This window comes from Pseudomonas putida (genome assembly GCF_009883635.2).
GTDB lineage: Bacteria > Pseudomonadota > Gammaproteobacteria > Pseudomonadales > Pseudomonadaceae > Aquipseudomonas > Aquipseudomonas putida_W.
The window spans coordinates 5,672,830-5,787,004 of record NZ_CP026115.2 but is presented as its reverse complement, the minus strand read 5'-3'; the positions used below and the strand labels follow the sequence as shown (position 1 = coordinate 5,787,004).

Annotated in this window: 107 protein-coding genes and 9 pseudogenes (2 of these 116 running past the window's edge); 53 read left to right on the top strand and 63 right to left on the bottom strand. The window is 55.8% G+C overall.

The features are described from left to right. Both C2H86_RS26340 and C2H86_RS26335 read right to left on the bottom strand, forming a co-directional pair. A protein-coding gene (locus C2H86_RS26340; protein ID WP_159410576.1) for a UvrD-helicase domain-containing protein crosses the window boundary here: on the bottom strand, nt 1-1,611 show its 5' portion. Its footprint begins 378 nt before the window's first position; 1,611 of the gene's 1,989 nt are visible here — the first part of the coding sequence; it begins with the start codon at nt 1,609-1,611; its stop codon lies off the left edge, out of view. After that, nucleotides 1,608-3,674, bottom strand: a complete 2,067-nt coding sequence (locus C2H86_RS26335) for an ATP-dependent nuclease (protein WP_159410575.1) — start codon at nt 3,672-3,674, stop codon at nt 1,608-1,610. The genes C2H86_RS26340 and C2H86_RS26335 overlap by 4 nt, the downstream gene beginning before the upstream one ends. Before the next feature lie 398 nt (nt 3,675-4,072). Here C2H86_RS26335 and C2H86_RS26330 point away from each other — a divergent pair, with 398 nt between their 5' ends. Genes C2H86_RS26330 through C2H86_RS26320 form a run of 3 tightly spaced genes read left to right on the top strand, consistent with a single transcriptional unit; the run spans nt 4,073 to nt 10,579 of the window. Continuing rightward, nucleotides 4,073-5,107 (top strand): hypothetical protein, encoded by a 1,035-nt coding sequence (locus C2H86_RS26330; RefSeq protein ID WP_159410574.1) that lies wholly within the window; start codon nt 4,073-4,075, stop codon nt 5,105-5,107. Then, on the top strand, nt 5,095-8,235 hold the full coding sequence (locus tag C2H86_RS26325) for a hypothetical protein (protein WP_159410573.1): 3,141 nt from the start codon (nt 5,095-5,097) through the stop codon (nt 8,233-8,235). The genes C2H86_RS26330 and C2H86_RS26325 overlap by 13 nt, the downstream gene beginning before the upstream one ends. Then, nucleotides 8,213-10,579 (top strand): RNaseH domain-containing protein, encoded by a 2,367-nt coding sequence (locus C2H86_RS26320; protein ID WP_159410572.1) that lies wholly within the window; start codon nt 8,213-8,215, stop codon nt 10,577-10,579. Before C2H86_RS26325 ends, C2H86_RS26320 begins: the two co-directional genes overlap by 23 nt. A 22-nt stretch (nt 10,580-10,601) precedes the next feature. Here C2H86_RS26320 and C2H86_RS26315 read toward each other — a convergent pair whose 3' ends face one another. The 3 genes from C2H86_RS26315 to C2H86_RS26305 all read right to left on the bottom strand — a co-directional run bounded on the left by C2H86_RS26315 (nt 10,602) and on the right by C2H86_RS26305 (nt 14,838). After that, entirely contained in the window at nt 10,602-11,705 is a 1,104-nt protein-coding gene (locus C2H86_RS26315) for a hypothetical protein (protein ID WP_240349650.1), read from the bottom strand. Between the two features lie 87 nt (nt 11,706-11,792). Beyond that, entirely contained in the window at nt 11,793-13,514 is a 1,722-nt protein-coding gene (locus C2H86_RS26310) for a hypothetical protein (protein ID WP_159410571.1), read from the bottom strand. Nucleotides 13,515-13,845: 331 nt separating this feature from the next. Next, the gene (locus C2H86_RS26305; protein WP_159410570.1) at nt 13,846-14,838 is read right to left on the bottom strand and encodes a DNA-binding protein; all 993 of its coding nucleotides are present in this window, start codon (nt 14,836-14,838) and stop codon (nt 13,846-13,848) included. A 214-nt stretch (nt 14,839-15,052) separates the two neighbouring features. On the opposite strand from C2H86_RS26305, the gene C2H86_RS26300 reads away from it, so the two are divergent. Further along, nucleotides 15,053-15,985 (top strand): tyrosine-type recombinase/integrase, encoded by a 933-nt coding sequence (locus C2H86_RS26300; protein WP_240349739.1) that lies wholly within the window; start codon nt 15,053-15,055, stop codon nt 15,983-15,985. 76 nt (nt 15,986-16,061) lie between these two features. On the opposite strand, the gene C2H86_RS26295 is transcribed toward C2H86_RS26300, so the two are convergent. Both C2H86_RS26295 and C2H86_RS26290 read right to left on the bottom strand, forming a co-directional pair. Next, on the bottom strand, nt 16,062-16,745 hold the full coding sequence (locus C2H86_RS26295; protein WP_159410568.1) for a metallophosphoesterase family protein: 684 nt from the start codon (nt 16,743-16,745) through the stop codon (nt 16,062-16,064). Between the two features lie 24 nt (nt 16,746-16,769). Further along, complete coding sequence (locus C2H86_RS26290; protein ID WP_240349649.1) at nt 16,770-17,003, bottom strand: hypothetical protein; 234 nt, start codon at nt 17,001-17,003, stop codon at nt 16,770-16,772. Nucleotides 17,004-17,315: 312 nt separating this feature from the next. Between C2H86_RS26290 and C2H86_RS26285 the strand changes: the two genes are divergently transcribed. Next, nucleotides 17,316-17,534, top strand: coding sequence for a hypothetical protein (locus C2H86_RS26285; protein ID WP_159410566.1), 219 nt, complete (start codon nt 17,316-17,318; stop codon nt 17,532-17,534). 206 nt (nt 17,535-17,740) lie between these two features. On the opposite strand, the gene C2H86_RS28485 is transcribed toward C2H86_RS26285, so the two are convergent. Together C2H86_RS28485 and C2H86_RS26280 are read right to left on the bottom strand one after the other, a co-directional pair. Beyond that, nucleotides 17,741-18,058 (bottom strand): hypothetical protein, encoded by a 318-nt coding sequence (locus C2H86_RS28485; RefSeq protein WP_240349648.1) that lies wholly within the window; start codon nt 18,056-18,058, stop codon nt 17,741-17,743. A gap of 194 nt (nt 18,059-18,252) precedes the next feature. Further along, nucleotides 18,253-18,504, bottom strand: coding sequence for a hypothetical protein (locus C2H86_RS26280; RefSeq protein ID WP_159410565.1), 252 nt, complete (start codon nt 18,502-18,504; stop codon nt 18,253-18,255). Nucleotides 18,505-18,660: 156 nt separating this feature from the next. Here C2H86_RS26280 and C2H86_RS26275 point away from each other — a divergent pair, with 156 nt between their 5' ends. Next, entirely contained in the window at nt 18,661-18,897 is a 237-nt protein-coding gene (locus tag C2H86_RS26275; protein ID WP_240349647.1) for a DUF7693 family protein, read from the top strand. 154 nt (nt 18,898-19,051) lie between these two features. Here C2H86_RS26275 and C2H86_RS26270 read toward each other — a convergent pair whose 3' ends face one another. The 4 genes from C2H86_RS26270 to C2H86_RS26260 all read right to left on the bottom strand — a co-directional run bounded on the left by C2H86_RS26270 (nt 19,052) and on the right by C2H86_RS26260 (nt 22,631). After that, nucleotides 19,052-20,671, bottom strand: coding sequence for a methyl-accepting chemotaxis protein (locus C2H86_RS26270; RefSeq protein WP_159410563.1), 1,620 nt, complete (start codon nt 20,669-20,671; stop codon nt 19,052-19,054). 93 nt (nt 20,672-20,764) lie between these two features. Next, complete coding sequence (locus C2H86_RS26265; RefSeq protein WP_159413005.1) at nt 20,765-21,205, bottom strand: CBS domain-containing protein; 441 nt, start codon at nt 21,203-21,205, stop codon at nt 20,765-20,767. An 824-nt stretch (nt 21,206-22,029) separates the two neighbouring features. Next, on the bottom strand, nt 22,030-22,239 hold the full coding sequence (locus tag C2H86_RS28480) for a hypothetical protein (RefSeq protein ID WP_240349646.1): 210 nt from the start codon (nt 22,237-22,239) through the stop codon (nt 22,030-22,032). 182 nt (nt 22,240-22,421) lie between these two features. Further along, entirely contained in the window at nt 22,422-22,631 is a 210-nt protein-coding gene (locus C2H86_RS26260) for a hypothetical protein (protein ID WP_159410562.1), read from the bottom strand. A gap of 206 nt (nt 22,632-22,837) precedes the next feature. Here C2H86_RS26260 and C2H86_RS26255 point away from each other — a divergent pair, with 206 nt between their 5' ends. Continuing rightward, nucleotides 22,838-23,383 carry a hypothetical protein gene (locus C2H86_RS26255; RefSeq protein WP_159410561.1) on the top strand — a complete coding sequence of 182 codons (546 nt, stop codon included), beginning with the start codon at nt 22,838-22,840 and terminating at the stop codon, nt 23,381-23,383. Between the two features lie 42 nt (nt 23,384-23,425). Here the strand turns inward: C2H86_RS26255 and C2H86_RS26250 are convergent, their stop codons facing one another. Then, nucleotides 23,426-24,061: a hypothetical protein gene (locus tag C2H86_RS26250; protein ID WP_159410560.1), complete on the bottom strand. Its 636-nt coding sequence runs from the start codon at nt 24,059-24,061 to the stop codon at nt 23,426-23,428. A 426-nt stretch (nt 24,062-24,487) separates the two neighbouring features. On the opposite strand from C2H86_RS26250, the gene C2H86_RS26245 reads away from it, so the two are divergent. The 3 genes and pseudogenes from C2H86_RS26245 (at nt 24,488) to C2H86_RS26240 (ending at nt 26,258) form a co-directional block, all read left to right on the top strand. Next, a complete protein-coding gene (locus tag C2H86_RS26245; protein ID WP_159410559.1) occupies nt 24,488-24,937 on the top strand; it encodes a hypothetical protein in 450 nt (149 codons plus the stop codon). A 323-nt stretch (nt 24,938-25,260) separates the two neighbouring features. After that, a pseudogene (locus tag C2H86_RS28840) lies at nt 25,261-25,326 on the top strand (DUF7693 family protein); the annotation flags it as partial. A 476-nt stretch (nt 25,327-25,802) separates the two neighbouring features. Continuing rightward, a complete protein-coding gene (locus C2H86_RS26240) occupies nt 25,803-26,258 on the top strand; it encodes a 3'-5' exoribonuclease (RefSeq protein ID WP_159410558.1) in 456 nt (151 codons plus the stop codon). A 27-nt stretch (nt 26,259-26,285) separates the two neighbouring features. Here the strand turns inward: C2H86_RS26240 and C2H86_RS26235 are convergent, their stop codons facing one another. Next, complete coding sequence (locus C2H86_RS26235) at nt 26,286-26,495, bottom strand: hypothetical protein (protein WP_159410557.1); 210 nt, start codon at nt 26,493-26,495, stop codon at nt 26,286-26,288. An 84-nt stretch (nt 26,496-26,579) separates the two neighbouring features. Between C2H86_RS26235 and C2H86_RS26230 the strand changes: the two genes are divergently transcribed. Then, nucleotides 26,580-26,795, top strand: a complete 216-nt coding sequence (locus tag C2H86_RS26230) for a histidine phosphatase family protein (RefSeq protein WP_430738566.1) — start codon at nt 26,580-26,582, stop codon at nt 26,793-26,795. Nucleotides 26,796-27,004: 209 nt separating this feature from the next. Here the strand turns inward: C2H86_RS26230 and C2H86_RS26225 are convergent, their stop codons facing one another. Then, nucleotides 27,005-27,679 carry a hypothetical protein gene (locus tag C2H86_RS26225; RefSeq protein WP_163985922.1) on the bottom strand — a complete coding sequence of 225 codons (675 nt, stop codon included), beginning with the start codon at nt 27,677-27,679 and terminating at the stop codon, nt 27,005-27,007. Between the two features lie 204 nt (nt 27,680-27,883). On the opposite strand from C2H86_RS26225, the gene C2H86_RS28835 reads away from it, so the two are divergent. Continuing rightward, nucleotides 27,884-28,063 carry an aldehyde dehydrogenase family protein gene (locus C2H86_RS28835; protein WP_430738565.1) on the top strand — a complete coding sequence of 60 codons (180 nt, stop codon included), beginning with the start codon at nt 27,884-27,886 and terminating at the stop codon, nt 28,061-28,063. Between the two features lie 45 nt (nt 28,064-28,108). Here C2H86_RS28835 and C2H86_RS28470 read toward each other — a convergent pair. From C2H86_RS28470 to C2H86_RS26205, 4 genes and pseudogenes are all read right to left on the bottom strand, one after another. After that, nucleotides 28,109-28,476: pseudogene (locus C2H86_RS28470) on the bottom strand (histone-like nucleoid-structuring protein, MvaT/MvaU family). Between the two features lie 14 nt (nt 28,477-28,490). Further along, complete coding sequence (locus C2H86_RS26215) at nt 28,491-29,060, bottom strand: hypothetical protein (protein WP_159410555.1); 570 nt, start codon at nt 29,058-29,060, stop codon at nt 28,491-28,493. A 359-nt stretch (nt 29,061-29,419) separates the two neighbouring features. Continuing rightward, complete coding sequence (locus tag C2H86_RS26210; protein WP_159410554.1) at nt 29,420-30,451, bottom strand: phospholipase D family protein; 1,032 nt, start codon at nt 30,449-30,451, stop codon at nt 29,420-29,422. 346 nt (nt 30,452-30,797) lie between these two features. Continuing rightward, a pseudogene (locus tag C2H86_RS26205) lies at nt 30,798-30,917 on the bottom strand (transcriptional regulator); the annotation flags it as partial. 1,658 nt (nt 30,918-32,575) lie between these two features. Here C2H86_RS26205 and C2H86_RS26200 point away from each other — a divergent pair. Then, nucleotides 32,576-34,345 (top strand): ATP-dependent nuclease, encoded by a 1,770-nt coding sequence (locus C2H86_RS26200; RefSeq protein WP_159410553.1) that lies wholly within the window; start codon nt 32,576-32,578, stop codon nt 34,343-34,345. A 77-nt stretch (nt 34,346-34,422) separates the two neighbouring features. On the opposite strand, the gene C2H86_RS26195 is transcribed toward C2H86_RS26200, so the two are convergent. Then, nucleotides 34,423-34,791, bottom strand: coding sequence for a histone-like nucleoid-structuring protein, MvaT/MvaU family (locus tag C2H86_RS26195; protein WP_159410552.1), 369 nt, complete (start codon nt 34,789-34,791; stop codon nt 34,423-34,425). A gap of 292 nt (nt 34,792-35,083) precedes the next feature. On the opposite strand from C2H86_RS26195, the pseudogene C2H86_RS26190 reads away from it, so the two are divergent. Beyond that, nucleotides 35,084-35,774, top strand: a pseudogene (locus tag C2H86_RS26190) (DUF421 domain-containing protein). Nucleotides 35,775-35,832: 58 nt separating this feature from the next. Here the strand turns inward: C2H86_RS26190 and C2H86_RS26185 are convergent. The 3 genes from C2H86_RS26185 to C2H86_RS26175 form a co-directional block, all read right to left on the bottom strand. Continuing rightward, entirely contained in the window at nt 35,833-36,063 is a 231-nt protein-coding gene (locus C2H86_RS26185; RefSeq protein WP_159410551.1) for a hypothetical protein, read from the bottom strand. Between the two features lie 690 nt (nt 36,064-36,753). Beyond that, complete coding sequence (locus C2H86_RS26180; RefSeq protein WP_159410550.1) at nt 36,754-37,929, bottom strand: MFS transporter; 1,176 nt, start codon at nt 37,927-37,929, stop codon at nt 36,754-36,756. 82 nt (nt 37,930-38,011) lie between these two features. Next, the gene (locus tag C2H86_RS26175) at nt 38,012-39,040 is read right to left on the bottom strand and encodes an alpha/beta hydrolase (protein WP_159410549.1); all 1,029 of its coding nucleotides are present in this window, start codon (nt 39,038-39,040) and stop codon (nt 38,012-38,014) included. 222 nt (nt 39,041-39,262) lie between these two features. Here C2H86_RS26175 and C2H86_RS26170 point away from each other — a divergent pair, with 222 nt between their 5' ends. Next, nucleotides 39,263-40,210 (top strand): AraC family transcriptional regulator N-terminal domain-containing protein, encoded by a 948-nt coding sequence (locus C2H86_RS26170; protein ID WP_430738606.1) that lies wholly within the window; start codon nt 39,263-39,265, stop codon nt 40,208-40,210. Between the two features lie 301 nt (nt 40,211-40,511). Here C2H86_RS26170 and C2H86_RS26165 read toward each other — a convergent pair. From C2H86_RS26165 to C2H86_RS26130, 8 genes and pseudogenes are all read right to left on the bottom strand, one after another. After that, nucleotides 40,512-40,730: pseudogene (locus tag C2H86_RS26165) on the bottom strand (PepSY domain-containing protein); the annotation flags it as partial. A 272-nt stretch (nt 40,731-41,002) separates the two neighbouring features. Continuing rightward, complete coding sequence (locus C2H86_RS26160) at nt 41,003-41,599, bottom strand: TetR/AcrR family transcriptional regulator (RefSeq protein ID WP_159410548.1); 597 nt, start codon at nt 41,597-41,599, stop codon at nt 41,003-41,005. A gap of 3 nt (nt 41,600-41,602) precedes the next feature. Then, nucleotides 41,603-42,505 (bottom strand): hydroxymethylglutaryl-CoA lyase, encoded by a 903-nt coding sequence (locus C2H86_RS26155; RefSeq protein WP_159410547.1) that lies wholly within the window; start codon nt 42,503-42,505, stop codon nt 41,603-41,605. After that, nucleotides 42,502-44,412, bottom strand: a complete 1,911-nt coding sequence (locus tag C2H86_RS26150; protein ID WP_159413003.1) for an acetyl-CoA carboxylase biotin carboxylase subunit — start codon at nt 44,410-44,412, stop codon at nt 42,502-42,504. Before C2H86_RS26150 ends, C2H86_RS26155 begins: the two co-directional genes overlap by 4 nt. Before the next feature lie 38 nt (nt 44,413-44,450). Beyond that, a complete protein-coding gene (locus tag C2H86_RS26145) occupies nt 44,451-45,239 on the bottom strand; it encodes an enoyl-CoA hydratase-related protein (RefSeq protein ID WP_159410546.1) in 789 nt (262 codons plus the stop codon). 88 nt (nt 45,240-45,327) lie between these two features. Then, entirely contained in the window at nt 45,328-46,935 is a 1,608-nt protein-coding gene (locus C2H86_RS26140; RefSeq protein ID WP_159410545.1) for a carboxyl transferase domain-containing protein, read from the bottom strand. A gap of 75 nt (nt 46,936-47,010) precedes the next feature. After that, nucleotides 47,011-48,192 (bottom strand): isovaleryl-CoA dehydrogenase, encoded by a 1,182-nt coding sequence (locus C2H86_RS26135; RefSeq protein ID WP_159413002.1) that lies wholly within the window; start codon nt 48,190-48,192, stop codon nt 47,011-47,013. A gap of 81 nt (nt 48,193-48,273) precedes the next feature. After that, complete coding sequence (locus tag C2H86_RS26130) at nt 48,274-51,816, bottom strand: indolepyruvate ferredoxin oxidoreductase family protein (RefSeq protein WP_159410544.1); 3,543 nt, start codon at nt 51,814-51,816, stop codon at nt 48,274-48,276. Nucleotides 51,817-52,096: 280 nt separating this feature from the next. Here C2H86_RS26130 and C2H86_RS26125 point away from each other — a divergent pair, with 280 nt between their 5' ends. Then, nucleotides 52,097-53,011, top strand: a complete 915-nt coding sequence (locus tag C2H86_RS26125) for a LysR substrate-binding domain-containing protein (RefSeq protein ID WP_159410543.1) — start codon at nt 52,097-52,099, stop codon at nt 53,009-53,011. 32 nt (nt 53,012-53,043) lie between these two features. On the opposite strand, the gene C2H86_RS26120 is transcribed toward C2H86_RS26125, so the two are convergent. Further along, nucleotides 53,044-53,949, bottom strand: coding sequence for a LysR substrate-binding domain-containing protein (locus C2H86_RS26120; protein WP_159410542.1), 906 nt, complete (start codon nt 53,947-53,949; stop codon nt 53,044-53,046). A gap of 94 nt (nt 53,950-54,043) precedes the next feature. On the opposite strand from C2H86_RS26120, the gene C2H86_RS26115 reads away from it, so the two are divergent. From C2H86_RS26115 to C2H86_RS26100, 4 genes are all read left to right on the top strand, one after another. After that, nucleotides 54,044-56,008 (top strand): aconitase family protein, encoded by a 1,965-nt coding sequence (locus C2H86_RS26115; RefSeq protein WP_159410541.1) that lies wholly within the window; start codon nt 54,044-54,046, stop codon nt 56,006-56,008. Continuing rightward, entirely contained in the window at nt 56,005-56,499 is a 495-nt protein-coding gene (locus C2H86_RS26110; RefSeq protein ID WP_159410540.1) for a ribonuclease, read from the top strand. The genes C2H86_RS26115 and C2H86_RS26110 overlap by 4 nt, the downstream gene beginning before the upstream one ends. A 109-nt stretch (nt 56,500-56,608) precedes the next feature. Continuing rightward, nucleotides 56,609-57,925: an MFS transporter gene (locus tag C2H86_RS26105; RefSeq protein ID WP_159410539.1), complete on the top strand. Its 1,317-nt coding sequence runs from the start codon at nt 56,609-56,611 to the stop codon at nt 57,923-57,925. Nucleotides 57,926-58,030: 105 nt separating this feature from the next. Continuing rightward, the gene (locus tag C2H86_RS26100; protein WP_159410538.1) at nt 58,031-59,311 is read left to right on the top strand and encodes an OprD family porin; all 1,281 of its coding nucleotides are present in this window, start codon (nt 58,031-58,033) and stop codon (nt 59,309-59,311) included. Between the two features lie 208 nt (nt 59,312-59,519). On the opposite strand, the pseudogene C2H86_RS26095 reads toward C2H86_RS26100, so the two are convergent. Both C2H86_RS26095 and C2H86_RS26090 read right to left on the bottom strand, forming a co-directional pair. Then, nucleotides 59,520-59,645 (bottom strand): annotated as a pseudogene (locus C2H86_RS26095) (IS3 family transposase); the annotation flags it as partial. Between the two features lie 54 nt (nt 59,646-59,699). Next, nucleotides 59,700-60,134: a hypothetical protein gene (locus C2H86_RS26090; protein ID WP_159410537.1), complete on the bottom strand. Its 435-nt coding sequence runs from the start codon at nt 60,132-60,134 to the stop codon at nt 59,700-59,702. A 229-nt stretch (nt 60,135-60,363) separates the two neighbouring features. Between C2H86_RS26090 and C2H86_RS26085 the strand changes: the two genes are divergently transcribed. Next, the gene (locus C2H86_RS26085) at nt 60,364-61,290 is read left to right on the top strand and encodes a bestrophin family protein (RefSeq protein WP_159410536.1); all 927 of its coding nucleotides are present in this window, start codon (nt 60,364-60,366) and stop codon (nt 61,288-61,290) included. 91 nt (nt 61,291-61,381) lie between these two features. Beyond that, complete coding sequence (locus tag C2H86_RS26080) at nt 61,382-61,609, top strand: hypothetical protein (RefSeq protein ID WP_159410535.1); 228 nt, start codon at nt 61,382-61,384, stop codon at nt 61,607-61,609. Between the two features lie 30 nt (nt 61,610-61,639). Here C2H86_RS26080 and C2H86_RS28465 read toward each other — a convergent pair whose 3' ends face one another. The 3 genes from C2H86_RS28465 to C2H86_RS26075 form a co-directional block, all read right to left on the bottom strand. Beyond that, nucleotides 61,640-61,930 carry a hypothetical protein gene (locus tag C2H86_RS28465; RefSeq protein ID WP_240349645.1) on the bottom strand — a complete coding sequence of 97 codons (291 nt, stop codon included), beginning with the start codon at nt 61,928-61,930 and terminating at the stop codon, nt 61,640-61,642. Nucleotides 61,931-62,516: 586 nt separating this feature from the next. Then, nucleotides 62,517-62,675, bottom strand: a complete 159-nt coding sequence (locus C2H86_RS28265; protein ID WP_205524573.1) for a hypothetical protein — start codon at nt 62,673-62,675, stop codon at nt 62,517-62,519. 37 nt (nt 62,676-62,712) lie between these two features. Then, on the bottom strand, nt 62,713-63,006 hold the full coding sequence (locus C2H86_RS26075) for a DUF6555 family protein (protein WP_159410534.1): 294 nt from the start codon (nt 63,004-63,006) through the stop codon (nt 62,713-62,715). Between the two features lie 221 nt (nt 63,007-63,227). On the opposite strand from C2H86_RS26075, the gene C2H86_RS26070 reads away from it, so the two are divergent. Then, nucleotides 63,228-63,614 carry an NUDIX domain-containing protein gene (locus C2H86_RS26070; RefSeq protein ID WP_159410533.1) on the top strand — a complete coding sequence of 129 codons (387 nt, stop codon included), beginning with the start codon at nt 63,228-63,230 and terminating at the stop codon, nt 63,612-63,614. 212 nt (nt 63,615-63,826) lie between these two features. Further along, nucleotides 63,827-64,519 (top strand): DUF421 domain-containing protein, encoded by a 693-nt coding sequence (locus C2H86_RS26065; RefSeq protein WP_159410532.1) that lies wholly within the window; start codon nt 63,827-63,829, stop codon nt 64,517-64,519. Nucleotides 64,520-64,946: 427 nt separating this feature from the next. Here C2H86_RS26065 and C2H86_RS26060 read toward each other — a convergent pair whose 3' ends face one another. Next, nucleotides 64,947-66,287, bottom strand: coding sequence for a cation:proton antiporter (locus C2H86_RS26060; RefSeq protein ID WP_159410531.1), 1,341 nt, complete (start codon nt 66,285-66,287; stop codon nt 64,947-64,949). A 191-nt stretch (nt 66,288-66,478) separates the two neighbouring features. Continuing rightward, complete coding sequence (locus C2H86_RS26055; protein WP_159410530.1) at nt 66,479-66,916, bottom strand: response regulator; 438 nt, start codon at nt 66,914-66,916, stop codon at nt 66,479-66,481. 226 nt (nt 66,917-67,142) lie between these two features. On the opposite strand from C2H86_RS26055, the pseudogene C2H86_RS28455 reads away from it, so the two are divergent. Both C2H86_RS28455 and C2H86_RS26045 read left to right on the top strand, forming a co-directional pair. Further along, nucleotides 67,143-67,466: pseudogene (locus C2H86_RS28455) on the top strand (SDR family oxidoreductase); the annotation flags it as partial. Between the two features lie 280 nt (nt 67,467-67,746). Then, nucleotides 67,747-68,286 (top strand): type 1 glutamine amidotransferase domain-containing protein, encoded by a 540-nt coding sequence (locus tag C2H86_RS26045; RefSeq protein ID WP_159413001.1) that lies wholly within the window; start codon nt 67,747-67,749, stop codon nt 68,284-68,286. A 126-nt stretch (nt 68,287-68,412) separates the two neighbouring features. On the opposite strand, the gene C2H86_RS26040 is transcribed toward C2H86_RS26045, so the two are convergent. Next, nucleotides 68,413-69,963: a sensor histidine kinase gene (locus C2H86_RS26040; RefSeq protein ID WP_159410528.1), complete on the bottom strand. Its 1,551-nt coding sequence runs from the start codon at nt 69,961-69,963 to the stop codon at nt 68,413-68,415. Between the two features lie 175 nt (nt 69,964-70,138). On the opposite strand from C2H86_RS26040, the gene C2H86_RS26035 reads away from it, so the two are divergent. Beyond that, complete coding sequence (locus C2H86_RS26035) at nt 70,139-70,501, top strand: response regulator (RefSeq protein WP_159410527.1); 363 nt, start codon at nt 70,139-70,141, stop codon at nt 70,499-70,501. A gap of 135 nt (nt 70,502-70,636) precedes the next feature. Beyond that, complete coding sequence (locus C2H86_RS26030; RefSeq protein WP_159410526.1) at nt 70,637-71,494, top strand: SDR family oxidoreductase; 858 nt, start codon at nt 70,637-70,639, stop codon at nt 71,492-71,494. A 51-nt stretch (nt 71,495-71,545) separates the two neighbouring features. On the opposite strand, the gene C2H86_RS28260 is transcribed toward C2H86_RS26030, so the two are convergent. Next, nucleotides 71,546-71,707: a hypothetical protein gene (locus tag C2H86_RS28260; RefSeq protein WP_205524572.1), complete on the bottom strand. Its 162-nt coding sequence runs from the start codon at nt 71,705-71,707 to the stop codon at nt 71,546-71,548. A 195-nt stretch (nt 71,708-71,902) separates the two neighbouring features. On the opposite strand from C2H86_RS28260, the gene C2H86_RS26025 reads away from it, so the two are divergent. The 3 genes from C2H86_RS26025 to C2H86_RS26015 all read left to right on the top strand — a co-directional run bounded on the left by C2H86_RS26025 (nt 71,903) and on the right by C2H86_RS26015 (nt 73,335). Further along, entirely contained in the window at nt 71,903-72,406 is a 504-nt protein-coding gene (locus C2H86_RS26025) for a CinA family protein (RefSeq protein WP_159410525.1), read from the top strand. A 138-nt stretch (nt 72,407-72,544) separates the two neighbouring features. Further along, nucleotides 72,545-73,009 (top strand): hemerythrin domain-containing protein, encoded by a 465-nt coding sequence (locus C2H86_RS26020; protein WP_159410524.1) that lies wholly within the window; start codon nt 72,545-72,547, stop codon nt 73,007-73,009. Between the two features lie 77 nt (nt 73,010-73,086). Continuing rightward, nucleotides 73,087-73,335: a hypothetical protein gene (locus C2H86_RS26015; protein ID WP_159410523.1), complete on the top strand. Its 249-nt coding sequence runs from the start codon at nt 73,087-73,089 to the stop codon at nt 73,333-73,335. A gap of 6 nt (nt 73,336-73,341) precedes the next feature. Here C2H86_RS26015 and C2H86_RS26010 read toward each other — a convergent pair whose 3' ends face one another. The 5 genes from C2H86_RS26010 to C2H86_RS25990 all read right to left on the bottom strand — a co-directional run bounded on the left by C2H86_RS26010 (nt 73,342) and on the right by C2H86_RS25990 (nt 78,034). Beyond that, the gene (locus C2H86_RS26010; protein ID WP_159410522.1) at nt 73,342-74,466 is read right to left on the bottom strand and encodes a sensor histidine kinase; all 1,125 of its coding nucleotides are present in this window, start codon (nt 74,464-74,466) and stop codon (nt 73,342-73,344) included. 269 nt (nt 74,467-74,735) lie between these two features. Further along, nucleotides 74,736-75,104, bottom strand: a complete 369-nt coding sequence (locus C2H86_RS26005; protein WP_159410521.1) for a histone-like nucleoid-structuring protein, MvaT/MvaU family — start codon at nt 75,102-75,104, stop codon at nt 74,736-74,738. A 408-nt stretch (nt 75,105-75,512) separates the two neighbouring features. After that, nucleotides 75,513-76,541 carry a YncE family protein gene (locus C2H86_RS26000; protein ID WP_159410520.1) on the bottom strand — a complete coding sequence of 343 codons (1,029 nt, stop codon included), beginning with the start codon at nt 76,539-76,541 and terminating at the stop codon, nt 75,513-75,515. A gap of 24 nt (nt 76,542-76,565) precedes the next feature. Next, complete coding sequence (locus tag C2H86_RS25995; RefSeq protein ID WP_159410519.1) at nt 76,566-77,537, bottom strand: alcohol dehydrogenase catalytic domain-containing protein; 972 nt, start codon at nt 77,535-77,537, stop codon at nt 76,566-76,568. Then, nucleotides 77,534-78,034, bottom strand: a complete 501-nt coding sequence (locus tag C2H86_RS25990; protein ID WP_159410518.1) for a lactoylglutathione lyase family protein — start codon at nt 78,032-78,034, stop codon at nt 77,534-77,536. Before C2H86_RS25990 ends, C2H86_RS25995 begins: the two co-directional genes overlap by 4 nt. Nucleotides 78,035-78,124: 90 nt before the next feature. On the opposite strand from C2H86_RS25990, the gene C2H86_RS25985 reads away from it, so the two are divergent. Continuing rightward, nucleotides 78,125-79,015, top strand: a complete 891-nt coding sequence (locus tag C2H86_RS25985) for a LysR family transcriptional regulator (RefSeq protein WP_205524571.1) — start codon at nt 78,125-78,127, stop codon at nt 79,013-79,015. A gap of 22 nt (nt 79,016-79,037) precedes the next feature. On the opposite strand, the gene C2H86_RS25980 is transcribed toward C2H86_RS25985, so the two are convergent. Then, on the bottom strand, nt 79,038-79,538 hold the full coding sequence (locus C2H86_RS25980) for an SRPBCC domain-containing protein (protein ID WP_159410517.1): 501 nt from the start codon (nt 79,536-79,538) through the stop codon (nt 79,038-79,040). Nucleotides 79,539-79,625: 87 nt separating this feature from the next. Here C2H86_RS25980 and C2H86_RS25975 point away from each other — a divergent pair, with 87 nt between their 5' ends. Next, nucleotides 79,626-80,528: a LysR family transcriptional regulator gene (locus C2H86_RS25975; protein ID WP_159410516.1), complete on the top strand. Its 903-nt coding sequence runs from the start codon at nt 79,626-79,628 to the stop codon at nt 80,526-80,528. 137 nt (nt 80,529-80,665) lie between these two features. Here C2H86_RS25975 and C2H86_RS25970 read toward each other — a convergent pair whose 3' ends face one another. Next, nucleotides 80,666-81,439 (bottom strand): IclR family transcriptional regulator, encoded by a 774-nt coding sequence (locus C2H86_RS25970; protein WP_159410515.1) that lies wholly within the window; start codon nt 81,437-81,439, stop codon nt 80,666-80,668. A gap of 98 nt (nt 81,440-81,537) precedes the next feature. Here C2H86_RS25970 and C2H86_RS28830 point away from each other — a divergent pair, with 98 nt between their 5' ends. Genes C2H86_RS28830 through C2H86_RS25955 form a run of 3 tightly spaced genes read left to right on the top strand, consistent with a single transcriptional unit; the run spans nt 81,538 to nt 84,394 of the window. Beyond that, nucleotides 81,538-81,747 carry a DUF1656 domain-containing protein gene (locus C2H86_RS28830; RefSeq protein ID WP_159410514.1) on the top strand — a complete coding sequence of 70 codons (210 nt, stop codon included), beginning with the start codon at nt 81,538-81,540 and terminating at the stop codon, nt 81,745-81,747. After that, nucleotides 81,744-82,625, top strand: coding sequence for an efflux RND transporter periplasmic adaptor subunit (locus tag C2H86_RS25960; protein WP_159410513.1), 882 nt, complete (start codon nt 81,744-81,746; stop codon nt 82,623-82,625). The genes C2H86_RS28830 and C2H86_RS25960 overlap by 4 nt, the downstream gene beginning before the upstream one ends. Further along, nucleotides 82,622-84,394, top strand: coding sequence for an FUSC family protein (locus tag C2H86_RS25955; protein WP_159410512.1), 1,773 nt, complete (start codon nt 82,622-82,624; stop codon nt 84,392-84,394). Before C2H86_RS25960 ends, C2H86_RS25955 begins: the two co-directional genes overlap by 4 nt. A gap of 276 nt (nt 84,395-84,670) precedes the next feature. On the opposite strand, the gene C2H86_RS25950 is transcribed toward C2H86_RS25955, so the two are convergent. From C2H86_RS25950 to C2H86_RS25915, 8 genes are all read right to left on the bottom strand, one after another. Then, complete coding sequence (locus tag C2H86_RS25950) at nt 84,671-84,964, bottom strand: DUF6555 family protein (protein WP_159410511.1); 294 nt, start codon at nt 84,962-84,964, stop codon at nt 84,671-84,673. A gap of 373 nt (nt 84,965-85,337) precedes the next feature. Then, nucleotides 85,338-85,640 carry a hypothetical protein gene (locus tag C2H86_RS25945; RefSeq protein WP_159410510.1) on the bottom strand — a complete coding sequence of 101 codons (303 nt, stop codon included), beginning with the start codon at nt 85,638-85,640 and terminating at the stop codon, nt 85,338-85,340. Between the two features lie 58 nt (nt 85,641-85,698). Beyond that, entirely contained in the window at nt 85,699-86,040 is a 342-nt protein-coding gene (locus C2H86_RS25940; RefSeq protein ID WP_240349644.1) for a hypothetical protein, read from the bottom strand. Nucleotides 86,041-86,501: 461 nt separating this feature from the next. After that, a complete protein-coding gene (locus C2H86_RS25935; RefSeq protein WP_159410509.1) occupies nt 86,502-86,873 on the bottom strand; it encodes a hypothetical protein in 372 nt (123 codons plus the stop codon). A 63-nt stretch (nt 86,874-86,936) separates the two neighbouring features. After that, nucleotides 86,937-87,665: a metallophosphoesterase family protein gene (locus C2H86_RS25930; RefSeq protein WP_159410508.1), complete on the bottom strand. Its 729-nt coding sequence runs from the start codon at nt 87,663-87,665 to the stop codon at nt 86,937-86,939. A 592-nt stretch (nt 87,666-88,257) separates the two neighbouring features. Further along, nucleotides 88,258-88,497, bottom strand: a complete 240-nt coding sequence (locus C2H86_RS25925; protein ID WP_159410507.1) for an antitoxin VbhA family protein — start codon at nt 88,495-88,497, stop codon at nt 88,258-88,260. Nucleotides 88,498-88,556: 59 nt separating this feature from the next. Further along, complete coding sequence (locus C2H86_RS25920; protein WP_240349643.1) at nt 88,557-89,087, bottom strand: hypothetical protein; 531 nt, start codon at nt 89,085-89,087, stop codon at nt 88,557-88,559. A gap of 182 nt (nt 89,088-89,269) precedes the next feature. After that, on the bottom strand, nt 89,270-89,650 hold the full coding sequence (locus C2H86_RS25915) for a hypothetical protein (protein WP_159410506.1): 381 nt from the start codon (nt 89,648-89,650) through the stop codon (nt 89,270-89,272). A gap of 315 nt (nt 89,651-89,965) precedes the next feature. Here C2H86_RS25915 and C2H86_RS25910 point away from each other — a divergent pair, with 315 nt between their 5' ends. Continuing rightward, entirely contained in the window at nt 89,966-90,436 is a 471-nt protein-coding gene (locus C2H86_RS25910) for an XRE family transcriptional regulator (protein ID WP_159410505.1), read from the top strand. Nucleotides 90,437-91,766: 1,330 nt separating this feature from the next. Continuing rightward, nucleotides 91,767-92,186, top strand: coding sequence for a hypothetical protein (locus tag C2H86_RS25905; RefSeq protein WP_159410504.1), 420 nt, complete (start codon nt 91,767-91,769; stop codon nt 92,184-92,186). A gap of 251 nt (nt 92,187-92,437) precedes the next feature. Here C2H86_RS25905 and C2H86_RS25900 read toward each other — a convergent pair whose 3' ends face one another. From C2H86_RS25900 to C2H86_RS25890, 3 genes are read right to left on the bottom strand one after another with little or no spacing between them, the layout of a single operon-like run. Further along, a complete protein-coding gene (locus C2H86_RS25900; RefSeq protein ID WP_159410503.1) occupies nt 92,438-93,415 on the bottom strand; it encodes an ATP-binding protein in 978 nt (325 codons plus the stop codon). 13 nt (nt 93,416-93,428) lie between these two features. After that, a complete protein-coding gene (locus C2H86_RS25895; protein ID WP_159410502.1) occupies nt 93,429-95,447 on the bottom strand; it encodes a hypothetical protein in 2,019 nt (672 codons plus the stop codon). Further along, a complete protein-coding gene (locus tag C2H86_RS25890) occupies nt 95,444-96,118 on the bottom strand; it encodes a hypothetical protein (protein ID WP_159410501.1) in 675 nt (224 codons plus the stop codon). Before C2H86_RS25890 ends, C2H86_RS25895 begins: the two co-directional genes overlap by 4 nt. Before the next feature lie 392 nt (nt 96,119-96,510). Between C2H86_RS25890 and C2H86_RS25885 the strand changes: the two genes are divergently transcribed. Beyond that, nucleotides 96,511-97,128 carry a class I SAM-dependent methyltransferase gene (locus tag C2H86_RS25885; protein WP_159410500.1) on the top strand — a complete coding sequence of 206 codons (618 nt, stop codon included), beginning with the start codon at nt 96,511-96,513 and terminating at the stop codon, nt 97,126-97,128. A gap of 200 nt (nt 97,129-97,328) precedes the next feature. On the opposite strand, the pseudogene C2H86_RS25880 reads toward C2H86_RS25885, so the two are convergent. Then, nucleotides 97,329-97,475 (bottom strand): annotated as a pseudogene (locus tag C2H86_RS25880) (IS5/IS1182 family transposase); the annotation flags it as partial. A 2,278-nt stretch (nt 97,476-99,753) separates the two neighbouring features. Here C2H86_RS25880 and C2H86_RS28825 point away from each other — a divergent pair. Beyond that, entirely contained in the window at nt 99,754-100,980 is a 1,227-nt protein-coding gene (locus C2H86_RS28825; protein ID WP_430738605.1) for an RHS repeat-associated core domain-containing protein, read from the top strand. A 57-nt stretch (nt 100,981-101,037) separates the two neighbouring features. Here C2H86_RS28825 and paaX read toward each other — a convergent pair whose 3' ends face one another. Together paaX and paaY are read right to left on the bottom strand one after the other, a co-directional pair. Continuing rightward, a complete protein-coding gene (paaX, locus tag C2H86_RS25870) occupies nt 101,038-101,961 on the bottom strand; it encodes a phenylacetic acid degradation operon negative regulatory protein PaaX (RefSeq protein ID WP_205524570.1) in 924 nt (307 codons plus the stop codon). A 77-nt stretch (nt 101,962-102,038) separates the two neighbouring features. Then, on the bottom strand, nt 102,039-102,638 hold the full coding sequence (paaY, locus tag C2H86_RS25865) for a phenylacetic acid degradation protein PaaY (RefSeq protein ID WP_159410497.1): 600 nt from the start codon (nt 102,636-102,638) through the stop codon (nt 102,039-102,041). A 279-nt stretch (nt 102,639-102,917) separates the two neighbouring features. On the opposite strand from paaY, the gene paaF reads away from it, so the two are divergent. The 13 genes and pseudogenes from paaF to C2H86_RS25800 form a co-directional block, all read left to right on the top strand. Next, a complete protein-coding gene (gene paaF, locus C2H86_RS25860) occupies nt 102,918-103,691 on the top strand; it encodes a 2,3-dehydroadipyl-CoA hydratase PaaF (protein ID WP_159410496.1) in 774 nt (257 codons plus the stop codon). A 38-nt stretch (nt 103,692-103,729) separates the two neighbouring features. Then, the gene (paaG, locus tag C2H86_RS25855) at nt 103,730-104,521 is read left to right on the top strand and encodes a 2-(1,2-epoxy-1,2-dihydrophenyl)acetyl-CoA isomerase PaaG (RefSeq protein WP_159410495.1); all 792 of its coding nucleotides are present in this window, start codon (nt 103,730-103,732) and stop codon (nt 104,519-104,521) included. Nucleotides 104,522-104,523: 2 nt separating this feature from the next. After that, nucleotides 104,524-106,041, top strand: coding sequence for a 3-hydroxyacyl-CoA dehydrogenase PaaH (gene paaH / locus C2H86_RS25850; protein ID WP_159410494.1), 1,518 nt, complete (start codon nt 104,524-104,526; stop codon nt 106,039-106,041). After that, the gene (paaI, locus tag C2H86_RS25845) at nt 106,034-106,489 is read left to right on the top strand and encodes a hydroxyphenylacetyl-CoA thioesterase PaaI (RefSeq protein WP_159410493.1); all 456 of its coding nucleotides are present in this window, start codon (nt 106,034-106,036) and stop codon (nt 106,487-106,489) included. Before paaH ends, paaI begins: the two co-directional genes overlap by 8 nt. Further along, complete coding sequence (gene pcaF, locus C2H86_RS25840) at nt 106,482-107,702, top strand: 3-oxoadipyl-CoA thiolase (RefSeq protein ID WP_159410492.1); 1,221 nt, start codon at nt 106,482-106,484, stop codon at nt 107,700-107,702. The genes paaI and pcaF overlap by 8 nt, the downstream gene beginning before the upstream one ends. 113 nt (nt 107,703-107,815) lie before the next feature. Next, nucleotides 107,816-109,135 carry a phenylacetate--CoA ligase PaaK gene (paaK, locus tag C2H86_RS25835; RefSeq protein WP_159410491.1) on the top strand — a complete coding sequence of 440 codons (1,320 nt, stop codon included), beginning with the start codon at nt 107,816-107,818 and terminating at the stop codon, nt 109,133-109,135. 423 nt (nt 109,136-109,558) lie between these two features. Continuing rightward, nucleotides 109,559-110,548 carry a 1,2-phenylacetyl-CoA epoxidase subunit PaaA gene (gene paaA, locus C2H86_RS25830; protein WP_159410490.1) on the top strand — a complete coding sequence of 330 codons (990 nt, stop codon included), beginning with the start codon at nt 109,559-109,561 and terminating at the stop codon, nt 110,546-110,548. Nucleotides 110,549-110,573: 25 nt separating this feature from the next. Then, on the top strand, nt 110,574-110,855 hold the full coding sequence (gene paaB / locus C2H86_RS25825) for a 1,2-phenylacetyl-CoA epoxidase subunit PaaB (protein ID WP_004374528.1): 282 nt from the start codon (nt 110,574-110,576) through the stop codon (nt 110,853-110,855). Between the two features lie 8 nt (nt 110,856-110,863). Continuing rightward, nucleotides 110,864-111,622: a 1,2-phenylacetyl-CoA epoxidase subunit PaaC gene (gene paaC / locus C2H86_RS25820; RefSeq protein WP_159410489.1), complete on the top strand. Its 759-nt coding sequence runs from the start codon at nt 110,864-110,866 to the stop codon at nt 111,620-111,622. Then, the gene (paaD, locus tag C2H86_RS25815; protein WP_159410488.1) at nt 111,609-112,142 is read left to right on the top strand and encodes a 1,2-phenylacetyl-CoA epoxidase subunit PaaD; all 534 of its coding nucleotides are present in this window, start codon (nt 111,609-111,611) and stop codon (nt 112,140-112,142) included. Before paaC ends, paaD begins: the two co-directional genes overlap by 14 nt. A 15-nt stretch (nt 112,143-112,157) precedes the next feature. Beyond that, nucleotides 112,158-113,234, top strand: coding sequence for a 1,2-phenylacetyl-CoA epoxidase subunit PaaE (gene paaE / locus C2H86_RS25810; protein ID WP_159410487.1), 1,077 nt, complete (start codon nt 112,158-112,160; stop codon nt 113,232-113,234). Nucleotides 113,235-113,381: 147 nt separating this feature from the next. Continuing rightward, on the top strand, nt 113,382-113,690 hold the full coding sequence (locus C2H86_RS25805; RefSeq protein ID WP_110637637.1) for a DUF485 domain-containing protein: 309 nt from the start codon (nt 113,382-113,384) through the stop codon (nt 113,688-113,690). Then, nucleotides 113,681-114,175: pseudogene (locus C2H86_RS25800) on the top strand (cation acetate symporter) (its annotated part continues 1,074 nt past the right edge of the window); the annotation flags it as partial. The gene C2H86_RS25805 and the pseudogene C2H86_RS25800, both read left to right, overlap by 10 nt.

The window sequence follows — 114,175 nt, the reverse complement described above, 5'->3', positions numbered from 1 at the left end:
ATTGGCAACTGGGGCTACCTGCCAAGCAAGATACTGGTAACCCTCCAGATTTACAGTCACGCCTTCGGCATCATGAAGCGCGGTTGCCACCACCAGCACTCTCGGAGCAATGGTCGTGAGCCACTCCTGTTCGGTCATTTCAGCCGCTCCGAATAGGATCAACTGAAGGCACTCTCGATACTGTGCGAATGCTTGCGGCTTCGCGGTAAGCTTTTCCTCCACTGCAGCGTGGTGTCGACCTCTCAGTTGCATCAAGCTGCCGGGGAACGCCAGTGTGCCGAGGTTTAACAAGCATGAAGCCAACAACTCAACTGCGGGAGCAGCTGTGGCTTCTTTCATCGCGGTACGTCTGGCAACGTGTGCGCCTTCCGCAAAGGTACGAGGCTTGAACGATGTCTTCGTTGTGTCAGACCGGTAGGATGGCCAGTAATGCTCCAGGGCTTTCGGGTACTGGTTTGCCTTGAAGTTCTCAAGCCGATGTACAGCACCGACGGCGAACACACCAGCCTCGCGGGACTCTGCCGGAAGGTGCTCCAGCACCAGCTTGCCGAATTCATCCAACACACCCGTTGCATCGTTATCAGGGAAGACGATGATCGTGTTGGGGACGCTGCCCGGGGCACGTGGAGCACGAAGTCCGATCAGTCCATTCGTGATTGGGACATACGCGAACGAATTGGCGATCGATGCGATGGCCTGATCAAACCGGAAGCTGCTTGCAATCTCCAACTGACGCCCTGGATCAGGGAAGGGATCCTGCAAGGGCGTCTTCTTCTCGAAGATCTCTTGGTTGGGATCTCCGACACGAATGACACGCACATCTGGGTCATCATGAGGAAAGACCCGTTGAAGAACACCCGCCTGGTCAGGTTGGGTGTCTTGCATTTCATCGATCAACACGCATGGGAAGCGCAGGCGCAATGCACCGCCCACGGCCGGCTCCTGGTCGAGTAAGGCGTGCCCTAACACGAATACCTCATCGAAGCAGAAGTAACCGGCCTTGGCCGCGCCGCTCAATGATTTCACCACACTCTTGTAGGTTGCCGTGTGTGGCGCAAAACCAATGTCTTCATCGCCGAGGGGATCATCGAAGTCGGCAGACCGCACTCGCAAGTTGTGAAGGCTGTTAAATTTTTTCTCGAAGGCGGCCTGTGCACCTAAGTGTTCACGATATGACAGCTCCCTTCGACGAGCTTTGTGAGTGGCCTCATCATCGATTGCCTGCAGTGCAATGCCCTGCGAGCGTAACCATGGTGACGCCAAAAATCGGCCAGTGAAGCCATGGATAGTGTCGATGTAGTGAGGAAAGCGCAGCAGTCGTTGGCCCACCTCGGTGCCACCAAGGCGTTTCTCGATCTCTTCTCTGGCCGCGTTGGTGTGCGAAAGCACGCAGATACCCTGCATACGACTCTTCCAATGACGAGCCAGGATGGCAAGCTTGGCGACGACCAGGGTTGTCTTCCCGCTCCCAGGACAGGCCGCCACGTCGACTGTGTCCATGGACTTCAAGAAATCACGGCGGGGCTCGTCCAGCGGATCTAGCCCCATAAGCTCGATGACCCAGTCCACATCTGCGTCAGTAATGGGGGCAACCAGTTGCCTGAGCGTCATTCGGAGGCCTCTTCCAGCGGATCAGTAGAACCTGCCGGTGCTGCCGTCGCCATGAGCGGGTGAGCCGGGCCGGGGGTGGTAGCCAGGGCTGCACCTCCGGTTGCGTACTCGATCGCATGGACAACGTAGGTTGGCAACAATCCCCGCAATTTCGTGGCATCTAGGGAACCGTTTTCGAAACCTTGTTCAATGAAGTCGATCAGGTGCTGGGCTGCGATCGCTTTTGACGCCCGATTGAACAGTTTGTAGATCGCTGAGCAACGGGCTTCCTCGGAGGCATGGGTCGTCTGGATATTTTCGAAGGCTTTCTGCGCCTTCTTCAGCAGGCTAGCCTTGGTTTCCGTGCCGTCGTCGATCTTTTCCTCATAAATGGCCAGGTATGCGGCGTGATGGACTTCCTTCGAGAGCCCTTTGAACGCCAAGTCGTATTCGAGCGTCCAGTGGTCGGCAACGAACGTCCGCACACATTGCCCGTCACTCTCTCCGCGCTTCTCGCGATGTACCTTCAGGCCTTTTTCAATGTCTCCCGGTGTGGAACCGAAATCTTTTTCGGCGCGCCAGCGCCGCTTGGCGATGTCTGGCCAAACCGCCCCCTTGACCCCCTTCAGGCCCCGAATCTCTGGCGCGCAATCGGGCATCACATCCATGTCGGTGATGCAGGCTGTGGGCACTGTGATCTCGCCTTTGGACGTGTCCTTGCGCTGCAGGATTTTCGAATAGCGCCGCAGGCCGACACCGCCCACGTTGATTATCGAAACCCCGTGCTTGGTCAGATCCTTACCCAACCGACGTGCCAGTGACGGTAGGAGGATCGCTTCTGCATCACCTTCAACCACGAGCAAGCCTTTAGCGAAGAACAGCCCCGCCTTGGTCACATCAAGGAACCGGCTGAGGAAGCGATAATCATCTGGTGCCAGGCAGGTTTCACTCTCGGCGAGCGAGAACGCCCGTTGCCGCTGCATCAGCACCAGGTTCTGCAACGGTATCTTCGAACTCAGGTTCGGGCTATGGGTGCTGAGGATGACCTGAACCGGTCTCAACCCCGTGGAGGGCTTAGCCGCGGCTTCGAGGAACTCCATCAATTGGAGCTGACGTTGCGGGTGCAGGTGGGCCTCCGGCTCTTCGATGAGGAGCAGCGGAAGCCCGTCAGGCTCTTTGCCTAGGAGCAAGAGTTCACAGGCCATGAACAACACGTTGTTGGAGCCCAGACCGTAGATGCCGCGCGCCTCCCCAGTGGCATGATCCAGCAGGCCGAGCTCTAGCCGCTCCAGGATCTGCTTGAGCTTAGCGGGATCCGTTCCAGCTTCCCCAAAGCCGATGCGACTGGTTAGGGGCTGGCCAGCCAGCGATAGAGGCCGAAGGTACGTATCGTTGATCTCGTTCTGCGCGGAGACGATAGCGCCGTGACGGTTCACCAAGTGACGAAGGAAATCCCCCATGCCGGCAATGCTGAGGGCTTCTGCATCGGTGAGGTCGGTCGGGAGTGCCGCGGGATCAAACGCGTTACCCGCATCAATATTAGGGAAACTGCTCAATACCTGGGACAGCCGGGAATTCCGGCCTGGTGACATTTCTCGCTCGGCATCGCGCAGCGGTTTCAGGTATGCAGTGGCGAGCAGCTGTCGTACACCCACGTCCAGCGAAGGCCCCTCTCCTTTTTCACCCGAGCGAACCGAGATGTCGACCCATTTGCGGGTAGAGGCTGAGGCGACAACGCGACGAGCTGACCAATGTACATAAAGACGCCCCACGCCACCGGTGTACGTCACATACTCAACGAAAGCACCCAGTTCCGCGAGGCTCAGCCCTTCCAGGGTGCACCTGAGCGTGATGGTCTCGGCCTGAGTACCATCGCTGGCAATGTGGAAGTCCTCGATCTGTAATCGAAGGTATTCGGCATCCCGGGTTTGCAGCACGTAGCGGATCGCGTCGATGACCGCCGTCTTGCCAGCGTCGTTTTCACCAACGAGGGCGGTCACGCCTTCGTTGAACTGGATGTCCAACGCGTGATCGCCATGGCCGAACTGGCGGAAATTTTCGATCTTCAAAGCCGAAAGGTACACAGCGCTGCTCCCATCCTTGTTCAGTGGCAGGGAGTGGGTTGGCCCAGCGCCAGCCTAGCGACAATCATTCCTCCCTGGATGTAATAGCTATATGCCACGAAATCCTGCCGGAGGCTACCCAATGCTGGTAGCTAGTAAAGCCCTACCCCCAGCCCCTCCCAAGGCTCATACGCCTGGCCATTGATCGGAACGTGGCGCCCCAAACAGGAAGGCCCAACGGAACAGTAGAATAGGCTGCATGGGGCTTTCAGCTGGACGCCGACGCCAGCGAGCACGGCGCGATCCGACCGGTTGTCTTGCGATAATCGATTTATTGAACCAGCCTGCTTGATCCGGTGGTAAGACGTGCAGAGCACGATGCTCCGCAGAGACACATGCTTCCAAGTAAAGGGGGGCTTATGGACTCAGTGGATAGCGACGCCCAGCGCTTGCTCGGCCTGATCGTAGAGGCAGCGCAGCTTGATGCCCGCCAATTTGCCGAGCGGCATGACCTCATGCGCCAGGCCAGCGCCCTGCTCTGGTGGCTGGAGCCCGGTTCCCCTCCCCGCACGATCGCAAATCTGCTCTCCTGCCTCAGCCTGCCGCTTGAGCAATGGCTGGACAGTCGTCTCAGGCAAGGATACGAGGGCGCTCTGCAGTTCGCCGATGAACCCACCATGCTGTGCAGCGCGATCGCGCTGGAGACCAACCCTCGCTTGGGCTGGGAGCGTATCCAGCAAATCGTGAAGAAGGTTCGCGACCTCTGCCGGACGCGACCCCATGGCGATGATGAATACCGGCTGTTCCGGATGTTTTTGATCGAGCATGGGGTCGTAGACGCTGACAGTAGCCTGGACTTCTTGATCCCGCTTCAAGTCAGCTTCAACTCGCTGTACGAACCGATACCTCAGCATCTGATCCGCTCGGGTTGTATCTACCTGTGTCCGGGATGTGGGTGGCCGATGGAGATTCAGCACCGGGCAGTGTCCTGCGGCGCGCAGTGGTGTGAACAAACCGTCGGAATTTTCCAGTGGATGGCTGACGACCTGGTGAGCGTCAGAACCTCGAAGGTCATTCACCCCGTCACTGCCAAGAACAAGTACCGGCTAGTCCCCGCATTGTGGACATTTACCTTGATTCCGGGGCTGCTGGAGATGCGCTTGCGCGATGGCATTGCTCGGCTAGGGATTTCTGCTGAGCTGTGGCCCGACGTCGACCAGGCTGACCTGCGCTTCACGGTCAATGATCGAACCTACTCGCTGGATGCCAAGGTTTGGAATTCGCCTCGAAATCTGGGCCTTCACCTGGTAGATACCCCATCCACTGGGGCTATCTACATCATTCCGGACTACCAACGGCAGCACTCCGATTCGTTAAATGAGCAGTGCAGCCCTAAGCAGATCAAGTCTGAATCCCAGTGCCTGCAGTGGGTGAAAGAGCTATGTCAACGTTAACTGAAAGTGCAACCGCCCTGGCGCTTGGGCTGGCCATCAAGCACATCAGCAAGGAGCCGACCCTCGCTGACGCTGAAGTCTTTCTGGTAGGACGTCCTCATCTGTGGATCGGTTGGGAAAGCGCTTCTGAGGTGGCACGCGAGCAGATCATCACGCTCATCAAGTACCGCCCTGTCGACTTGAACCAGACTGGGCGATTTCTGGACGAGGCGCGGCGGATTATCTTCGGTGCTGGTTCGCCGTTTCGGGCAGCGGGTGCTGATCTCCTAGCTAGCCAAGAAGTCCCGCCACCCCTGACCGAAACCGACGTTTACTGTTTCCAGGAAGGCTTCGACCTGGACGGCCTGATCGAAGAGAAACTCTGCGCTATCAAGGTGGAGTCAACTGCAGCTTCATGTACGAAATGGCCCGTGGACGGACAGATTATTCTTCGAGAAACACAGTCCGATGGGTATCGCACGTTCGTCATTCCCAAAGTCCAGCGCTCGCGACTGGTGCTAAATGACACCCCTCTTCCCCTGGTTGAAGCCTTGGACGTGCCGAAGTTTGCCTGGGAGAAGGCTTCGCTGCATGAGTTGGCCAGTGCGCTCGATCAAGCGGGACGCGACCCGATCAACCATCTGCACCAGAGCCATCGAAGCTCCTTGAACTCAATCGTGCGAAATGAAGAGCGCGTAGAGGCAAATGCGGGAAATTTCTACCGGGTCAATGCGCCGACAGGAACAGGGAAAACTGTCGTCATGGGGTTGATGGGCATCCATTCCGCCTTGCAAGGGCATCGGGTCGTTATTGCGGTTCCCAACCTGACTGACGTGCGCAACATGGTTGAGGCTCTGAAACGTTCGGTGCGTATCGTCGCCCCCCACCTGAAGATTGCCCCGCTGCACTCCCAGCGCCGGATTGCTAAAGCGGGAGATTTTTACCTGGCACGTGGCCGAGAGGATCACCCCTACGACTATCGGTGCCTCCTCGATGCCTGCGCAACAGACGAGAGCGTAAGTCCTCGGGATGAAGAGCCCTGCTTCAATCTGCAGATCCCGGGTGAGCGCCGAGGGCGTGAGACGTTTAAACGCATACGCAGCTGTCCGTTTTTAAACCAGTGCGGCAAGCGCACGATGCTCGAACAAGCTTTGGCAGCGGACATCGTCGTCGTCAATCACCATGCTCTGATTTCCGGTACCACCCGTATCGCTGTCGAAGGTGGGGGTGGTGAATCAAGAAGTCTACTGGAGCTGCTGCTCAAAACGGCCTCACTGTTCATGGTCGATGAGATCGATGGCCTTCTACTGAGTGCCATCGACACCAGCGTGTTTGAGCTGCCGTTGAGCAACCACATCGAGCACAGCAGCCTGGCTGAACTGCACATGGAGATTTTTGGGCGGGACAGCATTCCAGATGTCGATGCCCCGACCCTGTATCGTGCCCAGCGGGGCTGCAATGCGGTAATCCTGCATACGACACGGCTGCTCCAGTTGGCCTTGAAGCACCTGAAATGGCCAGACCGCGAAACCGTGTGGGAGCGTGCGGAAGATCAGATGATCGCTGATTACCTTGGCGTCGACCCATCGGTGCTCGATGGTGTCTGCGGCTACGGCGATCAGAGAATTCCTCCCCATCTGGCGCCGCTGCAGGAACTCTTGCAAGCCTTCTCACACAATGACGCGCTGCCAAGCCCAATGGAGGTGGTCGTCAACATTGGTGATCTGCTTCGCACCTTGGCGGCACGTAAACAGCTAGGGAGGAAGCTGAACGACGATAAACTCGAAAAGCTCAAGTCGTCATTGGTCATCAGGACGGGTTTGCACTTCATTGAGACCAGCCTTCGTACCCTCTATTCAGATGTCCCCATGCTTGCTCGTGCGAAGGTAGCCGCGGCGTTGAGGGTGCAGCAGGATCTTTCGGGCTCGGCGCCCTTCAGTCCGACGCCACTTGGGCCGCTGCAACGCGTTGTCTACGGTTTCAAACGTAAGTTGGAGGGGCGGGACACCTGGTCGCTTCAGGTCGTGGCTATGTCCGGGGATCCGCATCGGACACTTCAGTATCTGCCGAACCTGACGTCCAAGATCCATGCTGGTGTGAATCGCACGTTCATTGGCTTCAGCGCCACGGCGTTCTTCCCTGGCGCCAGCTGCTTCGATTTGAACGCCAAGACACTGATCGACGTTCCGGACGCCAAGGGGAATATTCGCTTTGAAAATGTGAATGTCTCCGTGCACGTTTCAGGCGCCCCTCTGGATTCTCGCCTGCTCAACGTAAGGGATCTGGCCTATGAGCTCTGGCCTTGGCTCACCAGCCGCTTGGCGGCCCTGGAACAGGACGCCAACACCTGCCATCGAGCACGGTTGCTACTTGTCACAGGAAGTGACGCTGAGGCAGAACAGCTCGCATCAACCCTCCATGAAATTTCTGCAGGGCAGCGCAAGGTCGCATGGATCAGGGGCGGCAAGAAAACCGATCGACAAGAGCGCTTACCGCTTGCGAACCGGCTCACCTACGACGATCTCGTCGAATTCGCCGACGGCCCCAACGCGAATGTGCAACTGATGGTCAGCTCGATCTATCCGATGGCGCGGGGTCACAACATCGTGACCGCCGACGGCAAGTCGGCATTGGGGGGTGTGGTGGTGTGTGTGCGACCATTGCCTTCTTCAGACCAGCCCGGCAACAACCTCGCGCACCTTTGCTACAGCGTTGGCGAGAGTGTGCTGGCGTCAGCGAGTCCAGGCCTTGCGCTGCTGGCAGAGCGCGCCATGGCAAACCGCATACTCAACGGTATCCGACTGGCACCGCCCTACTTTTACAGCCAACGCAAAGCCATCCGGTTCTTCACCATCATGAACGTCCTGGTCACGCTTACCCAGCTGGTTGGGCGTGCCCGGCGTGGAGGCACTCCCGTCACCTGCTACCTGGCCGACGCGGCGTTCTTCGACAGTCGCTACACTTGGGCGATGCTGTTGGAACGCACCATTTACAAGCTCAAGCAGGATGGCCACTGGAGCGAGTTTTCCACGCACCACGCGGGGCTGGTGGAAGCTATGACGCTGTACATCGAGACTTCGGGCCCGCAAACACCTGCAGGCTCACAAGAGACTGAGGGGCTACCTGATGACGATTTCCCTGAGGACTAACCTGTTCCGATTTGATCCGGACGAGCTCCCTCCCGTCACGCAGTACCATGCTTCAAGTGAATTCTTGAATGCATGGGCGCTACTCACCGACCACTTCGGCAAGCCATATCTGCCCACTGAGTCACTGGAAGAGATCCTCAGCTACTTGTCAGGCGGCCCTGTCTGGGTCAACGCGCAACTGCTCAAAAGCAAAGACGCGCCAGCCATAGTGTCCCTGAAGGCGCTCGACTCCAGCAAACTGAACCGGGCAATCAACGTATGGGCTCAGCATATCCTGCGCAACACACCGCCTGGCCAACAGGACTTCGTTCATGCGCTGATACCCGATCTCGCCATGCCGCTTCATGCGTCCGACGTCATGCGCGACCCACGACAGTCGACTTTGGCCTACAAAGTCGTCCCCTGGATGCTGGCCCATCAGTTATCGACCAAGCCGATGGACTCTTCTGTCCTGTTGAACCTCACGGTGTGCAGCGACGGTTCATTGGTCGCCTGGGACAGCCCGTTGCTCTACGCCCGAGGCGATCGCAAGGCCGTGGCCATGCACTCAATGTCGACGAACCTCTTGTTGCTGCACAAGGTGCCCAGTCAGTACGCATCCGTGACGGTGCATCTGAGCCACATTCTGCCCGAGTGGCGCCATACCACACACTCGACCTGGCTCAAGACTGACTACGGAATTTCCAAGTTTCAGATCCACACGATACGTATTGGCGAGGGCCAATATCAGACGGTCTACTCCAGCCCCGCCGCGGAGCTCATCCAGCACATGGGAGAAGGCAGCCTGCCGGCATTGGGTGGCAATGAAGTGTCTCTGTCGGGGCCCCTCAGGCCTATTCACACCCACACGCCAATTGGCTCACCCATTGGCAGTGGCGTCGGAACGGTCATCCTCGACCAAGCAAGCTTCCACGTCCAGAAAACCGTAGCCTCCGCCAAGCCCATGCTGACCCGGTATGTCGGTCGGCTGATCGCCCTGCGAGACAACGTCTCTTATGCGCCAGCGCGGCCTATCCGCCTCGCGGTGGTAACCGCGCATACAGACATCATGATGCGCATTAACACGGCGTACACCCATCTGGAATCAGTCTCCCACGTGTTTAGGGACAAGCCTAAGCCTCAAGTCCTGCTCCAACAGATCCAGTGCAAGGATGCGCAGCGCATACTGACCACCAAAACGAGTTCGGCCGACATCCAAAATTGGTTTATCGATGAACTGCTGCCGCGGCTGACCGCCTGGATGCCGGACGCTGCGATCATCGAGACTACGCCCGAGGTGGCCACGAAAGACGACAACGATCCGAAACATGTCTTGCGAGCGCTCTGCGCTAAGCATAGGGTCACCACGCAGTTCATCTTCCACCTTCCGCCGCAGGCTGAAGGGGCTGCCTCCTCCAAGGGTATTGCCGCAGGGCTTAAAAGCCGACTGCGTAAGGCCAAGGCGAACGCTGAGGAATCCGACAAGGCAGAGGATTACCCAGGCATCAACAGCCTGATCGATGCCATCCGCGGTACCGGCTATGTACCGATCCCTCTAGAGCGCACAGCAGGCATCCCGGCTGATACGACCGTGGTTTCGATCTACGTCGATTACCTCAGCAAACTGAGTGTGTACCTGCCCGTCATCACGCGCGCTGTGGTCAACACAAGCGAGATGCAGGTCTACGTGGATGGAGCCGGAGGTCAACCGGGCCAGTGGAGAAGTTACAGTGAAGGCCTCTGCGCCATTCATGCGAACCCAAAACTTCTGGATGGGGAGGCTACGAAGCTGCTGATCAGGCAGGCGCTCCTGGCCCCGACCCCAGTGGCTGACAGCCCGCTGATTGTTTATATCAACGCCGGCGCTAAGCGCCTGTACCCAGGCATGAATGACGGCGCCGGCCATGGCTTACCACCGGTACCGAAAAACGCCTGGTTGATCCGCACGCGGTCTGATCATCAAACGGCTCAAATGACAGGCGTCCACTCCCTTTCGCCGCTGGCGCCCATGTTCATAGGCAATCGTATTGGCGTGCACCAGGCTGAACACCAAGAGCTGGTGTACTACTTCACGTCGTATTCCAAGACCTTCCACAAGGTGCGCTCTCACCGAAAGCACACCCGCTATGACGTCACACAGTCACAGCTCAAGGATTCGTGGCTGCAGCTCGGGGTGACCGAGTTTGTGATGATTCAGGAAGGGGATTTTGCAAACAAAGATCAGTTGGCGCTGCAGGCGGGATACTGGTGCAAGAATGCGCCGCTGTGGGATGGTTTCCTGCGGCTTCCCTCCCCGCTTCATGCGGCCCGGCAGATTGCAGAGGATCATCCGGTGGCTGAGAAACTGAGGAAAGGCCGGTATTGATATTGCCGATCGAGATGCCACGCTAGCCAGCCTCGTTTCCGGCTTTGCGTGGTCTGCCTGACTTGGGTTGAAAGGTGAAGTGCCCGCTTGGCCATAGCACCTGACCGACATAATGTGTGATGGCTAATCGCTCTGAGAGATGATCAGGTGCATCACCCTCCATCTTATGCTCAATGACTTCGTTGTTGTAGAAACGCAGCGTCCTGGAAAATGCATAAAGCATCGATCTGGACTTCTTGGATCTGGGATTTTCATAGAGAAGGCAAAAGGCGTTGGAAAACTCCCAGTGTCCCGTCAGCTTGTCCTTCTGCTCGACCGATTTATGACGATGGTAGAGGTTGGTCAGGACAACTAGATCGACGTTGTCATAACGTGATGCATCCGCGAAGGGGGTTTCGGTGAACAGACCTTGTGTGCCCGTGAGGTAGCCTTCCCACTGCCGCATGTCCCAAGGGTCATCGCATCCAACGACGAGTACGTTGTACTGGGTGTCGTCTGCCCTGTCCGGGAATTTCCCATTGGCATCATACAAGTAGTCTTTCAGCTTATTGTCCATATGAAGCCCCTTCGCCAGTATTTTTCCTCCGCTCGCAAAGGTCTCTTGAAGCTGTGCGGTTGCATCGTCGTAGTCCGGCAACCGACCTATCGACCGAATAATGAACTGGTTTGCCGAGTCGATCTCATGCTTGGTCGTATAGTCAGCGCATTTCACCTCCACGTTGAACTTAAAGCCTTCACTACGGAAGGAGCAGTCAACATCACGAGGTCGAACCACCTTGTCTTCGTAGGTGAAATCACTTGGAAAAAAATGGGCGAAATGAGCACACACGGTCAGCTCGACTGCAGCCTGGAGGTATTGATACTCCGCGGGTGCTGGGTCTTCCAGCCGCAGCTTTTTGTACACAAGAGCCTCAAATTCGCGCTGGCTTAGATGCGCTCCGATCCCTTCCACGGCAAGCGCCATTCCCTGGCGATACTCTGTAGGGGGAATGAAGGGATTGCAGACTGTCACTTGCAGCTCTTTTCGGCCACTGGGCAGGTTACCCATCGTGTTCTCCATGGCTGTTCTGAAAATGGTTGCAACTGCTAGCTCAATGCTCGGATGGTCGTACTGCTTCAGCGCCATGGCTACTAGCAGGACTTTACCAATGACCCTTTACGATCCCCTGTGGGGGTTGCAGGAGAGCAAATCAACAGCTGCAGTAATGGCCCGTCACAAACCATTGCATTCGAGGGTTGCCCGCGGCCCTGTGGTGCGTGGGTAGATGATCGAAAGCCACGCGATGGGAGTGTCAGGGTCATACCCAGCCGACAATGTACGCAGGTGTTTGAGATGCGGGCAGTTCTCGGCCGCGGACGCCAACGCTGAGATAGCCGAAGTCGAGTCACCTGCCAGCCTGTAGCGTTCAGCCATTGCCAGTTCCATGCACGTCTCCACGTTTGCAGGTACCTTGATGCCAGTGGGCTTGTAGCGCTGCGCGTAATAGCGATCTAGCTGAGTCTGATGGTCTGCCGGTGTCCATTCCGTATCGCAACCGAGGACTGCTTGCGCAATCAGGGATTCGACGCTGGGCTTGTTCAGCAGCTCCAGCTCTTTGTCCGTATGGAACCTCTGACCTGGTTCGTGCCCTAGATAGACGTTGGAGAGATACCAGAACGCTAAGAACGAAACCCTCTGAGGTTCGCTCATTTGCGACAGGATACTGAAGCCGGCGCCGATCACTTGGGCAGGTCGGTGGAGCTTGCGGTCGGGGTACTCAAGCAGGCACTGATCCAACAGCTCGACCACCCCTTGGAAGAAGCGCCTGGGCGTCTGGCTATTCAAGCCTGCAGGGTTGTACATCCACATCGACGGGTCGAGTCTGATCCTCAGAAGGTGAGGATTATCCCACTCGTAGTTACATGGCTCGTGCTCGATCTTATCTGCCTTTCGAACGAACTCGATGATTACCGCCCTGACGAGTCGAAACAGCCCCTGGAAGGTGAAGGTGAGCTTGCCATCATCCTCGCAGGTTTCATGGTGGCTGGCGAAGTGCAGAAATTCCTTGGTCAACGGTTTGAGCGTGTGAACATAGCTTGAGCGCACCCCATAGAGATTCTGGAGCGCTGCCTCTAGGTCACGGCGCCCGATCGGATGTGCCTGAGCATCGGCTTGAGCGGTAAAATAATCCGCCGGCAAGTAGGCGAGTATGAATTGGACAAATCGATAGCTAAGGCGTGGGTGGATCACTTCCAGCACCGCGGCCCTGACTGCATTCGCGCACGCTTCATCCGCACCATCCAGAGCCGCATCGATCCCCGTCCTCTTCGGTTCAGGAATATCCGCCCAGGCTGGTTCGTGGCCATCAAACTTCTGAGCCAGAGATTCAATGCACATCACCAGCAACGTGTAGGCTAGGTTGAGGTCATCGCTCATCCTGTGAACAGCGGCCACGTACGTTCTGATGGCCTGGATGGCCGCAAGGTATGTGCTGCGCTGCAACCCGATCAGTTGCTCGGCTAACTTTTCGAAAGCCTGGATCTCGGACTGAGTGACCATCACGGATGCGTCATAGAAGCGTGCCATGCGCTCACTGGGCTGCCGTTCCCCTGGTCGGGGACGCTGGCGTAGCAGGCGTTCAGCAACGTGAACGTCAGGCGAGCAAATCACCTGCAGGCTGAAGGACGCCACGTCAGCAAAGTCGTCAATGTAAGCACCCATGGTGCGCGAAACCAGAACCCCAGGCTCCGGCTCAGCCGCCTCCATGTACTCGGTCATTTCATACCCCAGCGCGGCCGGAGTGTGAGAAGTATCCAGGTTGATCAGGCTCCCGATCCTGGTGCTGACTCGCTCAACAGCCCCGAGATTCAGGTTCGTGTAGATCACCCCTTTGAGATCCTGGGTACGTGGGTTATCGCGATTGCTGAAGAGCTTGCCAGTTGCAGCCTGTAGCACGGGAACTCCTGTATGTTCGGTTTTAGGTCGTCAGCCGCACTGATGATCGGCTTTGCATTGATCCCGTCCAGCACTTACGGCTAGGGGGATCGCCTTTTTGGCGGCTTCGCCGCCACCTTCGCTTTGCTTGCAAATACAACCCAACACTCTAAAAATTTTTGTGCAGATGGCACCTGCGGTGGCGATTTTCAGGTACTCGTACGCCTGAAATTTGAGGATATGGCTGGCGCTGGTTTCGCACGGGTACCACCAGGCTCGAATCGCGAGCTACGAATCCTCGAACGAGTACAAATGTACTCCACAATGTACTACTGGTTGAAGGCTATCAGTACTAAGCCTGTGAGCCATCCGCTTCGCTCAATGAACCCAGCGCTGCAAGTTCTGCTTCTGCTCTGGCGAGCTTATGTACCAGACCCTCCTCCCTCAGCTTCGCGGCTGCAACCTCCGACTGAGCGTCGCCGGCCTCTTTAGATTTGGCTTCCAACTGGCTAGCGAGCAGTTCCTTGGCACCTTCCGCACGGGCAGTAGCGGCATTAGCAATGCCTAGGTCACCCCGCAGACGTTCGAGGGCCTCGCGATGGTGCGAGTTCTCTTTGGTCTGTTGGCGACTCTCGGCAATGAACCGCTCGTTATCCCGGATCAATCGGGAGATTTCCTCCTGTTTGACCATGAGCGTTTGCTGAAGGACGGTCAGCTCCTGCTGCATTTGATAGGTCTGGGACTCATGGCGGCTCAGATCCTGGTCTCGCTGCTCCTTGACCGAAGCACGATAGTGTTCGAGGGCCTCCCGGGCATGCGCATGCTTTTGCTCCAAGGACTGAATCTGCCCGTCCTTTTCTTGAACCCGCACCTCTAAATCAGTGCAGCTCTGGCTGAGCCTGGCGTTGCGTGTGAGCTCGGTCTGCAGTGAGGAATGAGTCGTTTTGAGCTCTTCATCCTGCGCTTGCATAGCTGACTGCAGCGTGGCGATCTGGTCTTTCGCCTGGTCTAGCTGACGTTGAAGTGTATCCACCTCCTGCTTCATCGCCTGGCGCTCAAGATCAAAGGAGGCACGTTCATGCGCCAGCGCCTCGCTCCCTTCCTCCAGCAAACGCTCCAGCATTTTGCCCACTAGCTCAGTCAGCTCATCGCTTAGCCTCGAAGGAGAAGCGGATGGCCGAGGGTCATGAGTCTCTATTTCCTTCAAATAGCGCTGAATTGTCGTCTTTGAGCCGGTATTTCCAAGTTCTATACGAATCGCGTCAATGCTTGGATTCTGGCCTCGGGCAATCAGCGCTTCACGAGCTTTGCGCACAAGCGCCAGGTTAATACCGCCTCTAGCCATGATCCCTCCTACGATTTCGTACTGTTTTACGTTTCATGTAATTACGTGCCACTTTATCACGTGTTAAACCATTTTCTACCTAGAATTTTGGCAAGACATAATCAAGAGTTATGGCTTGCCAGCCCTTAGAACGAGGGTAAAATCGCCTGAAAGGCGGTACAAATGGCCAAGGCTAGCCACCGAAGGCTGAAAACGGGGAAATGACGTGGTTGATATGATCAACAAGGCAGATAGGTACTTGGAGGCGAGCGTTCGTCAGAACACGTCGAAGAGCTATGCGGCCGCCCTCTCCCACTACGAAGTCACCTGGGGCGGTTTCCTGCCCACCACCACTGAGTCCGTTGTCCGCTATATCGCGGAGTACGCCGACCAGCTGGCGCTGAGCACGCTGAAGCAACGTCTAGCTGCGCTGGCGAACTGGCACCAAAGCAACGGCTTCCCCGACCCCACAAAAGCCCCCAAGGTCAGGCAGTTGCTGAAGGGCATCCGGGCGGTACACCCCGTGCAGCAGAAGCAAGCAGCTCCTCTGGCGTTATTGCATCTGGAAAAAGCAGTGGCGCACCTGGAGGATGAGGTTGTTCAGGCAAGAGCTGCCGGCAACATGGCGGCTCTACTCAAGGCGACCCGCGACATCGCTTTGCTCACCATTGGCTTTTGGAGGGGATTCCGCGGGGACGAACTGGCTAGGCTCACGATCGAGAATACGCATGCGGAGCGATACGTCGGGATCAGGTTCTATCTAGGGTCTTCCAAAGGAGACCGACACAACACTGGCCGTGAGTACAAGACACCATCACTGAGCAAACTGTGCCCGGTCGAGGCGTACCTGAACTGGATCGAAGCTGCTGGCCTCACTCGTGGCGGCGTGTTCAGGGGGATTGATCGCTGGGGCAATATCAGCGATCGCCCGATCGCAGCCCACAGCCTTATTCCTCTCCTCCGCGACACCTTGAATAGGTGTGGCTTGCCCTCCGAGATCTACAGTGCTCACTCGATCCGGCGAGGGTTTGCTACCTGGGCAGCGAGCTCAGGATGGGACATCAAGACACTCATGGAGTACGTGGGCTGGAGCGACATGAAATCTGCCCTTCGCTATGTCGAGCCGGCTCAGCAGTTTGGTGGGCTCATCAGAAAGCTGGAGGAATGAGTCAACCAGTCTCTTCGAGTCCGAAACGTCGATAGCAATGACCAAGCGACTTGCAGCAGTCCGCAGACACTTCACCTCAGCTGATGACCGAACCATCGATGGCCATGATGGATCTAAACGCCACACCATGAGCCTCAAAACCAAGCTTTGGCCAGTCAGACCGGTAATTCAGGCAATCATGATGATGCCCATGCACGACCATTTTTGCGCCCATTGCCTGGGCTAGTTCATCGATCTCTGAGAAACCGTGAGGATGGCAGCTGGGAGCCTCGTGGCAGACCAGAATGTCGGCCCTAACCATCGCGAGCGTGAAGTAGTCATCCGGGTAAATTGCAGAAAGCGCGTGCTGTCTTTTCGTCGCGAGTATGTCTGTGTGCTGCGGCCTGAGCGCCAGACGCTCGAGAAATTCCCGGTAATTTTGGATGCCGGTATCAGGGTTACCTGGTAGCCAAACTTGGGACTCGAATGTGCCACCCAGTCCCGCTATGCGATGGCCAGCAATCTCCACTACACGGCCATGCAGGCTGCGTTCAGCGAGGCCGCAGCTATGCAGGTTATGCCAATAGGCTGGACGATCAGAGTCATGGTTGCCGTGAATGAACCAGATCTCAGTGGTATCCAGGATCGGGCGCAGGATCATGTCCAGGGGTAAGCTGCATTCAAGGTCACCCAGGAAGACCACTGCCTCGGGGCGATGGAGCTTCACCAGCCTGATCACATGGTCAAAACGCCCATGTACGTCGCCCAGAAACCAAATCACTCGTTTCCCCCACGCATTCCTACGTCACCACCACGGGGTGATCGACTCGATGATTTCAGTGATTTGCCTCCTGTAGCGAACCAGCAAATAGCCACTGATCACAACAGCCTCTGGGAATGCAATGTAAGTCACAACGGGCTCTACAAACCTGTCGTCGATACCGAGTACGAGCAGCATTCCGAGGCTCAGGATCGCGCACGGTATGAAAACGAGCGCGAGTACAGTGAAAGCCACGCTCACCACATAGATCAACTCCATCAACGTCCTGAACACCAGGTGTTGCTCCTTAAAATGGGTCATTAACCAGCGACAGATCTGAACGAGTCTATAGCTCTGCATGAGCTTACAGTGGCACGTAGCCCTGCGGGGGTTACTGATGCTGTTGTTCAGATAGCGAGGGCGTGCCCTTTCGGAGCCGGCTGTCGTGAACCAAGCCCCCGGCGTGCGCCGTGGTCTCGGCCCTCCGGGCGTCCATCCGTCACGCCTACGCGCTCCGCTTGTTGCGGCCAGCTTTACTAACGGAGGCCGTGATACAAGGTTTGCTTCCAACCTCACTAGGACACGCTAATCATGAAAGAGCTACGGACAGCTGCTGAAGTCCTTGAGCGCCTCAGCCATAACCAGGATGCGTTGCGCGCCGCCGTCGAAGAGCTAGCCAAATGGGTTGGTGATAGAGGCGCAGCCACGGTTGTGGACAACGTCAATGGGGCGCTTGCCACCTTGGACGACAATATCGATGCCGTTCGGGAAGGCATAGCAGAATTGGTAGCGGCGAGCGTAAAGCCATAGGCGGGCTCCTGCCCGAATAACCGATGCACTACAGAGACGAAAGTGTGCCGATGGAGCATTAACCATCGAAAATTCGGCTGAAGGCCGGCTATTGCCCCACCATGCTCGATCGCTAGTGCCCTTCCAGAAAGTAAATGGGCTGATTCAGTTGCCACATTAGTGCCTTTGTGTGACTGGCCAAAATCTGCCCCATGCGCCTATGGTCTCTATGGCTCGGACAATGAGCGGTACCACTCAGCGTAAGGCGTGTTGATTGCCCTATAGCGGTTGTAGTCCGGACTGCCGTCGCCCCACCACACCGGGCCCCTCTCCCCTAGTGCCCTTTTCGCCTGTTCTACTTCTGCTCTTGCGGTTCGCATCTGATCTGCATCATCCGATGCCTTCGCTTCTTTAACGGCTCGCCGCGCCTCCCTCAGTGCGTCCACCAGATGCTGACGCTCTTCATCAGAGAGCGAGGGATTGCTACAGCGCCAGGGCTGACCTTTGACTACGAAATAGCGACCGTCTGGTGTCGTTGGATGCATATCGCGGATCTCACGGCTGATACGTCACAGATAACCAAGACACTGCAGGGACTGCAGAATTTTCCCTTCTGTCAGAGCGGACTCAGGTTGCACGACCCAAGGCTCCCGGCCATCAGCATTCTGTCTAGGGGTCTGTCTAATAATTGGCTGTAGAACAAAAGAGCACATTTGTACTCCACAGGAAATTCAGCCTATCAGTCAAACCTCCCCGAGCTACCGTTCGAGCGTGGATGTGATTCCTGGGTCTCTTCCGCAAGGATCAGAAGCCGCTCCCACTGATCGTTGCTCAAGACTCCGCAGTCTAGAGCTGCAGCGATGTAACCAGTAGCAAGGCCAAAGCGGTACGTGACTTCGTCTACACCCTTGGCTAAGCCGATGGCTTTGATGCGCAGGAGGGCCCTTTCAATGATGCGAGCCTCATCCAAGCTTTCGTCGATTGAAGCCATCACGTCGCTCCTTTGTGTGAAAGGGAATATCCTCGATCGGATGAGCGAAGGAAGATGCGTATGACTCTAGACGACTGCAGTGACTCCTCTCCAAGCACGCTGACTACTCGAGAGGTCTGCCAGGTGTTACGAGAGGTAGTGCTCGGACGGCGGACAATGACCAAGGTCGGCATTCAGTCTTGGGAGCAGGTGTACGCCTGCCATTTCGAAGTGGATGTAGAGGGATGGCGGATCACGATCTACAACGACTGTGATGAACTGGACTACTGCGAGCGGTGTGTGAGCCCGGAGGGAAAGCGCTGGGACTTCGATTCAGGCGATCGGACAGATCCGGTTGCACTGCTATCAACGTGGGAGCATCAAACCTTGGAGCGGATGTTGAAAGCCCTGTAAAGCGATGAGGGCGCGCCCTGCCGGGCCCGACTGTCGTGAATCGAGCCATCGTCGTGCGCCGACGTCTCGACGCATAGGCGTCCCTCCTTCACGGATACGCGCTCAGCTTGCAGTCAACACCATCGTAGTGCCCTCGTCGCCTCGACCACCGAGCTCAAACTCTGAAGCGAGCTACCGTTTCAAGCAGGGCTCCTGCCATCTGCGCCAATTCCAAACTTGCTGCCTGGCTTTGCTGCCCTCCCACCAAGACTTGTTCGGACACGTCACGGATCCCGACCAAATTTCGATCTACCTCACGCGCCACTAGGGCCTGCTCCTCCGTGGCGCTCGCGATCAGCAGATTGCGCTCGTTGATCTGCGAGATTGAACGGGCGATTTCGTCCAGCGCATCGCCGGAGCGTTGCGCGACTTCCAGGGTCGACTGCACCAGATGACTGCTGCTCTGCATGGCGTTAACAGCCTGCACTGTATCGAGCCGAATATTGCCTATCATCTGTTCGATTTCCTGAGTCGACATTTGAGTACGATGGGCCAAAGCCCGTACCTCATCCGCGACCACCGCGAAACCGCGTCCGGCGTCGCCGGCACGAGCTGCTTCGATCGCCGCGTTGAGGGCCAACAAATTGGTTTGCTCAGCAATGCTACGAATAACGTCAAGTACCGAGCTGATTTCTTGCACACCTTTGGCCAATTGCTGGATACGCTCCGAGGTATCCGTCATGCCTTCCGCCAGCGTGCTAATAGAAGACACCGTTTCCCGGACTTGCTCACGGCCGAATAGGGCAGTTTGCTCGGACACCCTTGACGCTTCACTGGTACTGACCGCATTGCGTGCGACCTCATCGACAGCCGCCGTCATTTGATTGACCGCCGCCGCAGCCTGCTCGATCTCCAGCCCCTGCAGCTGCAGACTGCTGCGGGTCTGGCCACTTACCGCGGTGAGTTCTTCGGAAGAGCTTGCCACCCGTTGGGCCGACGCCGCGATGTGTTTCACCATCGCATTCAAGCTTTGCTGCATCTGGTGCATGTTCATCATCACGCTGTCGTCAGTACTTGCATTCAATGGCACCTGAATCGTCAGATCACCCTGCGCGATTTGGCTCAGTACCCGTGCAGCATCATTGGGCTCGCCACCCAAAGGTCGGGTGACACTGCGCGTCACTATGACCGCAGCGACGATGACAGAGGTCAGGCAAAACGCGAGTAATCCCAACATGTTCAGTTGGGCATCGTTGTACAGCGTCTGTGCCGACTTTTCGCGATCGGCGAAGATCTGCCCTTGTAGCGCTATCAAGGAATCCAAGCTTTTATAAACCTGCTGTTCGGCTGGGACAACGCGCTGTTTTAACTGTGTCATCGCGTCATCAAAAGCCCCCTGCCTGATCAACACCTGCACCTGGGTGAACGCCGAGACGTATGCCTCGCGGTTCTGTTTCAGGGCAGCGTAGGCAGCCTTGCCATCCGGAGAATCGAGCAACGGCTCAAGCATTTCGAGTGCTTTGCTGATTCGCTTTTTAGTGGCCTCAATGGCTTGTTGCGCTTGCTGATTCTCCTTGTCGATCAGCAAATCCCTCGTGTTCCTAGCGTTGTCTCGCACACCTGTAGCGATGACCATGATCGGATCAATTTTCGGCCAGTCCTGTTTAACGATCACCATTGCCTGGTCTTTCAGCGTTGCCAGATCGTGCAACGCATAAAAAGTCAGGCCAATCAGAACCATCGGCGCAATTGCAAAACCGATAACAATACGTCGTGCCGTGGTTAACTTGGCCATATCAAAAGCTCCCTGAAAAATTTCCGACCGTTGGGTATCACCTTTCATACCAACAAGGCCCATGAGCTCTACATCCGAAGCACTCTCGGTCGCTTAGTGCCCGCGAATATAGTGTTCCAATTGCCGGATTAGGTCAGCCTGCTCGACGATGGCCTCTTTCACCAGATCACCGATTGATAAGAGGCCAATGAGCTGATCACCTTCCACCACTGGTAAATGGCGCAGATGTCTTTCGGTCATGACTTCCATGCAGTGCTCAATACTCTGAAGACTGTCTGCCGTTACGACTGGTGCACTCATAATGGCCCTGACCGGCGTACCGACCGAAGATCGCCCGTGTAGAACAACTTTACGGGCGTAGTCGCGTTCGCTGATAACTCCGACCACCTGCCCTTCCTCGATCACGGGTAAAGCACCTACATTTTTTTCCGCCATCATCTTCAGCGCTTCATACACCATCTGATCTGGCGCGATGCTATGTACCTGCTGGTTTTGCAAGACCTTCAGTTTCAGCAATTGTGCGGCTGTTTTCATGAACGGCTCCAATGCTATTACGGATAAAAAACGCAAAAAAAGGCGCTTGAACCATTCGGTTCCAAGCGCCTTTGCCTGTTCTTTTGCAGTGTTAAAGCCAGATATACCTGAGTGAGCACCAACGTTGTTCGTGGTCTGCTCGACACATCGATCATCGTTGACCGAGAACGTGTCCAGAGAAAACGTGGTAGGTAAACCTAATGGAGGTCTTGCAGCCTTTGTGCCAGCTGGCAGCAAAGACATCTCGTCGTGCAGGAGATCAGGCCCCGATCTATAGATGGATATCAAGGCGACTGCGCTCCACTCGAGTTGCTGTGGCGTGAGCGGCCACGCAGAGAGGGCGAGCTACTCAAATAAGCAAATCGATGAGCTTAAGGCTAATGGGTGTGAAGTCCATCACTCCGCTTCCGACTGGTGCATGTTGTTATGCACAGCGCTTTACAACAGTGCATCTCCTGGTTGGATTGATCGCTCGACTAGACGACTGCGACAACACTTCCCCAAGCGTCCTCACTACTCGCGAGGTCTGCCAGGTACTAGAAGAAGTCGTGTTCGAGCGACGGAGAATGACCAAGGTCGAAAATCAGTGCTGGGAGCAGGTTGACGCATGCCATTTCCAAGAGGGCGTGCCCTACCAGGCCCGGCTGTCGTGAACCGAGCCATCGCCTTGCGACGTCTCGGCCCTTCGGGCTTCCATCCGTCACGCCGGCGCTCCGCTTGCTATCACTCACTTTCTGCCTCCTCCAAATCGTTCGTGGCTAGAACGGTCTGCTTTTCCAAGCGGCACCACTGGGCTCAAGCGCTATAGCGTTTAGCAGCTTTTACTAGTGGCTAGTCTCGGATGGGCCGCCAAGTACGCGCAACTGGTAGTCATTGACTGCCTGGAACCTGTGTTCAGCCAACAACCGCAGACGCTGGAGCTCCGCGTCGCTGACACCCCCAGCTTGTGCCTCGTGATAACGTTTCATAGCTTCCACAGCATCGGCGTACATCGGATGGTCAGGAAGCAGAACGCTGTTGAGATCCTTCACCATTGTGGTTACTCCAATGCCTTAAAGCCTAGATAGCTAATTGTCGATGCCTATGGCCTGCTGCTTTCAACGCTCGGATCACCGGGATCATCTGGGTAACAGTTTAGCGATTCGTGACGACCATCACAGGGTTATCGCTGCCTTTGCTTCTGGTCTGCGTAGAAACATTCACATGATCGCCCGCACTAATGAGTCGAGTCACCCAAGGTGCCAGCTTTGCAAGATTGGTAGTCGATCACGGTGTGGTAGAGGTGATCCGCCTCGATACGAAGGCGCTCAAGTTCCGCGTCGGGTCGGCCCTCGGCCATTGCGTCGTTGTATGCACGGATCGCCTCAAGCGCTTGCTTCAGCAAAGGCTCGCCCGCTTCTGTGATGCCCAACAGTGTTCTCTTCATCAAACCTCCGCCAGCGACCTTGTTTGCATCCAGGTGTAAGTGATTCCGTTCCAATCAATGACCGTCAGGTGTCATCAGACAAAAGCTCCTATGTTTTGCGCCCAGGAGCACATCTGTACCCTTTGCATGAAAACGAACTATACCGCTTGATGGCGAAACGCTATCTACCGATAATCCCGCTCCAACCACTCATGCAAGGATCTGCTGTGAAGAAGCTCTACCTGGCGCTCCCGCTCTGCGCACTGCTGCTACAAGGCTGCGGAGTGACAATGGCCCGATATGAACCCAATTTCAAAAATGTGCAGCAACTCAAGCAGAATGCACCGTTACAACCTGTTCGCGAAGCGCAAGTGAATGCAGATGCCGGTCAAGACTCTCTGTCGGTGCGCATGAATTCCATCTCGTCACCTGCAGGCAGCGTCCCCCTGCACATCCAAGCAGCCATCAACGACGAACTTCGCCACGCTGGCCTGCTTGATCCACGGGCTGACCGGCAGCTGCAGGTACAACTGGTCAAAAGCCAGCTCGATTCCGGCGTAGCGAATGGTCATGGAGAATTGGCGGCCCGTTTCACGCTGCGCAAGGCAGGACAAGTGGTATATGAAACCACCAAAGATGTGCAGCGTAATTGGGACAGCAGCTTCATCGGAGCGATTGCCATCCCGGCTGCTGCGAACAACTACAACCCGATGGTGCAAGAGCTGCTCAAAAGCCTCTACAGTGACCCGCAGTTCGTACAAGCATTGAAGTGAAAAAAAAGAGCCGCGACTGCTGCGGCCCTTTTGCTATTCATCTCAGCCCCGCGATTGCTGGGTTTCAATCGCGGAGTACTTCATACGGTTGCTGTCGACCCAGTTCTTCAGGAGCGCGTTGACCTGACGGGTGAAAGTATCTGTAACCGCAGCCTTAGGAGTGTTGCCGACAAGAGGCAGGAACCAGATCCCGAGCCAAGTGTTGACCGCATCATGGTTAGTGTCCTTGCCCAACGACTGGCCACGATCGTCCAAGGTTTCCAGGCTCATAGTGAACTGATCGGTAGCCAGGGCTGGAATGATCGTGAACGTAAAACCGCTAATGAACGCCAATACCATTTGGCCACCGCCGGGCGGATGGTTGTAGACCTTCAGTCGTAGGCTGTAGTCACCTGGCTGCTTTTCGAACTCGTCAAAGGTAACGCGCCCAAACAGCCCCGACTCGTTCAAAGCACGTTTGAGCTCGGGTTTGAGCATGTCGCGAGCCTGCGGTACCTCGTTTGCCTGGGTGTTGCCGGGTGCCCCCTGGTAATAATCGAAGTCCACATAGACATTGGGCTTGATCGAGTAACTGGCCATCGAGGGCAGATCTACCGGCGCCACTTCATCCTTGGTAAAACTCGCGCATCCACCAAGGCTCAATGCCAAGGCAAGGCCAATGGCTTGTACAAATTGCATATCGACTTCCTTGCGTTAACGCTCCGTGCAACTCACACAGAGCTGCTGGGGATTCTAGTGACATAGCCATCAAAGCAAAAGGCCATCACGCATCTCTCCCTCTGCTGCCCGGCGCCGCCCTTTCATCCTCACTGAGGAGCGAGTGCCTAGGTGCACAAAGTGATTGGCGCCCACGAGCTCCCCTCCCTCGCAATACCCAATTCTTGACCGGTATTCCCAATGATCATCTTGGTGGCGCTACCCCTTCCATATTGCTCTTCACCGCCTATCCATCCAACCCAGGCATTCATTGGTGGATATCAGCCCTTTCGGCGACTGGCGATTTCAGTGACGCGCTTCTAGCGCCCGTTGTCAGTCAGCAGGGCCACGTATACCCTGATCAGTAGTCAGAAAGCGCCCCCTTGCGCCTGCAGGATATGGTGAAACATGGAAAAAACTCAGTTCAATGATTCTGGGTCGAGCATGACTCAGGTGAATGAAACCGATACTGGTGAGCCGCGCCCATCGCGCGCATTACAAGACGGCGCAGCTTATGAGCTGCCGCTGTGCCCGAATCGAATGGTCATCGCTGTTGAAGCTGTACGTGGCCCAGGTTTCGCTCTAGCCCTTCTAAGGGAGCACCTGCACCTTCGCGCTTCGGCACAGATCTTGTTCTCTTCGTATAGCAATTGCTATTTCCTGCTCGTCGACGACTTCGACCGCTTCCAAAACGTAAGGGTGGGTAAGCTCGAGGCCGTATCAACCATGCCTTTCCGATCAAGCGAAATCTTCAAAAACGAGATTTCGTCATGGACGCCGTCGGATATCGCTCGAGTAGTGGACGTTGAAGGTATCAAAGCACTGAACGAGCTTGGACTGATTTCCCCAGCGCCTTGAAGGTCTGATTCACAGAGGTCAGAGCGAATGAGGCCAGCCAAAGTTTTAGCCTGGTTGTTTGCGTCTGCCGGGCATCCCCCTACGGCTCAGTTTTGACGGAAGTCGTCTTAGCGCTGTCCGATGGTTGACTTTATTCGGCATCTGAGGCGGTTCCGGGAGGTTCTGGCTCCCACTGCTCGAACGCGTACAGCTCCGCCTACTCATCACTCTCTGAATTTGCATCGAACAAGTGAAATCCCAACGACTGCGATGATCTGGATTACTGCTAGCAAGCTGTAAGCCCAGAAGGGCAGCGTTGGGATTTTGGTTCAGGTGATCGAACAGATCCGATTGCTCTGTTATCTACGTGGGAGCATCAGCGACTCGAGCGCATGTTGAAAGCCTTGTAGAGCGCTGATGGCGTGCCCTACCAGGCCCGGCTGTCGTGAACCGAACCATCGTTTTGCGACGTCTCGACCCTTCGGGCTTCCATCCGTCACGCCGGCGCGCTCCGCTTGCCTTTCGGAGTATCCATCAACATGCTTCAAGTCATCTCTCACAGACGCATGCGAACATACGAGCCATGACACACACAGCCCAAATCAGCACCGACGAGGTCGATAACATTATCTGCGACCGCTGCGGCCAATCGTGTTACCCAACCGGCGAGCATGGCCTACTCAGCGCCGCTTGGGGGAAAGACTCTCAGCATGCAGGCGAGGCCTATAAACTTCACCTATGTGAGCCCTGCTTCTTCGTTTTGGTGTCGGCCATAAAGCACGAGCGCTGGACACTGTCCATGTTTACTGAGGAAGGGGACGCCCTGCTTTCCTATGAGAATTTCGGTCGGGTAGGCGTTTGCTAGGCATGCAGGAGATTCAAAAGTATGAGGCTCTTTTTGGATACCGAGTTCACCGAGCTTAGCGAGCAGGCCAAGCTGATCTCCTTGGCTCTGGTCAGCCAAGATGGCCGGGAATTTTACGTCGAACTGCTCGACTCCTGGCGAGTGGAGGACTGCAGTGAGTTCGTAAAGGAAATCGTACTTCCTCAGCTTTGGCACGGTGAGCACGCCCTGCCAATCATGGAGGCCAGGACTGCGCTGCTCACTTTCCTCGCTTCCTTCGAAACTGAGCTCGAGATCGTTACAGATGCACCCGAGTACGACTGGGAGCTGTTTTGCGAGCTCGCTTACGACGCTGGGCGTTGGCCTCAAAACGTTCGGAATCGTCCAACAGATGCGAGCACACTGTCTCCGATAAACGATGGGGAAGAGCTGCCGCATCATGCTCTTCTTGATGCTAGGATCATCGCCGGCATGTTCTCCAGTCCAACTCGTAGCTAGAGGTCGACCAGCTCGGAAGACCAGTTGCTAATGGGCTTGCTCGGCAGGGCCGCCAAGGGCTTGAAGCTGGTAATCAGTGACGGCTTGAAAGCGATGCTCAGCCATCAACCGAAGACGTTCCAGCTCCGCTCCACCTACACCATCAGCCTGGGCTTGGTGGTACAGCTTGAGCGCTTCTACAGTCTCGGTGTACAGAGGGTGGTCAGGCATCAGCACCTTGCTCAGATCTTTCTTCACGGTTTCTCCCATCTAGCATGGCTATCCCACTCGCTGCCATGCCAGCATGGCACAATCCAAGCAACGTGAGCCAAAGCATAGTCCATGAAGAACGTCAGGCTGATACGTCACGGCGAAAGCGACGCTAATGCAGGTAAACCTACTTGGGATCACGCGAGCCCCCCTTTGACGGCAACAGGGCTGGAGCAAGCCCATATGGTCGCTCAGTTAATCACCCCGCGCCCCTGGAATCTCCGTTCATGCGCGCCCAAACAACCGCGCTGGCCACAATGGCTCTCTATCCCGCAGCCGTCTTGGTGACCGCCCTGCCTCTTAGTCTATTGTGCTTCACATCGTTACTGCTCTGAGCTTGGCTCCTCGAGAAAGGCTGTCGTGAACCAAACCCTGGCCGCGCCAAGTTTCAGCTCTAGTGGGCTTCTATCCCGAAGCCTTCGACCCTAACGGGCTGGCGTGCCCCAGCTGAGAATCTGGCTACAAGTTGTGTAGGGTCGGTCGCCGGCAATTTTCTATCATTTCAGTACATGTAGTGCGAACCCCTGCCCAATATCTACCAACTGCAATTGAAGAGACGTACCACCACGACCAAAAAATTTCTCAGCCCGAACGCCTGTCAAATTTTGCTCAAACTTAAACGGAGTCGTAATCAGTTTTTTTACATCATTTTCGAACTCATGCAAATTACTCTCAATCCAGAAAATAGCATCGCGAGTAGAGTTTGCAGACGCCTTATTTTTAGTTTTTGAGTAAGGCGCCACCGGAGGGTATGCAGTTAGCTGATCAACATCATACCTCATGAAGATTCGGCATAGCACTCGCCCACCCTTAGCAACTCTTACAAGCAAATTAGAATCAGAAAACCCTCTTCTAGGCTCGGAGTTTTTCGCATCAATGGTGACTTGCCAGCTTGGCTGAGAGTGGATGCGCCCTATAGGATACTCAACCTCATTCTCAATGAATGAGTAGATAGTTTTATTGACTCTTACCCAGCCGATTTTTCCTGCCTTAGAAACGCAGAGATACCGAAACTTAGATCTCAGCCGGTAAATTCCATCGGGCATTGTCCAAGAGAGAAGATTTTCTCCTTTCAGTGAATGTTTCCACTCCATGCTTCTATCATCATATGCCGTGAACCAGCTACTGGCCCCAACAGGAGTCGACCCTTGCGGGCTTTCATTCTTGGTCATGACCCCCGAGGAAACTCCGGCCTCACCTGCTGCATTCATTCAAGTCTTCATCGACGCTGGACTGCCTTTTAGCGTACTGGGACTCATCTACGGTGACCCGCAGCAGATCTCCTCACACATGATCGCTTAGCCAGTCATCCGCAAAGTTGCCTTCACCGGATCTACACCTGCGGGCAAGCTCTCGCGGCACTTGCCGGCGCCCACATGAATCGAGTGACCATGGAGCTAGGTGGTCACGCACCGGTGATCGTCGCCAAAGACGCTGCCGTCAATTTCGCTGTGAGTACCGCAGGCCTCTCCACGTTTCACAAGACAGGCCAGGTATGCATTTCACTCACTCAGTTCAGCCCCCGTACCTGCGAACACCTAGAAGCATCAGCATAGAAAAGCCCCCATCAGGGGGCTTTAGCAAACCATAAGTGGAGTGTGTTACTGGGCAAGCCAGCCTTCCACCACGTCCCACCATACTGAAACCTCCACTCCTTGAGAAGCTTGTGATTGCCGCCCTTGGTCTCGATGATCTCGCCGTTGTGCGGGTTCTTGTATTGCTTGACCTGCCGTACACGGTGCGGGGCCTTATCAGATGCTGCCAGTGTAGAAACACGGCGGCGCGACTGAGGATCCAACGTGTTGAGAATGTCGCGCAGGCTGTAGCCATACTGACTCAGTAGGTCACGCAGTTTGGTTTCAAACTCGATTTCTTACTACTAGCTCAGAGCTGCCTTTCAGGTTTCAAGCTCTGCGAGTTGAGCCGCGAGCTGCTGTATAACTCTGTGTTGGAAGGATTCTATGCTGATCGCTGCCCAAGCGATCACCGCCTAAGCCTGGTATGACCTCGAACATGATGCGAGCCGACGTCGACCGGCCCTCTGTTAGTGTAGCGGGTATGGCCCCGGCGCACATGACCACTGACATTCTGCAGTATCGGCCCATCCGGGATAAAGGACAACGGGTCGCTGTGCTTACGGTACAGATTCGGCCTATTCAGGCTGAGCCAGGACGAGAACTCAGCAACATCAACGTCTGACGCACACACCATGCGGTAAGCGTCGATAAGCTCACGGTTTCGGTAAAGGTAGTAGCGCTTCAGCCAGCCGAGCCGCTGCTCGCTCTCTCTGAGTTTCGCGAGATGCGAAGCCTCGTCTAGGCTCGCTTTGAAGCCCACCATCCATGTCAGGAAGACAAAGGCCACCAGCAAGATGATTGCGACATGCTGTTTGTCGTAGATGAAGGTGTAAATTGCCCAGGGTGATGGTGTATCGAATATCCACCAGGAAATTACAAACGCTGGAAGCCCAAACGGTGGCAAGATCATCAGGCCAATGCCCAATCCGATCAATACCCCGACGATTGATGCGATTTTCTCTCCAACATTAAACATCCATGCTCTCCATTTTCTTGCAAAAGTAAGCCCCGCCTTGCAAGTAACTTTCGACTGCGGGCTGGGCGGGCCAACTCCCGCCTCTGTTGTGCAACGCATCTACGCGAGATAGTTTCGCTAGACAAGCGGCCCGCAAGCACATTCAGCGAACTCGGCGACCCCTGCTGTCGGTTTTTCTTGAATATACATCTCGCATAAAAACGACAGGTTGTTCTATGCGTTCGCCCTAGCCTCCTCCGCATACCAAAGCAGAGCATCAAGTTCAGCTAGATTTTTAGCAGGGTAATCCTTCGTTCGCTTGAGAGCAGTGCGGAGATGCCTAGCTGCATAGATGTACCTGTCTCCCTCAGAAAGCCCCCCTAGCGTACAAGCCCGCTTGCCCTCAGCCAATCTTTGATAGGGCTATTCGCCACATGATAAACACTTGGGAAAAACTGACACAACATCTCTGTAAAAAGAGAGCCTCTAGTAGCGAGTGAGATATCGCTCATCCTGTTTAGTTCTCGAATGACAACCGAGTCCCTTTCTACTTTTGGGGAATCCATGACACGAACCAGGCTCTTGGACAACTCCCTGTGGTCGCAGTGCTTGCCCTTTATTTCCCACCCCTTAGCCTGGAATCGGCTTCCGCCATCCATCGACCAGAGCTCACAAAGGGTGTCGTAGAAAGCTAGGTTTTTTTTCGAACTCCACTTTGCAGTGCCAGCGGCATCCCTAAAGAGCTTTTCCAGATCGTCTCTTTGCGACTTGAAGACTCTCATAGCGGCACGACGAGAACGAAGGATTTTATCCACCATCTCCAAGTCGATCGGGAGCGGGAGGACATATTCGACGGAATAGTTACCGCTATCCTCATCTGCAGCGCCCCTCTTACTCGGCTTGGGTTGACGAGTAGCCTCTACATAGCCTTCCAGCCATTTAGCATCAACAACAACCGATTGAGGCGGCTCCAACCCAAGAACCCAGGCTCTGGACTGCTGGAAAGTCGTCTCCAAAATTTCGGTAATGCCATTAATTTCGTGGTTATCGGTGAAGGCAGCTACGGAGAGATTTGATGAGCCGATCAAGGCGTAGCACTTGTCGTCAGTCTCTCTCCAAAACATCGCCTTGGGATGGAAACCCTGAACACCCTCTGCTGCAAAGAACTGCGCCTTGTACCGGATGGGGAGCCATTTCAGGACGCTCTCGCACGCGACTTTACGAGTAAGGCCAAAATCTTGGCCAACCACCATCATGAACTGCTCACAATGGCTTCCGAGCTTTTCCTCTATATCCCAGTTCGTCAGATACGCGCTGACGATGTATAGTTCTTTGGATTCGGTGATCGCACGATGGTAGTAGCTTTTCAGGTTCTTCTGATCGGCCTTCTGGGATAGAAAAATCAGCTCCATCAAAAATCCTATTTCGGAGTGATGAATTAGACCAGCTTTTCACAAGCCGGCATCAAGATCCAACTGAGGCTGCATGGGTTGATGGCATTCGTCGGATCCTACTAGCAACTGGTACAGTTTGCCTACTTCTATAGCATCCTACCAACAAACTAATCAATTTATGACTGTCTCTCGTCCAGCAGGGACAGCGCCTTCCGCGATATCGGCAGTAGATGCTTCAAGGTCGACGATACGAGGATCCCTGAGTTCTATCCACTTAGCTGAACTACCTGGATAGGTCTATGATCCAGGTCGCTATTGAAAAAGCCCCAAACAGGGGGCTTTAGCAAGCTACTGGTGGAACGTATTACTGGGCGAGCCTGCCTTCAACCACGTCACCACCATACTGGGCTGTCCACTCCTTGAGCAGCTTATGGTTACCGCCTTTGGTCTCGATGACATCCCCGCTGTGCGGATTCTTGCATTGCCCAAAAATCTCGGGCTTGGACGTTTCTGGCGCTCAACGGTGCACTTGAGCCGGGCGCCTATGTATATAATGGCTTTTTGAAACCATCTGCGGCGGAAAGTGATTTTTATGCTCAGGTTGCCCACCCCCATTGTCGGATTGGTATTACTGGCACTGAATCTCTTCTCCGATTTGACTTACGCAAGGGATGTAAGCGTAAGGGGCTACACCCGCAGGGATGGAACCTATGTCGCACCGCATCATCGCTCGACGCCCGATGGAAACTTTTACAACAACTGGAGCACTCTGGGGAACGTGAACCCGTATACAGGCAAAGTGGGAACACTCACCTCACCGAGCCATGGAGGGTATACCTCGGCACCATCCAGCTCACCAGGATATGTACCGAAGTCCGGATATGTCCCTGATGCTGAATACGTTCCGAAGACCGGTTATGTACCGAAGGCCGAATCTATGGCGCCGAAGGTAGCCGTGCCGATAAATGCCGTTCCCAATAGCTATGGCGCCGGTTGGATGTGCAAGCGAGGTTACAGCAAGTCAGGGAGCACGTGTATTGAGGTACATCCTCCCGAGAACGCCACTATCAATTACTCGGGTGATGGGTGGATGTGCAATCGGGGCTACAGCCGGTCTGGCGGGGAGTGTGTTGCGGTTCGTCTGCCCCAAAACGCTGTGATCAATTACTCCGGCGATGGCTGGATGTGTAAGCGAGGCTACAGCCGGTCTGGGGGTGAGTGTGTTGTGGTTCGCCCGCCGCAAAACGCCGTGATCAATTACACCGGCGATGGTTGGATGTGCGAGCAGGGCTACAGTCGGTCTGGTAATGGTTGTGTTGCGGTTCGCCCGCCCCAAAACGCCGTGATCAATTACACCGGCGATGGCTGGATGTGCGAACCGGGTTACCGACAATCTGGGAGCGAGTGCCTTTCTGTTAACGCTTCGGTTAATGCACGGTTGAAATGACTGGGTTTGCAAGAAGGTATAGCCGTAAGCATTGGATGAGTTCCCGGCCATCATTTCGGATTATCGGGCTGCTTATCTCCCAACGGCTGACCTTGCTACCGGCTGAGCAGCCGCAAACACCTCCCCCGTGATTTCGTTACGACGGCAGAGGTCAAGCAGCATCACCTCCGACTTGCTGTAACGGAAACCCTCCCGGCAAATCCGCTCGACGCCCTCCTGCGCAGCTTCTACCAGCAAACGCGGTCATCCGTGGGGTACAGCAACTCGACCAGTGTGCCGTTGGCGCACTTCGACCTATCCAGATCCAACATGCCCGTGCGAATGTGAACCGGTTGAGGTTTGCAAAGCTCCATGCACAGAGCTTTTCGACTGCCCTGAAGTTGCAGTTGGCGACGGTTTCTTTGGTTGGAGCCAAAGCGGTTACCGTATTCGCTCAGGGCTTGGATCCCACCATAGTGCGCACGATATGGTGTTGCAGGTATTTCTCCGCTTCCGGTTCAAAATCGACCTTATGTGAGTTGGCCAACTGATGGATCTCTCGCTCTTTCTTACTCAGTTTCACTAAGGTCTATTCAGTTTTTTCGGGGAAAGCTGCCATCCGAAGCAGGTAAAAATTTCTGCCACAACTGGTGGCACATGGCCGCACACCAACTACTCTGAAAGGCCACGCCTACCGTAGACAGGGAATTCCCGCCATGCACTCCTTGAGTAAAATACACATCAAGAACTTCCGCTCGTGCAAGCAAGTGATCTTACCTCTGGGCGATTTCACTCCGCTGGTGGGTCAAAACAACGCGGGAAAATCTACCATTCTCGATGCGATTAGGCTGGTACTTGCACCAAAGGCATTTGCAAGAACAGATGCCAATGACCCAACCCAGCCAATTGTCATCAGCGCTTGCGTTTCTGGGATCACAGAAGAGCTCATAGCTCAGATTCCTGAAGCTCGGCACCGAACAGCCATTGCTCCCTATTGCATCGGCGGCGATCTTTGGATACGAGTATCTGCGCTTGGAACGGCCAGGCCATCTGCTGAGGTCTGGGAAAATGGTGATTTAGATGAGCATGGTCTCCCAACCTCCTGGCGTACCTACCCGACTGGTCTGCCCCAAGCAATTTCAGCTCTACTTCCAGAAGCACTCCATATCCGCGCCATGGACGACGTGCAGGAGGATTTAGGTAAAGGAAAGGCCGGCAGCACAATTCGAGGATTGCTCGACGAGATCATGTCGCCGATCCTCACAGCCCACCAAGAAGTTCAAGATGCGCTCGCGGCGGTGAGAAATATCCTGGCTGCCGATGGTGAGAACCGCTCTCCTCTTCTTGCAGAGTTCGACACCAACGCCAATAACGCTCTCTCGAGCTTCTTTCCCGGCCTAGTGCTAAATCTCGACGTGCCGTCAATCGATGTAAAAGAGTTTTTCAAGAGCGGTGACCTGAATGTAACCGATGAGATTTCTGGTGAAACCAGGCGATTCGACACCTTGGGCAGTGGTGCCCAGCGTGCGATTCAAATGGCTCTAATCCGTCTTCTAGCCGATATCAGAAGAAACCGCGATCAAGACCTCTCCCGACGCCTGTTGTTGATTGACGAGCCAGAGATTTTCCTCCATCCACAGGGGGTCAGGGGCTTGAGGGAGGCACTTCATGTGCTTTCCAGGTCTGGTTACCAGGTGGTGTTCACTACACACTCGCCCTTGATGGTGAGCAGGGATAACGCCCCTGATACGGTGATCGTCCGTAGATCACGGGAGAATGGTTCCGAGGTTCGCGTGCCGATGGGAGCCGCAGTTGCTCATGCAATGGGAGAGGCACAAGCTCAATCTCGAACTCTTTTCGAGCTTGGAAACATTGCCGAAATATATTTCGCTGAAAAGGTGATCCTCTGCGAGGGTAAGACCGATCAGAGGTTACTGCCGCTCATTTACGAAAAACTCTATGGAGTAAGGCCTGAGCTTGAGCGTATCTGCTTTGTTGCCCTCGGCAGCTGTACCTCCATCCCTAAGGGCTTTTCTGTGCTGACGGCAATGGGCATCAAATGCGGCGTGATCGCAGATTTAGATTTTGCATTTACTCATGCTAGGGGGCCTTGGCTGCAGAAAGAATGCGAAGAGATGAATAAGGTTAAATCCGTACTACAAACCATCAGCCAGGCTGAAGGCTTCCAGCTGGGTGGTAACGGAATGCCTCAAAACTCCAGGAACAAGTCAGCTGCTGACTGCTGGGCTGCCTTTGCAGGACATCCTGAAGGCCAAGCACTCGCGAACGATGCTCATGAGGCGATGAAAGAATTCAATACCTGGGTCTGGCCAATGGGTTGTATCGAGGATGCCTTGAACATCGAGGATAAGGGGGAGGCAGCTATAATCGCTCAGGAAGACATCATTAGGGATTGGCAGCCAGCGGTGATTGATCAGGAGTATCCTGTTTTCCGTAGCACCTTGGATTGGATGCGAGCCATCTAAACGAGGGTAATGCCTTACGGCATTACCTTTGGAAGAGCCCCCAATCGGGGGCTTCAGCAAACCGCAAGTGGAGCGTGTTACTGCGCGAGCCAGCCTTCCACCACATCGGAGCCGTACTCGGCTTTCCATTCCTTAAGCAGCTTGTGGTTGCCGCCTCTGGTTTCGATGATCTCGCCGTTATGCGGATTCTTATACTGCTTGACCTGGCGCGCACGACGCGGGGCCTTTTCAGCTGCTGCTGGGGCGGCTGCACGACGGTTCGCTTGAGGATCCAGGATGTTGATGATGTCGCGCAGGCTGAAACCATATTTGTTCAGCAGGTCACGCAATTTGGTCTCAAATTCGATTTCCGCTTGCAGCTCGGAAGAGCCTTTCATGGCTTCCAGTTCGGCCAGCTGTGCGGCCAATGTTTGCTCGAGTTTACGGAATTCTGCAAGACGGGACATAGATGCTTCCTCAGATACTGGATGAAATTAGTCGGTTACTGTAAACCATTTTCAGCTCGCCCTACTTAAATTTTGAGTATGCATTAACATCCTTGTTCAATTTTTTTGCAGTGACGTTCAAGTACACGCGCCTGAATCAGCAATGCGAATAGTAGAGCTTGCCGGTGCCATGAAATAACTGCTCCCTCCCGGGGAGCATAAATGCTTGCCTCGCCGACACCGCCGCATGAACCAAGATCGATAATTGCGGGTCAGTCTGTAACGGGAGATTGCAACTGGTGGGGTACAGCGAATGGTTTCATTTGATCTGCAAAGAATGCTCATTGGCGAGATCCCGCTGACCTTTCTCTTCGAGGTCGCTGTTCGCGTTTCAGCGGCGTTTCTAGCCGTATTCTTCTTTCTGAAATTCAGTGGTCGACGCGGAATCAGGCAACTGTCTCGATTCGAGCTAGTGGTGATCCTCACCTTGGGCTCAGCCGCAGGCGATGTGACCTTCTACGAAGATGTACCCCTCCTCCCGGTCGCATTGGTTTTCCTCACCCTTTTGCTGCTCTATCGCGGAACTGTCTACAGGATGAGGCGCAGCAGAACATGGAGGCCTAGATCGATGGATTGCCCATCACGGTCGTAAAGGACGGCATGTACGAGATTCATTCGCTGCGGAATTTGAACATCTCGTCCAACGAGCTCTTCATGGAGCTGCGCCAACAAGGCGCGGAGCATCTCGGCCAGGTTCGACTCGGCCTACTGGAAACTGATGGCGATCTCAGTCTTTAATTCTATGGGCCAGATGACACCCGGCCAGGTTTGTCAGTGCTGCCTATTGAGCATCGTCCAGAGTACTAGCGCCGCCAAACGCTGGCCTACACTGCTGCGTCAGCTGCGGCTTCCCAACCTTCCATGAACCTCAAGACTCAGTCGTGTGTGAACGCTGCGGACATAACGTCTGGTCACCTGCACTGGATACCGTACGCAACCGCTAGACCACATTTTCGCCATTGCTATCCCACACGGCGCCATCCCACCGAGCCATCTTTTAGCCTACCAGTGGTGATCCGCTTTGACGGAGTGGGCGTACATCAATGCTTCGTCCGCGAGCTCCAGCATATCGGCCAAGGTTCCTGAATCCACGGCATGCGTATCACGTAATGCATATGCTTGGTGCAGAAGCTCCCTGTGATGTTTCTTAGGTGCAAGGAGCAGGGCCTCGGTGTCGTTGAGCAACTGCCGCCACTCTTGGATCGACATTACGGGCAGATTGGTGCCTGTCATGGCGGCATTCCCTGTTACTGTATGCGCATACAGTATTCTGAAAATACCCGGCTGTATAGGTACTGCGGACGAAATGCGCCTACGAAGGCTCAACCACGTTGCCGATGGCGGTACGCCGTCCCTAAGGCATAGCGATTGCCCAGGCGTGAAGCAGCGGCTCTCCAAAGGGGAGCAGAGAACGAGAGCTGCCATATGATTAGAACCACGAGATCTCTGAGGCACAAGCGCCCGGCCAGGGCGTTGTTAGCCGTTCGGATTTCGGCTCTGGTTTTTGGCCGTGTCGCCGGCAAACTTTGCTCACGCGGGGCCGCCCCACGATGCGACGTCAGTGCGGAGGATATCGATCAGTTCGCGCAATCCTGATGGCATCTGGCGACGCCCTGGGTAATACAAGTAGTACGGCGGCTCCGATGGTGACTACTCAGGTAATACCACTTGCAATCGCCCTGCATCCAAGTGCGCTCGAATTCTTTCTTCTGGGCAGTAGGTGATGCCGATGCCGGCGAGCGACATTTCGATGCCAAATTCGGTTTCATTCACACAGAGCTGTGCGCGACCGGCACTACACGTTCGGAGCCCTCCAGGATCCCGGCCCGAATCACGCGCATACCGGTCGCTGCCGTGGTCTCGTTAGTAAATCAATGCATAAGCCGGTTGGAGATCAAACCGGCTGCTGATGGCTTCTACCGACTATCTTCGACTTGTGACAACACTCAGCCCAGTTGCGATGAGCAAAAACGCGCCACTAGCAATGAAGGTGGCCTGATAACCGATTCCGTCATACAGAACCCCGCCTGCAGTTGCACCGACAGTGATTGCCAACTGAATAATCGCCACCATCAGTCCACCCCCGGCTTCTGCATTGTTAGGAAGTGCTCTGGCCAACCAGGTAAACCACCCCACAGGCGCGCAAGTTGCAACGAGCCCCCACAGCCCCAGTAGTGCAGCCACTGGAACGACCCAGCTACCAACCGAGATGACGGCAAATGCGATAGCGGTCATGATCAAAGGTATCCCCACCAGAAGCCGGTTCAGGTTTCGGCTAACGAAAGAGCCGACCAACAAGGTGCCCATCAATCCCGCCGCACCGATGATCAAGAGCAAGAGCGAGAGCGTGGGCACATCGACATGCGTGACCGTCTCCAGGAAAGGCCGCAGATACGTAAAGAGTGTGAACTGCCCCATGAAGAGAAACGCTACTGCGGCCATGCCGAGGGCGACCTTGCTGTTCCCAAGCAAGCGCAACGAGCCGGTCGCCGATACTTGAGTCCGCTCACTCGGCATTGCCGGCAGTGTGAATGCTTGCCAGATCAACGCCAACGCGGCCAATGGCACGACGCAAAAAAAAGCCCCTCTCCAGCCAATCATGCCGCCCAGGTAGCTTCCAACTGGCGCTGCGATTGCCGTGGCCAACGCTGTACCGCCCTGCATAACGGCAATGGCCTTTGGAACAAGCTCCTCAGGTGCGATGCGCATCATCACTGCAGTGGACATCGACCAATAACCACCAATGGCAATCCCAAGCACGGCGCGCCCTACCATCAAGGTGAGGTAGTTCGGAGCAAAGGCCACCATACCACCCGAAACCAGCATGAGCGCCGTTGTGGCCAGCAGGACAGGCTTGCGGTCGATCCCCTGAGTCATGGTGGCCAGCAACAGGCTGGTAATCACAGCAAAGAATCCCGAGATGGAAATGGCCTGCCCGGCCTGGCCCTCTGTCAGAGACAAATCGGATGCAATCGGCGTGAGCAAGCTCACCGGGAGGAATTCAGACGCCACTAAAGCGAATGCGCAGAGTGACATCGCCAGAACAGCGCTCCAGACCTGACGACTTGAGTGTTGAAGGGATATTGCCGGGCTGCTCATGGTGGTTCTCGTTGTACCAATTTCAAAAGACACGGTTGCCCAAGCCCAGCGTGCGTCAGCTGAGCCTGATACACGACATCAGCTACTTGAGGTTTTCGCGGAAGAAAGTCGTCAGCTTGCTAAAGGGGATCAGCTCGACGCGGTCGTACAGATCCACATGGCCAGCACCTGGGACGATCACCAGTTCCTTGGGTTCACCGGCAAGGCGATAGGCCTCTTCGCTGAACTCACGGGAATGAGCGTCTTCCCCGGCGATGAACAGCATGGGGCGTGGCGAGATCGTCTCGATGTCATTGAACGGATAGAAGTTCATGAACCTGACATTGCTGGTCAGCGTGGGGTGCGTGGTCAGAAGCGGCGACGACCCTTTGGGAGTGAACTCACCACGTGGTGTGCGGTAGAAGTCGTAAAACTCCCGCTCGATGGCATTGGAGCTATCTGTCAACTGATCAACCGTGCCACTGGTGTATTTGGTTTCACCACCTGAAAACTCGACATCACGCTGGGCAGCCGCTTCGGCGATAGCCTGCTTGCGCTGCTCGACTGTGACACCATGCTTGAGCCCATTGCGATTCGCGGCGCCCATGTCGTACATGCTGACTGTGGCAATCGCTTTCATGCGTGGATCGATTTTCGCCGCACTGATGGCAAAACTGCCGCTGCCGCAGATACCCAGCACGCCAATACGGTTGCGATCAACAAAACCTTGGGCACCGAGATAGTCGACCGCTGCACTGAAGTCTTCGGCATAGATGTCCGGCGATACCAGGTTACGAGGGCGGCCCTCGCTTTCACCCCAGAACGACAGATCAATGGCAAAGGTGATAAAGCCCTGCTCCGCCAGCTTCTGCGCGTAGAGATTCGAGCTTTGCTCTTTGACCGCTCCCATGGGGTGGCCGACGATGATGGCGGGGTATCGAGTGTTGGGGTTCATGTTTTTGGGAACGAACAGGTTGCCGACCGTGTTCATCTGAAACTGGTTTTTGAAGGAAACCCGTTCGAGTGAAACCTGTTCACTCTTGTAGAAATTGTTGGCCCCATGGGACATGTCAGCGGCTCCCGCAGTGAGTGAACAGGCCATCAAGGCAAACGCTACGAACAAAGATTTCATGCACATATTCCTGTCTGCTCGAAATGGAAGGGGTACGAGAAGCCTTCGCAACTGAACAGCCTGGCCATCTCGATTGCCACCCATCTTCCTCGCAAAAACCGGTGCATCAGTAGAGCAAACGTGTAGTTTTCTTGCCTAAATATCCAGCTCTTCCCGCCGGACATGGACAGAGAACGCGACGTGGAAGTAGTGTTCTCGCACAAGATGATCGGAACCTTTGCCATGGCCATCACTGCACCAGAGAGCTCAAGCACGCACCCAATGGCCACGCTATGTAGGGTCATCGGCTCCTACGCGCCTACTGCTGGAGATTTCTCGACAGACATTGCAGACCTGAGTGTCTACCGGCGCATCGCTCCAGCCCTACCGATCACCTGCATCGTCGAGCCGAGCATCGTGCTAGTCGTGCAGGGCGCCAAGGAAATGGTCATTGGCAGCGACGTTTTTCCCTACGACACCACCCGTTTCCTGGTCACCTCACTGAGCATCCCCGCCAACTCGGCGGTGACGGTGGCCAGCGATGCCGCTCCATGTCTCGGCTTGGTGTTCAAGCTGGACTTGCGCACGCTGGCCGAACTGATCGCGCAAGATGGTCGTCTTCCCGTAAGCGGACAGTCCTTTCACACCAGTGCTGGGGTTGGTGAACTGAGTCCAAAATTGTTGGAGAGCTTCGCCCGCCTGATCCAGCTACTAGAAGAGCCGGAGGCGATTCCCGTTCTCTGGCCGCTGATTCAGCGAGAGATCCACTATCGGTTGCTGTTGAGCGACCAGGCACCTCTGTTGCGCTATATCGCCTCCGTAGGTAGCAAGGGGCATCGAATTGCCAAGGCTATCGACTGGATGAAGTTGAATTACGCCGCGCCGTTACGAGTGGAGGAGCTGGCTTCCCAGGTGCAGATGGGGCTCTCCACCTTCCATCAGCATTTCCGTCAACTCACCGCCATGAGCCCGCTGCAGTACCAGAAGTGGCTGAGATTGAACGAGGCAAAAAGGTTGATGCTCAACGAGCACATGGATGCTGCGACTGCTGCCTTCAGGGTCGGCTATGAGAGCCCCTCGCAGTTCAGCCGCGAATATGGACGCCAGTTCGGCACTCCGCCCAAACGCGACATCGCAGAGCTGCGGTTAAGTGCAGAAAAATCAGCTGCCACTACACCTGGCATGCTCTGAACTTCAACTCACATGAGGTGGCCAAGACGCAATGCAAGGAGGGTCAATGATAGGATGGACTACGGAGGGGTCATTAACCTCCACTGCTGGAAGGGCCCTTATCTCTCGATATGCTCTGGCGTGCGGACTATCGGCAATTGGTCGCTAGTGTGATACGCCTGGCAGAGAGCGCATCAAGGTGGTAGCTAAACATTGAGATAGGCTAAAACAGTAGACGTTACCCAAAGTGCTTTATCCCATCAAAGGTCATCCCAGTCAGCAAAAAGCCCACGATCTAACGCGGGCTTTTTATTGAGATGCTTCAATTATCCAATTCGTCTTTGATGATCTTACCGTCGTGCGGATCTACCTGAAATTCGTACCGCTTGCCATCTGCCTTGACGCCCTCGCCTTCCCAGTGACCATCGTCAGCTTCGATCTTGGTGGTCTGCGTGTAGCCGGCACCTTTCAACGTGGCTTCAGCCTGATCCTTGTTCACCTTCCAGTCGGCACCGGGCGTATCAGCCCATGCTGACGTAGCATAGGACTAACCAATGCGAGGCCGGTGAAAGTCGAGTCAGCGCTTTAAGCGCTAACATCCTTTTTTCTGTGAATATGAACAGGCGACCCAACCCTCACAATCTGGGTTCAGTCGAAAAGTTCGTGTAAGGTTCGACCTCAATGCTGGATTGCAGAAGTTAACATCTGCTTACTTTCCATTGGCGAAAATTAAGACGTCCCTGCCCTCCAAGACCAGCATGCGTGGTACTGGATTTGAAGGGAGGGACGAACACTCGGGTCTGCTGAGGGTATCTAGTCTCGCCTCACCAGTAGCATGGAAGCCATATTGCGCAACTGTCGACGGACAATGCCATTTGGATCCTCTATCACGTTGGCATCCAAGCCAATGTGGCAGTCCAGTAATATATGAAGCTCTTCTGAAAGCATCTCCAGCCCTTCAGAACTCAGCCCAACATCCCCTGCACACTGGTTGAGCAGCACTTGGAGCTGACGCTTACGATGAAAGCGGATACCGTTTATTGACTCTGCCTGCACCGGGCTCAAGTGCTGAATTTCATTTCGGGATAGCTGAGCTAAGTGACCATTGTGAGCTACGTAGGATGACACTCTGTCCCACAGCAGTGAATTCATCTGCACAGCGGTCTTGCAATGGTTAAGGTTTTTGCTTTTGAAAACATGCAGAAGGTGCATTTCGTACTCGCTTATCAGCTCATAAAGTAACGCTTGCTTGCTCTCAATGTGGTTATAAAGCGATCCAACTTGAATTCCAACCGCAGCAGCCAACCGCCGCATACCCATGCCTTTGTAACCAGATTGGCAAAACAATGTGCAGGCAGCTTCGCGGATGAGGTCAAATGTTGTGCTCTCATGCTCACAGATAGCACTCACCAGCTAGCTCCTTGCAGAAATTGCTGCAGCAACTTTGGAACTCGACCTGCGGCCTAAGCTTTGGGATATCGCATGCCCTGCTTCTGCCACCATGTTCAAATTTACGCCTGTCTCAATGCCAAGGCCGTTGAGCAAATAAACCACATCCTCGGTAGCAACGTTGCCGGATGCACCTTTTGCATACGGACAGCCACCTAAGCCGGCCACCGAGCTGTCAAAGACTGCAACACCTTCCTGAAGGCTGGCATAGAGGTTCGTCAGAGCCTGACCGTAGGTATCGTGAAAATGCCCGGCCAGATATTCACGTGGCACCTGCTTGCTGACAACGTCTATGAGAGTTCGGGTCGCTTTCGCCGTACCAACGCCGATGGTGTCTCCAAGCGAGATCTCGTAACACCCCATATCGCGCAGCTCTCGTGCCACTGCCATCACTTGCTCAGGATGCACCGTACCGTCATAAGGGCATCCCAGGACACACGACACATAGCCACGCACGCGAATGCCGTTCTGCCGAGCGGCTTGGATGACGGGAACGAACCGAGCAAGGCTTTCGGAAATCGAGCAGTTGATGTTTCGCTGCGAGAAGGACTCCGACGCGGCTGCAAAAACTGCAACCTCTTGAGCACCGACAGCAAGAGCATCTTCAAAGCCCCGCAGGTTTGGCGTCAGCACGGCGTACGTCACACCAGGCTTTCGTTCCACCCCTGCCATTACCTCAGCGCTGCCCGCCATCTGCGGCACCCATTTGGGCGAGACAAAACTGCCGACTTCAATGTACTGAAGGCCAGCGGCTGACAGTGCATTGACTAGCAGGATCTTCTGGTCGACCTCGACACGATGATGCTCGTTCTGCAGACCATCTCGTGGGCCGACTTCAACAATGCGCACACGCAAGGGCAGGCTCATAAAGCGTGCTCCAAGTCGACAAGAACCGTACCCTCGCTGAGCAGCTCACCTTCCTGGCAATAAACCGCCGTGACCATGCCACCTTCGGGAGCTCTAATGGTGTGCTCCATTTTCATGGCTTCCAAAACCACGAGGGGCGTGCCAGCTTCTACTTGCTGGCCAAGTTCAACCAGCACACGAACAATGCTGCCGTTCATTGGCGCCGTCAGCCCACCTTGATGCCCGGTGGACACATCAGCTTCGGCGATCGGGTCAAAACGGCTGACGGAATGCCACTCCACGCCCCAGCGCACGTAGGCGGTGCGCCCCTTGCGAACAACTGGCAAAGAGCGAGGCTGACCGCCACCACGCGCTACTTCAACGGTACGCCTAGTTCCATCGACGACCAGCTGCACCTTATCAGTAGCTGCCAGGCCCGAACGCCAGGACGTACCCGCCTGCCATGGAGAATCAGGGTCATCACTCCGGACGTGCACAGGGTCTGTTGCCATCAAGGCTAATGCAGCGCGCTGCCAGAACACTTCTGGCAACTCTACCGCTTTAGGTAACAGATCCGCCTGATAGCGCTCGATAAAACCAGTGTCCAGGTCTTCAGCCGCAAAGGCCTCATGGGCGAGTATGCGCTGCAAGAATGCCAGGTTGGTTTTGAAGCCCCCGACAAGCGTTTCCTGAAGCATTGCCAACAGTCGCTGGCGTGCCTCCTCCCGGTTTTCTCCCCACGCGATCAGCTTGGCGACCATTGGATCGTAGAAAGGCGATACTTCATCCCCCTCCTCAACACCGCTGTCGACGCGGCGCCCATCACCAGTTGCTGGTTCGCGATACAGTTCGAGATGGCCACTGGCGGGCAGAAATCCACCCTCAGGGTCTTCTGCATAAAGACGTACCTCAATGGCATGGCCATGCAGAGGAACTTGCTCCTGGGTGATGGGGAGTGCTTCGCCACGCGCGACACGAATCTGCCAAGCCACCAGATCGAGCCCGGTGATGGCTTCAGTCACAGGATGCTCCACCTGTAAGCGTGTGTTCATCTCCATGAAGAAGAACTCACCCCGTTCATCGAGGAGAAACTCAACTGTCCCGGCACCCTCATAACCGATAGCCTGGGCAGCTCGAACAGCCGACTCACCCATCGCTCTACGAAGCTCTGGTGACAGACCCGGAGCTGGAGCTTCTTCAACAACCTTCTGGTGCCGGCGCTGGATGGAGCAGTCGCGCTCATGGAGATAGAGGCAGTTACCGTGCTGGTCTGCGAAGACTTGGATCTCCACATGCCGAGGCTTCAATACATATTTCTCAACCAGCATTCGGGAATCACCAAATGCGGATTGGGCCTCACGCTGAGCGGAAGACAAGGCATCGGCAAGCTCACTCTCACACTCAACCACCTTCATGCCCTTACCACCGCCACCAGCGGTTGCCTTCAGGAGAACTGGATAGCCAATGCGCTCAGCAGCGTCACGGAAAGTCTGCGCATCCTGAGCCTCACCATGATAACCAGGTACAAGGGGAACCCCGGCTTTTTCCATCAAAGCCTTCGCAGCAGATTTGCTACCCATAGCATCTATCGCGCTAGCCGGGGGGCCAAGGAAGATGAGGCCGGCCTCTTCCAGCCTGCGCGCAAATGTGGCGTTCTCCGAGAGGAAGCCATACCCAGGGTGGACAGCTTGCGCACCCTTCGCGAGCGCCGCCTCAATGATCTTGTCCATCAGCAGGTAGCTATCGCTAGGTTTAGCCCCTCCCAGATTGACGGCAACGTCGGCCTCTCGCACATGGCGGGCGCGCTGATCAATTTCACTGTGAACGGCAATAGTGGTCAGGCCAAGCGACTTGGCCGTACGGATGATTCGGCAGGCGATCTCACCACGGTTAGCAATGAGGACAGTGGAGATTGTTCTTTTTTTCATGTCATTTTGCTCTGTCATTGGCTGCATTCGTGCGGGTTTCAAACCCACGAGGGCTTTCGCTTCTGAAGGAACGCATTAAGCCCCTCCTGACCCTCACTGCTGACGCGCACAGTGGCGATGGTTTCTTCTGTGCATTGGCGCAACTCAGGGCTGAGGACGCCGTTGCCGACCCGCTCAAGTAGTGACTTGGCGACACGCATGGCCTGGGGGCTATTCAGCAAAAGCGCGTCGGTCAGTTGTTCAACCGCTCTATCCAATTCATCAGATTGATATGTTTCTGCTAGCAGTCCGATTTTCTGGGCACAGTCACCACTGAAACGCTCCGCAGTGAGGGCATAGCGGCGGGTAGCCCGTTGACCAATAGCCTTGACCACGTAAGGGCTGATCACTGCCGGCACTAGCCCGATGCGCACCTCGGAAAGACTGAAAATTGCATCATGGGTGCCGACTGCGATGTCGCAACAAGAAGCCAGTCCGACAGCTCCACCGAATGCACCACCATGCACAACAGCCAAGGTAGGAAATGGCAAATGGTGAAGCAGACTCATCAGTTCACCAAGTTCATGGGCATCTTTCAGGTTTTCCTGATAATCCAACGCAGCTGAAGCCTGCATCCAGGCTAAGTCAGCGCCGGCACTGAAGTGTTTGCCACGCCCCCGCAGCACCATGAACCGGACTGATGGATCATCACGTAATTCTCGGAACACAGAAATCAGCTCACCGATCATCTGGGCGTTAAAAGCATTGTTTTTATCTGGGCGGTTCAACCAGACAGTTGCTACGTTGTTCAAGGTGACTTCAAGCTCAACAGTGCTGTAATGGGTCATTCGATTTCTCGCTCACACAAGCTGGAAAAAAGGCGGTCACACCAAGACGGTACGATGTGACCCCATGAGGAAAACCAGACCTGGCGGCTTACATCCGGAAAACCCCGAAACGGGTTGGCTCAATGGGAGCATTCAAACTGGCAGAAAGCGCCAGGGCCAAGACTTCACGCGTCTGCGCGGGATCGATTACTCCGTCATCCCAAAGACGAGCACTTGAGTAGTAGGCATGGGCCTGATGTTCATATTGTTCAATGAGGGGTTGCTTCAGGCGCGCTTCGTCTTCGCTAGAGAACTCATGGCCCGAGCGACGTGCCTGCTCCTGTTTGACTTGTACCAACACGCCTGCTGCCTGCTGCGCCCCCATGACGCCAATCTTCGCGTTAGGCCACATCCAGAGAAAGCGGGGATCGTATGCACGCCCACACATGCCATAGTTGCCAGCGCCAAAGCTGCCACCAATGATCACCGTGAATTTGGGTACCTGTGCACAGGAGACCGCTGTAACCAGCTTCGCACCGTGCTTGGCGATACCAGCAGCTTCATATTTCTGCCCAACCATAAAGCCGGTGATGTTTTGCAGGAACACCAGGGGAATACCGCGCTGACAAGCCAACTCGATAAAATGAGCACCCTTTTGGGCGGCTTCCGGGAACAGGATTCCATTGTTGGCGAGAATGGCCACCGGGTAACCATTGATGCGAGCAAAGCCGCAAACCAACGTGTTGCCGAATAGTGCTTTGAACTCATCGAGCTGAGAGCCGTCAACGATTCGCGCGATCACTTCGCGTACGTCAAAGGGCTGCTTGGGATCAACGGGGACAACGCCGTAGAGCTCTTCAGGTGAGTAACGTGGAGCGACTGGCTGTAGACGTTCCAACTGACCGAGCTTGCGCCAATTAAGGTTGGCTACGCAGCGCCGAGCGAGTGCCAAGGCATGAGTATCATTTTCAGCATAGTGGTCAGCGACACCGGAGGTTTTGCAATGCACATCCGCCCCTCCAAGATCCTCTGCAGTCACGACTTCCCCTGTGGCAGCCTTCACCAAAGGAGGGCCAGCGAGGAAAATTGTCGCCTGGTTGCGAACCATGATGGTTTCGTCGCTCATCGCAGGGACGTAGGCACCACCAGCCGTGCATGACCCCAGTACAACAGCAATCTGAGGGATGCCCTGAGCGCTCATGTTCGCTTGGTTAAAGAAGATGCGACCGAAGTGTTCTTTGTCCGGAAAAACTTCATCCTGCCGAGGAAGGTTGGCGCCGCCAGAGTCGACCAGATAAATGCAAGGCAGGCGATTTTGCTGAGCAATGGTCTGTGCACGCAGATGCTTTTTGACCGTCAGTGGGTAGTAGCTCCCCCCTTTCACCGTCGCATCGTTGGCGATGACCATGCATTCAACGCCCTCAACGCGGCCAATGCCCGCAATCACGCCCGCTGCCGGGACGTCTTCACCGTAGACCTCGTGAGCAGCGAGCTGCCCGATCTCCAGAAAAGGGGAGCCTGGATCCAGGAGCGCATCGATCCGATCACGGGGTAGCAGTTTTCCTCGTGAGAGATGACGCTCCTGAGCCTTCACACCACCGCCTTGGTTGATATGAGCCAGCAGCGTACGCAAACCTTCTACTTGAGACAGGATGGAATCACGGTTCGCGATGTAATCAGGTGAACGGGTGTTCAGTTGTGTAGTGAGCGTGCTCATGAGGGCCTCTTCTTGTTCTAGTGCTCGTGGCACAGCCGGTCAGGCTGCGCCGAACATGACTGCTGACTAGGATGCTCAACGGGTTTCGTTGAAAAGCTCACGACCAATCAGCATTCGGCGAATCTCACTGGTGCCGGCGCCAATTTCGTAGAGTTTCGCATCACGCCAGAGCCGCCCCACAGGGAACTCGTTGATGTAGCCATTGCCACCAAGAATCTGAATCGCCTCACCACACAGCCAGGTAGCCTTTTCAGCGGCGTAGAGGATCACGCCCGCGCAGTCCTTGCGAACCTGACGAACATGACCCACACCCAAGGCATCAAGGTGTTTGCCCACCGAGTAGAGGTAGGCACGGCATGCCTGCAGGGTCGTGTACATATCGGCGACTTTCCCTTGGATCAACTGGAACTCGCCGATGCTCTGGCCGAACTGCTTGCGGTCGTGAATGTAAGGCACCACGACGTCCATTGCAGACTGCATCAACCCCAACGGCCCGCCACTCAGTACAGCACGCTCATAATCCAGGCCGCTCATGAGCACTTTGACTCCTTCGCCGACACCACCAAGGATATTTTCCTCAGGCACCTCGACATCCTGGAACACCAGTTCACCCGTGTGTGATCCACGCATGCCCAACTTGTCGAGCTTCTGCGCAACCGAGAAGCCAGGAGCGCCTTTCTCAAGAATGAACGCGGTCATCCCTTTTGCCCCGGCAGCCAAATCAGTTTTCGCGTACACCACCAGGACGTCACAATCCGGGCCGTTGGTGATCCACATCTTGGTGCCATTCAAGATGTAGCGATCGCCTTTCTTGTCCGCACGTAACTTCATCGAGACAACGTCGGAACCCGCATTGGGCTCACTCATCGCTAGAGCGCCAATGTGTTCCCCAGTGACCAGCTTGGGCAGGAACTTGTCCTTCTGCGCATCGTTACCATTACGATGGATCTGGTTCACACACAGGTTCGAATGAGCACCATACGACAGGCCGATACCCCCGGCTGCTCGCGAGATCTCTTCCATCGCGATCATGTGGGCCAGGTAACCCATGCCCGAGCCGCCATAGCGCTCGTCAACCGTGAGACCGAGAAGCCCCATATCACCAAACTTGCGCCACAAATCCATCGGGAATTGATCGTCCCGATCAGCCGCTTCCGCCCGTGGAGCGATCTCCTTCGCGGCAAAGCCAGCGACGGAATCCCGCAGCATTTCGATCTCTTCACCCAAGAAAAAGTTAAGGCTAGGCAAGTTGTTCATCAGCATATCTCTCATCAGGAAGTTTCGTCAGGGACGTAATAACAGCCCCTAACCAACGCACTAATAGGTCTTAGCGAATTCTTAAATCAGCTTTACGACGATTTTCGATTCAGCCGCTGACGCAGCATCCGAAAAGGCGGGGGCGTTCCATTGGGTCATAAGAGTCCCCTGCCTGGCCTTGGCGTTTGCCAAGTACCGGTCTTTCACCGGGCCATAGCCTCTGACGGCATCAGGTAAGTCGGCCAACTGAACGGCCAGATCGTATTTCTGAGCAGACAAGCCTGATTCCAACATGCTCAGAATGCCTTCGTAATCGTGCAACCAGCTGACCTCAACCTTCCGCTCATGCGTACGGGCGAAAGGATCCATCCAGGTATTACGGATTCGTTTGACGCTGGCCAACAACTTGAATGCTCGCATCATCCAGGGGCCGTAACCTGATTTCTTCCCACCGCTAAACAATGGCGGCGCAAGGTGGAATTGAAGTTTGAAGTCGCCTTCAAACTGCGAGTTGATCTTTTCCAAAAACTCCGGACGACTGTAAAGACGCGCCACTTCATACTCATCCTTAATCGCCAAGACCTTGAAGTAGTTACGAGCAACGGCTTCCGTGAGTTTTCCAACCTGACCGAACAAACGTTTTTCTAGTTCCTTGAATGTCAGAACCCGCTTGTAATACTGAGCAGCGAAGCGGGCATCGTGATACTGGGTCAAGAACGCGACCCGCCGCTCAACCATCTCGTCGAGCGATTGAGAAAGCGTCAAGTCACCTTTAGACGGCTGCTTGCGCTCAACTAGGTCTTTTACTTTGTCCAAGTCAACAGCAGCGCGACGACCCCACATGAATGCCGCTTTGTTCGATGCGACCGCTGTCCCGTTGAGCTCTACGGCCTGCATCAACGCCTCATAACCAACCGGCAGCCACCCCATTTGGCAGGCGTACCCCAACATGAACATATTGGTAGCGATCGAGTCGCCCATCAGCGCAGTGGCGAGATAGCTACCGTCAATGAATTGCGTGTTGCCCTGCCCCACTGCCTCACGGATCTGATCCTTGAGCTGGTCAGCACAGAAGTCAGGCTCTGGATGACGTTGCAAATCACCGGTTTCTGCCTGACCGGCATACGTACGAACAAATGCGCTGGTGATGCTCTCTTCCAGGTTGACCAAGGCGTGAGTGACGCCATGGCGCACCTTGAGCAACGTTTCGCTATTTGCACTGACAACCAGGTCACAGCCGAGCAGAAGGCTAGCTTCGCCTTCGGCAATACGCGGCGCATTAAGATCGCCTTGATCACCCGCGATGCGAATGTGCGACCACACTGCACCTCCTTTCTGTGCCATCCCGGCCATGTCGAGGTTGAGAGTACCTTTGCCCTCAATGAATGCCGCCATGCCCAGCAGTGCACCGATAGTAACTACACCGGTACCGCCTACACCGGTGACAAGGATGTCATAGGGCTCTGCAACGGGCTTGACCTGAGGCTCAGGCAGCATCCACACATCCTGGGTGGAGTCCTTCAAAGCGGCGGGCTTCTTGAGCTTGCCCCCTTCTACAGTCACGAAGCTTGGGCAAAAGCCGTTTAGGCAGGTGAAGTCTTTGTTGCAGGAAGACTGATCAATCTCTCGCTTGTTGCCAAATTCGGTCTCCACGTTGACGACAGACATGCAGTTGGATTTGCTGCTGCAGTCGCCGCAACCTTCACAGACTGCTTCGTTGATGACCACACGACGAGCTGGGTCAGGGAATTTCCCGCGCTTGCGACGTCGCCGTTTTTCAGCCGCACAGGTCTGGTCATAGATGATGGCAGACACCCCTGCGAACTCACGCAGCTCACGCTGGATGGCATCCATCTGGTCACGACGGTGGACAGGAACCCCTGGTGCCAGGTCGGTGATCTGCTCGTATCGCGACGCATCGTCAGTCACCACGACAACGCGGGTGACACCTTCAGCAACCAGCTGTTGGCTGATCTGCGAGACCGTGAGCGTGCCATCGACAGGTTGCCCCCCGGTCATGGCCACGGCATCGTTGTAGAGAATCTTATAGGTGATGGCGATTTTCGCTGCAACTGAGGCGCGGATCGCCAGAATGCCCGAGTGGAAGTAAGTGCCATCCCCCAGGTTGGCGAACACATGCGGGGTCTTTGTGAACGGCGCTTGGCCGATCCAGGCAACACCCTCTCCGCCCATCTGGCTGAAGGTTGCGGTCTGTGGATAGATCCACTTCGCCATGTAGTGGCAACCGATGCCCGCCAGAGCACGACTGTTCTCCGGCACCTTGGTCGAGGTGTTATGCGGGCACCCTGAGCAGAAGTGAGGAACGCGCTCAAGCAAAGTGGAAATTTCCGCCTTGGCGGCAGCTTGTCCCTCCAGAACGGCCAAGCAGATCTTGAGCTCAGCACTTTCGACGTGTCCCAGAATGCGTGTAGCAATGGCACGCGCGATCATCGCAGGGGTGAGCTCGCCGATGGCGGGCAGCAACCAATCCGAATGAGGCAGCGTCCATTCACCTTTGTCTGCAAATTTGCCGACGATGCGTGGACGGACATCTTCGCGCCAGTTGTACAATTCCTCCTTTAGCTGGTACTCGATCAGGTGGCGCTTTTCCTCGACCACAATGATCTCTTCAAGCCCCTCTGCGAACTGGCGTACCCCTTCGGCATCCAGCGGCCATACCAGACCGACCTTGTAGACGCGCAGTCCCATCTCCTGGGCGCGCGCTTCATTGATTCCGAGCAGTTTGAGTGCCTGGCAAACGTCCAGATACGACTTGCCGGATGTGATGATGCCGATTTTCGCCTTGGGCGAATTCAGGGTCAGCTTATCCAGCCCATTCTTTCTCGCATAAGCCACCGCAGCATAGAGTTTGTGCTCGAACAGCCGTTTTTCCTGTGCCAAAGGTGGATCAGGCCAGCGTATGTTCAGGCCACCCGGTGGTAGCGGAAACTCCGGCAGGATCGTCTGCACGCGGTCGTGGCTGACATCGACGATCGCCCCACTTTCAACGGTATCAGCCACCGCCTTCAGGGCAACCCAGCAACCGCTAAATCGGGACAAGGCAAACCCATGAATGCCGAAATCGAGGTATTCCTGAACGCCGGACGGTGCCAGAACAGGCATCATCACGGCCTTGAAAATATGCTCGGTCTGATGGGGCAGAGATGAGGATTTAGCACCGTGGTCATCACCTGCGATTGCAAGCACACCACCAAACTGCGAGGTGCCTGCGGCGTTCGCATGACGAAAAACATCGCCGCACCGATCTACGCCGGGGCCCTTCCCATACCAAATGCCGAAGACACCGTCGTATTGCGCACCTTCGAACAGGTTGACCTGCTGCGTACCCCAGATGGAGGTAGCTGCAAGATCTTCGTTCAGGCCAGGCTGGAATTTGATGTGGTGAAGCTTGAGATGATCCTTGGCCTTCCACAGCGTCTGGTCGTAAGTGCCTAGGGGTGAACCACGGTAACCAGAGATAAAGCCAGCAGTATTGAGACCAGCTGCAAGGTCTCGCTTGCGCTGCATCAGCGGCAGTCTCACCAGCGCCTGTACACCGGTCATCAAAACTCGACCCGACTCCTGGACGTATTTGTCATCCAGCGACGGAAGCGTCTGGCTCATTGGGCTAATCCTCTTATTTTATTCTTGTGATGGCGAACCCAAAGGCGGCAAGCCACGTTGATGACAGAGTATTCAGCCCGAATGGCATCGGATATTTCTAAAAAATGAGATCAGGTATTGGTAAATCAGATATCACTGCCCCGGCCTCGGCGGTTGCGACTGGCTGCTGTTAAGCGCCGGCTGCACTGTTTTACGCGAAGACCGCGATTCGATTGGAGTCCTCACATCCGATGCGATATTGTGAAAAGACAAGAAGAACGAGGTGGTATCGGAAAAGCTAATGTCCAGTCGAGTCGACATCACCATGCGTCAGCTGCGCTATTTCCTTGCAGCAGCGGAGCATGGCCAATTTTCACAAGCGGCGATCAAGGTTCACGTTTCCCAGTCCGCGATCACTACCGCCGTCAGTCAGCTGGAAACGATTCTGGCTGTGCAACTCTTCGAGCGTCAGCCTCACGGCGTCAGGCTAACTGCCGAGGGTCACAAGTTTCGGCAGCACGCTCGACACATTCTCGACACGTTGCAAGATGCAGTAGCTCAACCGTCATTTCTCAGCCACTCCCTTAGCGGCACCGTCCGGATTGGTGCGTCCTACACAGTGCTTGGTTACTATCTGCCCACCTTGCTGGCTCGATTCAAACGCAGCTACCCACAAGTCGAAATTGATCTTGTGGACATGGATCGAATAGCCATCGAGCAAGGGATTTCAGACGCGTCTCTTGACTTGGGCTTGACCATCGTTTCCAACGCCGACATCAATCAACCGTTCGAACGGCATGTGCTGATGCGCTCCAGGCGCCAATTGTGGCTGGCGACTGAACATCCGCTGATGAATGTAGAGGCAATCTCCCTGGCGGAGATAGCTGAGCACGCCTACATCTTGGCGACGGTTGATGAAGGGGAAAGCTCCGCAATGCGTTACTGGCGATCCGCCAACCTGAAGCCGCGAATTGCATTTCGCACTTCATCCATGGAGGCACTCCGAGGCCTGGTAGCCTACGGCTTCGGAGTCACCATTCTCTCAGACATGCTCTACCGACCATGGTCACTTGAAGGGCGAAAAATTGAGGCCCGCCCGATTACAGATGTCATACCACCTATGGAACTTGGGCTGATTTGGCACACAACAACAGGATTGAGCCAAGTCGCTAAAGCGTTCCAGCAATTCATCATCTCAGCCAATGATCTTAGCTAAGTGGACGCATCATTGAGTTACTGAGCGTCCCCCTAAGCAACCGATTGCACAAAGTCCAAAAAGCTCTGCGTGGTTGCACTGCGTTTATCTCGTGGCTGGCTCACCACATGGAACTGACGGTTGGCCCAACCATCAGTGAGCGGAATTTTAACGAGCGGCGAGTCTTCGGATGATTCACTAATCGCTCGATCAGGGAGAACGGCGATACCTAGTCCACTTTGGATCATGCGGCACACCGCATCAAAACTCTGTAGATGTACGCCATAATTGATAGGCCTCTGAGCCGCGCGGGCCGCCTTATCCAGAGTCTGATAGAGAGGGCTGTCGCGATGCAGCGCAATGTGTCGGTACACGAGGCTTTCCGCAAAATTCAGGCTATCGCAGCCCGCCAATGGGTGGTCGTCTCTTACCACCAGCGCCAAGTGATCAATGTGATAATTTTGGACAGCAAGACCTACCAGGCTCGCCGACTCCAGCCCTGCTCCTATGCCAATATCACACTGATTTCCCAATATGTTCTCAATCACCTGTTCGCTGGTGCGCTCCTCCAACTCGACATCGACATGGGGATGGGCGGTGAGGAAACTGTTCAGGTCATGTGGCAGGAACTGAATGATGCTGGAGCGGTTTGCGTGGATTCTTACATGTCCCTTTTCGCCGCTCGTGAACTGGGATAAATCCGCGCTCATTTTGAGCATTTCGTTGAGCAATCGCTGCGCGTGCTCAAGCAGACACTGGCCGGCAGGCGTTGGCTGAACACCTTTGTTGAACCGGTACAACAGCGGAGAACCTACGGCCTCTTCCAATTCCGCTATGCGTTTGCTGACAGCCGAAGCCCCCATACACTCGCGTTCGGCTGCCTTGGCGAAGCTGCCCTCCTCGCAGGTCGCGATAAACAGTCGAAGCGTGGTCGGGTCGTAGCGCCAGGTGGTTTGCATAGGTAACCAGAAATTTTATCGTGGCAGGCAAGAAGAATTATCGCGGCAAGCTAGTCGCATAGCTTTCATCATGTTCATCGTTGAGGAGATAATCATGACAAAAAAAATCCGCTTTGCTGGGCGCTTTCTATTTTTATCTTGTGACAGCGATGCAGTGCAACGCCAGATCGAAGGGGCTGATCTCAGCCTGCAGCAAACGCTGCCGCTTAGGGACAACATTTCCACTGATGAGATTACCCCCGTCGTCATCATGATGACCTATGACGAGCGGTTGGGCACCTACCCTTACGTCGGGTTCAAAACCGACGGCAAGCTGCCGATCGGTAACGACATGGTCAAAAACGGCGGTTTTGAGATCACCGTCGCAGGAAAGCGCTACGGTAAAGGCTCGTCCCGTGAATCCAGCCCGCTGGCGGAAAAGTCTGCCGGCATTCGATTGATCATCGCCGAAAGCTTCGAGCGAATCTATCGCCAGAACTGCGACAACATAGGAATTTATACCTCAACCGATTTCTCACTGATTGATCGCATTCGCGCAGGTGAGGAGATTGATCTGGAGGAGTTTTTGGTTGGTCGCGACGAGGTCACCAAAGAGGTGATCCGCGCTGGCGGTTTACTGCCCTACAGCAAGGCGAATCTGCCCCGCCGCTCTGAAAAAGTCTTTAATCCTTCTGTTCCAAACCGTCGCCCCATGACTCTGGTTGAGAAGATCATTGAGCGTCGCCGTGTTGCACCGGAAGGTGATCTCTCCCGTGGCGACGGAGTGTTTCTCTCCGCTGATTGGCGTTTCAGTCATGACTACTTCACGGGTATGTGTGCTCACCTTATGCATGGCGCATTCGGCCATGAGATCGAGCTTGCCCGACCGAGTGAAATAATTGCATTCCAGGATCACCTGATCTTGGCAAACCAGAGCTTCCCACATGTTCGCGACAATTTGCTCGGTGCAGTCGGCGGCCTGGCATCTGCTCATGACGAGTTCGTACGCCGGTATCCGGTGCGGGCACACGGTGCTCTGGCAGGTCAAAGTGGATCTGAAGGCATCTGCCATGCCCTCCTGACCGAAAAGTACGCACTACCTGGTCAAGTGGTAGTTGGTACCGACTCACATACCCCTCACTCTGGCGCATTGGGCTGTCTGGCCTTTGGCGCTGGGGCTACGGACATTGCCAATAGCTGGGCTACCGGCTTCATTCGTTGCCGTATGCCTGAGGTCATCAAGGTCGAGCTCACGGGCCAGCTACGGGCCGGGGTGACAGCCAAAGACATCGTCCTTGAATTGTTACGCAGCGAGCCTATCCGCCAGGGTCAAGCCATTGGGGCGGTCTTTGAGTATTCAGGCGAAGCCGTGGCTGCGCTGTCTATCGATGAACGGGCGACACTCACCAACATGGTTGCCGAGCTAGGCGGCTTTACCGGTATCGTGATCCCCGACCAAAAAGCGGTGGACTTCATCCACGAGCGCCGTGGCGTGAAGATCGAACTCGAAGATTGGCTATTCAGCGATCCCGATGCTGAATACAAAGAACACATCAAAATCGACTGTCGTGCGCTCTCCACGATGGTGGCGGCTCCTGGTGATCCAGGCAATGGCATTTCATTGGACGAGCTTGCTGAAGAGGTGTCAATCGATATCGCGTATGGTGGTTCTTGCACCGCAGGTAAACGCGAGGACTTTGACTATTACCACGAAGTGTTAGCCTGGGGCCTCGATCACGGGCTCGGCATTCCAGAGCACACCAAGCTCTTCCTGCAGTTCGGCACCCTCGCCGTCCGCGACTACTGCCAACAAAAAGGCTATCTCGATACCTTTGAAAGGGCTGGTGTCGAACTGATCATGCCCGGCTGCGGCGCCTGCGCAAACTGTGGCCCAGGGTCGTCAACACGACCGGATCAGGTGACAGTTAGCGCGATCAACCGTAACTTTCCAGGTCGATCTGGCCCTGGGCAAGTCTGGCTTGCTAGCCCATACACGGTGGTAGCAAGTGCGCTGCTTGGAAAGCTTGGCAGTTTCGAAGCCTTGCAAAAATCCATCGCTGCTGAAGTATCGCCAGCATGATCACTACAGCTGATTTGTGCGATACCCATTCAGACATGATTGCCACAGGCGATCTTCACATTCTTCAGGGCACCTGGCGCTGGTTCGGCAAGGCGGCATCCATGCGCGGCCCAATCGTCACGCTTCAGGCGCACGGCTGCAACACAGAGCTGCGTGAGCAGCTAGACCAGCCAGGCCTTGGCCGGATCCTAGTGATCGAGGCCGGGGACGATCCTGGTGCGCTATTGGGTGAAAACCTATCGATGAAGGCGCTGCTCAACGGTTGGGCTGGTTTTCTTATCAACGGTAACGTGCGTGATAGCAGATCTTTATCTGCGATAGATCTGCCTGTACTTGCTTTAGGCTCATGGCCCGCACGGTCAAAAAATGAGCCCGGTGGCATGAGCGACGTCATACTTGAAATTGGCGGCGCGCGACTCTCTCCTGGAGACTGGCTCTATGCCGACTCGGATGGAGTTTTGCTGAGTCGGGTTCAACTCAAGACGAACTGAGCTTGCGGCTACTACCAAAGTCATGCGCAAGCTTGGAACGTGATTAGCGGCTGATGGGCCTCCATCAGCCAATTCATCTCTCCGACAAATACAAATATGGAGAACGAGTATGGCTACCTTGACCCAAGAGGCAACGCACGTTGCTTCAGATGTGCAAGAGCTGTTGCTCTACCGTCGTATCGCCTGGCGAATCCTGCCACTGACCATTGTCTGCTTCCTTTTCTCGTATTTCGACCGCATTAACATCAGTTTCGCCAAGACCCAGATGCAAGCTGAACTGGGACTGAGCGATGCCGCCTATGGCTTTGCTGCCAGTATTTTCTTTTTTGGCTATGTAATGTTTGAGGTACCAAGCAGCTACGGACTTAAGAAATACGGAGCGCCAAGCTGGATCTGCCGAATCATGGTGAGCTGGGGCATCGCTACGGCATGCTTGGTGTTTGCCTATAACGAGTACACCCTATATTTCTTGCGGTTTCTAATCGGGGTCATGGAAGCTGGCTTTGGCCCAGCGTTGCTGTTCTACCTCGCATGCTGGTTCCCGAAAAAGAACTTGGCCAGCATGAACGGTATTTGGTTCCTGTCCATTCCACTCTCGGGTGTGTTGGGAGCGCCGGTGTCTGGGGTAATTCTTGAGTACATGAACGGCTTCTTAGGGTTGGCTGGATGGCATTGGCTCTTCGTCCTTTCGGGTCTTCCATGTGCCCTGCTTGGCGTCATTGTGCTGTTCAAGCTCGATCGTGATATCCAGTCGGCGAAATGGCTTACCCAGAAGGAAAAGGATCTACTGCAGCACAATCTGGATAATGACAGAAAAGACTCGAAACCAATCCATGCTTCATTGTTGAAAGTCATCCTCACTCGCGAGGTGGCAGTACTGTCGGCGATTTACTTCATGGTGAAGCTGACTGGTTATGGGCTGAATTTCTGGATGCCACACCTGATAGGCTCTTCTGGAGTCAAAAATCAGATGACCGTTGGATTTCTTACGGCTCTGCCATACCTCGTCGCAGCCATCGGAATGATTTTCGTAACCCGCCGCTCAGACGCGACCGGCGAGCGCAAACGCTACCTTTGGCAATGTATGCTGGTAGGGGGTATCGGGTATTTCGCGGCCTGCTATTTCAACAGCAATTATTATCTCCTGACAGCGTTCCTGGTGCTGGCTACCGCTGGAGTATTTATTGCCATTCCGATCTTCTGGACTATTCCGCAGACAGCATTCGCAGGTTTGGCAATTGCTGGCGGCATTGCAGCAATCAATACCGTTGGCCAGCTCAGCGGCATGGTTGCACCGCTACTGGTCGGTTACATAAATGATCTCACAGGTAATACCTACATGGGTATGTTAGCGCTGGCTCCGTTCTGCCTGATCTGTGTTGCAGTGATCCTTTGGGGTATTCCCAACGATCGTAAGATCGCTTGATGCCTGGTGCCCGTTCAGGGCACCTCATTCCAACCTAATGGCTTGCTCGGCACGCACTTGATCGCTGCGTGGTGAGCAGTGCTGTACGTGTAATTGGGGATAACAATGACAAAAAAACTCTCTCCCGCGACCTATCTCCCGTTGCTGGGGCTTTCTATTCCATGCCTTGCGCAAGCGGATTTCCTAAGTGACAGTAAAGCAACACTGGAAGCGAGAAACTTCTATTTCAGTAGGGATTTTCGTAGTGACACCTCTGCTCAATCCAAGCGGGAAGAGTGGGCGCAAGGATTCATTCTTCGTGCTCAGAGCGGTTACACTGATGGCATGGTGGGTTTTGGTCTAGATGCCATCGCGATGCTTGGCATCAGACTTGATTCTAGTCCAGATCGAACCGGCACTGGCCTGTTGCCCAAACATGGTGATGGAAGAGCTGCGGACGACTTCTCCACTCTTGCACCTACGGCGAAAATTAAATATTCCGCGACAGAACTAAAGGTCGGTGGACTTACCCCCACGTTGCCACTCATGGCTGCGAATTACAGCCGGCTTGTCCCCCAAGTGTTCAATGGCGCGCTGTTGACCTCAAATGACATTACCAATCTGACAGCCACTCTGGGGCGGATCGAAAAGGTCAAAGCCAGAGACTCCTCCAATTTTGAGGATATGACGATCACCCCCATGTCGGGCGCTTTCTCTGGAGGTGCCAGCAGTAGTGGAATGAATTATGTGGGACTTGATTATAAAATCGCTTCGACCTGGCTCCTCAGCGCACACCACGCACAGCTAGAGGACATCTACCGGCGAAATTACCTGGGTCTTCAATACAGCTTACCCGTTGGTAATGGCAAGGCGTTTGCTGAGCTTCGCTACTTCGACGCTGACAGTGATGGAAAATCCTTGGCGGGCGACGTGGATAACAGGACGCTCAGTACAAACTTTGGGTACAAGTTCGGTGCTCACACGATCAGTGGCGGATACCAGAAGAGCCGTGGCGATTCGGCGTATGCTTACTTAGCCGGCAGTGATACCTACCTTTTCAGCGAAATGCTCGTAAGCACGTTTGGTATGGAAAATGAACGTGCTTGGCATGCTCGATACGATCTGGACTTCGCGGGTTTTGGCATTCCTGGGCTTAGCTTCACGGCACGTTACGTACGGGGTGACCAAATCGACCCAGAGCAGATATCAGGTAGAAAGGCTGCCACCCTACGTGGTCTAAACGAAGACGGCACAGAATGGGAGCGCTCGACAGATATTACTTACGTTGTGCAATCTGGCCCCCTGAAAGACTTCTCAATCCGCTGGCGAAACGCGACTTACCGATCCAGTTACACAGATAGTGCAGATGAAAACCGGCTGATTCTGAGCTATCTCATCAAGTTCTGATGCTGCGAAATCTGGACAGCGCTATGTTAGAAGAACGTTGCGACCATCCTAAATCTACGGCTAAATATCGTTGCGCCTTTCTTTTTTTAGCCTGAAATAACGATGCGACTTTGTCGCTAAAAGTCGCATTGATTTTTCCTGAAAATGGAATAATGCATCGAAATCAAGGGGTTGCAGCTAGTCGCATCAATTGTCGATTGTAGCATCAGGCCTCGTCACGTGTTTCGTAGGTCTTTCGTCGGTCTCGTTCCCGCTTCAAAAGCTGGAAAAAGCTCTCGGCTATGGCATTGGCGTGGCAGTTTCCTCGACGGCTCATGCTGCTGATCAGATTGTAGCCCGTTTGCGAACGCAGACCCTCTGCCTGCTCTGGCTCATCATCTTTAAACGATCACCTGCACAATCGATCCCACTGCTGCAGTACAAACATCCCCGCACTTCCAAGCCAGGCCAGCCAAGCGGACGCAACCTGCCAATGGCTGAACACGGCTTCCGCTTGCCCCATAAAGAAAATGGTCGCAATCAGCCATAGCAGCAGCGCGAAGCTTGCAAGCGGCACACGCACCATTGCAGTCAGCCAGCGCGGTGAGCCCCTGTTGTTTAGCCAGGTTAGGCTGCCCAGCAGCAATGATCCTACGAGCAGCAGAAACGGAACACCGATGAGCGCCATTGCGGGTTCAGCTTCCCCGCCGTCCTCACCGGGCACGTAGTAGCTCGCCAACCAGATCTCTCGACACAGCATATGGCTCAGATAAATCACCGCAATAGGTGCGAGCGGGAATATCAATGCACTGATAACTGGGTTTCGTGTTTTCAAAGTGCTCATTCTTGCGCTCCATCAGCTCGTGTTCCCTAGAGTGCCAGACCATCGTCAGGGAAGCCTTGAGAAAACTCAGCCGAGCTTCCTGCGCTGTACTGCGGCTCTCGATCTGACCATACGTGCTCGCCTCCCATAATGGATACGGTCAGGCATTAAGTTCCTGTTAAGGATCACGCCGTAGTCTCTTCAATCAGGCAATCAGGCCCCGCGCCCAGGTGATGAGGAGAGATGCGACATGGAAGCTTCACTGGCGAAGAAATGGAAATGCCTGGCTCGGACAATCACGTATGTCGGATGGGCGCTGTTCTGGCTATTGCTGTGGGACGTCGCCGTCACGCTGGATGCGATGCTCGTGGCGGGCTACGGGTTTGAGCTGCCGTTGATGCCCCTGACACTACTGTGTTCAGCGCTGGTGGTGCTGATCAGTTTTCGTAACTCCAGCGCTTACAACCGCTGGTGGGAAGCACGTACTTTGTGGGGTTCGATGGTCAACAGCTCGAGAAGCTATGGCCGCCAGGTGCTAACGCTGATCGACGATGACCAGCACGCCAATCCGGTGAAGGCTCGACTCATTCAGCGTCACTTGGCATACCTCCAGGCCTTGCGAATGCATCTGCAAGGGAAACGGGACATCTCTTCATTAACTCCGCTGCTGTCAAACCACGACCTGCAGCTGCTGACCACAGCAAGCAATTTGCCAAACGACATCCTCAGCTGCTCCGCAGAGATCATCGCCAAAGAGTTTCAGGAAGGCCGCCTCGACAGCATTCGTCTTGCACGCCTCGAGTCCACATTGGTCGATATTTCAAACTGGCAAGGCGGAATGGAACGGATTGCCAATACACCGCTTCCCTACCCATACACCTACTTCCCCAGGATTTTCAGCACCCTCTTTTGCATGATCATGCCGCTCAGCCTGGTGCCCTCTTTAGGCTGGTTCACACCGGTCGTCTCCACGGTGGTAGGTTGCATGCTGCTGGCCATGGAGCGGATCGGCACAGACCTGCAAGCACCATTCGGGCATAGCCAGCACAGCATTCGTACCGATGAGCTCTGCCGAAACATCGAGAAGAATCTTCAGTCGATGTTCAACTCACCGGAGCGTGGTGCCTTGTCACTGACGCCATGCCTTGCAATCGAACGCCATTCCTATACTTCATAACGCACGGCCTGGTCGGCTTGTTAGATACAAGCCCGCTCAAGGTAGTATCCGGAGGCTGCGACTAGCCACTTAGCGAGAAGAGGACGATACTATGGCTGATCAGATAGACCGACTGGACGCTGAGATCGCTTTTCTAGATCAGGTTGCTGCCGAACTGGAGCGCCAGGTAGGGCCCAGCCCTGTCACTCGCACCCTAGTCATCGCATGGCTGAGCGAATGGGTGGCGAAGGCGGGCGAATCGAAACCCGATTTGCCTCACCTGCCTCAAACTCTCAAAGCAGCTTATGCCGCCTGGAGTAATCAAGCCGTGGATCGCTGACTACATCATCCACGGCTATTGCCAGATTGCTCAAGCAATCCGTTGATTCAGCTGATGGCCCTGCGTAGCGAGGCACCTTGCGCGCTCTACCCCCCAGACCAAAGCACGGGTCATCGACTCTCCTGGGCGTGTGTCAAATGCTTCTTCGTGAGGTGCCATGCCGGTACCTGCGTACACGCCTATGAACATCTGCGTGTCACCTGTACGCGAAAGGCGCACCTGGATATCCATCGTGGTGCCGTCGTCCAGCGTCTCGTCATGAGTCCGATGATAAAGCACTGGATCTGCCCAACCCCAAAAAACATCACGCCGAATCCGCATGCCGCCCTCCTACGACTTTAGTCTTATCTATGGGTCTGTGAACCTTAGCGCAGCGAAGTGGAACAGCCCGTCCCGCCCAGCGGATTCTGGACACTTACTGTGACGGGATGTGACGTGGCAGGCATTCCAGAAACATCAGCAAAATTCAGGATGGCCCAGCATTTTAAAGGCCCTCACGAAATTGCTTCTTAGCGCCGACTTGCACCAACGGCCCATGGTCATGAGTGCAACATGAGATTGGAGCCGGGCCCGATCCAGCCGTCCACGCTTCCTCATCACAATTCTCCGGCCAGTCCCCGGAACCGCGATAGCAGCCCCCTCGCTCGGAAGCTGGAACTCCAGGACTCCCACCTGACTGTGCACTGATATATGCCGAGAACGGAGTGCTTCGAAGGCGCAACGCAGTAAATGTCGGATGACACTGCGATCCTTCGCTGAGCCTGCATCCTTCTCGATGGCCAGACAGGCCGCAGCGAGCACCTCAGCCACCAGCTGTTCGGCTTGATCCTTGTTTTGATTTGGCATGGCATCCTCAAACTTTTCTCAGCACCTGCGCCGACCCGCCCCCACCTCTCGAGAGCCCATGCTAGATCGACTGGCCGTCATCCTCGATATCTTCCTCCGCCTCGGCTGCATCCGTGGCGTCAGCGTCATTCAAAGGTGGCAACGTAGGCTTTTCCGGATCGTTGATGAAGGGTACGTCGCTTGGCCCCTTCTCTTCGGATCCTTCAGTTTTTGGCTGCATTTCACAACCTCCTATGTAAATGGCCGGCACCAGATCGTCATGCACCTTCCGCAGTGCCCGAGAACTTGCCGACATCAATAGGTTGCGGTACGAACTCGGGGCCATCGCCTGCCAGGCGCCACTTCACACTGGTGATGCCGTAGCGCTCGGCCATAGGTCGACTGACCAGCTTGATTTTATGCTGACTGAATCTTGGGATGATGCCAACGCCGGCATCGCAACTGGCCCAATGCCAGGCTAAGGCCGCATCCATTTTCTCCAACCGAATGATGAACGTTCGGCCCTCGCCATGAAGCGTGTAATCGATAACGTGCAGTTGCTGTCCTGCCATGTGAGCCTCTCCCTTTACCTCTTTGGTAGTGAGAGTGAATGGCCGCCAAAAATTCAATTGAAAAGCCCAGCGGCAGACCGGGCGTTGAAGCAACCATCAAACCACCCACGAACTGACCGCCCGCTGGTCATCTAGGAAAGCAGGGGCGATTCACTCCCTTCAGAAGCTCGGGTGAACTTAGTCCTTTGGGCGCGGCCTTCCTTTCATATGGGAGGACTCAAATGACGGAATTCAGAGAGCTGCATGCCACGATAATTTGCCTGCAAGCGGGTAAAATTCTGCTCGTGCGTAAAGCTGCGCCCGAATGGTCTCTGCCAGGCGGAAAAATGGATCATGGGGAAACCCAAGTCGAAGCGGCCAGGCGTGAATTGCGGGAAGAAACCACCCTGGAATTGGTTGCCGCCCAGTTCTTGGGGCATCACGTACTCGTTAGCGAGGAGCACTGGCTTTATCGGATGACCGTGACTGCATCGAAAACGCCCTCTCCTTCCCACGAGATTGTGGAGTGCCACTGGTTCAACATTCAGGAGCTAAAGCTGGCACCAGTGAAGCCAATTACTATTGAGCTGCTCAAGCGCGAAGGATTTCTGGCACCTTCATCACATTGATTTAGGCCACGGCAATTTTCAAAATCTTTAGCTCTGCATCGTCGATCTGCTCTACCCCGTAGGTCACGGTCATCCGCCCTCCCATCTGCCACATGATGAGATACGCCTACATCGCCCCGCCAAAGACGAAGCCAAATGGTCAGTTGATGAACTAGGAATGGGCGGGGATGGTCAATTTTTCATAAGCCATTGCTAAGAAATGGGTGGTACGGATGGTTGCCTTTGATCTGCAACGGATGCTGATAGACGAGTTTCCATTGGCATTTCTCCTGGAAGTCGCCCTCCGTGTTCTGGCAGCCTTCCTCGCCGTGTTCTTCTTTCTAAAATTCAGTGGCCGTCGCGGAATCAAGCAGCTTTCCCGATTCGAGCTGGTTGTGATCCTGACGTTGGGTTCAGCAGCAGGAGACGTGACCTTTTACGAAGACGTGCCGCTTCTGCCAGTGGCGCTCGTTTTCCTCACACTCCTGTTGCTCTATCGCGGCACTATCTACCTCATGAGGCGGAGCAAAACCTGTGAAGCCTGGATCGATGGCCTGCCGATAACGGTGGTTAAAGATGGGGTGTACGAGATCCATTCGCTGCGAAACCTGAACATCTCGTCCAATGAACTGTACATGGAGTTACGGCAACACGGTGTAGAGCATTTAGGCCAGGTGCGCCTGGGGCTTCTAGAAACTGATGGCGATCTGAGCGTCTATTTCTATGCACCTGAAGATACTCGCCCGGGACTATCAGTTCTTCCCGAAGAGCATCGGCTGGAATACTCATCCCCTCCCAGCGCAGGCATTTACTGCTGCGTAGACTGCGGCTTTCCCACCTACCTTGAAGCTCAGCATCCACAGCCGTGCAACCGCTGCCATCATAAGGTCTGGAGTCCAGCGCTTGAAACTCTGCGCAACCGCTGACAGAAACATTCGAATGCTCCAATCGGTGGCCTCTTCGAGCACATCTCAGATGACCCAGAGAGTGACAGGAGTGACCGTACTTGGTGTCATATTGATGGCCAAGGCCGACTGTCGCTTTCCAATTTCCTTACGCTTTGAATGCTGTAACCTCCCGCCGCTTTCGCACCTCGCCTGCCCTTCACCTATCGAATTTCTGGAGTAGTTATACGTGGAATGCTGCAACATCGGCACTGCTGCAATACAGGCCTGGCGCAATCGTTTTTTGAGGTCGGGCGCCCTCGGTGAGGATGAATATGAGCGAGCGTGTCGTAGTGCTGAAGATCTGGAGCATTCTGGAATCATCAGCCGTAGGGAATGGGTCTACCTGGTACGGCAAGCCAACAGTGCCCTGCTGAACTTCGATGATTCATGTGCAGCCTAGTGATTACTAGGAGCGCGCCTTCCATGCTTCGTAGTGGGCGAGCAGCGGCTGAACGCTCAATCCATGCAGCACAATGCTCAACGCCACCACCGACAAGACGATATTGGTGATCACTGTCGCCGAAGCAGGAAGCAGCCCATGGTTGAGGGCGTAAAAGAGGTAGTAAAAACTGCCGATTCCTCGGATACCAAACCATCCTAGGAGCCCTCGCTGCCGGACATTCAGCAGCCCTCGAACGGGAAACATGAGAATGCTCAAAGGCCGGATGATCAAGATCAGCACGCCGGCGACCAGCAGTGCCCGTCCGTCCCAGTGCTCTATCAGCACCACACCGAGCATGGTCACGAGAAACACTTCCATTGCCCGCTCAATCAAGCTGCCAAATGCCAGCATGTCTCCAAGCATGATCCCCGCCGCCACCTGAGAATCCTCCATGCCTTCGACGTCACCTTTGACGGCCATCTCCGGCGCTAAGTGCTGGTGGCCCACTACAGGCTGCACCAGATGCTCAGCTGCCGGATCACTCGGACTGCTCGATGTCTGCACTTCGGCCTGACGCAAACCCAGGCCAGCGGCAAACACTGCAAGGAAGCCATACGCCTGAATGGACTCGGCAATAACATACGTCAACGCGATCAAGGCAAGGGCTAAGTAGTCGTTGGGTGAGACGGTACTGTCATCATTGCGTAGCCGCAGAAATAGCGTGAGTTTACCCAGGCCGCGTCCCATCCAGTAGCCAAGTAGCAGACCGGCGCTCACGGCCCAGAGCATGTCCTGAAGTAACCAATCACTGAACCAATCCTGGCCATGATTCTGCTGCCAGAGCAAGCCGAGGATGACGAAGGGAAAGGCCATTCCGTCGTTGAGCCCTGCCTCACCCGATAAGCTAAAACGGACAGGATCTTCGTCCTGTGCGTCAACCACCTGCACAAGTGTCGCAAGGACTGGATCTGTGGGGGCTAGGATTGCCCCGATCAGTAGCGAAACGCCCCACCCAAAGTGCAACCCATAATGCAGTACCAGCGTGATCCCTCCGATGCAGATCAGCATCACTGGGCCAGCCAGGTAGAAAGCGCTCCACCATCTGGGGTTGTGCAGTGGGAGGCGCAATTTCAAGCCACTGAAGAACAGCGAAAACAGGACGGCGACCTCGGTCAGGTGTTCCATCCAGCTACTCGATGTTGCAACGTCGAGATGTAGAAAGCCCAGCCCGGATGCCCCCAGGCCAATGCCCAAAGCAAGGCACACTACGGAGGAGGTCACAGGCATCCAGCGAAAATAGGACGATGAGAGCGCGAGCAGCAGCAACACCACGCCCAACATGGCCAACCAGACAATGAAAGTCATCAGCGCGTGAGCCTGAATGAGGTTGTCGACTACCGTTCGACGTTCCTACGTCAGCCGTCGTTCCACTGCACTCACCGTAAGGGCCAGTCATTATTTCCAGGCGTACAAAAATATTTCGCCGGATCTGGCGTGTTTAGTATGCATAGACGGCGACGGAGGTCACGTCGTGAAGTCATAGCAATTCTGCAGCGCTAGAAGAGTTTTTGGTCGAGGGACACTACGGTAGCTGACGGAACCGTTGCACCGAGGAAAGCCTGACCAATGGCGTCAGCCAGCTCGTCAATCGACCATGGCTTGAACAGGAAAGAAACGGGCGGGGTGACTTCAGAAGCATCGAGCTGATACCCCGACGTCAGGATGGCGGGTAGCCCAGGCCAACGTTCATGGGCCATAGAGATGAACTCCATGCCTTTAATGTTCCCAGGAACACCGTGATCGACAACGACCAGTGAGCATTCACCTTTGAGGGCCATCAAATGGATCAGAGCGTCTTCAGAATTACTGAACGAGTCGCACTCGGCACCCAGTTCAATCAGGATGTCCACCAGCAGGCTTCGAAGCGTTTCATCATCTTCGACGACAACGACTGTCTTCCCTAACAGAGATAAACCCTCGACAGCGAGTTTCATCCGCCTCTCCAGTCCCGAGTGGAAGGTTTGAGTGTTTCACTCAAAAGGCCGCACGTCGATGGCGGCATAAGGCCAGTCCTCTTTCAGGGGCTTTCAATGTGTCCAGCCACGTGAATTTCTCGCAATTTCCCAATCATGAGGGGACATGGGCCCACTGGTCGTCTCTTCGGAACGGGTCATTTCCTACCGGCCTCCATGACTTTACGAGCATAAGGAGGTCGTGGTCATGATTGATCCCACAACAGGCATGAAGGCGGGTGAGCGATACTCGGTGGAGAACGTCGAACGCGCGCACCAGTTTCCTGGCTTCTTTCTCGATGGAAAATACTACCTGGGCCCCGAGCTACTCACCGCCGTCGGCTGGTTGGAGGGCACTCGATTCATTTACGACAACTTGGATGCTGCGGGCGATCCTATTTTTCCTGATCGCGCGGCAGGTGATATTGAAGACCTGACCCTGACCTTGGTGGATGGCACAGCGTTGAGGTTGAGCAGACTGGATGTCAGCGCCACGACCGAAAAGGTTGAGGCGGTTGTTCAAACGGAGCCGGATGTAGCGTTGAACCACGCTCCTGCCGCAGTGATGTCGTCCGAACAGGCGAGGTCGTCCGAACATCTGCTCGCACCACAGAGCGGGCAGCCAAACTTGGAAGGCATCCGTTTAACCCGTAAAGACAAGATACCGTTGCTGTTGAGTGCGGCAGTCGTCGGTTTCCTCGCCGGATTGATCATCACCCATGCAAAACGCAGGCGCCGCTGAAGCAGCGTCCTTGAACTTTGCGCCTGGCCAAGAGCCCCTTCTTAGGTCTATCAAAAATGGAGACTCGATGATGAGTGCAAATTTAAGCGGCAAGCGCGTAGCTTTTCTAGTCACCGATGGTTTTGAGCAAGTCGAACTGACCGGGCCTCGTGACGCGTTGCTGGAGATTGGCGCGGTGGTCGACATCTTGGCTGACAAGGAGGGCAAGGTGCGTGGCTGGAATCACGACAAGCCCGCCGACGAATTTGCAGTGGATGCGACGTTCGACAATGCCCAGTTCGATCTTTACGACGCTATCGTGCTGCCTGGCGGCGTCCAAAACTCCGACACCATTCGACTGATACCCGGCGCTCAGAAACTGGTCAAAAGCCACCATTCAGCTAACAGGCCGCTGGCCGTGATCTGCCACGGTGCCTGGCTGCTGGTATCGACAGGCATTGCCCAGGGCAAGCAGATGACCAGCTACAAAACCTTGCAGGACGATATTCGTAATGCCGGGGGTAACTGGGTCGATGAGGAGGTGGTCGTGGATGGCAATCTGATCACCAGTCGCAAGCCTGACGATATACCGGCCTTTAACGAGCAGTTGATCAAAGCCTTGGCTGGCTGATAACGACGTATTGACTCCCAGGCATGCCTCAACGTCGTACCGCCGAAATACTTTCACTCAAGGCGGATAGAGCATCACCGTAGCGAAGCTCAGTGAAAGCACGCTTTAGAGAGGGCTGATACCTGCTTACAGCTTGAACCGCACGTGGATAGTGCTGTTTTTCTCATGGCGATCTACGGTGATTGCACTACCGCCATACCCCGAATAGCTCTTGATCAGGCGCATCCCCAAACCTGTACCGCTGGGCTTCGGGTAGGACTCAGGAAAGCCATCGCCCTCATCCGTCACCGTTATCAGGGCGTGATCCTGAGCCCCCTTCACGCTGACGGTGATTGTCCCCTTTCCATACTTCAGGGCGTTGGTAATCAGTTCAGAAATGACCAGGCCAAGCGGCGCCATCCTCTCTGGCGGCAGGATGAAGCTGTCAGCATCAAGGATGATTTTCCGATCAGCCAACGCCTTGCCTAAGTCACTGAGCAAGGCCGCCAGGTAATCCAAGGCACGTACATCTTGGGTGCCCGCAGTTTGATACAGCCGCTCATGGACACTGGCGATGGTGACTACTCGCTCAGCGGCTGTCTGCAACTGCAGCCTGACTGCCTCGTCCGGCGTGAGGTTGGCCTGCAGGAGGAGCAAGGTATTGACCAGGTGCAGGCTGTTTTTGACCCTATGATGGATTTCTTCCATGTGCAGATCAGTGGTGGTCTGGCGACTGTTTTGAGCCTCGATCAGCGATAACAACTCAGCTTCGTGCCGATGACGCTCAGTGATGTCTCGGGAAACCGCGATCAGCTTGTCCACGCTGCCATCCAGGCCCAGGATGGGGGCCAAGGTGACATCCCACCATTTCGGCTCGGCCTTGGCCGTAGGGCAATAGGCCTCGAAACGTGCAGACTCCCCGTTTGCGACTTTACCCACAGCATTTTGAACAAGTGCCCTGGATTCATCCGGCCATAGCTGCGACCAAGACAAGCCGCGCACCTGTGCGAGATCACCGATGTGCATCAGGCACATGCCGGCATCATTCATGAACTCGATCTCGCCATTCGCGGTAAGGATCTTGACGCAGTCCGGGCTCGCGTTGAGCATGCTTTCCGAATACGGATTGGGAGGGGGCGTGTTGGTCGATTCACTCAAGCGCTCCACTGCCATGGAAATAACGTTGGAGATGCCCTCAAGGAATACCAGATCGCTCTCGATGAAGTCATCGCCATCACCGCTGTCCGCCTCCAAGACCCCAAAAGGCCCCAGAATGCCTCTGATCGGGACATTGATCGCACGCTCGATACCGTATTTCTTGAGCAGCTCAGGTGTGCGAAAACGGAATTCCTGGCCCAGATGGTTAGACAAGACCGGTCTGTAGGTGGCAATCGCGTAGCCGGCAGGACTGGCCACATCACCTCCCACCCTGGCCCGACCTATATCCGACTTATCCCAACCGACGCCATGGGACAGAAGAAACTCATCGCTCTCGGGGATCGGCATCAGCACCTTGGCAAAACGTGTTTGCATCCCCTTGGCCACAGCAGCACAGGCTTGGGTGAGCAGCGCATCAAGGTCAGTCGACTTGAGAGACGTCACCCCGTATTCGACGACAATCTCATGCTGCCGATGAAGCCGGGCATGGGACTTCTGCAATGCAGCACGAATTGTTTCGTCAGGGGGTAGCTGTTGCATGGGGTGATCCCGCGATTCGATAACCAGAGAGGTGGTGTTCAAATTAGCGCACCCACAGATAAAGATGCATCAGCGGATAACCAATTTTTCATATGGTTTATCACCGCTCATCGCCCCGGCGCAACGACGAAACTTGTCTAAGCCCTAAGGAGAACAGGCAGAGGGTTTAAAGCGCATGCACAGCAACATTTTGGTAGTCGAAGATGACAGCACACTGCGGGAGCTCACGGCGGATGGCCTCGCCTCGCTTCCCGATGTCGTCGTCACCTCGTGTGCAAACGCTGATGAGGCATTTTATCTACTGAACAAGGGGTTCAAGGCTTCACTGGTGTTCACGGATATTCACATGCCTGGAGCGCTGGACGGCCTCGACTTGGCCAGGGAGATCTGGAGGCGATGGCCACATCTACCTGTGGTACTGACGTCTGGAGACGCGGTGATCGCCATTGACACCCTACCCGCCAACGCCGGCTTCATGGCTAAGCCTTGGACGCTTACAGATCTGATGACGACAATCGGGAAATACCTGCACTCATAGAGTGCTGCGTCAAACGAACTGATTATTCCAGCACGCGTTAACCGCCCGTCGCCCTGAGAGGGCATTCAGCCCAACACCAAGCTGTCGGATCTTTCTGAACAGGTATGAGCCTTCTCTACTGCAGGAGCTTTTACCATGCGGGACTACCCTACACCTCCCTTCCCATCCCAGCCCCAATCCATACCGGGTTCACAGAGCAAAATGGAGCCCTATCCAGACTGCGGTGAGCAATCGTATACCGGCCACAGTCGACTGGAAGGAAAAATTGCGCTCATCACCGGTGCTGACAGCGGTATCGGGCGCGCGGTTGCTATCGCCTATGCCCGCGAAGGTGCTCACGTTGCCATGGCCTTTCTGGATGAGCATGAAGACGCCCAGGAAACCGCACGCTGGGTCGAGGCAGCTGGACGACAATGCCTGCTTCTACCCGGCGATCTCGCCGAGAAGCAGCACTGCTATGACCTCGTGGACAAAACCGTCGAAACGTTTGGTCGCATCGACATCCTAGTCAACAACGCTGCGTTTCAAATGGCCCATGAGACCCTGGATGAGATTGATGATGAAGAGTGGGTGATGACCTTCGATGTAAACATCACCGCCATCTTCCGCATTTGCCAGCGCGCACTACCCTCCATGCCGAAAGGCAGTTCAATCATCAACACCAGCTCGGTCAACTCCGACGATCCATCGCCCAGCCTCTTGGCCTATGCAACCACCAAAGGCGCCATTGCCAATTTCACAGCTGGCCTGGCGCAGTTGCTTGCCAAGGACGGGATCCGGGTCAACAGCGTAGCCCCTGGCCCTATATGGACGCCCCTGATCCCGGCGACCATGCCCGATGAGGCCGTGAAGAACTTTGGGTCGGGCTATCCCATGGGTCGTCCGGGACAGCCCGTCGAGGTCGCACCGATCTATGTGCTGTTGGGGTCAGACGAGGCCAGCTATATCAGTGGGTCACGCTATGCAGTCACAGGTGGTAAACCGATCCTGTGAAGTAGCTGAGGCTCACCAATCTGGTGAGCCTCCTACCCGAACACTTCTACTTCAACGTTTGTGATGGCCATGGTCACGCGCAGTTTTCTGTGCCGTGGAATCATGAGAGGTACCGGTCGAGCCGTCGGGACGATGAGCATCATTGTCCCGCTCTTCCTCACCTTTTGACCTTGATTGTGAATTCGGCTTTTGTGAGTGCGCTTCTTTGTTCATGCTGCCCTCCTACTCCTTTCTCTCAGTGGCGGCATCGCGGAACTCACGATGCCCGCCCCTTCAAAGAAGGGAAGCCGAAGCGCCAGGCAAAGTTCAGGCTAGGTTTGCAAAACGGGATGGGCGGGTAGTAGCTGGGAGGAACCAACGCTCGCTGACTTGCGTCCACCGCAAAACAACAAGCGAGTCGATCTTCAAATGGCAACCGACCCCGTGCTGGCCGCGCTCGGCTACCTCAAAGACAACGAGTTGATCTTGACCACCGCAGAGTCATGCACGGCAGGCTGCATGGTGGCGATGTTGGCAGCTGTACCCGGCACCGGGGAAGTGCTGGAAAGCGGCTACGTCGTCTACTCCCCCGGCGCCAAAAAACGCTTGTTGGGCGTCAGTGCTGAGACTATCGAACGCTACGGCCTGACGAGCGAGGCAGTAGCTTGGGAAATGGCGTTGGGCGCCTTGAGGGACAGCGACGCTACTGTGGTCATCGCCACCACCGGCGTAGCAGGGCCGTCACCGGAATCAAGCATACCGCCAGGCACTATGTGCTTTGCCTGGGCGTTTGCCGGGGAACCGGTAGCCGTTTTCACCCGCACCCAACGCTTCTTCGGCGAGCGCTCAGAGGTCATGCGGCAAGGCGCACTTTTCGGACTTACCCGAATTTCCCACTATCACCAGCGCTGGCATCGAGGCGAGCGTGCCTAAGGGCCTTTCGTAGGTCGGATGCCCCGGTCTTGTTGCCAAAGATGCTCTGCTGCCAAACATCGTCGCCATTGAACCGCGTGGCGTGGCCATGACTCAACCACAGGCAAGTTCTTTCATCTGTCCATGATGAGGTACGCCATGAACGCCATCGACCTACTGATTCAAGACCACAAGCTGGTGAAGAAGCTGCTCGAAGAACTGTCGACCACCACTGAGCGGGCGGTGAAGAAGCGGGCTGAATTACTGCACAAGATCGAGCAGGAGCTAGAGATCCACACGAGGCTTGAGGAGGAAATTCTCTATCCGGCGATCAAGCAAGCCGGTGGCAAGGAGGAGGCGAAAATGTATTACGAGGCCAAGGAGGAGCACAGAACTGTCGACTCCCTCGTTCTCCCCGACCTCCTCCACACCGAAACTGGCACCGTCGAATTCGCCGGGCGGGTCAAAGTCATGAAAGAGCTGCTGGAGCACCACATCGAGGAAGAAGAAGGTGAACTCTTCCCCACGGCCAAGAAGCTACTTAGCAAGGACATCCTGGACGAACTCGGACACACCATGGAAATGCAGAAGAAGATGCTGAAGGGAGAGCAGCGCGCCGCCTGAAGAAGCCTGGATAGCTGCCAGCGGTTACTCGCTGGCAGCCTGGCCTCAAGGTTCAGACATACAACGGGGAGAGTTATATGGGGTATTGGCTAGGATTACTCGATTGGCCGGCCATGCTGATGACCGTGCTGGCCGCGTGGTGTATCGGCTCCCGCCGTCCTGGACGGCGCAAGATAGGTTTCAGCTGCTTCATTGCAAGTAATGTGCTTTGGGCGGTTTGGGGTTGGCAGGCAGAAGCGTGGGCATTGATCATCCTGCAGTTCTGCCTCTGCGCCATGAATCTGCGAGGGTGGCGAAAAAATACTCAATTAGAAGTTACGGCGTGACCGCGCTCACACGATTGGTAGGGATAGGCGGAACGTAGTGCCAGAAGACGAGTTGGACTCGACGTCGATAGACCCTCCATGCCTTGCCACGATCTCGCCCACGATGAACAGGCCAAGACCCAGCCCGTCTGAGGCCTCGTGATGCTCCGAGGACAGTCTGGAGTACCTGGCCTGGGGGTTGAATAGGTAGGGAACTATATCCGGCGGAATGGGCTTGCCCCAGTTATGTACGCTGAACTCAACCGCCTTAGGGCCCTGAGTCAACGTCACAGTGATGGGCCTGGCATGATCGCCGTGATGAAAGGCATTGGCGATCAGGTTGGAAAACACCTGCCCCATCCGGACAGCGTCAAACTGGCCAAGTGCTTGGCGGCCACCCTGCAAAACAACTGTGATCTCTGGCCGAGAAACGCGAAGCTCCTCCACCAGCGTATGGCACACCTGTGAGAGGTCAACCGCCTCTTTCTGGATGGGGATGCCAGAACCCAGGTTCGCTTTGGCGAGATCCAACAGATCAGTCACGATTTGCTTGGATCGCGTAACACTGGCCGCAATCTGGTCTGCAATTTTTCGGTCGCGCTGGGACAGTTGACCTTTACGGCTCAACATCTCGGCGCCCAGAAGGGCCGCAGTCATCGGGGTTCGTAGATCATGCCCAAGCACACCAAGAACCAATTTCCGGGTTGTCTCCACCGCGATACCGTATGAGATGATGGACTCGCCGAGAGCTTGATCAATGACCTCGTTGAAACGAATCATATCTTCGATATCGCGGGGCTCTACGGCCATCTGAGGCGGCAGCCACCGGCGCAGCACGCTTGCGCGCAATGCACGATACTCAGCAACAACCTGATCGAGCGTGAAACCAGCATCAAGCCGGCTTACGGCATGGACTTGGGCGGCAGTTTCGACAGGGCTAGCGGGCTGCATGCCACGAGACTTATCGAACTGCTGGATGGCAGTCTGGGGTGACGCCATATCCAGAGCCACGGTACGCAGGATAGTCTCGGCGTGATTTCGCAGACCCGCATCGTCGAGGTTGGGCAAAGGCGTATCTACTGTGCGCGCAAAATCCTCCCATGCCTGGAGGATCGGTTCCATGTTTTGAAGAATGAATTCTGCCAATCTCATGGGTGCATCGCCATCGAAGTACGGACACCTAGCATAGACCAGCAGAGCGCCAGGTAGAGCGTCCAAACAATGGTTGATAGTCCCTTTATGGTGAGCTCGCTAGGAGCAAAAGCCCTTGACATAGCGTCAGCAGGTCACTCGTTCTCTGCTGCAGTCGTGTCCAGTAATGCACCATAAAGTGGGACAGCAACCGCACCTGCTAACACCTGCCAGCATCGCCATAGAAAAAGCCCCCATCAGGGGCTTTAGCAAATCATCAGTGGAGCGTGTTACTGGACAAGCCAACCTTCCACCACATCGGAGCCGTACTCGGCTTTCCATTCCTTGAGCAGCTTGTGATTGCCACCCTTGGTCTCGATGACTTCGCCGTTGTGCGGGTTCTTGTACTGCTTGACCTGACGCGCACGACGCGGAGCCTTTTCAGCTGCTGCTGGGGCGGCGGCACGACGGTTCGCTTGAGGATCCAGGATGTTGATGATGTCACGCAGGCTGTAACCGTATTTATTCAGCAGATCGCGTAATTTGGTCTCAAATTCAATTTCCGCCTGCAGCTCGGAGGAGCCTTTCATAGCTTCCAGTTCGGCCAGTTGTGCAGCCAATGTTTGCTCAAGCTTACGGAATTCTGCGAGACGGGACATAGATGCTTCCTCAAATACCAAATGAAATTATCGGTTTACTGTAAACTACTTTCAGCTTGTCCTACTAAAATTTTGAGTATTAACTGTCATCATTGTTCAATTTCTAAGTAGGGGCCGGAGATCCGGCATCTAAAGTTTCTGCCGGCGCGAAGTTCGCGCTTGATCGTCACAGCGCTTGAAGCGACAGAAAGCCCAGCACAGACAACCTTCATACATCCTTGACTAGGCTTTCACTTAATTTTCACGCCCGGAAGGTCAGTCTCTAGCTATCCCTACGTGTGATAGACCTTGCCCGCCTAGCAGCGGGCTTTCTTTTGCCTGTGGCCGCTCCCGGCTGGCCAAGCAGAAACCTCTCCTAGCATCGGACTACTTGGGTGTGCCAGTCCCGACAAGAAGTGCGAGAGAAACTCAGTCGCGAACGGCCCAAGCCATCCCGTCTGGTCGACCACCAACATCAAGCTCGCTTGCGACCTCCAAGGTCTTGAAGTCGAAAATCACGATCTTGTTGTCCGGCGTGCAGGAAATGAAAGCTCGATTGTCGACCGGATCCATCAGCAGCGCAGCACCGCGTCCGGCCTTCAATCGTTTCACCTCCTGCCGGGTCTTGGCATCAAGCACCAACAGCTCCCCAGTACCAACACTCGCAACAATGACGTACTTCCCGTCTGGGCTAATGCCCAGACGGTGGGCGCCGGTCATATGAAGATCCTGCTGGTGAACCTTGGCAGTGTCCAGATCCACTATCGACAGTACGCCCTTGGGAGTGGCCGTCCATAGCTGACGGCCGTCGGCGCTCACATCCAATCCTTCAGCGCCCTGCCCCACCTTCACGGGTGTTTGCCGCCAATCCAAATGCGGCTTTGCCCCTGCCGGCAATACACCGGTCGGAGGCACTGTGGGCTCCACCATGACCTCACGCAGCAAACTCACCGTTCCCGAATCAACGTTGGTGGTGTACAGCGCCTTCGCGTCAGGCCGCACATACAACATGTGAGTGGTGTTTTGTCCGGTACCCATCACCCAATCGACCTTGCCAGCCTCAGGGTCATAGCGAGCGACTGATTGTGAACCTTGTGCGGTGAACCACAGCTTGTCCTGGACATAAGCAAGGCCATGAGGGCCGAGCAAAGGGGCTGTATCAATCGACGGCAGCGCCTTGAGGTGCTCGAGGTCGAGCACATTGATTTCGTGGAACAGACCGTATCCGGTGTTCGATACATAGGCCCGGGTACCGTCAGCCGAAGCTACGACTTCGTGCGGATCCGGGCCAACGGGAAGACGCGCAATGACCTTGAGGGTATCGGGGTCGATCACGCAGAGCGTGTGATCAACTTTCGAAATGGCCAACAACGTTCGAGCAGGATGCTCAGGGGTGGCAATGCCGGCCAAGGGAAGCGTGGCGACGAGAGCTGCAAGCAGAACATGGGAAACACGCATCAACATTCCTCCTGAAACCTCGACTCAAACGGTGACCAGACCCTTGCCGTGGAAAGTGCGGTTCTGCAGTCGCTCAAGGTGAACCGGCAACTCCTCGAAGGCAGCAACAGTCACTTCATCGACTTGCCATTGGTTGCGCGCCATTGCCGACAAAATCTCCTCACCCGCATCCACCAGCTCTTGCCAGGTGCGGTCATCACCGTAAGCATGTGATGCGCCCAAAGCCACTTCATGAATCGATAGCGTGCGGGTGAAGGGTGGAATTGGAGAGGCCGCAAGACGATCCTGAACGCACACCAGGTGGCCATTCGCACGAAGCGCCGGAACAAGCCAGCCGGCATGCTGGTCATTGACCGTATCAATCACGGCGTCAAAACGCGGCCCTTGCTCCCAAGGCTCGGTGAGCGGCCCTGGCTGGCATTCATTTACACCCAGCTCGCTCAACCTTCGGGCATGCCGAAGGCTGCTCAGGCTGGTGACAGCCAGACCTCGGCGCACGGCTAACTGGATCAAGTGATTGGCTACCGACCCGCCCGCCCCGCTCACCAATAGCGTCTTACACGCCTGCGGAAGTTTCTCCAAAGCCAGCCACGCAGTCAGCGCAGGACAGGGCATGCTCGCGGCCTGCTCCCAGCGAACGCCTGCTGGTACGCGAAGCAACGCTCTCGCCTTGACGGCGACGTACTCGGCATAGCTGCCGTGCCTGGCCAAATGCTGATGATAACTAACGCGCTGTCCTACCCATCCATCCGCAACACCTTCACCCACCGCGACCACCGTCCCTGCGCCATCGACTCCCGGCACATGCCCCGGCTGCCAATCGACCAAGCTGCCGCCCAGAACTTTCCAGTCCACGGGGTTAAGGCCGATCACGGCATTGCGAATCAACACGTCACCGGGTTCGACCTCGGGAAGAGGACGCTCGACCAACGCCAGGTCAGCCGGGTTGGCGCTTCCTCGCCATTCAAAAACCCTGTGGGTAGTGGGTAATGTCATGATTGATAAGCCCCCGCCGAGTAGGTCAACTCGTAGCTGTGGCTGTAGATTTCCAGGATGTTGCCGAACGGGTCTTCCATGTAGACCATGCGATACGGCTTCTCGCCCGGGAAATACTCACGTACCGGCATGCGCTGCTTGCCACCTGCGGCGACGATTTTTGCGGCCAGGCCTTCCACATCTGGATCCTGAACGCAGAAATGGAACACTCCGGTTTTCCAGTATTCGAAGTTGCTCTCTGGACGTTCAGCGTTACGGAACTCGAAAATTTCCACGCCGATCCGATCACCCGTCGACAGGTGAGCAATACGGAACGATCCCCAGCCGGCACCAAAGACATCCGTACACATCACACCAATTGCACTGCCATCTTCGGTGATGGTCGTGGGAGGCATGATCAGGTACCAGCCCAGTACCTCGGTGTAGAACTTGACGGCGCCGTCCAGATCGGTGACCGACAGGCCGATGTGGGAGAAATTGCGTGGATACACGGACATGGTGAGTAGTCTCCAACAGGGTATGCCCTACCCTATCCTCGCCTACGTATAATTGAAACAACACCTAGATTATGGTTACGATAAGACTTCATGATGGTTAATCCACAGTGGCTCCGATCTTTCGCAGTGCTTGCCGATCTCGGAAATTTCACCCGCACCGCTGAGCATTTGAATCTTACTCAGGCAGCAGTGAGCCAGCACATTCGGAACCTTGAACAGCAGTTTGGCAGCCTGCTCATACGGCACCATCGGCACGTAGAGCTGACACCGGCGGGAAGCGCCTTGCTGGATTACTTCCGGGAAATGGAGCGAGCTGGCCGAGCCCTGGATGCTCGCCTAACTGCCGCCGAGCAGGATGTAGGCGACATCAGCTTAGTGACGCCGGGCAGCATCGGACTGGCGCTCTATCCGCTACTGCTTGACTATCAACAAGCCCATACCGGGCTTACCATTCGCCACAGATTCGCCCCCGACACAGAGGTGCTCGAAGCAGTGCTGAGCAATCGTTTCGAGATGGGAATTCTGACTTTCAAGCCGGACAACGACAGGATCAAGGCGGAGAGGTTTGCTGAGGAGCCACTGGAGTTGATACTGCCAGCTGCAACGCCCTATGTTGGATATGAGACGCTGACAGAGCTCGGCTTCATTGATCACCCTGATGGAGTCGGGATGGCAACACGCTTACTCAGTCGGAGGTATCCGGATGCACCAAGTGTGCGCGAGATCCAGACACGAGGCTTCAGTAACCAGGTAAGCCTGATATTGGAACCTGTTTCCCGAGGCCTTGGCTTTACTGTGCTTCCGAGATTCGCCAGGCGTGCCTTCTACAAACAGGACGCTTTGCAGGTAGTGGAGTGTGGGAACCCTGTGGTGGACACGCTCTGGCTCATCTACAGATCCGAATGGCCTCTGTCGTCCCGAGCCAGGCGAGTCATTGACGAGCTGCAGCACCGCTTGGGTGTAACTACTCGCCACATGTGAGTTTCAAGGTGAGATTAGAACTTCACGCCCGTGCAGCATCGATCAGACCATCCAACCAATCCTGATGACCATTGATCATCGGGTTCGGTTTGGCCTTCGCAAGCGCCTGTGCAGGTTTTCCAATCTGGGTCTCTTGCGTGAGGATCCGCACCCGACCACCTTCCAAGTCTTCGATCAGCCATGCATGGTGAACGTCCAACTTGGTATCACCCTCCCCGGCCCAGCCATGCCAGGCGATTCGACCCGGACTGTCTGCCGATGGGGGCTCAAACTCATTGCACTGCGCCTCCACAGGAAAACCAAAGGTCTCGAAGTAGAAGCGGACGCCGTTCGCGAGCTCCGGGCCAGCATGGTCGTAGAGCCGGATGTTGGCAGAATTGGCGTAATACGTCGGCCAGCAGGACGGGGAAGCTAGAAGCGGCCATATGTCCTCCGCTTTCAAGCCTGAAACGATGACTTCGTTCGAAGCAAAGTTGTCGGTAAAACCGGGTAGGTAGCCTTCAGGCCAGATGATCTCATTCATGGTCTAACGCCCTCTTGAAGTTGGGATGGAGGGATAATCAATGGTAAGGTCAAATAACGCCAATCGTCATTAATTATCCAGGGCATCATGAAATCTGATATCAGGCATTTCGACCTCAATTTGCTCAAGGCCCTGGACGCGCTACTGGACGAACGTAGTGTCACCAAAGCTGCCCAGCGCTTGTCACTGACCCAACCCGCCGTGAGCGGCATGCTTACCCGTCTCAGGGATAGCTTCGATGACCCTCTTTTTGTCAGAGCACAGCGTGGTATGGTGCCAACGCTGCGTGCACAACAGCTCTCAGCTCCGGTAAAGCAACTCATCAGCGACCTGGAGGCCTTACTGCAGCCTGAGGCCTTCGATCCGGCGACAAGTACCATCCTCGTCACGGTGGCCGCGACTGACTACGCTCTTCGAGCGGTCGTTGTGCCCTTTCTAAGCACCCTTCGCAAACAGGCCCCCAACATCCGCGTAGCAGTAAAAGCGGTAGATATCTCCAGCCTTCCAACTCAACTGGAACAGGGCGAGGTCGACATCGCCTTGGTCACGCCAGAGATGACCCCGCCAGGCGTGTCATCGCAGAACCTATTCGATGAGCGCTACGTTTGTGTGATGCGGGCAGACCACCCTGATGCGCATATACCCACACTGTCGCTTGACCGCTTCTGCGAGCTCGATCATGTGCTGGTTTCGCCGGCAGGTGGCTCCTTCAATGGAGTGACCGATAAAGCGCTGTCGCAGATCCATCGGCAACGTAGAGTCAGTGTATCGGTCTCCAGCTTCCTCATCGTTCCTGAATTGCTCAGTACCAGTGACATGATTGCAGTGATTCCAGAAAGACTGACGCCAACTGATAAGTCTCTGATCTTAAGAACGCCACCAGTCGACATTCCTGGTTTTACCAAAGCGATGGCTTGGCATGAGAGGACAGATCGAGATGCCGGCCAACGGTGGATACGATCAATCATGTTGGAAACCTGCGGGCGCTGAGAGCCATCGGACGAAGTGATATACCCATCCCTGGCCCAGGAGGCGCACGGAAACCATGAATCGCAAGGATTGCTTAGGGCTCATCTCGGTGGACTTCTTCTGAGTATGTCATCAGCCGCGTTCAGTACGAACGTTGATCAACCGACTAGGCCTATTTCCTTGTCCACACCAGCCTTGCAGTGAAGCAACTTCAGGATGTAATTTTCCTTCTCCTTCTCGAAGCGGAATGTCGGAACAGGCATCGAAATAGCGAACCGCCCCAAAACTGTGTCCAACGCAACGGCGGTGGTGGTGATCCCTTCCATGAGCTCTCCATGGTCGCAAGAGACCTTGGTCTGCCTTATCACGTCCAGTTGCTTGAGAATTTTCTCAGCCGATGCCGTATCCGGTGGAGTGAATCCTTCCGTTTGGAGCAAGGCCCGAACCTCTTCATCGCTGTCTAAAGCAAGGATTGCTCGCCCCGCCGATGTGCCGTAAAGCGGCTTGTCCAATTGACCCAGTCGAGGCATCACCAGCAGTTCACGGTCAGCTACGATCCGGTGTTCAACCACCAATTGCAATCCACTTGGCCTGGATAGAACGACGGTCTCATTGATGGTCTCACTGAGTCTCTGCAGCCAGGGCCCAAGCACTGTAATCCGGTCAGCATGAGCGTAGGTAACAAGCCTCAGCAGACCGGCTCCGAGGCTAATTCCCCCAATTCCTTCACTCCGCACCATACCCTGATCTTCAAGCGCGCCAACAATTCGCTGAACGGTTGAACGAGGTAGCCCAACCTCCTGCGCGATATCACCCAGACTCAAGCCATCGGGCTTTTTTCCGAGCAAATACATGATCCTGGCTGCTCGAGCGATGACCTGGATTCCACCGCTCTTCTCATCGTTTCCTGCCTGCTGATTGCGTTCGTCCACAGTCACCTCCGTATTTTCGGTAACTGTACCACATTGCGGTACGAATCACTTTACGGTACAGTTATCGCATTGCGGTACAGCCAACCTAGAGGCGAACCATGCTCAGAGAGTTTTCAATCGCAGGCGTTTTGATCAGTCCGATGGTGCTATGCGCCTTTATCGCCGCAGGTCTTACGGCGGTAACCAACTTCCTCCTTCAGCGCTCTTTGCTGAAACATTTGCTTCCGAACCGCTCCTGGTTGGGCGTTTCGCTATTCATTTGCTACATCGCAGCAACCGTTGCCTTCCTTGATGGAGAGCTGAGATGAAAGGTACTTTGCGGATCACCATGACCCTCCTCATAGCTGCAGCAACCGTTTTTTCGGGCTCATGGGTGTGGAATCACTATCGGCAGTCACCTTGGACACGAGACGGCAGAGTGAGGGCTGATGTGGTGATCGTGGCACCAGATGTCGCTGGCTGGGTGACCAAGCTCTTGGTGCGCGATAACCAATCAGTGAAGAAAGGGGATGTGCTTTTCGAGATTGATAGGGCTCGATATCAAGCAATCCTGGATGAAGCGAAGGCGACGATGGAACACGGCAAGCATTCTTGGGAGCTGGCCAAGACTCAAGAAAAGCGACGCGTGCCACTCGCTAAGATCAATGCGATCAGCGCCGAGGATCTGGACAATGCACGGTCGCAGGTTTTGCTTGCGAAGTCCGAGTTCGAAATAAGTAAAGCGCAGTGGGAAACAGCCCAGATCAATCTCACACGCACGCGGGTCGTAGCACCTGCTGACGGAACGATCACCAACGTCAAACTGCAGGAGGGCAACTACGTAACTCAGGGTGGCCCAGCATTTTCACTGATCAAAGATGACTCGTTCTACGTCACAGCCTATTTTGAAGAAACGAAATTGCCAGGTATCCGTGAAGGGGATGCTGCTGATGTCACGCTCATGAGCGAAGGTGAGCGTCTACAGGGACATGTTGTAAGCATTGCAAAAGGGGTTGCCAACACCAACACGCAAGCTGACACGATGCTGTTGCCCCAGGTACAGCAAGCTTTCAATTGGGTGAGGCTTGCGCAACGGATTCCTGTAGATATCAAGCTCGACTCTATTCCCGAAGGCACTCGCCTAAGCGCGGGCATGAACGCTTCGGTCAAGCTTTCACCCTCGCTCTCGCGAGTTGCGAATCTATGAAGGCGATCCTAATTCACTACCTGCAGCCCAATCTACGTAGTGTCCTTTTTGCAGCCAAAGGGTTGTCAGCCGTTGCCGTGGCACTCGCAGTGTCGATGAGCTTGGATCTCGATAAACCATTTTGGGCCATGGTTGCTTCGATGATGCTGCAGGCTCGTCCTGAAAGGGGATTGGTAATCGAAAAGGCTCTCTGCTTGGTTATCGGTTCGACCCTGGGCGCCTGTGTTGCCGTGCTCATCTTGAACTACCTCATGCCATACCCCCTCTTGGCAATCGGCGCCTTGGCTGTCTGTGTTGCAACCACATCCGCGATTGCCTCAACGGAACGGCACGTCAACTTCATTTTTGGCACAGCCCTGATCTCAGTGACAGCCATCCTTATCGTGATGTTTGCGATGGCGGATCCTACAACCACGACCAGTGAATCGATCTTCATGCTTATACGTGCCCGGCTGACCGAAGTGATGGTTGGGGCAAGCTGCGCGACTTTGGCAAGCGTTTTCCTGTTTCCCTTCAAGGTAGAAACACTACTGGCTGGCCACACTCGCAGCCTTCACTCAGCATGCCTCGCATACGCCCAGGCGCTAGCCAACTCCCCACAAGACAGAATGCTGCTACACCAGAAGCGTCTGGAGATTGTCGGCTTGATATCGCTGATAAATGATGACTCAAATGCTGGGCGATACGAGCTGGCGAATAACGTTTCCCGGTCACTCCGGATGGGCCACAACGCACTCACACTAGCTGCGAGCGGTCATACCGTTGAGCGTTTGTTCAACGAACGAGAAAGCGCTACCAGCCAACCGCTCGCAGGCATCGCACAGCCTTTTTTAAGGGAGGTCAACCAAATCTTGAAGCTTGACTCCCAGTCTCAAATGCGTGGGCTCCGAGCGCTTTCAGATAAAGTGCAAGCGGCTGAAGGAGGTAGCCCAGCAGCCGCTCTGGCCAATGCATCAAAGGCATTTATACGTGCGTTACTGGCCATAATCGAAGGAGCTGAGTCCTCGCCCCAAGGGGAGCCTTACCAACAAATAAGTATGCGCTTGAAGCGTCACCGTGATTGGCCTGCAGCAGCAAGATCTGCCACCCGGAACGCTCTCGTTTTCGTTGCGGCGGCGACACTGTGGGTAGCGTCAGATGGGGCTGCCACACTGATTATGATGATGGTACTACCGACGCTTTTCTCACAAATGTTCGCAGCAGCACCGTCGCCGACGTTGATCGTTCGGAGACTCATCACCGGGGTGGTAATAGCGGTGCCTGTTGTAGTTTTTTGGGTGCTCCCCTTGATTGCACAGGGCCCGAACCATTTTCTGGCACTTATGCTGGCTCTGGCTGGGCCTCTATTTCTAGGTCTGATGGCCATGACCTCGCCTGCGTTTACACCCTATGGGCTTGGATTCTGCCTCACCGTCGCTGTGACGGTGCAACCCAGTAACTACATGGCATTTGCTGTAGATCAATCTGTGTCGATAGGACTTGGCATCATTGCGGGGCTTGGGCTCCTCTTTATCGGCTTTGCGCTAGCAGGCCCGCCCAAAGGCCTGTGGCTTCAGCGCCGAGTGGTGAAATCATTGGAGAGAGATCTCAGAGTGATGCAGAGGGACGGAAAATCTACCTCGTGGTTAAATCAACGAGCTGGCGAGCGGCTCTCGTACCTCAGTGCATATGAGCCAGGATCCTGTGAGGGTAAGGAGCTCACGGCTCTAGGATTTTCACTACTGGAAACAGGCCACTGTCGTTCACGGGATAAGGCTCAAGCGACGTGAGCCTGCCATGCGATCACACGCTCACGCATTGGCCTGGCGCGCTTGATCTCGCCATCGCTTTGGTGACGCGCCAGACCAGCGATTGAAGGCATGAGTAAAGCTCGAAGTCTCCGTATAGCCGAGTAGCTCTGCTAACCGTAGCATCAGCGTCATTCAACGGTGGCGACGTGGGCTTTTCAGGATCGTTGATGAAGGGTACGTCGCTTGGCCCCTTCTCTTCAGAGCCTTCAGTTTTCGGCTGCATGGCAAAACCTCCAGGGAAGTAAATGCAAGTGTTCAGGCACCTTCGGCACCACCTGAGAATTTGCCGACATCGATAGGTTGGGGAACGAACTCACGGCCATTGCCGGCAAGTCGCCACTTCACATTCGCGATGCCATAGCGCTCGGCGACGGGACGGCTGACCAGCTTGATTTCCTGCTGACTGAACCTTGGGATGATGCCGACGCCGGCGTCGCAACTGGCCCAATGCCAGGCCACGGGGTTATCCATTTTTTCCAAGCGAATAATGAACGTTCGGCTCTCACCATGGAGGGTGTAATCGATCACGAATAATTGCTGCCCAGCCACGTCAGTATCTCCCTTTGACCCATATTTCCTGAGGGGATTTACGCTTAAAAATTCAATTGAAAAGTCTCACGGCAGACCTGGCGCTCAACCACCGGCCAACCACCAACAGATTGGACTGAAGTCCATTGGTCATCCCTTCGGAACACGTACTGTCTCGGTCACAAGGAGAATCCTCAGATCAACTAGAGACTTTCGCTTGCTTTGCTGCCAAAAACGCCGCAGTCCATAGTTGATCTGCCAGCCACTCGGCTTCAGCGGGGCTGAGCATCCAGGCTACCCAGCCGAATTTGAGCATCCAAAATGCAGGCGGCGGGCCCGAGTTTGGAGATAGTCGTCCTCCAGCGGTAGCGGTTGTGATCCACCTATACACCAATCAGTTCGCTTCATCGTTTCGAGGAAGCCGCCCGTAAGCATCGTTCTTAAGGATAGAGTCTCCCTCATCTTCGAACATAACGCCGATCCATCGCGTGCGCTGCATGGTTGAAACCTGCACGAAGAAGCAGTTTTCACACAGGTGCAACTCGTACTCTTCGCCGCAATGTGCAGAGCCCTCGCCCCATGATGCATGCATCGTCCCGAACTGCAGTTGACCAGACTCAACAAGTGTTGAATCTCCGCACATGTCGCAAATGACATCTGTGACCATATCTGGATCGGTTTCGCTGGTAACCTTCAATCAGCTCCCTTCTCCCTGCTGCTAGGTAGTTAATCATTATCGCCCCCAGCTGAGAATTCTAGTGCTGAGCCTTCGAGCCCCCTCGCGCTCCCTCTGCAGCCCAATCGCAGACGACATACGTGCTGTTGAGAGTTCGCGCCAACACATAGCCCTGAAGCTCTACATAGCTAACGATGTTGGAGGTGCGAATGGGATCACCATCATCAAATCGTCGCTCCCGATCACCGAAGACCACCCCTCTCAGGAAAAGCTCATGCGGCCCATACTCAACCGAGGACAGGTACGCAGTGATTTCCAACTCGAATTCAGTATGCATCGCTTTAGCTACCGAGCTGGGCATGGCCGATGGGGAGACATCGACGATCTTGGAAGTGGAAAGCGGCGCTCGCCGTTTGACCATGTTGTACCTCCTCTATGATGACGCCCAAGTAACGCTGCGCAACAGACGCCACCCAATAGGCCAACCAGTAACAGTCGATTAGATATGCGCATGATAACCTCGGGCCATGTTTAACCCGAGGAGCGCCCCACTTGAACCAACCACGCGTTTCTGGCTACTACGAAACTCTCTTGACTGCTCCCGTCTTCTCCGCTGACCCTATCGGTATACGGCAGAGCCAGCGTTGGCAGTTGATCGTTGATGACATTCACCTCAGCACCACGGAAGGTGACCTGCGTGAAGCTCGCGGCAAAGCTGAGGGTTACATCCAGGGCCTGGTAGATGCTGGGCACCTCACAACCGACCGCCTTCGAGACTTTAAGATCTTGAGCAGCATTCACCGGCGGCGCGTCGCCCTACGAACCTAGAGCACGGCACCTTCTACTCGATGTTCCAGCGCACGGAGGCGCCTGGCTATTCTGTTAAGCAGCTGGCAGCTCTGGCTTGTCAGCAAACTCAATGAGCGCCCTCAAGCTCGCTCTTCCAGACTCTCTATTGAACGTCGTCAGCACATAGTTGCCACTGTTCGTGGACGCCACCCAGAACCTGCCAAACTTCCGTAATTCGTAGATCGGAGCGGTCTCCAGAATGTGCCCGTCTGCATGCTGCTCGTGGGGCCCCGGATCGTTGTGGCCAAACACGATACCGACTGCTCGCTCGGACGAGATGAACACATCACTCAGGTAAGCAGTGATCGGCACAGAGTACTTCTGCACCATGGCACGATCGATCCGCTTGAGCTGGAAATCCGAGAGCTCTTTGACGTGGTATTGGATGACTACTTCGTCTGACATTCGTTGTTCCTGCTCCTACTTCTGACCCTGGTGCTCGATGCACGGGCAACGCACAACGGCAGATTAAATCTCGATGGTGAATTCCGGCGAGAACCCGGTACGCTCGCCCGGATACCCTCTCGGGTTAGATACTACTCGACAGCCTGAAACGACCGTGTCAACGGCGTGATGCGTGTGGCCAAAAATCCAAACATCAGCCTGAGCAACCAGGTCATGCCACTGGTTGAAGTACGCCGCGCCGAGATGACCTTCATGGCCATTGCCGGCGACATCCTGGATGGGGCAATGATGGGTAACGACCACTGTCGTACCATCGAAATCCTTCGCTAGCTCTGTGGACAGGAACTCGCGTGTCACGATATTGCGAGCGATGAGATCGACAGGGCGAAGTTTGCTGAAACCCACCCCGATCCGGATCCTCTTGAAGTCCGTCATCAACTCGGCGCATACCCTCATCGCCGCTTTGTAATCGCCCGTGGCGGTGTAGTCAGTCCAGGCTGTCGCGACCAAAAAGCGCGTGTTGCCGATGATCAGGATCTGGTTGTCCAAGACGTGCACGTGCTCTGCAGCCACGTCACGCATCTTGGTGAGTGTGCGGTCGATGTTGCCCTTGTAGTGCTCGTGGTTCCCACAGACGTAGATCACGGGGCATTGGAAGGTGTCGTTCGCCCATGCCACTCCCCGGCTACGCAAAGAGATGTCGCCAGCCAGCACAACCAAATCGCACTCCGTCGCAGGAGGCTGGAAGTCCGCGAACTCCAGGTGCAGATCCGAATAGATCAAAATTTTCATCGAGTCAGCAGAGTCCTGTCCGAGGGCTGATCGTGTCTCCGGTGCCTCCATGGAGGCCCGGCTACTGATAGTTACTTGAAGGTTTTGCAGAAGCACTGGGCAACAACAGCGGTGTTGGCCATTGAAACCTTGTCGTGCCTGTTCAACACCGATCTATCGACTGGAGAAGGATGAGGAAGCCAGCTCTACCGACGGATCTCTTGAAGCTAGCGATGACGTAGTTACCTTCTCGGCTACCGACAATCCAATACCGCCCCTCTTTCCATGCCCGTAGAACCTTCGACGTCTGAAGGAGCGCTCCCTCTCCTGTCCAATAGCCGTAGTCCTGCTCCAAATGATCAAAAGAAATGCCCCTGCAGCGACCCTCGATGATCGCCGCATCGCTGAGAAAAGCCGTGATGGGCACGCTGAATTTCCCGAGGCTTGCTTGCACCAAGCGTCTCATCTGAAAGTCACTTAACAGCTCGGTAAGGAAATCCACGGAATTCACTCCAGGCATCTGATCGGAGCTCCCAGCTGAATAGTGCAACTGGGGCCGTCCGCGAAAAGCTCGCTCATTCGGCTTTAGCCGGCTAGTGATGGCGGATTCGGGTCACTCAGGATCACCCCAGGCCCGTCGCATTTCGTTCTCATTTGAAATTCCCCACCTATCTCGTCTCAAACGTTCAATGAGCTCTGCTCGAAGCTCTTCAAGGCTAACTTGGCCGTCTACATAAGCCTGCAATCGAGCACGGCGTTCAGCAGAAAGCTTCCCTCCATCGAGCGCTAGGCAAGCGATTTCTGCTGCCACGGCTTCATGACGGCGTTCGCGTTCGATCTCATCAATGTCCATGGCACCTCCACGCCGGCCTGCCAAAGCCTCCATCGGAACGGAAGCCTGGCTATGAACCACTACTTGAAGGCTTTGCTAAAACGCTGAGAAAGCTCAGCAACCCCGATCAGCGCCCAGCCTTCGGGGTCACTGCTCTTCTTGATGAAGTTGATCGCACACCCGAGCATGAACACGCCTGCAGCAATGCCTTCCCAGAACGCCCAAACGAAAGTGGTCGGTACCAAGTAACTTGGGCTCTCGCTACCCGTGAGCAGGTAGATGAAATACGGGGATGCGAAGCAGCCGATGATGAAAGTCAAAATCATCAAAGGAATTGCAGACACAAGAATGAGGATCGGCACCTTGATCTGATACTCACGGGCGGCCACCAGCGTGCCGTTCTCGCCCTTCATGGCGTAGATGATGGCCTTGTTTTCCATCTTGTCCTTTTTCTTGGTGAAGATGCCGTACAAGGTGACACGCTGCACTGGCTCGATCTCTTCGTAGATCTTCCCTGGCAGCAAGACTTTCGGCAGCACCTGCCCGTCGATGACAATGCGGGCAGTAAAAGTACCCTGCTCAGTGGCTGTCACCTTGAGAGTCTCGATCACTCCGGTGACCTGTCGGCAATCAAATCTAAACAAAATCTGCTCCTGCAATTATTGAGCGCGTAATTAACCGCACCACCTGAAAGGCGGCGTGTTTGAACGTGATGAAACAGCTACGCGCGAAACGAGAATCCGGTACTCAGTGACGTTGAATCCTAAGACCTTACGGTATTGGTTCGTGCCCCTCACTTGCGCGCACTCGTGTAGACGTCTCCTGAGCTGGTGACAAATTCATAAACCGGACAGCTCTCAGTACCAGGCTGTATGCGGATTTCCGAAAGCACCTCAACTGACAGTCCCGAGCGCTTCGTCATAGCAGCAGGTGCGAGCAACTGGATTTTATTGATGCTGTGTGCTTCGACTCTCTCACCCTTACAAAGAGAGTCCAGATCGTTCACATCAGACACAAGCCGCGCCCAAGGGCCAAAGCTGCCATCGACCAGCCCGCATCCCTCCACCAGGAAGTAGTAGCTGCCAGGATTGAGCTCAACCGCCTTCCAGAGCAGCCGTTCACTGTCATCAGCTTTGAAACGACCTTTGAGCGCATGTCCGTTGGTTACAAACACCTTCACTACCTCGTTATCGACACTCGTTGCCAGAGAGCGGACACTGGCAATAGATGCTTAAAGTTCTTGACGTCGCACAGATCGGGCATACCCCGCATTGGTGCTCTTCCGCTTTCTGGGGGAGCTTGATTTCTGCGGTTTTCCACCTGCTGAACCTCGTTTAGCGGTGCTGCTGAGACGACTGACAGTGTCCTGCGGCCCCTCTCTAACCTCAGCACAGAGCTCTAGGGTCATCCCGCGACTACGAATAATACACTAATTTGGCGTTTATTCGTAAAGCTTGGATGTGGCTATATCCTGACTTTTGAGCAAGTCATGGATCTGAGAACCGCTTTCGCAGGGGTGCTGCGCGCGCTCCGCCTCGTCCGTGGTGCCCGGTATGCCGATCTCTCGGACGCTACGCATCGTCGCAAAATCGCTGAGCTTGAGAACGCTCAGACGAGCACCACCCTTGAGCAGTTCGACGCACTCGCAGAATCCTTAGGTCTTGATTCGATCGCTCTGATGGCGTTGTGTGTGTCTGTACGTGAAAAGGCTGTCACACGTGACAGGGTGCAGGAGTCGATGTGCAAGCTTGTCGACTTTGAGGCAGCCGGCGGTATGGAGTTGATCCAGGAGCAGTTCGACGCTGTCGGATCTTTGGTCAAGCGACCACGTGGCAGGCCACTGAATGCTGAAAATGAGAAGGCGGTGCTCGCGCTTAGAGCTGAAGGTCTGTCACCTCAGCAAGCTGCTACCAGGTTGGGATTGGCGCTGACGTCGGTGATGGAGTATTGGAGGAAATAAGCCGGCAAGACTCTAAGTTTCGCCAGGGCAAGCGCTGCAGCTGTACCAACCATAGATAGTCCACGTGAGGACATGCACAACCTCGAAACCGCAAGAGTCGGCGTGACCCTCGATACGTTCGAAGCATTTGCTTCGGAGCTTCAGGTCGATGTTCCCACCTCCTACCGCCTCATCGAGCATTGGGCACAGCCAATCTTACAGCGACCTACTCCTGCACCTCAAAAACGATAGCCAGCAACTAGCCAAGCTTTGCATGTTAGCGAAATGGCACGGGGGGTTTGAAGATGGATCGCTCGTCATGAACAAGACTGGACGGAGGACACCTCCGGATACGATAAATGCTATCTTGACTTGTCGAGCTCAAAAAATGTATCAGAAAGAAACGGCCGAGACTGCAGGCGTTTCTGCCACCATGGTAAACCGTATTTGGAATACTACAACTCGCGAGTAAAGCTCTTAGAGTGCGGTTTTAAGACTAACGTCTGCCGTGAACCGTACTGTTCGAACAAACATTATGTACCACGCATTGTATATTTTCATTATTATTGAAGTTACTGGCAATGGCATCATCCATATCCACGCACAATTTCATATACCTCCGTGCCTTACAGTCAATGACACTCGATTTTAGCGCGTCACTTGGATTATCCATGAAGCAATACGAATCCCAGTAGCCTCCATGACCGGAAAAATTTATGCCATTAAAAAATCCGGGCATTTTAACTGGGAAAAATTGAATATCATACCTATTACCGAACACGATAAACTTACAGTCGACCTGATCAAGCTTTCTGAGTGAATTCCATACCTCGTAAAAATCCGCTAATGTACAGACCGCGCCATACTCTACCTCACAACGCAACAAAATATGATGATAAGCCCCTTTTGCTCTAACTGGAATGAAGCTTTTAAAATTCAACCCGGAGTTTAAAAATTCATAAGGCGTGGCCGTCGCTAGTGATGAAAAAACGATTAAATATGCAAGCACGCACGGGCATACAGCCCTTGAATCGAGCTTACACCAGCTATCTCTAGGCACTGAGCTTAGTCTCGCCAAGCATTTCCTGTGAGAACGCAAGTAAGTCCTGAAAATAAACCTACGAACAGACTTAAGCATTGCGAGTCTTTCACCACAGCTAACTTGGGGTTGTCTTCTCCTAATCGGTCTCCGCTGAGGGCTATGTAGTACATCATGAAAGGGGATCTCCCATACCGATTTCGAATGAGGCAATTTCAGTGCCGATACACGGCCTTGATCACTGCGCGGAGATCCTAAATTACCTAAGCGCTCCGTAAGAAAATCAATAGGCAGCTGAATTTCCCGAGCGTCATGCAAGCTTCTTTTTTCAACCAATATCCTATATGCATTATGCCCAACCAATTCGATACTTCTAGCTACCCAGGCCGTATACTGATCGCACCAAGCCTTGACTGCGTCTTTAAATTCCATGCCAACTATGGCTGGCGCGGTCACATCAAGTATAATCGACAGATGCTCACACTCATCAGCGGACTCATAGACCCCCTTGGTTACACCGAACTTACAATTAAGAACATTCGTGCAATTTTGGCACATTTGAAGTTCTATGTTGTGCCAAGGACAGCGGGTTATGTGGCTGAAATAAAATATTACAGAGTGATAGCCATGCTTAATGCATTCGGAGCAGTGCCGAATTTCGATGCTTGGTCGGCAATAACGTGGCGTGCACTCACTGCTCTTCGGAAACGGAAACCAACCATCTATAAATGAATATTTCAATGAACCAAGCTTAAGCTCCAAAGCTGATTCTAACCTCCAATGAGGGATGTGCTGACCGCACCACCATATATTACCCTGCCTACCCCAAGGCACAACAGCACTAGGATCAATAATCTCCAAAAGTCGTCGAAAATTCGGAATCGCATTCCATTTAAGAATGTGCAAAAAAATCAACCATGATGACGCGTAAGGAATAGACTCACCTGCATGAATGAGCTTTACACGTATTCTCTTATCCATAATTACCTTTTAGCCTCTGGATTAGTGCTTGGATAAGTACGAAGCTGGGATTCTTCCACCGCATCTTTGATTGCTGACTCGCCAAATCTGAAATCAGCTGCATCATTGTGTCTTGATCGTATTAGGAGAAATCTAATCACGTCTAAAATGTAAACAGTGGGAAGAACAGCGAGATTGCATTCCTTTGCTACTCCATTCATTATACGATAAATATCGCCTGAAATACGAGCAAGCCTTAAACCTGCTTCGTAAGCTTGGGGTAGAAAAAAACGCGTGTATGTACAATCACTTCCCTCAGGATACATCAGTGCATCATCTAGTATAGCGGCAGTAGCGCCTATCCAAGTAGAATCCTCGCACCGCGGCAGATCAAATTTCTCGTTGAGAAATCGCGCGATAAGCTCCGGCCGACCCATGGCTCTAAGCATTTCCATTGTTTCAGTAATCTGAGTTTGGCCAAATCCGACTACAGTCACACCAACATTACGCAGCGCTAGGACATTTTGTAGATACTGAAGATTCTCGAAGTCGGCAATTGTTAAGGTATGCATCTCATCAATAAACAAAACTAGATGTTGGCCGGCACGATCTATAAGCCGACCACTAACATAAGACACCACTGCGGCCCGCACCTGATCCAGGTTAGGCCTTTTTGGTAGCGCAAGGAGATAGCTACGTGCAATGTTGTTGAGTATGCCCTCTTTCCGTAATGGATCAGCAGTCACATGACACACAAAACGATCTTTAAAATCTGCACGCGCCTCAATGCATTTGATCGCAAATACACAGCATGTAGTTTTACCCATCTGTGGCAACCCTTTGAAATATAGGCTTTTTTTATGAAGCTCCACAGCATCCATCACAACTTCGACTACAATTGGCATGCTTGGGGTTAGGACTTTGTATTGGTTTGTCACCAACGGGTGTTTGGAAAACAGCTGCTTTTGAAGTGCGGCATTGGTCGGATCATATTTATCCATAATCAACCACCTGCTATAACTTCTTCAGTAGCTCAAGCAAATCAGTTTCATTGGTTGCTATTGTCCATGCGCGTCTGGGGATGTCTTCCTCCGGAGCCACAGGCGCCGGCAGTTCGAGGACATCCGACTGCTGGTCTATCTCCGGCAATGACCGAGACATCTCATGCTGTAAGAGATCAATTTTGGACGCAGAGCTTCGATCTTGCTTGCCGTCCAGACGCATTTTCTCTGCTTTCGCGTACAGATATCGAAGATACACATCCACAGGACATTCGCCGCTTAGGTAAGAGATTATTTTAAGGCGCTTTAAGGAGTTTATTTTTCGGCGTACTTTCCTTGTGTGTGCCCTTTGATCCCAAGCCCCCTGAACTTTAAGTGGCCCAAGCGCTTCACCAGTAACCCGGAACGCTTGCACAACTCGCATGTCAGATTCGTTCACATGAATCAAAATCTTCTTCCCGATCAGGTCAGTAGCATTCTTCAGGCGCCGAGAACTATATCGAGCACCATCCAAATTAATGTAGGGCCTCAAACCAGCATTGAGATCAGCACACACTACCCTAAACTCAGGGACATGCACTGTCCCCAAGGCCTTTTGCGTATCCAGCGGAGGGCATCTTGGAATAAAGTGGTCGTTATTTGATTTAATCAGCTGCTCCAAGGCCTGCAGCGGCGTTTGGTAATATAATCCTTTTGATGGTTCGACATTATGATTTGCGAACCAGGTGTAAGTTAACTGATCGAGAGCAGTGCTTTCCATGTAATGGATACGAGCTTCCTTGCCGGGATTGTCAGCGCCACCTTTATTCGGGCCAGCACCAGTTGTGCTCGGAAACCGTTTGCACAGATCTTCAGTAAAGCGGCCAAATAAATTTTCGATATTTGGCCGCCGTTCAAAATGTGCTGCGCGACCGTAGTCCATCATGCAGCCCAGCTGCTTTCGAAGGCTACTACTGACTTTAACTGACAAATTGGCAAGTGCATTATCGAAGCGGATTACTGATGGCAGCGCTTGCTTCAGCCCAGGGATCAAATCGGCTGGGAAGCCGGCGCCACTCTTCAAAATCAAATCATTGATAACTGGCATGGGTACTGGACGTTCCGCCCCAAACATTTCACGGATCAGCGCAACCACATCCTCAGCGGTCACGTCATCACCATAGATGACTCGATACCAAAGTACCGCAGTGGAGGATATCTCTACTGCAGCAAGAACATGCAGTCGCTTAAGTTCAATTACCGCTCTAAGGTTAGCATGGCTCACCTCGACATCATTTGGAATTGAGAGCACGAAAACAGCATCATAAGTGTGACTATCAATCTCAATGCCATCCCAGAGGCCACGCAGCTTTATAAGTGGTGATTCGCCAGTGCCCACTGGAATATGTGCTACGGCGGCTCTATTTCCTATAATTTCCACTGATCTTTCAAAATTTTGAGCACGAGTCTTTTTGACATAACCAGAAATCGTTCTCAAGGCAAAATCTTTCGAAGTAAACGGCCACGTGACTTTTGAGTGATTCCGTTCTTCGAGATATTTTATAAACAAACGATGAACATCCTTCCTGCGAATGGCGAACTCAGGAACGGTTTTCAGTTCTTTATTGGCTTTACTTTTCTTCAGGATCAGTGCGTCGAGAAACGGCTTGAGATCAGGATAAACCTTAAACAGACTACCAAGCGCTCCTGCCAAACCAGCTCCATTAAGATGGACTTCGGAATTAAGCGGTTTAGTTCTGGTATACTCTGTCGTAGCCTCATTTGGCAGCATTGCGCGATACCCGAAAGGCTGGCCATCAGGAGCTGGCTTGAGGCATCGATTTATCATCTTTATCAGATAGTTTCCACCAATCTTTGTATGCTGCTTGATAACTGCCAAAGACTGCCCTTCCATGTATCGTGTCAATGCATCCTTTCTGTGACGAAATACTGTCAACTCTTTCTGTGAAAGCATATCAACACCGACGTCTTCCCACGGCATCGTTGATTGTACAAGCTCAACAATTTCAGCTCTGGAGCGCCTTGTTTTCATGACAATCTCCACTGGGTGTTATTGCCGAATCCTGCGCTCCCTGCATCCACTTGTATTGCCCCCACCAAAATCATTCTGGAAATGGCACCAATTGCAAGGGCTTGATCTTGAATTGATACAGCCGAGAGGAGATCTTTTATAGTCCCCTCCTTGTCGTGAGTGATTTGAGAATCTAGAGTTTCAGTTTCGACCTCAAGATCGTAATCTCGTACTTGGGCTGCGAAAGCTATCACCTGTAGCCAAAAACCCATGAATTTCGAGAACAGTACCAATCTCACATGGGGAATACGTACAATCTGGGCGTCACGCTCAGGGTGTCCTGAACGCCTGCATCGTACATTCACTGCCTTCAAGTCTTTATCGACATTTTCGCGACTGTCTATTACATGCAACTCTACCGTGCCATCCGCGCAATCTACCCAAGTACATTTGACTCGTTCAAAAGTCTCTGAATCCGGGATCAGGCAGACTTCAACCTCTGCGTCAAATTCAAATCTGCGCACTTTGGGATTGGACTCGAGTTCTGAAACCCAATAGACCATCTCTCGATCGCTGATGATAGTGAAATCCTTGTCGATTTTCGGGCTGTAACACAGCCAAAGGCTCCCGTTATGGCTTCCAGTGCGCGATGACATGAGCTGCTTACGACGGTGCCCTTTCAACGAAACCATGGCCTTCTCCCTCTGTTGCGAAGGAACAGATTTTCTTCCATGATTTTAGCGCGACGAATGGCGCTTTTTTGGATCGTTTCGAAGTTTCCCAGGGAGCGGCAATAGCCGTACACTATAAACAGGTCGCTTTAGAGATAACCGCTCTACCTACTAACGCCGTTAGACAGGGCCTGTGTGCAAGCAGTAGGTTTTTGCCGCCTTAAGTACATAGTTGCTTCTTTTTGTTATGCAGCATTCAATTTTTCTTCTTTTTTTGAGAAGATATTTCGCACCTTGCTGAACCCATGCTGTTGCCCCTCACTATGTAAGCCGCTGATTAGTCAGTGAATGTGAAAATCGGGGGTAGGGTCAGATTTCTTTCGACATACTAAATGGCCATTCAAGGATGCCCAATGACTCACCACCCATCAGCCGATCAGATCATCGACCTTTACCACCGCCACGCTTCGACTTGGGATCGACTGCGCGGTGATCATCTGACTGACCACAAATGGATCGAACGTTTTCATGCGCTGCTGCAGCCGCCTGATGTGGTGCTTGATCTGGGCTGTGGTTCGGGCCAGCCCGTTGCGCGATTCCTGATCGAGGCTGGCTTGTCGCTCGTCGGTGTGGATGCTTCCACGAAGATGCTTGCCATGTGCCGCGCACGTTTCAGCGAACAGCAATGGGTTCACGCAGACATGCGCACGCTGCAACTTGATCGCCGGTTCGCTGGTATCCTGGCCTGGAACAGCTTTTTCCATCTAAAGCCCGACGACCAGCGCCGGATGTTCCCGGTATTCCAGAAGCACGCTGCGCCGGGCGCGTACTTGATGGTCACCAGCGGCCCGTCCCATGGCGAAGCTTTGGGCGAATTCGAAGGTGAAGCCCTTTATCACGCCAGCTTGGGCCCACACGCATATACGAGCCTGTTGCAGAATCATGGTTTTGTAGTCCTGGATCACATCATGGAAGACTCGGCCTGTGGCTTGCCCGCTCCTGTCTTTGAATGTCATCACTTTTGGTTATAACTACACTAAATAGTCATTTAGTGTAGTTATATGGCAACCAGCCACTGCTTCGCCACTTTTCACTCATTCTTCACTGCCCTCGCACTTTTTGCGGCCTAGGATTCGCCGACAATTTGCCTGTCCGCAGAGTCAGTCATGCATCAAAGAAGAACCGATCAACGCGCGCTGCTTTTACTGCTTGCCACTACCGCTGTTTTATTCCCTAACCAGTTCTGCAGCAGATCAATGCGCAGCATGGTTAGTGGGTACGGCTTGCGACCAGCGCCGGCCTTTGGATAATACGGCTCGATCAATGCCACTAAACCGCTCCACGGCACCACCTGTTCCATCTCGGCCAGGAAACGCATGGCGCCGGCCAGGTTCCTTTCCCGCCAGAGGATGTCGCTGGCCAACGCATACGTATACCGCTCCCGAGTGCGGGCGAGTCCAGCCGCCGGCTGCTATGTCGCGGCAAGCGGTCTCCCGACAGCGATTGCAGGCTCGTAGATCACTGCACTGACAGTGCCTTGGGCATTCTGCGACCACAACGGCCGGCTACCAATATCGCCAAGTGAAAGTGACACGTCCCCATCAGCGGTATGGAGTTTTAGCGTGGCCGCGCTCAGCGCAATGGCCGTCAGCGCATCAGCATGGTCGCTAGCAGGATTGTCCAACTTGCGAGCGTCGTAGGCGTGGCTGTTACGGGTCAATGGGTCCACCCTCGTTCGGGTGGTCCGTAGCCGAGCGGATTCGTCTTTGTGTGTTCGCAGGAAACGCAGAACCCTGAAACCAGCAGCGACACTTGGTGTACCGAGATGCAGGCACGGCATGGCGTTGACCGGCATACGAACCTCCATTTGCTTTCGGTTCAGGGCAGCAGAAGTTCGCGATCTCAACGATTGCAGAGCAACGATGGCTGATCAGGAAATGGCTCGGCAACTGACAGAACTGATAGGTGCCTGGATATTCGCTCGATGATACGGTCACCCATGGTTGATGCGTTTCCCCGCCAGGTGAATGATGATCAGCTCCTCCCCTGCCCTGCATATGAGTACGCCGACGGTGAGCGTTACAGAAAGTACAGGCGCTCAGGCGCGCGAGTTGCGTTTTCTGCGTCACCCAGATCGGCTGAGCGCCAGCGAACCTGCATCCATCCTGATCTCGCGCAACGTTAACGAACCTATGTTGCGCACCGTCAGGCTGTATGGCGCACGGCAACTTCAGAATGCCGACGGGCTGGTGATCCCTGATGCCATTAGCCATGCTGCACTTGATCGGCAGGCACTCATGACTCACACCGCAGACGGGGATGAGTCATATTCTCTGGTCGGTATCGATGGGCAGCCCATATGGGCCCGCAACGCTCAGGGAACGGTAAATGTTTTTATCTATGAAGGTGCTGATACCACCGGGCGATTGCTGTCGGTTACCGAAACAGCGGCAGGAAGTCAAAAAGCCCGCACTCGGGAAAAACTGATTTACGGCGAGAGCAACCAGGCTGGCTGCAAGGCACGCAACCTGGCAGGTGTAGTAACGCGTCGTTACGACAATGCCGGGTATACGGACACCTGCTCGATAGCACTTACCAAGCAATCGATCGATTCAGCACAGTATCTGCTGAAACTGCACGAAGCATTGCCTGACTGGGCGGCCATCGAGCCGCCAGAGACCGAAGCGGCGCTCACGCAAACGGCAACTTACGATGCCACAGGGGCTGTGCTGACCAGTACCAACTCGGAAGATGTCACTGCAGCAACCGCATACGACATCACTGGCGCACTGCACACTGCCCGGCTCAAATACACGCGGCAAAACTCACCGGTAGACCTCATTACCTTGAGGGACATCGTGCGTCAGCCGAACGGTGCTGTGATTACGCAGTCAATGGGAAATGGGCTGACGGAGCTATTGGCGTATGACCCGCGCGCACATCACCTGACTCGGCATACCATCATGCGCCCCTCGCATCACCGGTATGGCCCACTGGTTATCAGCGACCTGCATTATGTATACGACCCAGTGGGCAATATCCTGACACTTGATGATAAGGGAGCCGACCCGCAATGGCACCGTAACCAGCAGGCTACTGGTTTACGAAGCTATGCGTACGACACCCTCTATCGACTGGCCGCTGCTACCGGGCGGGAGCGTGTTCCCGTTGCACATTACGGCGTTGGCCCTTCAGAAAGCAGGGTCTGGGTTCCCTATACCGAGATTTTTTCCTACGATCATGGGGATAACCTCGCCCTGATTCGCCACCTCTCAGGCGCCGGCGATTACACGCGCAAGCTCGCTGTTGCCGAGGACAGCAATCGAGCGATAATCGATAAGCTTGGTCAGGCAGCGAAGAATGGCTTCTGGGCCGGTGGGCTGCAAAAACAACTGTCCAATGGCCAGGCGCTAAGCTGGTATGCCGACAATCAGCTGTATCAGGTCGCACCGGTGAGGCGCAGCGACGGTGAATTGAATGACACCGAGCGTTACCTGTACGCAGATGGCGGTACCCGTTCCCGCAAAATCCAAATAGTCCAGGTTGCTTGTGGTTTACAGACCTCGATAACCACTTACTCAGCTGGATGTGAGCGCCGCCAACGCCGACTTGCGAATGCGCTCCAGAAGGACATTTCAATTACCACCGCCGGAGATGTGCGTTTTATCGAAAACAAACTCACTGGCGAGCCTCATCTGCGCTATGCCTTCACGGACCGCCTGGGGAGTTGTGGGGGGGAGGCAGATGAGGTGGGGCGTATAACTTCGCGTGAAGAGTTCTCAGCTTATGGCGACAGCGCTGGCTCGGATGAAGAGTCGACAGAAATTACTGATCGCACAGTGCGCTATGCTGGCAACGAGCGGGATGCAACGGGGTTGTATTATTACGGCTGGCGTTATTATCAGGCTGAGTTGGGTCGATGGTTAAGCGCCGACCCAGGTGAATTGATTGATGGAGCGAACTTGTTCCGGTTCTGCCGTAATAATCCTATCAGGCTGAATGATCCGGATGGAAGAGATCCTCATGAAATTCTGCAAGAAAACTTCCTGATCAACGTGCGCCCCATGATTCTCAGTCGGAATGATTTAGATTATGACGCCGCACTCGGGATCCTCGAAAGCCATTTAAAGCTGACAGGGCAGGCGTTAGGCGAAAGCATGGTGAAAATCATGGAGTATTTTCATGAAGCACCTCGCTCAATAAACACAGGCTATGTGAAAGTAGGTGGCTACTCGGATGATTATGTGAAAAACATGTTTTCCACCGGGGCGCGATCAAATAGCAGCAACTACATTGATATGCGCTTTGATACGGATAGCGCACTGGTCAATATTGAGGGTGCCAATCCAGCCCTTAAAGAGCTGTATTTTTCTGATGACTTTAAGGTTGTGAGTAGCGAGCTTGCACCTGCGCATCCAACTTATGGGGCAATACAGATGCACTCATTAGAGCTCTCCCAAGGCGGGGCGCCGATTTACGGGTCTTCTGCGTTCTTTTTAACTGACGACACTGAGACAATGAGATACCTGAGTTATACGCCGCAAGACTCTTTCCGCCTATTTGAGGATCTAACAACCCAAGGCGAGGCCAGGCGCTTTCAAAATCACATAGCCGCAGCGGGTAACATGTATCCGTTAATTCGCTATGCGACGCCGGAGCAGCTGGATTTTTATGAGCAGGTTATTATCAATGAGCAGCTTCCGCACGGCCCACTAGAGGCTTACATTGAGTGGCAGTCTCACGGTCGCCTGCTGTTTGGGAAAGACATTGAACACCTTGCAATCGCTGAAAGTGAAGTAAGCTTTTGGACTTGGCTCAACGGTAGCAATCGCGCTGTTGATGCGTTCACTAAAAGCTTTAATGTAAAGACTCATTTCATTTGATTTCGGGACTTCGCTGCCGGGAGAAGGCTGCGGTACGCAGCTGTACTCTCAGTCCCTTCAAGCCAAACCACCAAAGCGCTTGTAGAAGTTCTCGTTCACATCAGGCAGAGGGCCGTCGGCGGTTTCCAAGGCGCTGTTGAGCCAGGTTTCTGCCTTGGCACAGACCAGGCGATACAGATTGCGGCACAGCTGGCGAGCGGCGCGGCCCTCCCAGTCGCCGGGCAGCAGCTCGTCCGGCAGTTGCGGATCGCGTAGCAGCAAGCGGCGGTATTCGTGGATCAGCAAAGTCCGCGCCAGGAAGCAATCCTGGGCATCGAGTTCGTCCTGCTCTTTCAGGCTATGCCACAACGGCCGGAACAGCTGGATGAACTCGCTGTACTGCTGGCCAAGCTCGTCGATGCTCCAGCTTTCCCGCACCTGGGCGCGCATGGCCCTCGAGGCCAGCACTTCCTGGGTATGGGTTTCAAAGACGATGCTGTCGTCGCTGGCCTCCAGCTCGCGCAAGGTGGCGGCCAGGTCGCTGCGATCGGCACGTGGGCAGCCCAGCAGGTTCGGCGCCATGGCACCAAAGCCCTGCCACTCCAGCTCTTCGCGCACGGCCTTGCGCTTGCCAGCGTCGAGCTGGGACAGCAACACCAGCGTCCAGGCACCGTCCCAGGCCGGTTGGCTTGGGCTGTACACGCGCTTGAAGGCCTTCTCGAAACGCCTCCGACCGGTGCCGGTGAGGCTGTAGTAGCTGCGCCGGCCGACTTTTTCTGCGGTTAGCCAGCCTTCCTTGGTCAGCCGGAAAATCGAGGTGCGGATCAACCGTTCGTTGATGCCGATCGGCTCCAGCAAGTTGATCAGGCTGCCCAGCCAGACCGTGCCGCCGTGGGGCTCGATGGCATCACCGTAGAGAGTGATGATCAGCGAGCTGGCGCGGATCGGGGTCTGCTCCTGAAAGCGGGTGATCAGGTTGTTCAGCGGAACGAGGTTGCTCATGGACGAACTGCGCGCATTGAAAGCACCGACTATACCTGTGCGACGGGTCGCCTGACCATGGCGCGACGCAGCCTGATTCATGCGCCCGCCTCGCCTTTTGGCCTGAAGCCGCCGTCACCCATGCGCGGGCGCTGTGCTTCGGCTGCGGTCAGCGGCGGGCATTCCACCATCGTCGCCATGCAGCGCTGGCTCAAGTGCTGATACTCGGCCGTACCGCGCTGCTTCCAGCTCAGCTCCTGCTCGGTCAGCGGGCGCTTGACCTGGGCTGGCGCGCCCATCACCAGGCTCTGTTCGGGGCAGGTGAAGCCCGCTTTGACAAACGCCGTGGCGCCGACGATGCAGCGTGGCGCGATGTGCGCACCGTCCATGACCACGGCATTCATGCCGATCAGGGCATCTTCGCCCACGCGGCAGCCATGCAGCACGGCGCCGTGACCGACATGGCCATTGCGCTCGATCACCGTGTCACCGCCCGGGAAGCCATGCATGACGCAGGTGTCCTGCAGGTTCGCGCCCTCTTCCAGGACAATGCGCCCGAAGTCACCGCGCAGGGATGCCAGCGGGCCAACGTAGCAGCGCGGGCCGACGATCACGTCACCGATTAGTACGGCACTCGGGTGCACATAAGCAGTGGGGTCGACCACCGGAGTCAGGCCGTCGAGTCGATAGCAAGGCATGTCTTATCTCCATTAATTTCTATATGGATAGATTTTTGTGTATCACAATCTGGTACGCCGCAGAACTGCGCTTAAGCCACATACTATCTGCTTCTCAGCGAGATCCTCATAGCGCTCAACATAAAACGAGATACACAAAAATACAATTGCTATTGCATTGGTGTATCGCTTGGTGCTTATACTGATTGCACCTGGGCAGGCTCCCCTGCCGCACCTGCAAACAATTCCAATAAATGCCGGCCTCCCGAAGTGCCGTGCGAGCAGCCTGAGGACCCCGACATGCCTCGTTTCATCGATGTGCAGGCCCCTGAACAGGGCGTTCGCCTGCTCACCCTGCAGCGCCCGGAAGCGCTCAATGCCCTGTGCACCGAGTTGCTGGCGGAGCTGGCCAGCGCCCTTGCCAACGCAGATGCCGACCCCGCTACCCACGCCGTGGTACTCACCGGCAGCCGCAAGGCCTTTGCCGCCGGTGCCGACATCCGCGAGATGGCCGAGCGCGATCTGGTCGGCATTCTCAATGATCCCCGTGTCGCCCACTGGCAACGTATCGCGGCGTTTCCTAAACCCTTGATCGCCGCAGTGAACGGCTACGCCCTGGGCGGGGGCTGCGAGCTGGTGATGTGCGCCGACATCGTCATTGCCGGCGAAGACGCCCGTTTCGGCCAGCCCGAGATCAACCTCGGCATCATGCCCGGCGCGGGTGGCACCCAGCGCCTGCTGCGCGCGGTGGGCAAGCCGCTGGCCATGCAGATGGTCCTGACCGGTGAGGCCATCACCGCCCGCCATGCCTTGCAGGCCGGCCTGATCAGCGAAATCACCCAACCTGAACTGGCCGTCGAGCGTGCGCTGCAGGTCGCCCGCAGCATCGCTGCCAAGGCACCGCTGGCCGTGCGCCTGGCCAAGGAAGCACTGCTCAAGGCTGGCGACAGCGACCTGGCCAGCGGCCTGCGCTTCGAGCGCCATGCCTTCACCGTGCTGGCTGGCACCGTCGACCGTGACGAAGGCATCCGCGCCTTCCAGGAAAAACGCCCGGCGCAGTTCAAAGGCTGCTGAGCCGCCCACTTCCCATCGACTGATCGAGCGAGTCCGTCATGACTTTCGAGCACATTGTGTTTTCCATCGAGGACGGCGTGGCCTTCCTTGCGCTGAACCGCCCCGAGCAGCTGAACAGCTTCAACACGCAGATGCACCTGGAAGTGCGCGAAGCCCTCAAGCAGGTGCGCCAGAGCAGCGAGGCCCGGGTCCTGCTGCTGACCGGTGAAGGCCGCGGCTTCTGCGCCGGCCAGGACCTGTCCGACCGCAACGTCGCGCCAGGCGCGGCCATGCCCGACCTGGGCGAGTCCATCGACAAGTTCTACAACCCACTGGTGCGTACCCTGCGCGATTTGCCGCTGCCGGTCATCTGCGCCGTCAATGGCGTGGCTGCCGGTGCCGGTGCCAATATCCCGCTGGCCTGCGACCTGGTGCTGGCCGCCCGTTCGGCCAGCTTCATCCAGGCTTTCTGCAAGATCGGCCTGGTGCCGGATTCCGGCGGTACCTGGCTGCTGCCGCGGCTGGTCGGCATGGCGCGGGCCAAGGCACTGGCCATGCTCGGCGAGCGCCTGAGCGCGGAGCAGGCCGAGCGCTGGGGCTTGATCCACCGCGTGGTGGACGATGCCGAGCTGCGCGACGAGGCCCTTGCCCTCGCCCGCCACCTGGCCAGCCAGCCGACTTACGGCCTGGCCTTGATCAAACGCAGCCTCAACGCCAGCTTCGACAACGGTTTCGACCAGCAACTGGAGCTTGAGCGCGACCTGCAAAGGCTGGCCGGGCGCAGCGAGGATTACCGCGAAGGCGTGAGCGCCTTCATGAACAAGCGCACACCTGCATTCAAGGGCCGCTGATCATGAGCGCACTAAGCAGCAACGCCTTGGTGGCGGTCATCGGCGCAGGCGCCATGGGGGCAGGTATCGCCCAGGTGGCCGCCCAGGCCGGTCACCCGGTAAAACTCTATGACAACCGCCCGGGTGCTGCGGCTCAGGCGGTCGCCGGCATCGATCGCCAGCTCGGGCGCCTGGTGGAAAAAGGCAAGCTTCAGCCGCAAGCACGCGAAGCCATCAGCGCACGCCTGCAGCCGGTCGAGGCGATCGAAACCCTGGCCGACGCCCGCCTGGTGATCGAGGCCATCGTCGAGAACCTGCAGGTCAAGCAGCAGTTGCTGCAGCAGCTGGAAAGCCTGTGCGCCGAGGACTGCATCCTCGCCAGCAACACCTCGTCGCTGTCGATCACCGGCCTTGCAGCCGGGTTGCAGCGCCCGCAACAGGTGGTCGGCATGCACTTCTTCAACCCGGCGCCGTTGATGGCGTTGGTGGAGATCGTGTCCGGCCTGGCGACCGCGCCTGCTATAGCCAACACGCTGTATGAAACCGCCAAAGTATGGGGCAAGAAGCCCGTGCACACGCGCTCTACCCCTGGCTTCATCGTCAACCGCGTGGCCCGGCCGTTCTATGCCGAAAGTCTGCGGCTGCTGCAGGAAGGCGCCGCCGATTGCGCGACGCTGGATGCCCTGCTGCGTGATGCCGGCGGTTTTCGCATGGGCGCGTTCGAGCTGACCGACCTGATCGGCCACGACGTCAACTACGCCGTTACCTGCTCGGTATTCGAGGCCTTTTATGGTGACTTCCGCTTCCAGCCCTCGCTGGTGCAGAAAGAGTTGGTGGATGCCGGGCGCCTGGGCCGCAAGAGTGGCCAAGGTTTCTATAGCTACACCGACGGCGCCGAACGCCCGCCGGCCGCCGAATTGCACAGCCAGGCAAGCACCGAGTGCTGCGTGGTCGAAGGCCAGCTGGGTGCCCTCCATCCTCTGGTCGCGCGCCTGCGTGACAGCGGCTTGGCCATCACCGAGCGGGCGGGCAACGGCCTGCTGCGCGTCGGTGACGCCACCTTGGCCCTGTCCGACGGCCGCCTGGCCAGCCAGCGCGCCCGTGAAGACGGCCTGCGCAACCTGGTGCTGGTCGATCTCGCGCTAGATTACCAGGCAGCCACACGCATTGCCATCAGCTGGTCGGCCGACACCTCGGCCGAGGCGCGCGACCAGGCGGTGGCCCTGCTGCAGCGCGCCGGCCTGAAGGTGACCGGCATCGCCGACCTGCCCGGCCTGGTGGTGCTGCGCACCGTGGCCATGCTCGCCAACGAAGCAGCCGATGCCGTGCTGCAGGGCGTTGGCAGCGCCGCCGACATCGACCTGGCCATGTGTGCCGGGGTCAATTACCCCCGTGGCCCGTTGGCCTGGGCCGAGCAGCTTGGCGTCGGTCACACCCTGCGCGTGCTGGAAAACCTGCAAGCCAGTTACGGCGAAAGCCGCTACCGGCCTTCCCTGCTGCTGCGTCGCAGCGCCGAACAAGGAGCGAACCTGCATGACTGACCTGCAGCGCAATCCCACTGAGCTGGCCCAAGCCTGTGCCGACGCCCTGTATTCCCGCGACCAGGCCACACAAGGTCTGGGCATCGCCTTGCTCGACGTAGGTCCCGGCCGGGCGCGCCTGAGCATGACAGTGCGCGCCGACATGCTGCAGGGCCATGGTACCTGCCACGGCGGCTTTCTGTTCGCCCTGGCCGACTCGGCCTTCGCCTTTGCCTGCAACAGCCAGGACAAGGCCACGGTCGCCCAGGGCTGCAGCATCGACTACATCGCCGCAGCGCTGCCGGGCGACCTGCTCGTCGCTTCAGCCATCGAGCTCAGCCGTAAAGGCCGTACCGGCGTGTATGACGTGCGCATCGAAAACCAGCGCGGCGAGCTGATCGCCCTGTTCCGCGGCAAATCCTACCAAGTGCGCGGCACCGTGCTCGCGCAGGAGACCCCAGATGATTGAAGCCAAGCCCCTCGATGCCCTGATCATCGATGCCGTGCGCACCCCCATTGGCCGTTACGGCGGCGCGTTGAGTAGCGTCCGTGCCGACGATCTGGCCGCCGTGCCGATCAAGGCCCTGATCGCACGCCACCCGGCGCTGGACTGGCAGGCCATCGACGACGTGATCCTCGGTTGCGCCAACCAGGCCGGTGAAGACAACCGCAACGTTGCGCGCATGGCCGGCCTGCTGGCCGGGCTGCCGATCAGTGTGCCAGGCACCACCATCAACCGCCTGTGCGGATCGGGCCTGGACGCCATCGGCAATGCCGCCCGCGCCCTGCGCTGTGGCGAGGCCGGGCTGATGCTGGCCGGAGGCGTCGAGTCGATGTCGCGCGCGCCGTTCGTCATGGGCAAGTCGGAGCAAGCGTTCGGCCGCAGTGCCGAGCTGTTCGACACCACCATCGGCTGGCGCTTCGTCAATAAACTGATGAAGGCCGAGTACGGCATCGACTCGATGCCTGAAACCGCAGAGAACGTCGCTGAGCAGTTTGGCATTTGCCGTGCCGACCAGGACGCCTTTGCCTTGCGTAGCCAGCACAAGGCGGCAGCCGCCCAGGCCAATGGCCGTCTGGCACAGGAAATCGTGCCGGTCGAGATCGCCCAGCGCAAAGGCCCGGCCATCCGTGTCGAGCAGGACGAGCACCCGCGTGCCGATACCACCTTGGAACAACTGGCCAAGCTAGGCACGCCTTTCCGCCAGGGCGGCAGCGTCACGGCTGGCAACGCGTCCGGCGTCAACGACGGCGCCTGCGCCCTGCTGCTGGCCAGCAACGCTGCTGCTCACCGCCACGGCCTCAAGGCCCGCGGGCGTATCGTCGGCATGGCGGTTGCCGGCGTCGAGCCACGTATCATGGGCATCGGCCCAGTACCGGCAACCCTCAAGGTACTGGAGCTGACCGGCCTGGCGCTGGCCGACATGGACGTCATCGAGCTCAACGAAGCCTTCGCCGCCCAAGGCCTGGCCGTGCTGCGCGAACTGGGCCTGGCCGACGACGACCCGCGAGTCAACCCCAATGGCGGCGCCATCGCCCTGGGCCACCCGCTGGGCATGAGTGGTGCGCGGCTGGTCACCACCGCCCTGCACCAGCTTGAACAAACCAGCGGCCGCTATGCCCTGTGCACCATGTGCATCGGCGTTGGCCAAGGCATTGCCATGGTCATCGAGCGTCTCTGACCAAAGGCTTGTTACCGAACGCGACGCCGCCCGTTATGCTGCGTCCATGACACTCACGATAAGCCGCTTGCCCTGGCAAGCGGCCGACGTACAAGAACAATTCGAGTGAAGCCATGAACATGTACCATGATGCCGATCGTGCCCTGCTGGACCCGATGGAAACCGCCAGTATCGACGCGCTGCGCCAGCACCAGCTGGAGCGGCTGCGCTGGAGCCTGAAGCACGCCTACGACAACGTGCCGCTGTACCGCAAGCGCTTCGACGAGTCCGGCGCCCACCCGGATGACCTGAAATCCCTCGACGACCTGGCGAAGTTCCCCTTCACCGGCAAGAACGACCTGCGCGACAACTACCCCTACGGCATGTTTGCCGTGCCCCAGGAAGAGGTGGTGCGCCTGCATGCCTCGAGCGGCACTACCGGCAAGCCGACCGTGGTCGGTTACACCCAGAATGACATCGACACCTGGGCCAACGTGGTTGCCCGTTCGATCCGCGCCGCAGGCGGGCGCAAGGGCGACAAGGTGCATGTGTCCTATGGCTACGGCCTGTTCACCGGTGGCCTGGGTGCCCACTACGGCGCCGAGCGCCTGGGCTGCACGGTGATCCCCATGTCCGGCGGCCAGACCGAGAAGCAGGTACAGCTGATTCGTGACTTCCAGCCCGACATCATCATGGTCACGCCGTCCTACATGCTCAACCTCGCCGACGAGATCGAGCGCCAGGGCATCGACCCCCATGACCTGAAGCTGCGCCTGGGCATCTTTGGCGCCGAACCGTGGACCGACGAGCTGCGCCGCTCCATCGAGCAGCGCCTGGGCATCGATGCCCTGGACATTTACGGCCTGTCGGAAATCATGGGCCCGGGCGTGGCCATGGAGTGCATCGAGACCAAGGATGGCCCGACCATCTGGGAAGACCACTTCTACCCCGAGATCATCGACCCGGTAACCGGGGCGGTGCTGCCGGACGGGCAGCTGGGCGAACTGGTGTTCACCTCGCTGAGCAAGGAGGCGCTGCCGATGGTGCGCTACCGCACCCGCGACCTCACCCGCCTGCTGCCAGGCACGGCGCGGCCGATGCGGCGCATTGGCAAGATCACCGGGCGCAGTGACGACATGCTGATCATTCGCGGGGTGAACGTGTTCCCGACGCAGATCGAGGAGCAGGTACTTAAAATAAAACAGCTTTCAGAGCTTTATGAGATTCATCTGTATCGCAATGGGAACCTGGACAGTGTTGAGGTGCACGTGGAATTGCGGGCGGAATGCCAACACCTCGATGAGTCGCAGCGCAAGCTGGTGGTCGGGGAGCTGAGCAAGCAGATCAAGACCTATATCGGCATCAGCACCCAGGTGCTCCTGCAGCCATGCGGCACGCTCAAGCGGTCCGAGGGCAAGGCATGCCATGTGTTCGACAAACGGTTGGCCAGCTGAGTCATCGGCTGCCTTTTCGGCCCCGGCATCGTCCGGGGCTTTTTTTTTGGCTGTTTGCCTTGAGACGTGTGGCGTCCATGAGATCGCGCGGCGCATCGCGAGCTTTGCTCGCTCCTACGTTTGTTTCGGGCCAGTAACGCCTGTGACAGGCGCGCGCGACAGCCTTGTTGGTACGACGCGATATCGCGCCATGCGCCAAAGCGTTCGCGCGCAAATCCCACAGGAATGATTGGCCCTAAACAAACGTAGGAGCGAGCAAAGCTCGCGATGCGCCGCGCGGGCGGCGCTCGATCTCACAGGCGCTGAAAATCCCCCGTCAAACCCTCAAAGCGATACACAAACCTTATTTGATACACATAAAACAGTTTGACGTTATGTTTTGTATCGCTTACAAATGACTCATGCCTTAGCAGGAGTCGGAACATGTACGCACAGCTAGTGGAAACCGGAGTCAAGCGCGTCAAGTCGCTGGAAGAGATGTCGCCCGAAGAGCGCAACTTCCAGGAAAAGATCGACGCCGAAATCAAGATCGAAGCCAAGAACTGGATGCCCGAGGCCTACCGCCAGACCCTGATCCGGCAGATCTCCCAGCACGCCCATTCGGAAATCGTCGGCATGCTGCCTGAAGGCAACTGGGTCACCCGTGCCCCCAGCCTCAAGCGCAAGCTGCAGTTGATGGCCAAGATCCAGGACGAAGCCGGCCACGGCCTGTACCTGTACAGCGCCATGGAAACCCTCGGCGCCGACCGCGACGAGGAAGTCGCCAAGCTGCACAGCGGCAAGGCCAAGTATTCGAGCATCTTCAACTACCCGACCCTGAGCTGGGCCGACATGGGCGCCGTGGGCTGGCTGGTCGATGGCGCCGCCATCGTCAATCAGGTGGTGCTGCAGCGCACCTCCTACGGCCCCTACTCCCGCGCCATGATCCGCATCTGCAAGGAAGAGAGCTTCCACCAGCGCCAGGGCTACGAACTGCTGCTGACCATGATGCGCGAGGGTACCCAGGCGCAGAAGGACATGGTTCAGGACGCCATCAACCGCCTCTGGTGGCCGGCGCTGATGATGTTCGGCCCGAGCGACGAGCACTCCCCCAACAGCGCCCAGTCGATGGCCTGGAAGATCAAGCGCCAGACCAACGATGAGCTGCGCCAGCGCTTCATCGACCAGACCGTGCCCCAGCTCGAACTGCTCGGCTGCACCGCCCCGGACCCTGCCCTGAAGTGGAACGCCGAGCGCGGCCACTACGACTTCGGCGAAATCCAGTGGGACGAGTTCTACGAAGTCATCAAGGGCAACGGCCCGTGCAACCAGGAACGCGTCGCCACCCGGCGCAAGGCCATCGAGGATGGCGCCTGGGTACGCGAAGCGGCCGTGGCCTATGCACGCAAGCAACAGAACAAGAACGCCGCCTGAGCGGCGATTGATGCGGAGATCGAAAATGTCTGTCTGGACCCTCTACGAAGTGTTCGTGCGCAGCAAGCACGGCCTTAACCACAAGCATGTCGGCAGCGTGCATGCCGCCGACGCCGCCATGGCCATCGAGAACGCCCGCGAGCTGTACACCCGCCGTAGCGAAGGCGTGAGTCTGTGGGTGGTGCCGTCGGCACTGATCACCGCCTCCTCGCCCGACGAGAAAGACCCGCTGTTCGCCCCTTCGGACGACAAGGTCTACCGCCACGCCAGCTTCTACGAACTGCCCGACGAAGTCGGGCACATGTGAGGTTGGCCATGCACAAGCACGATCTGATCCCGTATTTGCTGCTGCTTGGCGACAGTGCCCTGATCCAGGGCCAGCGCCTGTGCGAATGGTGCGGCCATGCGCCGGCACTGGAAGAAGAACTGGCGCTGATGAACGTCGGCCTCGACCTGGTGGGCCAGGCGCGCAATTGGCTGGAGTACGCCGCCGAGCTGCTGGATGACGGCCGCGACGCCGATGCCCTGGCGTTCCGCCGCGACGAGCGCGCATTCCGCAACCTGCTGCTGGTCGAGCAACCCAATGGCGACTTCGCCGTGACCATGGCCAAGCAGTTCCTCTACGACGCCTGGCACCATGCCGTGCTGCAGGGCCTGGTCGAGTCAAACGACGAACGTATCGCCGGCATTGCCGCCAAGGCCTTGAAAGAAGTCACCTATCACCTGCGCCGCTCCGCCGAATGGGTGCAGCGCCTGGGTGGCGGCACCGATGAAAGCCGCCGGCGCATGCTGGAAGCGATCCCCGCCGTGTGGCGCTTCACCGTCGAGCTCAGCGCCGGCAGCGACAACGAGGTGCAACTGGCACAGGCCGGCATTGCCGCCGACCCCGCAGCGGTCGGTGCGGCCTGGCTGAAACAGGTGAGCACGACCTTCGAATCGGTCGAGCTGCCACTGCCCAAGGCCGCCAGCCACTTCTACCTGAGCGGCCGCCAGGGCCTGCACACCGAGCACCTGGGCCTGCTGTTGGCCGAGATGCAGTTCCTGCCAAGGGCCTACCCCGATGCAACCTGGTGAGCTGATTGCCGGCGACCGTGGCGCCCGTGCGCCGCGCGGCGACGACCTGGCGCGGGCCTGGGAGGTACTGGGCCAGGTGATGGACCCGGAAGTGCCCGTGGTCAGCGTGGTCGACCTGGGGATCGTACGCGACCTGGACTGGCGTGCCGGCCACTTGCACCTTGTAGTCACGCCGACCTACTCCGGCTGCCCGGCCACCGAAGTGATCGAGGGCGATATTCGCCAGGCGCTGGAACAGGCCGGGTTCGCCGCGCCAGACCTGGAGCGCAGACTGACCCCGGCCTGGAGCACCGACTGGATCAGCGAACTGGGTCGCGAACGCCTGCGTGCCTATGGCATCGCCCCGCCGCACGGCAGCCCCAGCAAGCGCAGCCTGCTCGGCGCGGCCCCCGAGGTGTGCTGCCCGCAATGCGCCAGCCACCACACCGAATTGCTCAGCCAGTTCGGCTCCACGGCCTGCAAGGCGCTGTACCGCTGCCGCGAGTGCCTGGAGCCGTTCGACTATTTCAAATGCATTTGAGCCGTGGAGACCACCATGAGCCAGTTTCACAGCCTGACCATCAAGCAAGTGCGTAACGAAACCCGTGATGCGGTGTCGATCGCCTTCGACGTACCGGCGCACCTGCAAGCGGCTTTCCGCTTCACCCAGGGCCAGTATCTGGTGATGCGCACCGAGCTGGACAACGAAGAAGTCCGCCGCTCCTACTCCATTTGCAGCGCCGTGCAGGACGGTGAGCTGCGGGTGGCCGTCAAGCGCGTGCCCGGCGGGCGCTTCTCGGCCTTTGCCAACGAAGTGCTCAAGGCCGGCCAGCAGCTGGAAGTGATGCCGCCCTCGGGCAGCTTCTTCGTGCCGCTGGACCCGGCGCGCCAGGGCAACTACCTGGGCGTGGCCGCCGGCAGTGGCATCACACCGATCCTGTCGATCGTCGCCACCACCCTGGCCAGCGAGCCACACAGCCGCTTCACCCTGCTGTACGGCAACCGCTCCAGCTCCGGGGCGCTGTTCCGCGACAAGCTCGAAGACCTGAAGAACCGTTACCTCGACCGCCTCAACCTGATCTTCGTGTTCAGCCGCGAGCAGCAGGATGTCGACCTGTACAACGGCCGCATCGACGCCGACAAGTGCGGCCAGCTGTTCTCGCGCTGGATGGACGTGCCCAGCCTCGATGCCGCGTTCATCTGCGGCCCCCAGGCGATGACCGAGACCGTGCGCGACAGCCTGCAGGCCAACGGCCTGGCCAAGGAACGTATCCACTTCGAGCTGTTTGCCGCCGCTGGCAACGAAACCCGCCGTGAAGCCCGCGAGGCCGCCCGCCAGGTGGACTCGGCGCTCAGCCACATCACCGTGATCAGCGATGGCCGGGCACTGAGCTTCGACCTGCCGCGCAATACCCAGAACGTGCTGGATGCCGGCAACGCCATCGGCGCTGAATTGCCCTACTCGTGCAAGGCCGGCGTGTGCTCGACCTGCAAGTGCCGGGTGATCGAGGGCGAAGTGGAGATGGACAGCAACCATGCCCTGGAGGACTACGAAGTGGCGGCCGGCTATGTGCTGTCGTGCCAGACCTACCCGGTGAGCGACAAGGTGGTGCTCGACTTCGACCAGCTCTGACACCGCGTCGCCTGCTTCGCGGGCAAGCCCGCTCCCACATGGGCCAGAGCAGTACCTGTGGGAGCGGGCGCGCCCGCGAAGAGGCCATCAGCAACACCCCAAAGTGACCTGATTACAACAATTACAAAACAAAAGAGATCGCTTGCCATGACCCCGGAACACATCGAAAGCATCAGCAATCACCCCGATTTCCAGCACCTGGTGCGGCGCAAGCGCCGCCTCAACGGCAGCCTGACACTGGCCATGCTGGTGATCTACTACGGCTTCGTCCTGCTGGTGGCGTTCTCCCCCAGCACCCTCGGCCAGTCCCTGAGCGGCGGCGTCACCACCGTCGGCATGCTGGTGGGTGTGCTGATGGTGCTGCTGTCCTTCGCCCTCACCGGCATCTACGTGCACCGTGCCAACAACGTGCTTGACCCGCTCAACGACAAGCTCAAGCAGGAGTGCGCGCAATGAACTGGACTGCCATTTCGATGTTCATGGTGTTCGTCTGCTTCACCTTGCTGGTGACCCGCTGGGCAGCCCTGCGCACCCGTTCGGCGAGTGACTTCTACACTGCCGGCGGCGGCCTGACCGGCATGCAGAACGGCCTGGCGATTGCCGGGGACATGATCAGCGCGGCGTCGTTCCTCGGCATTTCCGCAATGATGTTCATGAACGGCTACGACGGCCTGCTGTATGCCCTGGGCGTGCTGGCCGGCTGGCCGATCATCCTGTTCCTGATCGCCGAGCGCCTGCGCAACCTGGGCAAGTACACCTTCGCCGATGTGGTTTCGTACCGCCTGGCACAGACCCCGGTGCGCCTCAGCTCGGCCTTTGGCACACTGGTGGTGGCACTGATGTACCTGGTGGCGCAGATGGTCGGCGCCGGCAAGCTGATCGAGCTGCTATTCGGCATCAGCTACCTGTATGCGGTGATGCTGGTCGGCGTACTGATGGTC

Coding starts and splice junctions, on each gene's coding strand:
- C2H86_RS26010 (WP_159410522.1), bottom strand. CDS start 74,466: ATGAGATTGGCAGAATTCATTCTTCAAAACATGGAACCGATCCTCCAG.
- C2H86_RS26005 (WP_159410521.1), bottom strand. CDS start 75,104: ATGTCCCGTCTCGCAGAATTCCGTAAGCTTGAGCAAACATTGGCTGCA.
- pcaF (WP_159410492.1), top strand. CDS start 106,482: ATGATTGAAGCCAAGCCCCTCGATGCCCTGATCATCGATGCCGTGCGC.
- C2H86_RS26035 (WP_159410527.1), top strand. CDS start 70,139: ATGCACAGCAACATTTTGGTAGTCGAAGATGACAGCACACTGCGGGAG.
- paaE (WP_159410487.1), top strand. CDS start 112,158: ATGAGCCAGTTTCACAGCCTGACCATCAAGCAAGTGCGTAACGAAACC.
- C2H86_RS25990 (WP_159410518.1), bottom strand. CDS start 78,034: ATGTCCGTGTATCCACGCAATTTCTCCCACATCGGCCTGTCGGTCACC.
- C2H86_RS26150 (WP_159413003.1), bottom strand. CDS start 44,412: ATGAAAAAAAGAACAATCTCCACTGTCCTCATTGCTAACCGTGGTGAG.
- paaY (WP_159410497.1), bottom strand. CDS start 102,638: ATGCCTTGCTATCGACTCGACGGCCTGACTCCGGTGGTCGACCCCACT.
- C2H86_RS25895 (WP_159410502.1), bottom strand. CDS start 95,447: ATGAAAACAAGGCGCTCCAGAGCTGAAATTGTTGAGCTTGTACAATCA.
- C2H86_RS25910 (WP_159410505.1), top strand. CDS start 89,966: ATGGATCTGAGAACCGCTTTCGCAGGGGTGCTGCGCGCGCTCCGCCTC.
- C2H86_RS26130 (WP_159410544.1), bottom strand. CDS start 51,816: ATGAGCCAGACGCTTCCGTCGCTGGATGACAAATACGTCCAGGAGTCG.
- paaC (WP_159410489.1), top strand. CDS start 110,864: ATGCACAAGCACGATCTGATCCCGTATTTGCTGCTGCTTGGCGACAGT.
- C2H86_RS26030 (WP_159410526.1), top strand. CDS start 70,637: ATGCGGGACTACCCTACACCTCCCTTCCCATCCCAGCCCCAATCCATA.
- C2H86_RS26085 (WP_159410536.1), top strand. CDS start 60,364: ATGGAAGCTTCACTGGCGAAGAAATGGAAATGCCTGGCTCGGACAATC.
- C2H86_RS26000 (WP_159410520.1), bottom strand. CDS start 76,541: ATGCGTGTTTCCCATGTTCTGCTTGCAGCTCTCGTCGCCACGCTTCCC.
- C2H86_RS25805 (WP_110637637.1), top strand. CDS start 113,382: ATGACCCCGGAACACATCGAAAGCATCAGCAATCACCCCGATTTCCAG.
- C2H86_RS26065 (WP_159410532.1), top strand. CDS start 63,827: ATGGTTGCCTTTGATCTGCAACGGATGCTGATAGACGAGTTTCCATTG.
- C2H86_RS26135 (WP_159413002.1), bottom strand. CDS start 48,192: ATGAACAACTTGCCTAGCCTTAACTTTTTCTTGGGTGAAGAGATCGAA.
- C2H86_RS25905 (WP_159410504.1), top strand. CDS start 91,767: ATGCAAGCTTCTTTTTTCAACCAATATCCTATATGCATTATGCCCAAC.
- C2H86_RS25980 (WP_159410517.1), bottom strand. CDS start 79,538: ATGAATGAGATCATCTGGCCTGAAGGCTACCTACCCGGTTTTACCGAC.
- C2H86_RS26045 (WP_159413001.1), top strand. CDS start 67,747: ATGAGTGCAAATTTAAGCGGCAAGCGCGTAGCTTTTCTAGTCACCGAT.
- C2H86_RS26020 (WP_159410524.1), top strand. CDS start 72,545: ATGAACGCCATCGACCTACTGATTCAAGACCACAAGCTGGTGAAGAAG.
- C2H86_RS26300 (WP_240349739.1), top strand. CDS start 15,053: ATGATCAACAAGGCAGATAGGTACTTGGAGGCGAGCGTTCGTCAGAAC.
- C2H86_RS25955 (WP_159410512.1), top strand. CDS start 82,622: ATGAAGGCGATCCTAATTCACTACCTGCAGCCCAATCTACGTAGTGTC.
- C2H86_RS26140 (WP_159410545.1), bottom strand. CDS start 46,935: ATGAGCACGCTCACTACACAACTGAACACCCGTTCACCTGATTACATC.
- C2H86_RS26040 (WP_159410528.1), bottom strand. CDS start 69,963: ATGCAACAGCTACCCCCTGACGAAACAATTCGTGCTGCATTGCAGAAG.
- C2H86_RS26100 (WP_159410538.1), top strand. CDS start 58,031: ATGACAAAAAAACTCTCTCCCGCGACCTATCTCCCGTTGCTGGGGCTT.
- C2H86_RS26025 (WP_159410525.1), top strand. CDS start 71,903: ATGGCAACCGACCCCGTGCTGGCCGCGCTCGGCTACCTCAAAGACAAC.
- C2H86_RS26195 (WP_159410552.1), bottom strand. CDS start 34,791: ATGTCCCGTCTTGCAGAATTCCGTAAACTCGAGCAAACATTGGCCGCA.
- C2H86_RS26315 (WP_240349650.1), bottom strand. CDS start 11,705: ATGGCGCTGAAGCAGTACGACCATCCGAGCATTGAGCTAGCAGTTGCA.
- C2H86_RS25985 (WP_205524571.1), top strand. CDS start 78,125: ATGATGGTTAATCCACAGTGGCTCCGATCTTTCGCAGTGCTTGCCGAT.
- C2H86_RS26115 (WP_159410541.1), top strand. CDS start 54,044: ATGACAAAAAAAATCCGCTTTGCTGGGCGCTTTCTATTTTTATCTTGT.
- C2H86_RS26240 (WP_159410558.1), top strand. CDS start 25,803: ATGAGGCTCTTTTTGGATACCGAGTTCACCGAGCTTAGCGAGCAGGCC.
- C2H86_RS26120 (WP_159410542.1), bottom strand. CDS start 53,949: ATGCAAACCACCTGGCGCTACGACCCGACCACGCTTCGACTGTTTATC.
- C2H86_RS26325 (WP_159410573.1), top strand. CDS start 5,095: ATGTCAACGTTAACTGAAAGTGCAACCGCCCTGGCGCTTGGGCTGGCC.
- C2H86_RS26275 (WP_240349647.1), top strand. CDS start 18,661: ATGACCAAGGTCGGCATTCAGTCTTGGGAGCAGGTGTACGCCTGCCAT.
- C2H86_RS28260 (WP_205524572.1), bottom strand. CDS start 71,707: ATGAACAAAGAAGCGCACTCACAAAAGCCGAATTCACAATCAAGGTCA.
- C2H86_RS26125 (WP_159410543.1), top strand. CDS start 52,097: ATGTCCAGTCGAGTCGACATCACCATGCGTCAGCTGCGCTATTTCCTT.
- C2H86_RS26285 (WP_159410566.1), top strand. CDS start 17,316: ATGAAAGAGCTACGGACAGCTGCTGAAGTCCTTGAGCGCCTCAGCCAT.
- C2H86_RS25925 (WP_159410507.1), bottom strand. CDS start 88,497: ATGGACATTGATGAGATCGAACGCGAACGCCGTCATGAAGCCGTGGCA.
- C2H86_RS28480 (WP_240349646.1), bottom strand. CDS start 22,239: ATGGTGAAGGATCTCAACAGCGTTCTGCTTCCTGACCATCCGATGTAC.
- C2H86_RS26105 (WP_159410539.1), top strand. CDS start 56,609: ATGGCTACCTTGACCCAAGAGGCAACGCACGTTGCTTCAGATGTGCAA.
- C2H86_RS26200 (WP_159410553.1), top strand. CDS start 32,576: ATGCACTCCTTGAGTAAAATACACATCAAGAACTTCCGCTCGTGCAAG.
- C2H86_RS26230 (WP_430738566.1), top strand. CDS start 26,580: ATGAAGAACGTCAGGCTGATACGTCACGGCGAAAGCGACGCTAATGCA.
- paaX (WP_205524570.1), bottom strand. CDS start 101,961: ATGAGCAACCTCGTTCCGCTGAACAACCTGATCACCCGCTTTCAGGAG.
- C2H86_RS26070 (WP_159410533.1), top strand. CDS start 63,228: ATGACGGAATTCAGAGAGCTGCATGCCACGATAATTTGCCTGCAAGCG.
- C2H86_RS26145 (WP_159410546.1), bottom strand. CDS start 45,239: ATGACCCATTACAGCACTGTTGAGCTTGAAGTCACCTTGAACAACGTA.
- C2H86_RS26110 (WP_159410540.1), top strand. CDS start 56,005: ATGATCACTACAGCTGATTTGTGCGATACCCATTCAGACATGATTGCC.
- C2H86_RS25940 (WP_240349644.1), bottom strand. CDS start 86,040: ATGGTCAAACGGCGAGCGCCGCTTTCCACTTCCAAGATCGTCGATGTC.
- C2H86_RS26175 (WP_159410549.1), bottom strand. CDS start 39,040: ATGAAATCTTTGTTCGTAGCGTTTGCCTTGATGGCCTGTTCACTCACT.
- C2H86_RS25935 (WP_159410509.1), bottom strand. CDS start 86,873: ATGTCAGACGAAGTAGTCATCCAATACCACGTCAAAGAGCTCTCGGAT.
- C2H86_RS26330 (WP_159410574.1), top strand. CDS start 4,073: ATGGACTCAGTGGATAGCGACGCCCAGCGCTTGCTCGGCCTGATCGTA.
- C2H86_RS25890 (WP_159410501.1), bottom strand. CDS start 96,118: ATGGTTTCGTTGAAAGGGCACCGTCGTAAGCAGCTCATGTCATCGCGC.
- C2H86_RS25930 (WP_159410508.1), bottom strand. CDS start 87,665: ATGAAAATTTTGATCTATTCGGATCTGCACCTGGAGTTCGCGGACTTC.
- paaG (WP_159410495.1), top strand. CDS start 103,730: ATGACTTTCGAGCACATTGTGTTTTCCATCGAGGACGGCGTGGCCTTC.
- paaF (WP_159410496.1), top strand. CDS start 102,918: ATGCCTCGTTTCATCGATGTGCAGGCCCCTGAACAGGGCGTTCGCCTG.
- C2H86_RS25885 (WP_159410500.1), top strand. CDS start 96,511: ATGACTCACCACCCATCAGCCGATCAGATCATCGACCTTTACCACCGC.
- C2H86_RS28830 (WP_159410514.1), top strand. CDS start 81,538: ATGCTCAGAGAGTTTTCAATCGCAGGCGTTTTGATCAGTCCGATGGTG.
- C2H86_RS26155 (WP_159410547.1), bottom strand. CDS start 42,505: ATGAGCCTGCCCTTGCGTGTGCGCATTGTTGAAGTCGGCCCACGAGAT.
- C2H86_RS26015 (WP_159410523.1), top strand. CDS start 73,087: ATGGGGTATTGGCTAGGATTACTCGATTGGCCGGCCATGCTGATGACC.
- paaH (WP_159410494.1), top strand. CDS start 104,524: ATGAGCGCACTAAGCAGCAACGCCTTGGTGGCGGTCATCGGCGCAGGC.
- C2H86_RS26320 (WP_159410572.1), top strand. CDS start 8,213: ATGACGATTTCCCTGAGGACTAACCTGTTCCGATTTGATCCGGACGAG.
- C2H86_RS25960 (WP_159410513.1), top strand. CDS start 81,744: ATGAAAGGTACTTTGCGGATCACCATGACCCTCCTCATAGCTGCAGCA.
- C2H86_RS26250 (WP_159410560.1), bottom strand. CDS start 24,061: ATGCAATTTGTACAAGCCATTGGCCTTGCCTTGGCATTGAGCCTTGGT.
- C2H86_RS25995 (WP_159410519.1), bottom strand. CDS start 77,537: ATGACATTACCCACTACCCACAGGGTTTTTGAATGGCGAGGAAGCGCC.
- C2H86_RS26055 (WP_159410530.1), bottom strand. CDS start 66,916: ATGAAACTCGCTGTCGAGGGTTTATCTCTGTTAGGGAAGACAGTCGTT.
- paaD (WP_159410488.1), top strand. CDS start 111,609: ATGCAACCTGGTGAGCTGATTGCCGGCGACCGTGGCGCCCGTGCGCCG.
- paaI (WP_159410493.1), top strand. CDS start 106,034: ATGACTGACCTGCAGCGCAATCCCACTGAGCTGGCCCAAGCCTGTGCC.
- C2H86_RS26245 (WP_159410559.1), top strand. CDS start 24,488: ATGGAAAAAACTCAGTTCAATGATTCTGGGTCGAGCATGACTCAGGTG.
- C2H86_RS26215 (WP_159410555.1), bottom strand. CDS start 29,060: ATGTTTAATGTTGGAGAGAAAATCGCATCAATCGTCGGGGTATTGATC.
- C2H86_RS28485 (WP_240349648.1), bottom strand. CDS start 18,058: ATGCATCCAACGACACCAGACGGTCGCTATTTCGTAGTCAAAGGTCAG.
- C2H86_RS26185 (WP_159410551.1), bottom strand. CDS start 36,063: ATGACAGGCACCAATCTGCCCGTAATGTCGATCCAAGAGTGGCGGCAG.
- C2H86_RS26260 (WP_159410562.1), bottom strand. CDS start 22,631: ATGAAGAGAACACTGTTGGGCATCACAGAAGCGGGCGAGCCTTTGCTG.
- paaK (WP_159410491.1), top strand. CDS start 107,816: ATGAACATGTACCATGATGCCGATCGTGCCCTGCTGGACCCGATGGAA.
- C2H86_RS26180 (WP_159410550.1), bottom strand. CDS start 37,929: ATGAGCAGCCCGGCAATATCCCTTCAACACTCAAGTCGTCAGGTCTGG.
- C2H86_RS25975 (WP_159410516.1), top strand. CDS start 79,626: ATGAAATCTGATATCAGGCATTTCGACCTCAATTTGCTCAAGGCCCTG.
- C2H86_RS28265 (WP_205524573.1), bottom strand. CDS start 62,675: ATGCAGCCAAAAACTGAAGGATCCGAAGAGAAGGGGCCAAGCGACGTA.
- C2H86_RS26225 (WP_163985922.1), bottom strand. CDS start 27,679: ATGACCAAGAATGAAAGCCCGCAAGGGTCGACTCCTGTTGGGGCCAGT.
- C2H86_RS25900 (WP_159410503.1), bottom strand. CDS start 93,415: ATGGATAAATATGATCCGACCAATGCCGCACTTCAAAAGCAGCTGTTT.
- C2H86_RS26265 (WP_159413005.1), bottom strand. CDS start 21,205: ATGAAAACAGCCGCACAATTGCTGAAACTGAAGGTCTTGCAAAACCAG.
- C2H86_RS28835 (WP_430738565.1), top strand. CDS start 27,884: ATGAATCGAGTGACCATGGAGCTAGGTGGTCACGCACCGGTGATCGTC.
- C2H86_RS26290 (WP_240349649.1), bottom strand. CDS start 17,003: ATGGAGTTGATCTATGTGGTGAGCGTGGCTTTCACTGTACTCGCGCTC.
- C2H86_RS26280 (WP_159410565.1), bottom strand. CDS start 18,504: ATGGCTTCAATCGACGAAAGCTTGGATGAGGCTCGCATCATTGAAAGG.
- C2H86_RS26270 (WP_159410563.1), bottom strand. CDS start 20,671: ATGGCCAAGTTAACCACGGCACGACGTATTGTTATCGGTTTTGCAATT.
- C2H86_RS26170 (WP_430738606.1), top strand. CDS start 39,263: ATGGCCATCACTGCACCAGAGAGCTCAAGCACGCACCCAATGGCCACG.
- C2H86_RS26090 (WP_159410537.1), bottom strand. CDS start 60,134: ATGAGCACTTTGAAAACACGAAACCCAGTTATCAGTGCATTGATATTC.
- paaA (WP_159410490.1), top strand. CDS start 109,559: ATGTACGCACAGCTAGTGGAAACCGGAGTCAAGCGCGTCAAGTCGCTG.
- C2H86_RS26060 (WP_159410531.1), bottom strand. CDS start 66,287: ATGACTTTCATTGTCTGGTTGGCCATGTTGGGCGTGGTGTTGCTGCTG.
- C2H86_RS26080 (WP_159410535.1), top strand. CDS start 61,382: ATGGCTGATCAGATAGACCGACTGGACGCTGAGATCGCTTTTCTAGAT.
- C2H86_RS28465 (WP_240349645.1), bottom strand. CDS start 61,930: ATGCGGATTCGGCGTGATGTTTTTTGGGGTTGGGCAGATCCAGTGCTT.
- paaB (WP_004374528.1), top strand. CDS start 110,574: ATGTCTGTCTGGACCCTCTACGAAGTGTTCGTGCGCAGCAAGCACGGC.
- C2H86_RS26075 (WP_159410534.1), bottom strand. CDS start 63,006: ATGGCAGGACAGCAACTGCACGTTATCGATTACACGCTTCATGGCGAG.
- C2H86_RS26210 (WP_159410554.1), bottom strand. CDS start 30,451: ATGGAGCTGATTTTTCTATCCCAGAAGGCCGATCAGAAGAACCTGAAA.
- C2H86_RS26305 (WP_159410570.1), bottom strand. CDS start 14,838: ATGGCTAGAGGCGGTATTAACCTGGCGCTTGTGCGCAAAGCTCGTGAA.